This is a genomic window from Citrobacter sp. C1, from assembly GCF_014596895.2.
Taxonomy (GTDB): domain Bacteria; phylum Pseudomonadota; class Gammaproteobacteria; order Enterobacterales; family Enterobacteriaceae; genus Citrobacter; species Citrobacter gillenii.
Map to the genome: position 1 here is coordinate 1,839,181 of NZ_CP115035.1, position 115,343 is coordinate 1,954,523.

Annotated in this window: 101 protein-coding genes, 1 pseudogene and 2 riboswitches (2 of these 104 only partly in view); of the genes and pseudogenes, 60 read left to right on the forward strand and 42 right to left on the reverse strand. The window is 51.9% G+C overall.

Features of this window, described 5'->3' with window-relative positions; genetic code table 11:
• Positions 1-590 carry the 3' portion of a hypothetical protein gene (locus IB214_RS08830; protein ID WP_117343477.1) on the forward strand. The gene continues 400 nt to the left of window position 1, outside the view, so 590 of the gene's 990 nt are visible here — the last part of the coding sequence; its start codon lies beyond the left edge, outside the window; its stop codon occupies positions 588-590.
• A gap of 40 nt (positions 591-630) precedes the next feature.
• Here the strand turns inward: IB214_RS08830 and IB214_RS08835 are convergent, their stop codons facing one another.
• The 7 genes and pseudogenes from IB214_RS08835 to tssD all read right to left on the reverse strand — a co-directional run bounded on the left by IB214_RS08835 (position 631) and on the right by tssD (position 5,064).
• Positions 631-963 (reverse strand): RcnB family protein, encoded by a 333-nt coding sequence (locus IB214_RS08835; RefSeq protein ID WP_096756518.1) that lies wholly within the window; start codon positions 961-963, stop codon positions 631-633.
• Positions 964-1,239: 276 nt separating this feature from the next.
• Positions 1,240-1,599, reverse strand: coding sequence for a hypothetical protein (locus tag IB214_RS08840; RefSeq protein WP_117343478.1), 360 nt, complete (start codon positions 1,597-1,599; stop codon positions 1,240-1,242).
• Between the two features lie 8 nt (positions 1,600-1,607).
• A complete protein-coding gene (locus tag IB214_RS08845; protein ID WP_117343479.1) occupies positions 1,608-1,835 on the reverse strand; it encodes a hypothetical protein in 228 nt (75 codons plus the stop codon).
• Positions 1,836-3,001: 1,166 nt separating this feature from the next.
• Positions 3,002-3,553 (reverse strand): annotated as a pseudogene (locus IB214_RS08850) (LA2681 family HEPN domain-containing protein).
• A 199-nt stretch (positions 3,554-3,752) separates the two neighbouring features.
• Positions 3,753-4,199 (reverse strand): Shiga toxin A subunit, encoded by a 447-nt coding sequence (locus tag IB214_RS08855; protein ID WP_117343480.1) that lies wholly within the window; start codon positions 4,197-4,199, stop codon positions 3,753-3,755.
• A 2-nt stretch (positions 4,200-4,201) separates the two neighbouring features.
• Complete coding sequence (locus IB214_RS08860; protein WP_117343481.1) at positions 4,202-4,570, reverse strand: tlde1 domain-containing protein; 369 nt, start codon at positions 4,568-4,570, stop codon at positions 4,202-4,204.
• Complete coding sequence (gene tssD / locus IB214_RS08865) at positions 4,570-5,064, reverse strand: type VI secretion system tube protein TssD (RefSeq protein WP_117343482.1); 495 nt, start codon at positions 5,062-5,064, stop codon at positions 4,570-4,572. Before tssD ends, IB214_RS08860 begins: the two co-directional genes overlap by 1 nt.
• 267 nt (positions 5,065-5,331) lie before the next feature.
• Positions 5,332-5,428, forward strand: a riboswitch (TPP riboswitch).
• Between the two features lie 68 nt (positions 5,429-5,496).
• Between tssD and IB214_RS08870 the strand changes: the two genes are divergently transcribed.
• Positions 5,497-6,015 (forward strand): hypothetical protein, encoded by a 519-nt coding sequence (locus IB214_RS08870; protein WP_223240249.1) that lies wholly within the window; start codon positions 5,497-5,499, stop codon positions 6,013-6,015.
• A gap of 36 nt (positions 6,016-6,051) precedes the next feature.
• On the opposite strand, the gene IB214_RS08875 is transcribed toward IB214_RS08870, so the two are convergent.
• Both IB214_RS08875 and IB214_RS08880 read right to left on the reverse strand, forming a co-directional pair.
• Positions 6,052-7,187, reverse strand: a protein-coding gene (locus tag IB214_RS08875) for an IS3 family transposase (RefSeq protein ID WP_208642073.1) whose coding sequence is annotated in 2 segments (ribosomal slippage) — positions 6,052-6,941 and positions 6,941-7,187 — 1,137 coding nt in all. Because the reading frame shifts where the segments join, the coding sequence is not laid out codon by codon here.
• A gap of 130 nt (positions 7,188-7,317) precedes the next feature.
• A complete protein-coding gene (locus tag IB214_RS08880; RefSeq protein ID WP_117343236.1) occupies positions 7,318-8,238 on the reverse strand; it encodes an abortive phage resistance protein in 921 nt (306 codons plus the stop codon).
• Positions 8,239-8,433: 195 nt separating this feature from the next.
• Positions 8,434-8,530: riboswitch (TPP riboswitch) on the forward strand.
• Positions 8,531-8,562: 32 nt separating this feature from the next.
• Here IB214_RS08880 and thiM point away from each other — a divergent pair.
• Genes thiM through IB214_RS08895 form a run of 3 tightly spaced genes read left to right on the forward strand, consistent with a single transcriptional unit; the run spans position 8,563 to position 10,947 of the window.
• A complete protein-coding gene (thiM, locus tag IB214_RS08885) occupies positions 8,563-9,351 on the forward strand; it encodes a hydroxyethylthiazole kinase (protein WP_096756523.1) in 789 nt (262 codons plus the stop codon).
• Positions 9,348-10,148: a bifunctional hydroxymethylpyrimidine kinase/phosphomethylpyrimidine kinase gene (gene thiD / locus IB214_RS08890; protein ID WP_117343237.1), complete on the forward strand. Its 801-nt coding sequence runs from the start codon at positions 9,348-9,350 to the stop codon at positions 10,146-10,148. Before thiM ends, thiD begins: the two co-directional genes overlap by 4 nt.
• A 52-nt stretch (positions 10,149-10,200) precedes the next feature.
• Positions 10,201-10,947 carry a GntR family transcriptional regulator gene (locus IB214_RS08895; RefSeq protein WP_117343238.1) on the forward strand — a complete coding sequence of 249 codons (747 nt, stop codon included), beginning with the start codon at positions 10,201-10,203 and terminating at the stop codon, positions 10,945-10,947.
• Here IB214_RS08895 and IB214_RS08900 read toward each other — a convergent pair.
• Genes IB214_RS08900 through IB214_RS08910 form a run of 3 tightly spaced genes read right to left on the reverse strand, consistent with a single transcriptional unit; the run spans position 10,921 to position 14,161 of the window.
• Positions 10,921-11,886 carry a PfkB family carbohydrate kinase gene (locus tag IB214_RS08900; RefSeq protein ID WP_117343239.1) on the reverse strand — a complete coding sequence of 322 codons (966 nt, stop codon included), beginning with the start codon at positions 11,884-11,886 and terminating at the stop codon, positions 10,921-10,923. The genes IB214_RS08895 and IB214_RS08900 overlap by 27 nt on opposite strands.
• The gene (locus IB214_RS08905) at positions 11,883-12,887 is read right to left on the reverse strand and encodes an ADP-ribosylglycohydrolase family protein (protein WP_117343240.1); all 1,005 of its coding nucleotides are present in this window, start codon (positions 12,885-12,887) and stop codon (positions 11,883-11,885) included. Before IB214_RS08905 ends, IB214_RS08900 begins: the two co-directional genes overlap by 4 nt.
• Positions 12,884-14,161, reverse strand: coding sequence for a nucleoside permease (locus tag IB214_RS08910; protein WP_117343241.1), 1,278 nt, complete (start codon positions 14,159-14,161; stop codon positions 12,884-12,886). Before IB214_RS08910 ends, IB214_RS08905 begins: the two co-directional genes overlap by 4 nt.
• Before the next feature lie 253 nt (positions 14,162-14,414).
• Between IB214_RS08910 and fbaB the strand changes: the two genes are divergently transcribed.
• The 7 genes from fbaB (at position 14,415) to IB214_RS08945 (ending at position 22,121) form a co-directional block, all read left to right on the forward strand.
• Positions 14,415-15,467, forward strand: a complete 1,053-nt coding sequence (fbaB, locus tag IB214_RS08915) for a class I fructose-bisphosphate aldolase (protein ID WP_117343242.1) — start codon at positions 14,415-14,417, stop codon at positions 15,465-15,467.
• Between the two features lie 259 nt (positions 15,468-15,726).
• Positions 15,727-16,881: a mandelate racemase family protein gene (locus IB214_RS08920; RefSeq protein ID WP_115258060.1), complete on the forward strand. Its 1,155-nt coding sequence runs from the start codon at positions 15,727-15,729 to the stop codon at positions 16,879-16,881.
• A gap of 73 nt (positions 16,882-16,954) precedes the next feature.
• Positions 16,955-18,571 (forward strand): ABC transporter substrate-binding protein, encoded by a 1,617-nt coding sequence (locus IB214_RS08925; protein ID WP_117343243.1) that lies wholly within the window; start codon positions 16,955-16,957, stop codon positions 18,569-18,571.
• A complete protein-coding gene (locus IB214_RS08930) occupies positions 18,568-19,605 on the forward strand; it encodes an ABC transporter permease (protein ID WP_115258061.1) in 1,038 nt (345 codons plus the stop codon). Before IB214_RS08925 ends, IB214_RS08930 begins: the two co-directional genes overlap by 4 nt.
• A complete protein-coding gene (locus IB214_RS08935) occupies positions 19,602-20,507 on the forward strand; it encodes an ABC transporter permease (RefSeq protein ID WP_096756532.1) in 906 nt (301 codons plus the stop codon). The genes IB214_RS08930 and IB214_RS08935 overlap by 4 nt, the downstream gene beginning before the upstream one ends.
• The gene (locus IB214_RS08940) at positions 20,479-21,351 is read left to right on the forward strand and encodes an ABC transporter ATP-binding protein (protein WP_117343245.1); all 873 of its coding nucleotides are present in this window, start codon (positions 20,479-20,481) and stop codon (positions 21,349-21,351) included. Before IB214_RS08935 ends, IB214_RS08940 begins: the two co-directional genes overlap by 29 nt.
• Positions 21,348-22,121, forward strand: a complete 774-nt coding sequence (locus tag IB214_RS08945) for an ABC transporter ATP-binding protein (protein ID WP_115258063.1) — start codon at positions 21,348-21,350, stop codon at positions 22,119-22,121. The genes IB214_RS08940 and IB214_RS08945 overlap by 4 nt, the downstream gene beginning before the upstream one ends.
• On the opposite strand, the gene yegS is transcribed toward IB214_RS08945, so the two are convergent.
• From yegS to IB214_RS08980, 7 genes are all read right to left on the reverse strand, one after another.
• Positions 22,118-23,017 carry a lipid kinase YegS gene (gene yegS / locus IB214_RS08950; RefSeq protein WP_117343246.1) on the reverse strand — a complete coding sequence of 300 codons (900 nt, stop codon included), beginning with the start codon at positions 23,015-23,017 and terminating at the stop codon, positions 22,118-22,120. The genes IB214_RS08945 and yegS overlap by 4 nt on opposite strands.
• Before the next feature lie 130 nt (positions 23,018-23,147).
• Entirely contained in the window at positions 23,148-23,879 is a 732-nt protein-coding gene (artJ, locus tag IB214_RS08955) for an arginine ABC transporter substrate-binding protein ArtJ (protein WP_096756536.1), read from the reverse strand.
• A 179-nt stretch (positions 23,880-24,058) separates the two neighbouring features.
• The gene (gene artM / locus IB214_RS08960) at positions 24,059-24,727 is read right to left on the reverse strand and encodes an arginine ABC transporter permease ArtM (RefSeq protein ID WP_096756537.1); all 669 of its coding nucleotides are present in this window, start codon (positions 24,725-24,727) and stop codon (positions 24,059-24,061) included.
• Positions 24,727-25,443 carry an arginine ABC transporter permease ArtQ gene (gene artQ / locus IB214_RS08965; RefSeq protein ID WP_096756538.1) on the reverse strand — a complete coding sequence of 239 codons (717 nt, stop codon included), beginning with the start codon at positions 25,441-25,443 and terminating at the stop codon, positions 24,727-24,729. The genes artM and artQ overlap by 1 nt, the downstream gene beginning before the upstream one ends.
• A 6-nt stretch (positions 25,444-25,449) precedes the next feature.
• Positions 25,450-26,181: an arginine ABC transporter substrate-binding protein ArtI gene (gene artI / locus IB214_RS08970; RefSeq protein ID WP_096756539.1), complete on the reverse strand. Its 732-nt coding sequence runs from the start codon at positions 26,179-26,181 to the stop codon at positions 25,450-25,452.
• A 16-nt stretch (positions 26,182-26,197) separates the two neighbouring features.
• On the reverse strand, positions 26,198-26,926 hold the full coding sequence (artP, locus tag IB214_RS08975) for an arginine ABC transporter ATP-binding protein ArtP (RefSeq protein ID WP_096756540.1): 729 nt from the start codon (positions 26,924-26,926) through the stop codon (positions 26,198-26,200).
• 226 nt (positions 26,927-27,152) lie between these two features.
• Positions 27,153-27,668: a lipoprotein gene (locus tag IB214_RS08980; RefSeq protein ID WP_117343248.1), complete on the reverse strand. Its 516-nt coding sequence runs from the start codon at positions 27,666-27,668 to the stop codon at positions 27,153-27,155.
• 542 nt (positions 27,669-28,210) lie between these two features.
• Between IB214_RS08980 and cspG the strand changes: the two genes are divergently transcribed.
• The 6 genes from cspG to IB214_RS09010 all read left to right on the forward strand — a co-directional run bounded on the left by cspG (position 28,211) and on the right by IB214_RS09010 (position 31,944).
• A complete protein-coding gene (gene cspG, locus IB214_RS08985; protein ID WP_046479624.1) occupies positions 28,211-28,423 on the forward strand; it encodes a cold shock protein CspG in 213 nt (70 codons plus the stop codon).
• Positions 28,424-28,433: 10 nt separating this feature from the next.
• Positions 28,434-28,622 carry a cold-shock protein gene (locus IB214_RS08990; RefSeq protein ID WP_115259921.1) on the forward strand — a complete coding sequence of 63 codons (189 nt, stop codon included), beginning with the start codon at positions 28,434-28,436 and terminating at the stop codon, positions 28,620-28,622.
• Positions 28,623-28,916: 294 nt separating this feature from the next.
• A complete protein-coding gene (locus IB214_RS08995; RefSeq protein ID WP_096756542.1) occupies positions 28,917-29,090 on the forward strand; it encodes an addiction module toxin, GnsA/GnsB family in 174 nt (57 codons plus the stop codon).
• Positions 29,091-29,375: 285 nt separating this feature from the next.
• A complete protein-coding gene (locus IB214_RS09000; protein ID WP_117343249.1) occupies positions 29,376-30,674 on the forward strand; it encodes an AppA family phytase/histidine-type acid phosphatase in 1,299 nt (432 codons plus the stop codon).
• A gap of 119 nt (positions 30,675-30,793) precedes the next feature.
• On the forward strand, positions 30,794-31,117 hold the full coding sequence (locus IB214_RS09005) for a heavy metal-binding domain-containing protein (protein WP_096756544.1): 324 nt from the start codon (positions 30,794-30,796) through the stop codon (positions 31,115-31,117).
• The gene (locus IB214_RS09010; RefSeq protein ID WP_117343250.1) at positions 31,114-31,944 is read left to right on the forward strand and encodes an N-acetylmuramoyl-L-alanine amidase; all 831 of its coding nucleotides are present in this window, start codon (positions 31,114-31,116) and stop codon (positions 31,942-31,944) included. Before IB214_RS09005 ends, IB214_RS09010 begins: the two co-directional genes overlap by 4 nt.
• On the opposite strand, the gene IB214_RS09015 is transcribed toward IB214_RS09010, so the two are convergent.
• The 4 genes from IB214_RS09015 to poxB form a co-directional block, all read right to left on the reverse strand.
• Positions 31,941-32,954, reverse strand: coding sequence for an NAD(P)-dependent oxidoreductase (locus IB214_RS09015; protein ID WP_096756546.1), 1,014 nt, complete (start codon positions 32,952-32,954; stop codon positions 31,941-31,943). The two genes, IB214_RS09010 and IB214_RS09015, sit on opposite strands and share 4 nt — an antisense overlap.
• A 98-nt stretch (positions 32,955-33,052) precedes the next feature.
• Positions 33,053-34,483, reverse strand: a complete 1,431-nt coding sequence (locus IB214_RS09020) for an SDR family oxidoreductase (RefSeq protein WP_117343251.1) — start codon at positions 34,481-34,483, stop codon at positions 33,053-33,055.
• Positions 34,484-34,493: 10 nt separating this feature from the next.
• Positions 34,494-35,495, reverse strand: a complete 1,002-nt coding sequence (gene ltaE / locus IB214_RS09025; RefSeq protein WP_117343252.1) for a low-specificity L-threonine aldolase — start codon at positions 35,493-35,495, stop codon at positions 34,494-34,496.
• Positions 35,496-35,531: 36 nt separating this feature from the next.
• Positions 35,532-37,250 carry a ubiquinone-dependent pyruvate dehydrogenase gene (gene poxB / locus IB214_RS09030; RefSeq protein WP_117343253.1) on the reverse strand — a complete coding sequence of 573 codons (1,719 nt, stop codon included), beginning with the start codon at positions 37,248-37,250 and terminating at the stop codon, positions 35,532-35,534.
• A 151-nt stretch (positions 37,251-37,401) separates the two neighbouring features.
• Here poxB and IB214_RS09035 point away from each other — a divergent pair, with 151 nt between their 5' ends.
• A complete protein-coding gene (locus tag IB214_RS09035; RefSeq protein ID WP_115258070.1) occupies positions 37,402-37,836 on the forward strand; it encodes a DoxX family protein in 435 nt (144 codons plus the stop codon).
• 74 nt (positions 37,837-37,910) lie between these two features.
• On the opposite strand, the gene IB214_RS09040 is transcribed toward IB214_RS09035, so the two are convergent.
• Positions 37,911-39,527 (reverse strand): FAD-NAD(P)-binding protein, encoded by a 1,617-nt coding sequence (locus IB214_RS09040; RefSeq protein WP_117343254.1) that lies wholly within the window; start codon positions 39,525-39,527, stop codon positions 37,911-37,913.
• Positions 39,528-40,198: 671 nt separating this feature from the next.
• Here IB214_RS09040 and IB214_RS09045 point away from each other — a divergent pair.
• The 6 genes from IB214_RS09045 to IB214_RS09070 all read left to right on the forward strand — a co-directional run bounded on the left by IB214_RS09045 (position 40,199) and on the right by IB214_RS09070 (position 44,735).
• A complete protein-coding gene (locus tag IB214_RS09045; RefSeq protein ID WP_117343255.1) occupies positions 40,199-40,651 on the forward strand; it encodes an NUDIX domain-containing protein in 453 nt (150 codons plus the stop codon).
• 156 nt (positions 40,652-40,807) lie between these two features.
• Complete coding sequence (locus tag IB214_RS09050; RefSeq protein ID WP_117343256.1) at positions 40,808-41,512, forward strand: class I SAM-dependent methyltransferase; 705 nt, start codon at positions 40,808-40,810, stop codon at positions 41,510-41,512.
• Positions 41,513-41,642: 130 nt separating this feature from the next.
• Positions 41,643-42,083: a GNAT family N-acetyltransferase gene (locus IB214_RS09055; protein WP_117343257.1), complete on the forward strand. Its 441-nt coding sequence runs from the start codon at positions 41,643-41,645 to the stop codon at positions 42,081-42,083.
• 210 nt (positions 42,084-42,293) lie between these two features.
• Entirely contained in the window at positions 42,294-42,794 is a 501-nt protein-coding gene (locus tag IB214_RS09060) for an AAA family ATPase (RefSeq protein WP_117343258.1), read from the forward strand.
• 278 nt (positions 42,795-43,072) lie between these two features.
• On the forward strand, positions 43,073-44,221 hold the full coding sequence (locus IB214_RS09065) for an HNH endonuclease (protein WP_117343259.1): 1,149 nt from the start codon (positions 43,073-43,075) through the stop codon (positions 44,219-44,221).
• Between the two features lie 7 nt (positions 44,222-44,228).
• Positions 44,229-44,735 (forward strand): YrhA family protein, encoded by a 507-nt coding sequence (locus IB214_RS09070; RefSeq protein ID WP_117343260.1) that lies wholly within the window; start codon positions 44,229-44,231, stop codon positions 44,733-44,735.
• A gap of 240 nt (positions 44,736-44,975) precedes the next feature.
• On the opposite strand, the gene hcr is transcribed toward IB214_RS09070, so the two are convergent.
• The 4 genes from hcr to aqpZ all read right to left on the reverse strand — a co-directional run bounded on the left by hcr (position 44,976) and on the right by aqpZ (position 49,627).
• Positions 44,976-45,944 (reverse strand): NADH oxidoreductase, encoded by a 969-nt coding sequence (hcr, locus tag IB214_RS09075; protein WP_096756555.1) that lies wholly within the window; start codon positions 45,942-45,944, stop codon positions 44,976-44,978.
• Between the two features lie 11 nt (positions 45,945-45,955).
• Positions 45,956-47,608 (reverse strand): hydroxylamine reductase, encoded by a 1,653-nt coding sequence (gene hcp / locus IB214_RS09080; RefSeq protein WP_096756556.1) that lies wholly within the window; start codon positions 47,606-47,608, stop codon positions 45,956-45,958.
• Between the two features lie 154 nt (positions 47,609-47,762).
• Positions 47,763-48,662, reverse strand: coding sequence for a lysine exporter LysO family protein (locus tag IB214_RS09085; RefSeq protein WP_096756557.1), 900 nt, complete (start codon positions 48,660-48,662; stop codon positions 47,763-47,765).
• 269 nt (positions 48,663-48,931) lie between these two features.
• Positions 48,932-49,627, reverse strand: a complete 696-nt coding sequence (gene aqpZ, locus IB214_RS09090) for an aquaporin Z (RefSeq protein WP_167456053.1) — start codon at positions 49,625-49,627, stop codon at positions 48,932-48,934.
• Between the two features lie 370 nt (positions 49,628-49,997).
• Here aqpZ and IB214_RS09095 point away from each other — a divergent pair, with 370 nt between their 5' ends.
• Entirely contained in the window at positions 49,998-51,656 is a 1,659-nt protein-coding gene (locus IB214_RS09095; protein WP_096756559.1) for an ATP-dependent endonuclease, read from the forward strand.
• Here IB214_RS09095 and IB214_RS09100 read toward each other — a convergent pair.
• Positions 51,653-52,603, reverse strand: a complete 951-nt coding sequence (locus IB214_RS09100; RefSeq protein ID WP_117343261.1) for a VirK/YbjX family protein — start codon at positions 52,601-52,603, stop codon at positions 51,653-51,655. The two genes, IB214_RS09095 and IB214_RS09100, sit on opposite strands and share 4 nt — an antisense overlap.
• Positions 52,604-52,772: 169 nt before the next feature.
• On the opposite strand from IB214_RS09100, the gene macA reads away from it, so the two are divergent.
• A complete protein-coding gene (macA, locus tag IB214_RS09105) occupies positions 52,773-53,888 on the forward strand; it encodes a macrolide transporter subunit MacA (protein WP_115258079.1) in 1,116 nt (371 codons plus the stop codon).
• Positions 53,885-55,831 carry a macrolide ABC transporter ATP-binding protein/permease MacB gene (macB, locus tag IB214_RS09110; RefSeq protein WP_117343262.1) on the forward strand — a complete coding sequence of 649 codons (1,947 nt, stop codon included), beginning with the start codon at positions 53,885-53,887 and terminating at the stop codon, positions 55,829-55,831. The genes macA and macB overlap by 4 nt, the downstream gene beginning before the upstream one ends.
• Before the next feature lie 84 nt (positions 55,832-55,915).
• On the opposite strand, the gene cspD is transcribed toward macB, so the two are convergent.
• Complete coding sequence (gene cspD / locus IB214_RS09115) at positions 55,916-56,140, reverse strand: cold shock-like protein CspD (RefSeq protein WP_096756563.1); 225 nt, start codon at positions 56,138-56,140, stop codon at positions 55,916-55,918.
• Positions 56,141-56,462: 322 nt separating this feature from the next.
• Here cspD and clpS point away from each other — a divergent pair, with 322 nt between their 5' ends.
• Positions 56,463-56,783: an ATP-dependent Clp protease adapter ClpS gene (gene clpS / locus IB214_RS09120; RefSeq protein WP_003036810.1), complete on the forward strand. Its 321-nt coding sequence runs from the start codon at positions 56,463-56,465 to the stop codon at positions 56,781-56,783.
• A gap of 29 nt (positions 56,784-56,812) precedes the next feature.
• Entirely contained in the window at positions 56,813-59,089 is a 2,277-nt protein-coding gene (clpA, locus tag IB214_RS09125; protein WP_096756564.1) for an ATP-dependent Clp protease ATP-binding subunit ClpA, read from the forward strand.
• A 246-nt stretch (positions 59,090-59,335) separates the two neighbouring features.
• Here clpA and yegQ read toward each other — a convergent pair whose 3' ends face one another.
• The 9 genes from yegQ to IB214_RS09170 form a co-directional block, all read right to left on the reverse strand.
• Positions 59,336-60,697, reverse strand: coding sequence for a tRNA 5-hydroxyuridine modification protein YegQ (gene yegQ, locus IB214_RS09130; protein ID WP_115258081.1), 1,362 nt, complete (start codon positions 60,695-60,697; stop codon positions 59,336-59,338).
• A 120-nt stretch (positions 60,698-60,817) separates the two neighbouring features.
• A complete protein-coding gene (locus tag IB214_RS09135; RefSeq protein WP_161959040.1) occupies positions 60,818-61,531 on the reverse strand; it encodes a tetratricopeptide repeat protein in 714 nt (237 codons plus the stop codon).
• Positions 61,531-63,639, reverse strand: a complete 2,109-nt coding sequence (locus tag IB214_RS09140) for a DUF4034 domain-containing protein (protein ID WP_117343263.1) — start codon at positions 63,637-63,639, stop codon at positions 61,531-61,533. Before IB214_RS09140 ends, IB214_RS09135 begins: the two co-directional genes overlap by 1 nt.
• Before the next feature lie 79 nt (positions 63,640-63,718).
• Entirely contained in the window at positions 63,719-64,441 is a 723-nt protein-coding gene (baeR, locus tag IB214_RS09145; protein WP_115258084.1) for a two-component system response regulator BaeR, read from the reverse strand.
• On the reverse strand, positions 64,438-65,841 hold the full coding sequence (gene baeS / locus IB214_RS09150) for a two-component system sensor histidine kinase BaeS (RefSeq protein ID WP_096756568.1): 1,404 nt from the start codon (positions 65,839-65,841) through the stop codon (positions 64,438-64,440). The genes baeR and baeS overlap by 4 nt, the downstream gene beginning before the upstream one ends.
• The gene (locus IB214_RS09155) at positions 65,841-67,253 is read right to left on the reverse strand and encodes an MFS transporter (protein WP_117343264.1); all 1,413 of its coding nucleotides are present in this window, start codon (positions 67,251-67,253) and stop codon (positions 65,841-65,843) included. Before IB214_RS09155 ends, baeS begins: the two co-directional genes overlap by 1 nt.
• The gene (mdtC, locus tag IB214_RS09160) at positions 67,250-70,330 is read right to left on the reverse strand and encodes a multidrug efflux RND transporter permease subunit MdtC (protein WP_117343265.1); all 3,081 of its coding nucleotides are present in this window, start codon (positions 70,328-70,330) and stop codon (positions 67,250-67,252) included. The genes IB214_RS09155 and mdtC overlap by 4 nt, the downstream gene beginning before the upstream one ends.
• Positions 70,331-73,453, reverse strand: a complete 3,123-nt coding sequence (locus IB214_RS09165) for an MdtB/MuxB family multidrug efflux RND transporter permease subunit (RefSeq protein WP_117343266.1) — start codon at positions 73,451-73,453, stop codon at positions 70,331-70,333.
• Complete coding sequence (locus IB214_RS09170) at positions 73,453-74,700, reverse strand: MdtA/MuxA family multidrug efflux RND transporter periplasmic adaptor subunit (protein WP_117343267.1); 1,248 nt, start codon at positions 74,698-74,700, stop codon at positions 73,453-73,455. The genes IB214_RS09165 and IB214_RS09170 overlap by 1 nt, the downstream gene beginning before the upstream one ends.
• Positions 74,701-74,978: 278 nt before the next feature.
• On the opposite strand from IB214_RS09170, the gene IB214_RS09175 reads away from it, so the two are divergent.
• The gene (locus IB214_RS09175; RefSeq protein ID WP_101741518.1) at positions 74,979-75,038 is read left to right on the forward strand and encodes a type I toxin-antitoxin system Ibs family toxin; all 60 of its coding nucleotides are present in this window, start codon (positions 74,979-74,981) and stop codon (positions 75,036-75,038) included.
• Between the two features lie 98 nt (positions 75,039-75,136).
• Here the strand turns inward: IB214_RS09175 and yegD are convergent, their stop codons facing one another.
• Positions 75,137-76,489, reverse strand: coding sequence for a molecular chaperone (gene yegD / locus IB214_RS09180; RefSeq protein ID WP_117343268.1), 1,353 nt, complete (start codon positions 76,487-76,489; stop codon positions 75,137-75,139).
• A gap of 137 nt (positions 76,490-76,626) precedes the next feature.
• Here yegD and alkA point away from each other — a divergent pair, with 137 nt between their 5' ends.
• Entirely contained in the window at positions 76,627-77,496 is an 870-nt protein-coding gene (gene alkA, locus IB214_RS09185; RefSeq protein ID WP_117343269.1) for a DNA-3-methyladenine glycosylase 2, read from the forward strand.
• On the opposite strand, the gene IB214_RS09190 is transcribed toward alkA, so the two are convergent.
• Positions 77,464-80,793, reverse strand: a complete 3,330-nt coding sequence (locus IB214_RS09190; protein ID WP_117343270.1) for a diguanylate cyclase — start codon at positions 80,791-80,793, stop codon at positions 77,464-77,466. The genes alkA and IB214_RS09190 overlap by 33 nt on opposite strands.
• Before the next feature lie 315 nt (positions 80,794-81,108).
• On the opposite strand from IB214_RS09190, the gene udk reads away from it, so the two are divergent.
• The 3 genes from udk to asmA all read left to right on the forward strand — a co-directional run bounded on the left by udk (position 81,109) and on the right by asmA (position 84,303).
• Positions 81,109-81,750, forward strand: coding sequence for a uridine kinase (udk, locus tag IB214_RS09195; protein WP_005128328.1), 642 nt, complete (start codon positions 81,109-81,111; stop codon positions 81,748-81,750).
• Between the two features lie 91 nt (positions 81,751-81,841).
• Positions 81,842-82,423: a dCTP deaminase gene (dcd, locus tag IB214_RS09200; protein ID WP_096756576.1), complete on the forward strand. Its 582-nt coding sequence runs from the start codon at positions 81,842-81,844 to the stop codon at positions 82,421-82,423.
• Between the two features lie 26 nt (positions 82,424-82,449).
• Positions 82,450-84,303, forward strand: a complete 1,854-nt coding sequence (asmA, locus tag IB214_RS09205; protein WP_117343271.1) for an outer membrane assembly protein AsmA — start codon at positions 82,450-82,452, stop codon at positions 84,301-84,303.
• 54 nt (positions 84,304-84,357) lie between these two features.
• Here asmA and IB214_RS09210 read toward each other — a convergent pair whose 3' ends face one another.
• Positions 84,358-85,944: a TerC family protein gene (locus IB214_RS09210; RefSeq protein WP_115259923.1), complete on the reverse strand. Its 1,587-nt coding sequence runs from the start codon at positions 85,942-85,944 to the stop codon at positions 84,358-84,360.
• Positions 85,945-86,599: 655 nt separating this feature from the next.
• On the opposite strand from IB214_RS09210, the gene IB214_RS09215 reads away from it, so the two are divergent.
• The 25 genes from IB214_RS09215 to IB214_RS09335 all read left to right on the forward strand — a co-directional run.
• Complete coding sequence (locus tag IB214_RS09215) at positions 86,600-87,739, forward strand: polysaccharide export protein (RefSeq protein ID WP_117343272.1); 1,140 nt, start codon at positions 86,600-86,602, stop codon at positions 87,737-87,739.
• Positions 87,740-87,744: 5 nt separating this feature from the next.
• Positions 87,745-88,194, forward strand: a complete 450-nt coding sequence (gene wzb, locus IB214_RS09220) for a low molecular weight protein-tyrosine-phosphatase Wzb (protein WP_096756580.1) — start codon at positions 87,745-87,747, stop codon at positions 88,192-88,194.
• Entirely contained in the window at positions 88,191-90,353 is a 2,163-nt protein-coding gene (wzc, locus tag IB214_RS09225) for a tyrosine-protein kinase Wzc (RefSeq protein ID WP_117343273.1), read from the forward strand. The genes wzb and wzc overlap by 4 nt, the downstream gene beginning before the upstream one ends.
• 75 nt (positions 90,354-90,428) lie before the next feature.
• A complete protein-coding gene (gene wcaA, locus IB214_RS09230) occupies positions 90,429-91,271 on the forward strand; it encodes a colanic acid biosynthesis glycosyltransferase WcaA (protein WP_117343274.1) in 843 nt (280 codons plus the stop codon).
• A 2-nt stretch (positions 91,272-91,273) separates the two neighbouring features.
• Positions 91,274-91,762 carry a colanic acid biosynthesis acetyltransferase WcaB gene (gene wcaB / locus IB214_RS09235; RefSeq protein WP_117343275.1) on the forward strand — a complete coding sequence of 163 codons (489 nt, stop codon included), beginning with the start codon at positions 91,274-91,276 and terminating at the stop codon, positions 91,760-91,762.
• Positions 91,759-92,976, forward strand: a complete 1,218-nt coding sequence (gene wcaC / locus IB214_RS09240; RefSeq protein WP_117343276.1) for a colanic acid biosynthesis glycosyltransferase WcaC — start codon at positions 91,759-91,761, stop codon at positions 92,974-92,976. Before wcaB ends, wcaC begins: the two co-directional genes overlap by 4 nt.
• Positions 92,951-94,168: a colanic acid polymerase WcaD gene (gene wcaD, locus IB214_RS09245; RefSeq protein WP_117343277.1), complete on the forward strand. Its 1,218-nt coding sequence runs from the start codon at positions 92,951-92,953 to the stop codon at positions 94,166-94,168. Before wcaC ends, wcaD begins: the two co-directional genes overlap by 26 nt.
• A 5-nt stretch (positions 94,169-94,173) precedes the next feature.
• Positions 94,174-94,920: a colanic acid biosynthesis glycosyltransferase WcaE gene (wcaE, locus tag IB214_RS09250; protein ID WP_117343278.1), complete on the forward strand. Its 747-nt coding sequence runs from the start codon at positions 94,174-94,176 to the stop codon at positions 94,918-94,920.
• A 9-nt stretch (positions 94,921-94,929) separates the two neighbouring features.
• Complete coding sequence (gene wcaF, locus IB214_RS09255; RefSeq protein WP_096756587.1) at positions 94,930-95,484, forward strand: colanic acid biosynthesis acetyltransferase WcaF; 555 nt, start codon at positions 94,930-94,932, stop codon at positions 95,482-95,484.
• Between the two features lie 24 nt (positions 95,485-95,508).
• Entirely contained in the window at positions 95,509-96,630 is a 1,122-nt protein-coding gene (gmd, locus tag IB214_RS09260) for a GDP-mannose 4,6-dehydratase (protein WP_096756588.1), read from the forward strand.
• Between the two features lie 2 nt (positions 96,631-96,632).
• On the forward strand, positions 96,633-97,598 hold the full coding sequence (locus tag IB214_RS09265; protein ID WP_117343279.1) for a GDP-L-fucose synthase: 966 nt from the start codon (positions 96,633-96,635) through the stop codon (positions 97,596-97,598).
• A gap of 2 nt (positions 97,599-97,600) precedes the next feature.
• A complete protein-coding gene (locus tag IB214_RS09270) occupies positions 97,601-98,080 on the forward strand; it encodes a GDP-mannose mannosyl hydrolase (protein WP_117343280.1) in 480 nt (159 codons plus the stop codon).
• Positions 98,077-99,300 (forward strand): colanic acid biosynthesis fucosyltransferase WcaI, encoded by a 1,224-nt coding sequence (gene wcaI / locus IB214_RS09275; protein ID WP_117343281.1) that lies wholly within the window; start codon positions 98,077-98,079, stop codon positions 99,298-99,300. The genes IB214_RS09270 and wcaI overlap by 4 nt, the downstream gene beginning before the upstream one ends.
• Positions 99,301-99,303: 3 nt before the next feature.
• Positions 99,304-100,740 carry a mannose-1-phosphate guanyltransferase gene (cpsB, locus tag IB214_RS09280; protein ID WP_117343282.1) on the forward strand — a complete coding sequence of 479 codons (1,437 nt, stop codon included), beginning with the start codon at positions 99,304-99,306 and terminating at the stop codon, positions 100,738-100,740.
• Between the two features lie 149 nt (positions 100,741-100,889).
• Entirely contained in the window at positions 100,890-102,260 is a 1,371-nt protein-coding gene (gene cpsG / locus IB214_RS09285) for a colanic acid biosynthesis phosphomannomutase CpsG (protein ID WP_117343283.1), read from the forward strand.
• A 54-nt stretch (positions 102,261-102,314) separates the two neighbouring features.
• Positions 102,315-103,709 (forward strand): undecaprenyl-phosphate glucose phosphotransferase, encoded by a 1,395-nt coding sequence (gene wcaJ, locus IB214_RS09290; RefSeq protein ID WP_117343284.1) that lies wholly within the window; start codon positions 102,315-102,317, stop codon positions 103,707-103,709.
• Between the two features lie 2 nt (positions 103,710-103,711).
• Positions 103,712-105,190: an MOP flippase family protein gene (locus IB214_RS09295; RefSeq protein ID WP_117343285.1), complete on the forward strand. Its 1,479-nt coding sequence runs from the start codon at positions 103,712-103,714 to the stop codon at positions 105,188-105,190.
• 65 nt (positions 105,191-105,255) lie between these two features.
• Positions 105,256-106,536, forward strand: a complete 1,281-nt coding sequence (gene wcaK, locus IB214_RS09300; protein WP_117343286.1) for a colanic acid biosynthesis pyruvyl transferase WcaK — start codon at positions 105,256-105,258, stop codon at positions 106,534-106,536.
• Positions 106,533-107,753 carry a colanic acid biosynthesis glycosyltransferase WcaL gene (gene wcaL / locus IB214_RS09305; protein WP_117343287.1) on the forward strand — a complete coding sequence of 407 codons (1,221 nt, stop codon included), beginning with the start codon at positions 106,533-106,535 and terminating at the stop codon, positions 107,751-107,753. Before wcaK ends, wcaL begins: the two co-directional genes overlap by 4 nt.
• 11 nt (positions 107,754-107,764) lie before the next feature.
• Positions 107,765-109,159 (forward strand): colanic acid biosynthesis protein WcaM, encoded by a 1,395-nt coding sequence (wcaM, locus tag IB214_RS09310; RefSeq protein ID WP_117343288.1) that lies wholly within the window; start codon positions 107,765-107,767, stop codon positions 109,157-109,159.
• Between the two features lie 165 nt (positions 109,160-109,324).
• A complete protein-coding gene (gene galF / locus IB214_RS09315; RefSeq protein ID WP_115258110.1) occupies positions 109,325-110,218 on the forward strand; it encodes a GalU regulator GalF in 894 nt (297 codons plus the stop codon).
• A 478-nt stretch (positions 110,219-110,696) separates the two neighbouring features.
• Complete coding sequence (locus tag IB214_RS09320) at positions 110,697-111,932, forward strand: WzyE family oligosaccharide polymerase (protein ID WP_117343289.1); 1,236 nt, start codon at positions 110,697-110,699, stop codon at positions 111,930-111,932.
• A 23-nt stretch (positions 111,933-111,955) separates the two neighbouring features.
• A complete protein-coding gene (locus IB214_RS09325) occupies positions 111,956-113,101 on the forward strand; it encodes a hypothetical protein (RefSeq protein ID WP_117343290.1) in 1,146 nt (381 codons plus the stop codon).
• A gap of 2 nt (positions 113,102-113,103) precedes the next feature.
• On the forward strand, positions 113,104-114,600 hold the full coding sequence (locus tag IB214_RS09330) for a hypothetical protein (protein ID WP_117343291.1): 1,497 nt from the start codon (positions 113,104-113,106) through the stop codon (positions 114,598-114,600).
• Positions 114,597-115,343, forward strand: partial view of a glycosyltransferase family 4 protein gene (locus IB214_RS09335; RefSeq protein ID WP_117343292.1) — the 5' portion only. 309 nt of this gene lie beyond the right edge of the window; 747 of the gene's 1,056 nt are visible here — the first part of the coding sequence; the start codon lies at positions 114,597-114,599; its stop codon lies beyond the right edge, outside the window. Before IB214_RS09330 ends, IB214_RS09335 begins: the two co-directional genes overlap by 4 nt.

Sequence of the window (115,343 nt, forward strand, 5' to 3'; positions counted from 1 at the left end):
GGGTAAGTGGAAATGCAAAAAATATAAATGAGGGCATCCAGATAAATTTTATTCCTGAGAAGTGTATTTTCTCAGGATGTTGGAGTGGGCGTGATAATACGAATCATTATTATCGAGTGACTTATATCCCACAAATCAAGCAAATGACAAAAACTTGTAGATTTAATGATGGTGTACTTACCGCGCCGGCAATTACGATATCAGATTTAAATAATAATACGTCCAGGTATCTAAAACTTGAACCTACATCAGGTAACGTATCTTTTATTTGCAATAAAGGATTGTCCTCTTATTCTTTTAAGTATCATTTTGAGTCGGAGAATATTCAAGGTAACATCCTAAAAAATGAGCATGAAAATAAATATGGAGGTGCTGGAGATGTTGGGTTTGAAATCTCACTAAATGGAAGTCAAGCAATTAGTTTTAGTGCAGGGAATAGTTCCAGCTATGATCTTTTGAATTTTAAAGATATAACACCAGAAGAACAGCGTGTTGACTTAAATCTATATGGGAGATATGTTGCATATGGACAAAATATTCGACCAGGTAAAGTGCAAAGTAGGGTTAAGGTTGTTACGGAATACGAGTGATATTTAATTGACGCACCCTTTGTATAGGGTGCGTATTTTTTTACCGGTGATAAAAAATCTCGCCGTCGTAGGCTTTGATGATCTTGCCATCGGCATCATTGACCAGCACATACGCACCACCCATGTAGGTCCAGTGGGTGCCTGCCGTCGGTGCGGGCAGGTTGCGCAGGTTCCACTGCTTAATGGTGTATTCTTCGGTGAGGTACAGGGGCGGAACCTTGTCACCGGGTTTGAAATGGGTAAAGTCAGCAATAAAGCCGCTCAGCTCATATTTATCGATGCCTTTAGGGGCTGCGATGGCGGCAGGCGCTGCCCAGACGGTGCTGGTTACGAGCAGCAGTGCACCCAGCAACATTTTATTCTTCATACCCATCCTCTCTACTCATTCGGGTCGTCAACAACGGTCGTGTATCATTCCGGGCTTACAGGATATCTGACAAGCACTATTTTGTGAGAACTCCAGTTATTTCGTAAAAAGTGTAAATGAAGTACGAGCAGGCGGCAACGTTGAACCGCAATTTAGCAATACCGCTGCTGCTCTGCAATTTACATCAGTTTGTTGTGATGCAGTCACAGGACGACATCGCAAGATGTCAGCATCTTTACTATCTTCAATCAATAAAGGCGACCGAAGTCGCCTTATGATTGTTTACCCCTTGGAAAGTTGGGCTTTTACGACTGTATCGGCTTCAACTTTAAGAGAGAGTACATAACCTTGTTTCTTCCATAAACCGTTATTAGGTTTCCATCCTTTAGCAAGGAGATATTCAGCACTGGTAGAAATTGGTTGATTTAGTACGTGATCGGCATCAGCAGTAAATGCGTTAGAGCCTGATTTAGCCTTCGCATTTTGCGCTTTGGTTTTGTGAATATCACAAGTCCCATCACCATCACTAACTTGTGTGCAACCAGAACGCTCTAATTGAGCGCGATAGTGTGCATTAATTGCATGGGCAGGCATAATGGCGAAAGAGCATACAAGAGCAATCAGGGCTAATTTAGTTTTCATGATAAACCTTAGTTATGATGAGAATGTTTTTTCGCATCCAGTTTACGGCTATTTTCCGTGTAAGTCTGATAACGATCGGCGTTGGCGCGATTATCAGCATGATATTGCTCAAAGCACGCGGTACGATCAATGCCGTTAGCTTCACAATCATCAAGATATTGTTTTTCCAGATTACAACCGGAAAGTGAAAAAGCGCCTGCTACGATAGCTATCATCATTAATTTATTATACTTCATTTCCAAGCCTATAATTAATTATTATTACAATAACCCGCCATTTTTAAAATGGCGATGTTATACATCACCTGATAAATACACCTGGAACTACAAGGCATAAAGAGACGATTGCGGAAACAATCACTCCTTTTGTCATGTTATTGCTAACCTTAAGAGGTATAGACAAAAACCTTTTTATCCATATGAAACATCAATGTGTTTGATTGATATAAAGCCTAACCGCGGTTATCGGTATAAATCAATACAGATTAATCTTTAAATCATAATCTTTTTTAGTGAAGTGAAATAACTATCTGATAGGTCAAGGGTTTAGATGACAACAGAGATCACAAAAAAGCATCCGGGGCTATGGCTTTAGGGTGTGTATTTTTTTATTTAATGTTTACATGTAGATAAGTTACCTTTAAAAGAAGGCGCCTGCCTCATTAAATAGCAAAATAACGATTTAACTGTCCGATCAGAAGAATGAGTATCGTTATAAAAGGACGCTTCAAAATGAGCTAACAAATACTTTTTAACCCGTTCTTTAATTATTTGAAAAAACTTATTAGCTGAGTTATTTAAAACACAATCATAAAAAACGCGAATTAAATTTTTTATCCTTCATTTTATTAATAAATTACGTTATCGATTACAAATCTCAAAAGCCGATACAAAATAAAAAAGATCGTATGAGAGAATATCGATTTCCTCTATTGTCGCTTTATAACGTGTCTCTTATTCATCGGGAAAATTGAGCGCATGAATTGTGAAATTGATTGAAATTCCTTGCACCTGTTCTGGATAATGCCAGCGTAGGTCTGATTAATGATGTAAGAAACAATCATTTACATTTCCATGTGATAGGAAGCCTATTCAAACTTCTGCTTTAAAGGAACTTCTCTCGGCATATAGATACCGTCTTTTGGACGTTTGCGCTCTTCAAAGTGTATTGCAAGAGATAAATACATAATTGAATTTCGTGATAGGCCAATGAGTTGCATAAGCCTTAATTCAAATTGGCATATTGGAATTAAAAGAGAGTGAGACGATAGTTTTTCTTTTTCATGAATCTTTGATTTCACATTTTCAAACTGTGAGTTTAATTTATCGATTTTGTCTTGAAGTTGTGCTAATAATTCAGGATTGCATTCTTTTTTCGCTTGTTTAAGTTTTAGCCCAATCTCTCAAATTTCAATTGGCAGTGTGTTAATTTGTTCTTGTAGCTTCCTTAATTCTTCATCATGATAGCTATTGTGTGATGTAGCAAGCTCATCTCTGAAATCATCAACTATTTTTAAAGAACGATGCTCTATTGTATTTCTAATATCAGCAAATGCTACAGCATCGGGATCTAACCATTTCGAAACAGAGGTTGAATTTTGCACATCACGGATATCTTTCAAAATGTAGAATAGAGCGTGAATGAAATGATTGTTGTTGCCTTTCAGCTTCTTATGCGGTTTTCATTCATTTCTTGACCCTTATCATTCAAATCTCTAAATAGACTGTCTATACTGATTCGAGAGTCATCCTTTAATTCGTTAAGATTGAAAAAATCTACTAATCAAATAAGCGATTTTATCAAAGAGTGAATGCGCTATTTTTAAGGCTGATTTACATTGAGAAACTTTTAAGCTGTTGATGGCGTATGTCATGTCCTCAATATGCGGGTAAGTCGAATTGTAGATGTGATTTGTATCATCAGGCATTAACAAAATAGCTCCATAACTGCTCATGATGATCGAATGGAAAACTACCTTTTATCTCTTTATTCTATATTAAATACGTATTGGTGGATTTAATCAATTATTTATAGTTGATCAGGTTGCAGGTGTTTTATCTTGAAAATGCTTTTTGTATTAGGATAGGGGGTTAATGAGATGGTTGTACTTCCAAAGTACTCTTTTTAAGAGGGGCATTACTGCCCCATAAGTATCAAAACTCTCTTGATAACGTGATGTATCCATTAAATCTAATAGAGCATTCATCCTTGTTCATTAGGCTGGATGCAATAAATACATCTTTTTTTTTCGCCTTATTCATATAAGTGTATTTAGCTGTGATAGATTTTACACCATTATAATAATAGCTAGAGAAATAAATCTTATTATATGTATCTTCTGTTTTCTCCTTGTTAGGATCTTTATTGTAATCAATTCGTGCTAAAGATTCCGCATAGGTTTTAGAGATTGGAGAAATATCAATGATATCTACTTTGGCTTTAGTTTTATCAACAGTTGATGTATCAATTTTTAAATCTTTTGATAGCGCATCAAATAAAGATGATTCCATTGATAAGCCAACAGCGGCGCATCCATAATCTTTTGTATATGCAAATATTGGAATTAAAGCAAATGAACAGACTAACAGTTTTTTAAACATAATTAATCTTCCACTACTAAAACTTTATCGCTGCTAGCGTCAATGATTTTACGATATGGCAAGTTAAGGATAATGCAACCATCAGAAGCTTCTCCAGGATGGGCAGCACTATCACCATGAATCATAAAACCATCACGCCCACACATTTGATTTTCAATGTATGGCGTAAGTCTCATCGTCCATGCTCTAGTTCTACGATGGTAGAAAGCGGGGCCGATAGTGTAAGTGCCTCTAGGAAGTGGGCCGTTATCTTTTACACACTCATTAGCAGAATCATTTTTATATCCAGGTCTGCCAGAATATTTAGCATCAAATTGATAGGTTCCATTCATATAAAAGCTGTGAGCGCTTACTTTATAAACCCAAGTCATTACGCTGCCTCCTTATTTCCGTTCCATGAATCAGAATGAATTATATTTCCATCAAGATAATGCCAGGTGATTTTTTCATATGCCAAATAGAATGCTTCAAGATGCTTGTGTTTTTCAAATGTAGGGTTTTTTATGTCAAACATGAAAGGTTCAATTTCATTAATTCTGACATTATCCATTGTTACACGGAAATATTCTTCTTCTTGTCCGTTATAGTTTATGCGGTAGAACTTCAATACAGCTTGTTTAAATTTTCTGCCGGATGATACACCTTGATAGAGGTAAGGAGATGAACAATCGACTTCTTTGATTAGTGCGTAATCTCCATGCTGGCGCTTACTGGTGATCTTTCCGGTTTTGTCGTCAGTTGGTAACTCTACATTATGCATAAGCTCTAAAATCTCTATAGAATCTTCTCTACCCTGCACATCAACACTGCCTTTAACTTGATTTCCTGTATCATCGGTAAGCCATAGATACACAGGTATTGCCATATCAAAATCCCTCTTAATTATGCTGGTATTGAGCGTTAATTGTACTACTTATGGATGTATACGGAGAATATTTTTCCGAGAAACCTATTGAAATAAAAGTGATTTAAGTAAAACTACATTGGGTGTTAGGGTAATCCCCCCGAAAAACCGGTGAGATAAGCACTGTGATAAATGCTGTGTTAAATCGAAAATTCTTGCTCCTGGGGCTAAGCCCCGGTTACACTAAATATCTACACATTTTCAATGTGTAACTGATTGTTTTATAAATGAAATGACTCGGGGTGCCCTTCCTTGTGAAGGCTGAGAAATACCCGTACCACCTGATCTGGATAATGCCAGCGTAGTCCTGGCAATTATCTAAGATATAAATCAAAGACTTGCACGGTTTTTTCTCTTCATTTTGTTATGTTGTCAATCACAGAGACAAACAAAATGGCACACACATCTATCAATCACACCATCATCCGTAACGGGATCTACTACATCAGCTTTCGCCTGTCGGGTCATAAATATTTCCGTCGGTCGTTAGAGACAGATAGCCACAGCCACGCGCAACTCTTGATGTCATTTGCATCTCCAGCCATTCCATTAGTCAAACGTGGAACCATTCACCCGGATCAGTTTGGTCAACGTCTTTCTGATTTCAGCAACCGCTTAAAGCAACAGAATGAACACTGGCTGGTTCAACAATTTCTCAGTGATGAACGGCGCAATCTTCAGCCGATAGTTGTTCAGGAATACCGCGAGGTTGTTGCGCCTTCAGAAGATGAGGAAGAACAAACAGAAGTACAGTCAAAGGATGTGTTAACACTGGCTGGCGCTTGGAATATGTACAAAAAGGAAAAAGCCCAAAACTGGACGAAGGCTATCTCACAAGCCAATGAGCGCTTTATGGAAGTGCTGTTAATTGTCTGGACTGACCCCACCCCGGTAGACGATCCTGCCCTATAGTTGGACTGCCCCCACGACCGTAGACAAATTCTGTCCTCACGACGAGGCCTGTTCGAAGGCCTCCGGACTGACGCCGCCGAGGTGACTGTGGCGCCGGGCCCGGTTGTAGAACACTTCAATGTAATCGAAGATATCCGCCCGGGCTAGATCCCGGGTTTTGTATATTCTCTTCCTGATGCGCTCTTTTTTCAGTGAACTGAAGAACGATTCGGCCACCGCATTATCCCAGCAGTTGCCACGCCGGCTCATGCTCGGGACCAGGTTATTAGCCCGGCAGAAGCGCTGCCAGTCGTCACTGCCGTACTGGCTTCCCTGGTCTGAGTGCACAATGACCTCACCGTCGGGTTTACGTCGCCAGACCGCCATCATCAGTGCATCCAGCGCCAGTTCGCGTGAGAGAGTGGGCTTCATCGACCAGCCCACCACGTTACGGGCGAAGAGATCGATAACCACCGCCAGATACAGCCAGCCCTGCCAGGTACGGATATAAGTAATGTCGGTGACCCAGACCTGATTGGCCCGGACAACAGTAAACTGCCGCTGCACGCGATTAGGGGCAACCACTGAAGGTCTGCCAGCGATACGACGCGGCGCTTTATAGCCGCGCACGGCTTTAATCCGGTTCAGTTGCATAATACGGCCCACCCGGTTTTTACCGCAGGTTTCCCCGATTTCGTTCAGGTCGCTATGAACCCGCCGGTAACCGTATACGCCTCCGCTCAGTGAATAGGAGTCACGGATAAGCGTCAGCAGACGCTGATTATCTTTATCACGTGCCGAGACCGGGTTATGCAGCCACGCGTAGAACCCGGCCCGGGCGACATCCAGTACCCGACACATTGTCATCACACCCCATACAGTGCGGTGCTCATTGATAAAGCGGTACTTCAGTCGGGCTCCCTTGCAAAGTACCGCGCGGCCTTTTTCAGGATATCCCGTTCTTCTTCGGTACGTTTTAGCTGCGCCCGTAGTTTCAGGATCTCGCTTTTGGCTTCCAGTAAATCCCGGGCATGCTGCTCGCTGTTATCCGGTTTGATAGCCCGTAGCCACTTGTAGAGGCTGTGGGCAGAAACGCCCAGACGGTCAGATACTTCGGCAACGGAATAACCGCGTTCCGTTATCTGTCGGACGGCTTCTTCCTTAAATTCAGGTGTAAATCGTGGTGTGCCCATATGCTCCCCCTATGCTCAAACTATAGGGCAGGATCGTCTACCGGGGTGGGGTCAGTCCAACTATAGGGCAGGATCGTCTACCGGGGTGGGGTCAGTCCATACAGCCGGAGCCTCCCTGCGTTAATGTTTCTTAAACCGGTATGCCGAAGTAGTGACAAATGGCATTTGTCAGTAAAGCTGGTGCAGCACTTCCTGCGATCCTCAGCGTACCTGCATACGCTTTACCGATTGTATTGCCTAGCCATTCGCCGACCCTACCGCCGAAATTATCTGCGTTAGAGGGGACTGGTGATTCTTGAATCGCTTGATGTAGCGTTTTGATATCCTCTTCAGATACACCCCATTCTTTAAGCTGCTTTTCTAGTGATTTAAAATCGCCAGCGGTGATGCTGTTGTTCTGGGTAATATCGCCGTTACCAGAGCCAATAACACCAGCATTGTTAACGTTACCGTGGATGTTTGTGATGTTATGAACAGTCATTGGGGCAACCTCTATTTCTTTTGAGGAAAAAAATAGTCCTTCGCCTAAAACCCCTTGGGCTTCAAGTTCAAGCGTCCAATTCAGTATTCTAAATCGAACAGCTGTAAGAATGCTCACCATACAGCCATTGGAAACCATCCAAGCTAATTTCATCCTGGAATTGCTACTAGCATCGTAAAGAACCTCTGCCATCGCTGGTGGGACTGTTAAGTGAAGCGTCTCGGTTGATAAGGAATGTTTTTCTATACTGGAAACGGATTCAGTGAAACATGCCGTTCCAAAATGTTCCTGTAGTTCAGGATCATCTGTCCCAAGATCAACGTCTATCCACCCTCTGTATGGATTGTAAGCTCTGAGTGGTAAGAGAACCCTTCTGTAACTAGGAGTATCACCCTGGGTAGGGTAACCGTTGATCTCCATATCAACCCATGCTGTAACCTCTTCTAGATTCAATTTACTGGATATCACTTTTGCTTTTAGAAGCAATCTCAAAATATTACTTTGAGGATCTTCTGCGAGCGCTTGTAACTCACAATACAGGTGAGTTTGGCATACCTTTTCCCTTCTCATATTTATTCATATTCTATAGCGCATTCAAACTTGCGTCTAAGCAATGGATAGCTACTTGTGTCACACAAACTGTCACTCATCCTGTCACACATGGCCCAAAAGGGCCGCGTTCGTCGTTTACAAGACTTGCCGCTGGCATTAATATCCTGAACAGGGATTAATGAGGAGCATTAATCGCAATCTTTTGATTTTGATTTGAATGACTCGGGGTGCCCTTCCTTGCGAAGGCTGAGAAATACCCGTACCACCTGATCTGGATAATGCCAGCGTAGGGAAGTCTGACACTGCTCGTGTCCCTTCTTTCACGCGGGCAGGAGCTGAACCATGCAGCCTGACCTGCACAGCCGCGCACTCGCGGCCCACGCCTTACAGCAATTTAGAACCCTTTCTCCGCTCACGCATTGTATGACCAATGAGGTCGTGCAGAATTTTACCGCCAATACGCTTCTGGCATTGGGCGCGTCACCTGCGATGGTGATTGAACCCGAAGAAGCCAGCCAGTTTGCGGCTGTTGCCCATGCCGTGCTGATTAATGTCGGTACGCTGACCGAGAGCCGTGCCATTGCTATGCGTGCGGCGGTCGAGCAGGCGCAGCGGGCGAATACGCCCTGGACGCTCGATCCCGTTGCCGTTGGGGCACTGGAGTTTCGCCGTCGTTTTTGCCTGGATTTGCTCTCGCTCCAGCCTGCTGCCATTCGCGGTAACGCCTCTGAAATACTCGCGCTAGCGGGAATGCGCGGAGGTGGGCGCGGTGTAGATACCACCGACACAGCAGCCGCTGCGCTGCCGGCGGCACAGGCGCTGGCATGCAGGGTCGCCTCCATCGTCGTGGTAACCGGGGAGGTGGATTACGTTACCGATGGCCAGCGTACCGTGAGTATTCGCGGTGGCGATCCATTGATGACGCGTGTCGTTGGCACCGGATGTGCGCTGTCGGCGGTGGTGGCTGCCAGCTGTGCGCTGCAGGGGGATCGGCTGAGTAACGTCGCGTCTGCCTGTAGCTGGATGAAACAGGCCGGTGAATTCGCCACTGAACACTCGACAGGGCCAGGAAGCTTTATTCCTGCATTCCTTGATGCTTTATATAACCTGAACGCGCAGGAGCTGGCATGAAACGGATTAACGCATTAACAATTGCCGGAACCGATCCCAGCGGTGGTGCAGGTATCCAGGCGGATTTAAAAACATTCTCTGCGCTCGGGGCCTATGGCTGCTCGGTCATCACGGCTCTGGTGGCGCAAAATACGCGCGGTGTGCAGTCGGTTTATCGGATCGAACCTGATTTTGTTGCCGCGCAGCTGGACTCCGTGTTCAGCGATGTACGCATAGATACCACCAAAATCGGTATGCTGGCAGAAACGGATATTGTGGAAGCGGTCGCTGAGCGTTTACGCCGCTTTCAGGTACGAAATGTGGTGCTTGATACAGTGATGTTGGCGAAAAGCGGCGATCCGCTGCTGTCCTCCTCTGCGGTAGAAACGCTGCGTACTCGCCTGCTGCCGCAGGTGTCGATCATTACCCCGAATCTGCCGGAGGCCGCCGCATTGCTCGAAACAAACCATGCCCAAACGGAGCAGGAAATGCTGGCGCAGGGGCGTGCTCTGCGGGCATTGGGCTGCGAGGCGGTGCTGATGAAGGGCGGTCATCTGGATGACGCGCAAAGCCCTGACTGGCTGTTTACTCGCGAGGGCGAGCAGCGCTTTACCGCGCCAAGAGTGAAGACCAAAAACACCCATGGCACCGGTTGTACGCTGTCGGCAGCGCTGGCGGCGCTACGCCCGCGTCATGCAAACTGGGCCGATACGGTGCAGGAGGCCAAAATATGGCTCTCGGCGGCACTGGCCCAGGCAGATTCCCTGGAAGTGGGCGAGGGGATAGGTCCGGTACACCATTTCCATGCGTGGTGGTAACAGGGATAAATGCGTATACTGGCTGAAGATTCAGCGGTCAGGAAAAAGATAAATGGAACAAGCGCATACCCAGCTTATCGCGCAACTGAATGAACGCATTTCGGCGGCGGATAACACGCCGCTGTATCTTAAATTCGCCCAAACGGTGAAGAACGCTGTCCGCAGCGGCATCCTCGAGCATGGCAATATTCTGCCCGGTGAGCGCGATCTCAGCCAGCTGACCGGCGTTTCGCGCATTACGGTGCGTAAAGCGATGCAGGCGCTGGAGGAAGAAGGGGTAGTGACCCGCGCCCGTGGTTACGGAACGCAGATCAACAATATCTTTGAATATTCGCTAAAAGAAGCGCGCGGCTTTTCTCAGCAGGTGGTGTTACGCGGAAAAAAACCAGATACGCTGTGGGTCAATAAACGCGTGGTGCCGTGTCCGGAAGATGTGGCGCAGCAGCTGGCGATTACCGCCGGCAGTGACGTTTTTCTGCTTAAGCGTATTCGCTATGTGGATGAAGACGCCGTATCCATTGAAGAGTCTTGGGTCCCTGCGCATCTTATTCATGATGTGGATGCCATCGGCGTCTCGCTGTACGACTATTTTCGCAGCCAGCATATTTTCCCGCAGCGCACGCGATCCCGCGTCAGCGCCCGCATGCCGGATGCGGAGTTCCAGTCGCACATTCAGATGGACAGCAAAGTTCCGGTGTTGGTGATCAAGCAGGTCGCGCTTGACCAGCAGCACCGGCCCATTGAATACAGCATCAGTTACTGCCGCAGTGACCTATACGTCTTTGTGTGCGAGGAGTAACGCGTCGCGCGAGGGGGCGCAATCGCCGCCGCGATGCCCGACCACCCACGATCCCACCGCGTTGCCAAGCAACACGGCATCGGCCAGCGACCAGCCAGATGCCAGCCCGGCCAGCATGCCACCTGCGTGACTGTCGCCAGCGCCAATGGTGTCAACCACGGTCGTTGGAAATGCAGGCACGCAGCCGGATGTCGTTTCACTGAAATACCATGCGCCGTCTTTATCGTGGCGAACTACCACCGGCGTGGCAAAGCGCTTCACCCACTCAGCGCCAAAACCCTCGACATCCACGCTTAACCTGAACCGTTCTGCGGCAATGTCTGCTTCCTGCCGATTCAGTGACACCAGCGGGTGACAGGCCAGTATTCGCGCCATTAAGGTATCGGAGATGTCGCCGATGCGTGGCCCAAAATCGATAAATGGCGTCACCTCATCCAGACTCTCCAGCCACTGCACCAGCAGCTCGCCGCACGGCGAAGCCAGCTGATAGCCGGAAAGATACACCAGACTGTGGCGCGGGATCGTCAACTGCGCAAGCCAGTCGGCGTTCCACTGATTTTCGACGCCGCTGAAGGACATAAAGGTGCGTTCACCGTCCGGCTCAACTAGCGCCAGACACCAGCCATTATCACCTTCGGCATGATCAATCAGACTGTGTAAACCCTCTTTTGCCATCCGGTTGCGGATGATATCTGCCCACACGCCTTGACCTAGCGGCAAGGCATTGCTGGCGTCGATACCTAAACGCTTAAGCGCGACGGCGATGTTCAGCGCACAGCCGCCAACATTAACGCCTTGTTGTTTAAGCTCGATGTCACAACCGCGCCAGGGCAGGGCATACGCATCGGCAATTACATCGATCACCGCTGCACCGACTACCGTCACCGGGCGCTGGGTGTGCAACTGCGGGATAAGTGCCTGCAAACGCGTGGTGCTCATCGCGCCTCCCGTTGCTCACGCAGGCGCATTAATCCGCTGGCGTAGCGGGTAAAGTCCAACTGATTGACCGCATCCAGTTCCTGTTTCAACATAGGGTCAATCGCGCCGACGCCGTGCAGTGCGCCACAAATTGCCGTCGCCATGGCACCGATGGTGTCGGTGTCACCGCCAAGATTCGCACACAAAATAGCGCAGCGCTTAGGGTCGGTGTGTGCCAGTTCCACCATGGCGATAGCGCAGGGCACGGATTCAATGGTGCTGGTGCCAGCTCCCACCACCTGATACAGCTGCTCACTGGCAGACTCGATACCGTTAGCATCGCGGACGATTTTCAGTGCCAGTTCGAGGCGCGCCGCGAGCGATGCGCTAAAGGTGGTGATCCGTTTTTGCTGGGCGTGGTGGGCAATGGCGGGAAGCGCATCGACAATATCGCACCATTGTTCGCCGTCGATCGCGCGCGACACTGCCCACGCGATAACCACGGCCCCGGCCACCGCCAGATCCGATTTATGCGTCGGGCTGGACGCCAGCGCCACATCATCAATGAAGGCATCAAGATCGTGTGCGGGTAGCAGGCAGCCTAACGGTGAAACGCGCATGGCCGCACCGTTGGTGACACCGTTGTTTTCCAGCTCAGTAACGGGTTTTCCGTCGCGGATGGCCTTAAGGGCAATCTTCGAGGTGGGGCCCAGCACGTTTTTATTGAAGGCATCGAAATCTTCCGCCCAGGCCAGGATATTTCGGCCAATGACGTCGGGGACAATTTTCCCGTCGCATTCCAGCAGAGCATCTGCCAGGCACAGCGCCATGGCTGTGTCATCAGTGAACTCCGCTTGGTTAAAATAGCAGGCGGCGTTATTTTCCGCGGGGCCGGGCAAAAAGCGGTCGATCCAGCCAAAGTGTGCTTTCACGCGGGTTCTGGGCCATAGCTCTGACGGCATGCCCATCGCATCCCCTAACGCTTGCCCATAAAGAGCACCGAGAATACGCTCTGCTTTCATTTTACTTCCCCTTTTTTCAATGCCAGATCGCGGTCGTTCACGTTAATTGCGGTGATTTCTTTGTCAGACTCGCGAAAGAAAATCATAAACAGTACGGCAATGACGGCAATCATGACTGCGCCAAATCCCCACATGCCCGCCCAGTTAAAGGTGAGACCGTTAACCGGTTCTTTATACGCAAACATTTTTTCCATCATCACCCCGCCCAGGCGATAGCCCAGCAGACTACCGAATCCCTGACAGCAGAGGGTGATCAACCCCTGTGCGGCGGTACGCATATGCACAGGCGCTTTTTTATCCACGTAGATATAGGCCGTAACATAGTAGAAATCGTAACTGACGCCGTGCAGCAGAATGCCGAGAAACAGCAGTGCGTAGGTGAAATATTCTTCCGCGCCGCCGTAGACGAAAAAGCCATAGCGGATCGCTGCAGTAATAAGACCAAGCAATAATACCTTTTTAATGCCAAAGCGCTTAGTAAAGAACGGCAGCGCCAGCATAAAGAAGATTTCCGAGAACTGACCCAGCGTCATCCAGCCGGTGGCATTTTTCATTCCGACTTCGGTCAGGTAACCATTGGCGAAGATGTAGTAAAACGCCAGCGGCATCGCAAACAGGAACGAACAGAAGAAAAAGACAAGGAAGTTCTTATCACGCAGCAGGATCAGTGCATCCAGCCCCAGCATAACTTTGATATCCATCTTGCCGGTACTTTTTGGCGGCGTATCCGGCAAGAAGAAGGCGAAGACACCCAGCAGCGCGGAGCTCCCGGCGGTGATCAGCAACGGGATATTGGTGGGGGAGATATCGCTGTAGCCCAGCATTTGCGGTAAGAACCCGCAGGCTAAACCGGAGGCAATCCAGCCAATGGTGCCCATCACGCGGATGCGTGGGAAGTCACGCTCGACGTCCGGGACGTTGGCAAAGGCAATACTGTTGGTCAGCGCAATGGTGGGCATATAGGTCAGTGAATACGCCAACAATAGCGGGAAGAAGCCGCCGAAGGTGGTCTGCTGCGCGGCGAAGTACATCAGAATGGCGCCGACGAACATTAACACCGCCAGGACTTTTTGCGCGGAGAAAAAGCGGTCGGTGAGCGAACCGACAAAAATCGGTGACAGGATTGCGGCAATGGCGGTACAGGCGTAGGACCAGCCAATTTCTCCGGCGCTGAATCCGCTTTTACTCAGCCACAGCCAAAGCGGTACAAACCAGGCGCCCCAGATAAACCACTCCACGAACATCATGAACGACAGCTTTGCTGTAGTTTTCATCTTTACATCCTTCATGACAGGTAAGGTACGTTTTCATAGTACCAGTAGATAATACCTTTAAAATACCTTTGTGTTTTAATTTTGACCGCCTTAACGTTTTTTAATGCCTGAATCGAGCCAGCGGAAATGACTGAAAAGTGCGCTAAAGATGGAAAAAAAGCGCAGTCGGTACCAGGCTTATGGCTGCCCGCAACAAGGCGGGTCAGGACAATTCACATTCCGGTATCCAACCGGAACTTACGGGAGCATAGCTATGACTGATATTGCGCAGTTGCTTGGCAAAGATGCCGACAACCTTTTACAGCATCGTTGTATGACCATTCCTTCTGACCAACTTTACCTGCCAGGGCATGATTACGTCGACCGCGTGATGGTAGACAATAATCGTCCGCCTGCCGTGCTGCGTAATATGCAGACGCTGTACAACACGGGCCGACTCGCTGGCACGGGATACTTGTCGATTCTGCCGGTCGACCAGGGTGTGGAGCATTCCGCCGGAGCCTCGTTTGCCGCCAACCCGTTGTACTTTGATCCGAAGAATATTGTGGAGCTAGCTATCGAAGTGGGCTGTAACTGCGTGGCGTCGACCTACGGCGTGCTGGCTTCCGTATCTCGTCGCTATGCACACCGTATTCCGTTCCTCGTAAAAATTAACCACAACGAAACGCTCAGCTACCCGAATACCTTTGACCAGACGCTGTATGCCAGTGTGGAGCAGGCATTCAATATGGGCGCGGTGGCGGTCGGGGCTACGATCTATTTTGGCTCCGAGGAATCGCGTCGTCAGATTGAAGAGATTTCTGCAGCGTTTGAACGTGCGCATGAACTGGGGATGGTGACGGTGCTGTGGGCCTATCTGCGCAACTCCGCATTTAAGAAAGACGGGGTGGATTATCACGTTTCCGCCGACCTGACCGGGCAGGCAAACCACCTGGCGGCCACCATCGGGGCGGATATTGTTAAGCAGAAAATGGCGGAAAATAACGGCGGGTATAAGGCCGTTAACTTTGGCTATACCGACGATCGCGTTTACAGCAAGCTGACCAGCGACAACCCGATTGACCTGGTGCGTTATCAACTGGCGAACTGCTATATGGGCCGCGCCGGGCTGATTAACTCCGGCGGTGCGGCAGGGGGCGAAACCGATCTCAGCGATGCGGTGCGCACGGCGGTAATTAACAAGCGTGCCGGTGGTATGGGTCTGATCCTCGGACGTAAAGCGTTCAAGAAAACCATGGCAGATGGTGTTAAGTTGATTAACGCCGTGCAGGACGTTTATCTGGATAACAAAGTAACCATTGCGTAAATTATCGCGGGTTGTGGTCATGTCACGGCAACCCGCGTTTCTTGAAAAATTAAATTCAAAATATCATTTCAGTATAATCGCAATATTAGTCCGATCTACCTCACGTTTCTCCTGCCTTTTGTGAAAAGCATCACCTCTCCCTGTGCACTTGCACAGAAAATAGTCATGCCTTAGCGCGGAATGTCCGAGGCAAAGTTGCTTTTTTGCACATACATTTAGATGTGAAACAGCATTTCAAAGTTGCGCTAAGGACCCAATAATGAAAATTGAAGCTATCAATGTCTCCGTCTTCCAGTATCCCACCCGCCGGGTTTCTGATACCGCCGGACATTCCCATCCGGGGCCGGAAAGCCTCGCCAAAATGGCCATGCTGACCATTACCGCCGATGACGGCACCCAGGGGTATTCGTTTGCACCGCCGGAAGTGGTGCGCCCGTTTGTGGTGAATACCTTTTTTCGCAAAGTGATGGTCGGTCAGGACCCGTTTAATCGGGAGCGCATCTGGCAGGATCTGGTGCACTGGCAGCGGGGAAGCGCGCATCAACTGACCGAACGCGCGCTGTCTTTTGTTGAGCAGGCGCTGTGGGATTTGATAGGCCGCAAGCTCAACATGCCGGTCTACAAGCTGCTGGGTGGTTTTCGCGATAAGGTCCCGGCCTACGGCAGCACCATGTGTGGTGACGATCTGCCCGGCGGACTGTCGACGCCGGAAGAATATGCCTGCTTTGCCGAAAAACTGGTCGCTCGTGGATATAAGGCGATCAAACTGCATACCTGGATGCCGCCGGTCTCCTTCGCGCCAAATCCGAAGATGGATGTGAAAGCCTGTGCCGCCGTGCGCGAGGCGGTCGGGCCGGATATTGATCTGATGATCGACGGCTATCACTGGTACAGCCGTACAGAAGCGCTGTACATCGGCAAGGAACTGGAAAAACTCAACTTTGCCTGGTTTGAAGAGCCGATGGAAGAAGAGAGCATGGCGTCTTACGCCTGGCTTGCCGAAAATCTCTCCATTCCGATCATTGGTCCGGAAAGCCTCGGTGGAAAACACCACAGCCGCGCGGACTGGGTGAAGGCGGGCGCATGCGACATTTTACGTGCTGGTGCCAACGGTGTGGGGGGGATCTCGCCCACCCTGAAAGTGGCCAACCTGGCCGAGTCGTTTGGCATGGACTGCGAAGTACACGGCAACGGTGCGGCGAGCCTCGCGGTGATTGGCGCGATTCGAAACTGTCGCTGGTACGAGCGCGGCCTGCTGCATCCGTTCCTCGACTACGACGAACCGGCCGCCTACCTGAACAGCATTGTTGACCCGATGGACGCCGACGGTTTTGTGCATCTGCCACAGCGCCCCGGTCTGGGGGAAGACATCAATTTTGCCTATATCGAAGCCAACACCGTCAGCCACGACTGACTGAAAACAATAAATGCCGGATAAGCCAAGCGTCATCCGGCAACATGTACCCTACAGTACAGGCAAACAATAGATGAAAAAAACTTCCTTACTGGGCGCGTGTTTACTCGCACTCGCCGTGTCGATGGGGAGCAGTGCGGCGTACGCCAAAACGCCGCCCGATCAGCTCATCATTGGTATGAACATGAATAACCTGCTGACCCTCGATCCTGCCGCCATGACCGGCAACGAAGTGGTGGGCATTGTGGTGAATTTATATGACTCGCTGGTGGAGTTGGATCCTGCCCAGTTGACCCATGTGAAACCCGCGCTGGCGACATCCTGGGATGTCAGTCCGGATGGCACCACCCTGACTTTTCATCTGCGCGATGACGTGACCTTTCACTCCGGTAATCCGCTGACTGCTGACGATGTGGTGTGGTCGATGCGTCGGATCCTGCACCTGAATCTGGCGCAGTCGTCGGTGTGGAAATCCTACGGCTTTAGCAAAAAAAATATCGACCAACAGGTCAGCGCCCCGGACAGGTTTACAGTGAAAATCACGCTGCCCAAAGCCAACGATCCGCAGTTGATTATCTATTCACTGGGGGCGCTGGGGAATCTCGGCGTGCTGGACAGCAAAACCGTGCAGCAACATGTGCTGAATAACGACTGGGGCAACCACTGGCTGACCACCAATGAAGCCGGGTCTGGCCCGTTTACCCTTGATACCTGGCAGGCGAAAGATGTCCTGCGCATGACGCGTAACCCGAACTACTGGCGCGGCGAGGCGAAAATGAGCCGCGTGGTGTTGCGTCATTTTCAGGAATCCCAGACCCTGCGTCTGATGATTGCCAAGGGCGATCTGGATATTGCCAGTAATATGGCGGTTTCAGACATCAATGCCCTGCGTAGCGATCCTGACCTGAGCGTGGATGCCGTCCAGCGAGGCACGATGTATTACGTGGCAATGAGCATGAAGGAGGCGCACTTCGCCAATCCGAAAGTCCGTGAAGCCGTGCGTTACCTGATTGATTATCAGGGGATCAATAAAGCGCTGATGCCGGGATACGGCGTATTGCATCAGCGTCCTATCAAGGCAGGAATGCCCTCCACGCTGCCTGACCCTGGCTATCGCCTCGACATTCCGCGCGCTAAAAAGCTGCTGGCGGAGGCGGGATACCCGGACGGTTTCGACACCACGCTGCGGGTGCTGGCTGACCAGCCTTTCCAGAATATCGCGATTGCCGTGCAGTCCACGCTGATGCAGGCGGGTATTAACGCCAAAATTATCACCGGAACCGGTAATCAGATCTACGGCGCAATGCGCGAGCGTAAATTTGACATGCTGGTCGGGCGCGGCGGCAGCGGCATGGAACCGCATCCGCACTCCAGCCTGCGGGCGCTGGTCTATAACCCGGATAACAGCAATGAAGCCCGGCTTACCAACTTTCAGGGCTGGCGCACAGGTTTCTACGATAAACCGCTTAATGACATGATCGACAGCGCCCTGCTGGAGCGTGACCCGCAAACGCAGACTCGCGCGTATCAGGCGATCCAGACCCGCTACGACCAGCTCGTTCCTGCGCTAATTCCGCTGTCGCAAATGGTGGATTCGGTCGTTGTGCGCCGTGAGGTGCAGAATTATCAGCCGCATCCGTCGGCCACCACGTTTTTGCGTGATGTGTATAAAACCGGAGGTGAACAATGAGCGTTGCCATACTTGCACCTGGCTCACGCGCCCGGCGTGTCTCGACCCGTCTGATACAGGTGGCAATGACGTTGTTTGGATTGCTGCTGCTGACCTTTTTTATCGGTCGCGTCATGCCGATCGACCCGGTACTGGCGATCGTGGGACCTGATGCGGATCAGAGCACCTATCAGCAGGTGTATCACCAGTTAGGCTTTGATAAATCGCTGGCGGCGCAGTTTGGTATTTACTTCACCAATCTGCTGCACGGTGATCTGGGTAATGCGCTGCTGACCGGTAAGCCGGTGATGGATGACATTGTACGCGTTTTCCCGGCCACCATTGAGCTGGCGACGATGGCCATTGTGGTAGGGGCGGGTCTGGGGATCCCGCTGGGGGTGTTGGCGGCGGCACGACGCAATAGCCTGTCGGATTACGTGGTGCGCATCATTAGCCTGGCAGGTTATTCCACACCGATTTTCTGGGTGGGGATGATGGGGCTGCTGGTGTTCTACGCCTGGCTAAGCTGGGTGGGCGGCGCGGGGCGTCTGGATCTCGGATTGGACGGGCTGGTGCCGCGCCAGACCGGATTAATGACCGTCGATGCGCTGTTGGCCGGCAATGCCACCGTGTTCTGGAATGCCATTAATCATCTGGTTTTGCCTGCTGCGCTATTGGGTTTTCACTCGCTGGCTTACATCAGCCGTATGACCCGTAGCTTTATGCTGGCGCAGCTTTCACAGGAGTTCATTATCACCGCGCGCGTCAAAGGGCTGACCGAGCGTCAGGTCATCTGGAACCATGCGTTTCGCAATATTCTGGTGCAACTGCTCACGGTGGTCGCGCTGGCCTACGGTTCGCTATTGGAAGGCGCGGTGCTGATTGAAACCGTCTTTTCCTGGCCCGGTTTTGGCTCCTATTTAACCGGCAGCCTGCTGCTGGGTGACATGAATGCGGTGATGGGCTGCGTGCTGCTGGTTGGGGTGATTTTCGTCATGCTCAATCTGCTCTCCGACATGCTGTATCAATTCTTTGATCCGAGGACAAAATCATGACGGTTTCTCTGGATACGCCGCGGGATAGCGGCAATAGCGAACAACGTCTGCGGGCGAAGCAGGCGCTGCTGCGAGCGCGCGGGTTCATGGGCAAGATGGCGCGTAACCCGCTGACCGCCATTGGCGGCGGAATTATTGCGTTGTTACTGCTGGTGGCCATTTTTGCCCCGCTTATCGCACCGTACAACCCGTTGGTGCAGGATTTAAACAGTGCGCTGGTGGCGCCGAACGCGCAGCACTGGTTCGGGACCGATGAGTTTGGCCGCGATATCTTTAGCCGCCTGGTGTATGGCTCGCGCATCACGCTGTATATCGTGCTGCTGGTGTCGGTCACCGTAGGGCCGCTCGGTCTGCTGCTTGGCGTCACGGCGGGTTACTTCGGTGGCAAGGTCGACATGGTACTGATGCGCGTCACCGACATTTTCATTTCTTTTCCAAGCCTGGTACTGGCACTGGCCTTTGTCGCGGCACTCGGTCCGGGGCTGGAGCACGTAGTAATTGCCATTACGCTGACCGCCTGGCCGCCGATTGCGCGTCTGGCTCGTGCGGAAACGCTCTCGTTGCGTCAGGCCGATTTTATCTCTGCCGTTCGCCTGCAGGGGGCATCGGCAGGACGTGTGCTGTGGCGTCACATCGTACCGCTATGCCTGCCGTCGGTGATTATTCGTATCACCATGAATATGGCGGGGATCATTCTGACCGCTGCGGGCCTTGGGTTTCTGGGGTTAGGGGCTCAGCCACCGGATCCGGAATGGGGGGCGATGATCTCCAGCGGGCGCACCTACATGATGGAATGCTGGTGGGTAGTGACTATTCCGGGGCTGGCGATTTTGATCAACAGCCTGGCGTTCAACTTTTTAGGAGATGGCTTACGTGACATCCTCGATCCTCGCAGCGAATGATTCGCCTCTGCTTGATGTGCGTAACCTGCACGTCGATTTTATCAACGGCGGCGCGGTCACCCAGGCGGTACGCGGCGTCTCCTTTCAACTCGGACGTGAAAAACTGGCGATTGTGGGTGAGTCAGGCTCCGGTAAATCCACCGTCGGGCGAGCGCTGCTGCACCTGCATCCGAAAAAAGCACGGGTTACGGCAGACAAAATGCAGTTTAGCGATGTGGATTTAGCCCATGCCAGCGAGGCGCAGATGCGGCAAATTCGCGGCAAGCGTATCTCGATGATTATGCAGGACCCGAAATACTCCCTTAATCCGGTGGTGAGCGTTGGCGATCAGATTGCCGAAGCCTGGCTTACCCATCATCCGGGGCGCAAGGCTGAGGCCAAAGCCAGGGCGCTGGAAATGCTGGAGGTGGTGCGTATTCGTCAGCCGCAGCGGGTGTATCAGCTCTATCCGCACGAGATTTCTGGTGGCCAGGGGCAACGTGTCATGATCGCGATGATGTTAATCACCGATCCGGAACTGGTGATTGCCGACGAACCCACCTCGGCGCTGGACGTGTCGGTGCGTCTGCAGGTGTTGGGGCTGCTTGACTCGCTGGTGGAGTCGCGCGGGTTGGGGCTTATTTTTATCAGCCATGACATCAACCTGGTGCGCAGCTTCTGCGATCGCGTCCTGGTGATGTATGCCGGGCGGGTGGTGGAATCCATCGCCGCAGGCGATCTCCATCATGCGCAGCATCCCTATACTCAGGGGCTGATTAGCGCATTGCCAGAAATCCACAACCGCCGGGCGGTGCTGCCGGTGCTGCAACGTCAGCCCAGTTGGCTGAGTGAGGAGGGGATATGATCGACGTTAAAAATCTGAACCTGGCATTTGGTGAGGGAGAAAAACGCAATCAGGTGCTGTATGACGTGACGTTTGGGGTTCAGCCCGGAGAGGTCTACGGTCTGGTTGGGGAGTCCGGTTCGGGAAAGACAACCGTACTGAAGTGCCTGGCTGGATTGTTTACCCATTGGCAGGGTGAACTGGCGATCGACGGACAAGCCCTGGATCACCGTATTCGCCGCGAACGCTGCCGCCTGGTACAGATGGTATTCCAGGACCCATATGGTTCGCTGCATCCCCGGCATACCATCAGCGATATCCTCGAAGAGCCGCTGTTGATCCACGGCATTGCTGACCGGGATCGGCGGGTTAACGGGCTGCTGGATAAGGTCGGTCTGAACCGGGCATTTCGCGACCGGTATCCGCATCAGCTTTCTGGCGGGCAGCGCCAGCGTGTGGCGATTGCGCGGGCGCTAATCCTTGAACCGCAGGTACTGTTATTGGACGAGCCGACTTCTGCGCTGGACGTATCGGTACAGGCCGAAATTCTTAACCTGCTGGCTGAATTGCAAAAGGAGTCCAGCCTGACCTATCTGCTGGTCACCCACGATCTGGGGGTTATTGCGCATTTGTGTCAGAAAGTGGCGGTGATGCAATACGGAAAAATTCTTGAAACGCTTACCGTGGATGCGCTGGTCAACGGTGAGGCGCAAACCGAGTATACCCGGATGTTAATAAGCGGCAGCCAGCGCTATTCCCGCGATCTGGCGCGGGAAGTGGCGGCGTACTAGCGTAACAAGGGACAACCAGGCGGTAACCGGCAGCGCAGCGCGGCAGGGAGGATTTCGATGTGAAATTCCTGCCCGCTTAGCGGTTCGCCATCGAGATTAAACGTGATTTCATGCGGGGCACGGATATCAAACCAGGATGACGCGCCATCAATAATATTGGGGTTGTCGTCGGATTGGGTAAGTGCCGAAAGTAGCGCCGGAAGAAGCTCATCGCCGGTAAAAATGCGCAGTTGCAGCAGACCGTCGTTGATCAGTGCCGTGGGGCAAAGTTGCTGCCCGCCGCCAGCCTGACGACCATTGCCGATGCCGATCACCAGCGCGTCTCCCTGCCAGTGAAAGTTTTCCCCGCGAATTTCGCAGCTGTCGGGCTTCAGCGTGTCCATGCGCATGAGCCCATGAATAAAGTACGACACGCCGCCCAGCGCGGCTTTGAGTTTTTCTGGTGTTTCTGTCGTGACCCGCGTGCCGAATCCGCCCGTCGCCATATTGATAAAACAGGTTTTATCATTGACCTGCACCATATCTATTTCAACCGCATTGCCGGCGATGGCCAGCTTCAAGGCTTTATCCAGAACATCAGGAATACCCACGCTGGTGGCGAAGTCATTTGCGGTTCCCAGCGGCAAAATCCCCAGTGCGGGTATATCCTCCCCCTGGCAATGGATGAGCGCGGTGGAGACCTCGTTGATGGTGCCATCACCGCCGCCCGCAATGACGGTGGCAACGCCCAACTGGTGGGCCTCATCAACGTAACGCCGGGCGTCGCCTTTTTCCCAGGTGACGCGCACATGGATCTCAACGCCCTCATCGCGTAGCAGGGCAATCGCCTCGCGCAGCGGGGGATTATCAGCACTTTTTCCATTCAGGATCAGTAAGCTGGCTGGGAATGCTATCATCCTGTTGCCTCACTTTTATCGTTTTAACAAGTGTATGCCAGGAATGGGTTTATGGCGTAAGAACTGACCGAAAGCGCGGACGTTAAACGTAAAAAGCCGCGATTTGCGGCTTTTTCAGGTAAGGCAGGGATTACTGCGGGAACCACTGATCGCTGATTTTTTGATAGGTACCGTCAGCTTTAATGGCGGCCAGCGCGGTGTTCAGTTTTTCCAGCAGCGCGGTGTTATCCGGGCGAACGGCAATGCCAAGGCCGGTGCCGAAGTATTGCGGGTCAGTTACTTTGTCCGTTGCTACGCCTAACTGCGGATTGGTTTTCAGCCACTCGTTAACTACGGCAGTGTCGCCAAATACGCCATCAATACGCCCGTTTTTCAGGTCAATGATCGCATTCTGGTAGCTGTCGTACGCCACGGTTTTCACTTCAGGATGTTTATCCTGCAGGTATTTCTGGTGCGTGGTGCCGTTTTCCATGCCGATACGTTTGCCTTTCAAATCAGCAAAGGTTTTATAGGTGTCTTTTTTCGCAATGACCAGCGCTGAGTTGGCATAGTAGGGCTGAGTAAAGGAGACCTGCTTACTACGTTCTGGCGTGATGTCCATACCGGAAATCACCGCATCGTATTTTTTGAATTTCAGCGCGGGGATCAGGCTGTCGAACGCATGATTAGTAAAAGTACAGTCAGCCTGCATTTGTTTGCACAATGCTGAAGCCAGGTCGATGTCAAAACCAACAATTTTATTGCTGGCATCCAACGATTCGAATGGCGGGTAGGTTGCTGAGACACCGAAATTGATTTTATCAGCAGCAGAGGCGCCGGTGGCGAAGGTAGCAAGTAATGCGGCCAGGACTAACTTTTTCATGGTGGAACTCCCGTCTGTCAATCTTATGATGATTCACCGTGTCTGCGGCGTTGATTTACAATGCCATTTAATGAATTTGTATGCAATAAAAATGATTAAATATTTTATGTGGAATAAAAAAAAGCGGACAGTCCAGAGACATGCCCGCCTTTACTATTCAGCTTTATGCAGTTATTGACTTAATTGCGGTGTTCAAACGCCAGTGCTTTACGCTCGATTAAGCGCATCATCAACGTCAGCAGGCCGTTAACAATCAGATAAATCACGCCCGCCGCGCCGAAGACCATGACGTCATAGGTACGACCATACAACAGCTGGCTGTAACCCATGACTTCCATCAGCGTGATGGTGTAGGCCAGGGAGGTACTTTTGAACACCAGCACCACTTCGTTGGAGTACGAGGAGAGGGCGCGTTTAAAGGCGTACGGCAGCAAGATGGCCAGCGTATCTTTCTTGCTCATCCCCAATGCACCACAGGATTGCCACTGACCTTCCGGGATTGCGCGAATAGCGCCGTAGAACAGCTGCGTAGTATACGCGGCACTGTTTAACGACAGCGCAATCAAGGCGCACAGCCAGGGTTCTGACAGCAGATGCCAGAGGACCGGATACTCCTGCAGCGCGGGAAACTGCCCCGGACCGTAGTAGATCAGGAAGATTTGCACCAACAGCGGCGTACCGGTAAACAGCGTAATGTAGGCGCGTACCAGCCACACCAGCACCGGAGTTTTCAGCGTCAGGATGACGGTGAAAATCAGCGCCATGACCAGCGCAACCACGATGGAGGCAACCGTCAACGTCAGGCTGGTATGCAGCCCTTTCATCAGTTCTGGTAAATACTCAAGCATCAGCCCGGTCTCCGCTCAAAACGTGTCGCGCGCAGGTCAATGCGTTTGAGAATGTACTGACTCAACAGCGTTATCACCAGATAAATGGCCGCCGCCACGATGTACCAGGTAAACGGCTCCTGAGTACGCGTGGCAATGCTTTTGGTTTGCAGCATCAGATCGTTGACGCTGATCAGGCTTACCAGCGCGGTATCTTTCAGCAAAACCAGCCACTGGTTACCCAGTCCCGGCAGGGCATGACGCCACATTTGCGGCATCACCAGACGAAAGAAGATCGCGGTTTTGGACAGCCCTAGCGCCTGACCAGACTCCCATTGCCCGAGCGGGACGGCTTTCAGTGCGCCACGCAGCGTTTGCGACGCATAGGCCGCATACAGCAATGACAGCGCAATGACGCCGCACAGGAACGGACTGACGTCGAAGTTTTCGATCTCCATCTGCACCGGGATCTGCACGATGCCAAGATTTATCGTAAACCCATCGGCCAGCGTCAGCAGCAACTGGGAGGAACCGAAATAGATAAACAGAACCACCAGAATTTCCGGAAGTCCGCGCAGGAGCGTCACCAGGGCTGAACCCGTCCATGCCACTGGACGCCATTTAGCAGACTCCCAGACGGCAAACAACATTGCGAGAGCCAGGCCAATGATCAGCGCACAAACGGCAAGGCCGACGGTCATCCCGGCGGCGCTTGCTAAAGGAAAAAATTCATTCATCTAATATTACTTCTGGAACCATTTGTTATAGATGGTTTCGTACGTCCCATCTTTCTTCACTTTTTCCAGCGCAGCATTGAATTTCTGCTGCAGCTCGGTATTGCCCTGGCGCATTGCAATGCCCAGACCGGTACCGAAGTAATCTTTATCGGTGACTTTATCGCCAACGGCGGCCAGTTTCGGATTGTCCTTCAGCCATTCGGTCACGACAGCGGTATCACCAAAGACGCCATCAATACGCCCGTTCTGCAGGTCGAGTTTGGCATTCTGGTAGCTGTCATACGGAACGGTGGTGACTTCCGGATGTTTATCCATGATGAATTTCTGGTGCGTGGTGCCGTTTTGTACGCCCACTTTCTTGCCTTTCAGCTGGTCAATGCTGGTGTATTTACCCTGTTGACCAACAAACAACGCGGAGTTGTCATAGTAAGGCGTAGTGAACAACACCTGTTTTTCACGCTCCGGCGTGATGTCCATACCGGCCATTACCGCGTCAAAACGGCGGAATTTCAGGCTTGGGATCAGGCTGTCGAAAGCCTGGTTAGTGAACGTACAGGTGGCGTCGATCTCTTTACACAGCGCATTTGCCAGGTCAACGTCAAAACCCACGATGTTGTTATTAGCATCAATGGATTCAAACGGAGGATAAGACGCTTCGGTAGCGAAGCGAATGGTTTGGGCTGCGGTAGCGGAAAGGCTAAAACCTGCGATTAGCGCGGCAATCAGAACTTTTTTCATTGTATTGTCCCGAATCTTAGTGAGAGAGATAGTTTTTAAACGCTTCGGTTTGCGGGTTGGCAAAGCAGCTCGCATTCCCAAACTCGACGATATGACCGTTTTCCATATACACCACACGACTGGCCGTTTTACGGGCGACTTCCACTTCGTGGGTGACGATCACCTGAGTAATATTGGTTTCTGCCAGCTCACGAATGATGCTGACGATTTGTGCGGTAATTTCCGGGTCAAGCGCTGCGGTGGGTTCATCAAACAGCAGCACCTGTGGCTCCATCATTAACGCGCGGGCAATGGCCACACGCTGTTGCTGGCCGCCGGAAAGATGCAGTGGGTAACGATCGCTATAGGGCTTCAGTCGCAGACGTTCCAGCAGCTTCTCGGCACGCGCCAGCGCCTGGTCCTTGCTCAGACCCAGCACGCGGCAGGGCGCTTCGATCAGGTTCTGCTGCACCGTAAGATGCGGCCAAAGATTGTATTGCTGAAAGACCATGCCCACGTTCTGACGCAGTTCGCGAATGGCTTTATCAGAAGGTGTTTTCGTGAAGTCGAAACGGTTACCGGCAATAGAGAGCGTGCCCGAACGCGGCATCTCAAGCAGGTTGAGTACGCGCAGTAGCGAGCTTTTCCCGGCTCCACTTGGGCCAAGTAACACCAGTGTTTCGCCCTGAGGGCAATCCAGCGTGATATCGAACAGCGCCTGATGTGCGCCGTAGAAGCAGTTAATGCCGTTTAATTGAATACTCATTGACACTCGTATACTGGCAGTCTGATAGCTATTGAAGCCGCAGATACTACCTTTGACAGAATAGTTATGCAATATTTATGCGTTAAAAGTTAAATGCAAACCGCATTCTTCTCTAAACATAGCACAAAATAGCGGGGTCACCAGTGGGCAAGAATAATTGTCGGCATTCTATGCAGAATGCCAGACAATTTATGGGGTTTATGATTTGAACGAATGAATGGCGGGATTAACGGTTTTCGACAGACTGGCGCAGCGTCCCGGCTGGCGCATGTACACTACCGCCCAGATAGCGAACATCATCCACGACCCAGCACTGGCCTTCACGGATCATCAGTACTTCATCACGCCAGGTTTGATTACCCTGCTTAAGCTCTACGCGCAGCGGAATGTTACGTGCATCACTATTCGGAATGGTCGAGGCGCTGGCGACACTGGCGCTGTCCGGTAAGGTGGTGCGGCTGGAGAAGGGATCGCTGGTCAGCAGCTCGCGGTGCGAGTTATCGCGGCTGGCATCGGTCAGCAATTTCGCCAGGTTGTCACTTAAGTACGGACGCAGGGCGGTGATGTCGTTGCTACGATGCTGAATGTGGTAATCATAGAACTGTTGTGCCACGCTGTCTGGCCCACCTTCCACGCAAGCGCCGCTACGCGGGCCGTTGTCTTTATAAGCCGGAGTTACGGTGGTACAGGCGCTGAGAAGAAGTGCACAGGGGACCAACAGAGAGAGTTTCGAGTAGCGCATAATGATTTCCTTATTAGCTTTCTACTAATAGTATTCTACGATGAAAAATTCTATCCTTTCAATGACTGTGTAATCGATTAACACTTTGTTTTTACTTGCATAACTTCGCAAATTTCACCGACTGGTACATCTGTGGCTATTGACTGCTTACCTCGGTTCAGTATATCAAACTGCGGCATGATGTTGTCGCCAAGGATGCTCCCTATAGTGTATAGACCATCCACGTATCTGCATGCTTATTTACGAGGCAACAAAATGTGGAAACCGGACTGCGACGGTATGTATAAGTGCACAACGACGGAGCAGTCCTTAGGCTATCAGGGTATCCGGATGGCTAAAATAAGGGTTGATTAATTCCTGGGCTCATGCGTTAATAGTTGAGTCGGTTTGAATAACAGACGATTTACAAAGTAGTTTACTTCCGCAGTTCTCATTTTCAGGTTTATCCATTTATCCCTTCTTTGAGTCACTCCGCTAAGCACTAAGTCGATTCTGTAATAAAACCAAATATGCCGAAAGGCTCAAATTAAGGAATAAAATATATGTCTAATAAAATGACGGGTTTAGTTAAGTGGTTTAATCCTGAGAAAGGTTTTGGATTCATCACGCCCAAAGATGGTAGCAAAGATGTGTTTGTGCATTTTTCTGCTATCCAAAGTAACGACTTTAAAACGCTGAATGAAAATCAGGAAGTCGAGTTTAGCGTGGAGCAGGGACCTAAAGGCCCATCCGCTGTTAATGTTGTGGCGCTCTAAGGTAACTATTATTACTAATCATATTCACTTTCGCTGCCCATGTTGCCATGGTTCGCAGTACAGAACATCGAGCTTCGATGTGACTGAGGGAAATCCGTTTGGCGCGAAATGTATTTTTTGCAAATCTAAAATGATTACATTTGATAATGTTGCAATGTACATTCAGTCCGGCCAGACTCCGCTGGATTTCAGAAAATAATTTTTTAGGCCCCTTCAAGGGGCCTTTTTTAATGACTTAACAGATGACCCTACCTGTTTATCGTGAGATCGTCATCTTGACGTTTTTGTCGTGATGCCAGAACATCGTTTACTGCGAACCTGCCTTCAGCCCCTCTCTTATCGTTTAATATGCAAACAATTTCTGGGTGTGTAATGACCAGTTGCGCCTGGGTTATTGAATCTTTTTATCGTATAGTTTATAGATATCCATGGTTATACAGATAATACTATCTACTGGCGCGTTGATGCCGTTACAGACCAGAAGAGGTGCATAATGGACGTCGAGAAATTAAAAAATAAAACTGAAGCGGATATATCTGAGTTCATCACAAAGAAAATTGTTGAGCTGAAGAAAAAGACCGGGAAAGAAGTTTCCGATATTCAGTTTATCGCTCGTGAGAAAATGACCGGACTTGAAAGTTATGACATTAAAATTAAGTTGATCTAATTTTCAAATACCATCCAGTATGCGTTAAAGCATCGCCGTCCAGCTGAGGCGGTGCTTTTTATTTTTATAATTTCAAAATGAAATTATAAGTGTGATCTCTTCCGTGTGTGAACGAGGCGGTGGCAAAAGTGTGTGAATTTCAGCCGTACGCGATAACCCAGTATTTCATCCTGGTGGATATTTATTATCACAGGCGTAGGATGATTTGGCTGTCGACAAGATAAGACGTTCGTCCTGTCGTGTGCGGGCTTCTGATTATTCATTAACGACGAGGTGGTGCTGGTAATGAGTACACTGATCATTCGTTTATTGTTCTTAACGATTATATTGGCCCCTGTTTCATTACGCGCCGATGAACAGAGCGGAATGCAGCTTGAGCGTGTTGTCATCGTCAGTCGTCATGGCGTCAGGGCACCGACAAAGTTCACGCCGCTTATGCAGCAAGTCACTCCCGACCGCTGGCCGCAATGGGACGTTCCTCTGGGGTGGTTGACTCCTCGCGGCGGGGCACTCATTACTGAATTAGGACGGTATCAACGTTTACGCCTGGCGGACAAAGGTCTGCTGGATAATAAAACGTGTCCAACGGCAGGGCAGGTCGCGGTCATTGCCGATAGCGATCAACGTACCCGTAAAACGGGTGAAGCATTCCTGGCAGGACTGGCCCCGAAATGTAAAGTACAGGTTCATTATCAACAAGATAAGTCAAAATCTGATCCCCTTTTTAATCCCATCAAGGCGGGGCAGTGTTCGCTGAACACATCGCAGGTGAAAGAGGCCATCCTGACCCGGGCTGGCGGAAGTCTTGATGAGTACACGCGCCACTACCAACCCGCATTTCAAGCCCTGGAACGGGTGTTAAATTTCTCCCAGTCAGAAAAGTGTCAAGCAGCTGGGCAGTCTGCACAGTGTACGCTAACCGACGTCTTACCTGCTGAACTCAAGGTCTCTCCAGAAAATATATCGTTGTCAGGCTCATGGGGACTGGCTTCAACCCTGACGGAAATCTTCCTGCTGCAACAAGCACAAGGGATGTCGCAGGTGGCCTGGGGGCGTATTCATGGCGATAAAGAATGGCGTACATTATTAAGTCTGCACAATGCGCAGTTTGACCTTCTGCAGAAAACCCCGGAGGTTGCCCGTAGCAGGGCCACACCGTTACTTGATTTGATACGTACAGCGCTCGTAACACAGGGGGCAACAGAAAATAAATACGCAATTCAGTTGCCCGTCTCTTTGTTGTTTATTGCGGGGCATGACACCAATCTTGCCAATATCAGCGGGGCATTAGGCCTTAACGTGTCTCTGCCCGGTCAGCCAGATAATACGCCGCCGGGTGGAGAGTTTGTTTTCGAAAGGTGGAAACGGGTTAGCGATCATTCTGATTGGGTGCAGGTTTCTTTTATGTATCAGACATTGCAGGAAATGCGTGATATGCAACCTTTGTCGTTGCAATCGCCTCCCGGAAAAATTGTGCTGCCCTTAGCGGCCTGCGATGAGAAAAATACGCAGGGAATGTGCTCATTAAAAAGTTTTTCTACACTCATTGATTCCGTTCGCGTGTCCGAATGTGCTGAGAAATAATATTTTTATTGCATCATTTCGATCATGTTGAAAATTAAACAATCGGAACCTTTCAATGATAGGGTATCGGTTCGATAATGCCTTAAGGCAGCGTTGTTAGCGTAATAAGGAGATATACCATGCAGTTTTCGACCACCCCTACGCTGGAAGGGCAAAGCATCGTGGAATACTGCGGTGTGGTAACCGGTGAAGCGATTTTAGGCGCGAATATCTTCCGCGATTTTTTTGCCGGGATCCGGGACATTGTCGGCGGTCGCTCTGGCTCATACGAAAAAGAGCTGCGCAAAGCGCGTGAAATTGCCTTTCAGGAACTCGGCGAACAGGCGAAAGCGTTGGGAGCAGATGCGGTCGTTGGTATTGATATTGATTACGAAACCGTGGGTAAAGATGGCAGCATGCTGATGGTGAGCGTCAGCGGGACTGCGGTGAAAACTCGCCGATGAAGCGTCTGTTATGGCTGCTGGCATTTGCTGTGTTGCTGACGGGCTGTGCCCGCGAGCCAGGGATTGTCGACAAAAACGGGTATCAACTGGATACCCGACGCCAGGCGCAGGCGGCATATCCACGCATTAAAGTGCTGGTAATTCACTACACGGCTGATGATTTTGACTCATCGCTGGCCACGCTGACGGATAAAAACGTCAGCTCGCACTATCTGATCCCGGCAGTACCACCGCTGCACGGCGGCAAGCCGCGGATCTGGCAGCTGGTCCCGGAAAAGGATCTGGCCTGGCATGCAGGGATCAGCTTCTGGCGAGGCGCTACGCGGATTAACGACACGTCGATTGGGATTGAACTGGAAAACCGTGGCTGGCGAAAATCAGCGGGCGTGAAATATTTTGCGCCATTTGAAGCGACGCAGATCCAGGCGTTGATCCCGCTGGCAAAGGACATTATTGCCCGCTACGACATCAAGGCGCAGAACGTGGTGGCGCATGCGGATATCGCTCCGCAGCGTAAAGACGATCCCGGCCCGCTGTTTCCGTGGCGTGAACTGGCCGCGCAGGGTATTGGCGCCTGGCCGGATGCTCAGCGCGTCGCGTTTTATCTTGGCGGACGCGCACCCCATACGCCGGTGGACACCGCATCGTTACTTGATTTGCTGTCGCGCTACGGCTACGAGGTGAAACCGGACTTGACGCCGCGTGAACAGCAGCGGGTGATTATGGCGTTCCAGATGCACTTCCGCCCGGCGTTGTGGAACGGCGTGGCGGATGCCGAAACGCAGGCCATTGCCGAAGCGCTACTGGAGAAATACGGGCAAGGTTAACGCGGCAGCTTACCGTGGTCGCGCAGCCAGGCCGCGGTACGCTCAATCCCTTCATCCAGCGTCACGACAGGCTGATAACCCAGCTCTTCCTGGGCGCGGGTGGTGTCCAGCGTAAAGTCAAAATTGAGCTTTGAGACACCGTAGTGTGTGAGCTTGGGTTCTTTTGCCGATTTATTCCCCAGACGCTCCATGCTGCGGGCAATCATGTCCAGCATTGGATAAGGCACGGAGCGGATGCGGCAATCAATATTCAGTTCGTCAATCAGCTTCTGCACGATGCTGCGCAGCGTGCGATGCTCACCGTTGGTAATGTTATACACACGACCTGATGGCAGATTGTCACAGGCTTCCTGACTTGCCAGCCACATCGCGTGAATCGCATTTTCATAGTAGGTCATATCCACCAGTGCGCTGCCGCCGTGTGGGAGCAGGACGCTGCCATAGTGATGCATCATGTGCGCCAGGCGGGGGATAAAAACTTTATCATGCGGGCCAAACAGGCTCTGCGGACGTAGTACCGTAAAGCGAGTTTGCGGATTGGCCTGGGCTAACAGCGCAATCACGTCTTCGCCGGCTGCTTTACTGCGGGCGAATTCGTTGGCGAAGCGGTGTGGGCGAAAGTCCTCTTTGATATCGCGATGGTGGTGATAATCAAAATAGAGCGACGGGGAGGAGATATGAATAAAGTTACGCACGCCCCAGGCAACCGACCACTCGCCCAGACGGCGGGTGGCGCGGACGTTAGCCAGGTCAAAGGCTTCCTGTGTTCCCCACGGCGAGGTAAAACTGGAACAGTGCCACAGCGTGTCGATGCCTGCGAGCATCACTTTTGCTTGCGAAGAGACCAGCTCGGTCAAATCCGCATGCACAAATTCTGCGCCCATTTTCTCCAGCAACTTACCCATCGCTTCGTTGCGACCGGTAGCTCTGACGCTGATGCCTTTCTTGCGTAAAAACTCAACCGCGTTTCGGCCTAAGCCGCTGGTGGCTCCGGTAACCAGTACCTTCATATCAATCCGCTGTGTTTAATAGAACTTCGTGCGCATTCTTCCGTGAATTACGCCTGTATGCAATGGGAAACATGAAAGAATACAGCCTCTTTTTGTCTTTAGTCTGTGATTTGTTCTGCAAGTTTGGCGATACGCTTTGCCATCCCCCTGAAAATAAACAGGTGAGCCGGGATCATCAGCAGCCAGTAGAACAGACCGGGCATACCGTGCGGGTGCCACCAGGCGCGGACGTCAATGCGACGGCGATCGCCTTTATCTTCCAGGGTAAAACTCAGACGACCGAGTCCTGGCGCCTTCATACCAAATAACAGTGTTAGCTGCTTCTCCGGTTCGACGATAATAACCTTCCAGCTATCCACGGTATCGCCGACCTGTAAAAGCGGACGCTCCGGCCGACCTTTTGCCAGTTTATGCCCCACCAGCAGATCCATGGCTGCGCGCGTCTTCCACAGAATATTGCCAAAGAAATAACCCTCTTTGCCGCCGAGGCGATTCACCACTTGCCACAGCGCCTTCAGGCTGGCGGATGTCTCGACGCTAAACCCGGCCTGTTTGGCGAAATAGCCGTATTCCGGTCGCCAGCGGGCAAAGGCCTGCGCGTCGTATCCCCACTCGCTGGAGTCGACCAGTTTCTCTTCTTCCTTCAGCGTGCTGCGTACCGCATCGTCAAAGGCGATGAGCTTTTGGGGGATCAATGCCCTCAGTTCGGTGTCATCGGCCAGCAGATCGTGTTTCAGGCCCTGTATCAGCGCCTGGGCGGTCGTCGGTGGAACCGAGGTGATCACATTTAAAAACCACACTGAAATCCAGCGGGTCGGGAAAGGGATGGGGATAAGCAGGCGATGCTTGCCGCTGACCGCCATAAAATGTTCGAACTGCTCTTGATAGCTTAATACCTGCGGCCCCGCCGCTTCGAGTACGCGGTGGCCGTTTGCCGGGTGCGCCAGCAGCGCAACTAAATAGTACAGCAAGTTCTCCAGCGCAATCGGTGTGGTACGCGATCGTACCCAGCGCGGTGGGGTGAGTACCGGCAGGTTGTAGACCATATCACGCATCACCTCAAAGGCCGCAGAGCCCGCGCCGACGATAATACCCGCCCGTAACTCCGTAACCGGGACGCCAGATTCGCGCAACGTGTCAGCCGTTATCTGCCGTGCGCGCAGGTGATCGGACTGTTCATGCTTGGGGGCCTGTAAGGAACTCAGGAAAATCAGCTGGTTGACGGGCGTATGGCGCAGGGCGTCGCGGACATTCTGCGCCACTTGACGCTCGTGGGCGATAAAATCACCGCCTTCACCCATCCCGTGCACCAGGTAATAGACCGTATCAACGTCGGCCAGCAGCGGCGTCAGGGTATCTGGTTCGTTTAAATCAACCTTATGACAACTGACGCCGGGCAGTTGCTGTTTGTCCAGTCGCTCGATGCGACGTGCCGCCGCCAGTACCTGATGCCCTTGCTGGCTGAGCGCTTTTACCAGATGTTGACCAATGTAACCACTGGCGCCAAGTACCAAAATCCGTTGCGGCACGCCGGTCTCCTTAGCGGTTTAAAAAAGCACGCCAGTGAGCGGCGACTTCAGCAAGTTGTTCACGTGAAACGTCCAGATGCATCACCAGACGCACAATCGGCGAGGCGTTAATCAGCACGTCTTTAGATTTCATGTACTCGCCCAGCGCAGCAGCGTGTTCTTCACCCACGCGGACAAACAGCATATTGGTGTCGTGACGCATAACGTCGGCACCCGCTTCACGCAATTGTTCTGCCATCCAGGCAGCGTTGTCGTGATCAATTTGCAAACGCGCCACGTTATTTTTGAGCGCATACAGCCCGGCAGCCGCCAGAATACCGGCCTGGCGCATACCGCCGCCGGTCATCTTGCGCCAGCGAATCGCACGTTTGATGTAATCATGGCTGCCGACCAGCAGTGACCCGACCGGCGTCCCCAGCCCTTTGGAGAGGCAAATGGTGAACGAGTCACAATATTGGGTGACGTCCTTAAGCTCACAACCGTAGGCGACGATGGCGTTAAAAATACGCGCGCCGTCAACGTGCAGCGCCAGATTTCGTTCGCGGGTGAATTCCCAGGCCTCCTTCAAATACTCACGCGGCAGCACTTTGCCGTTATGGGTGTTTTCCAGACTGAGTAGGCGGGTACGGGCAAAATGAATATCATCGGCTTTGATTTTAGCGGCGACTTTGTCCAGCGGCAGCGTGCCATCCGGCGCGGCGTCGATAGGCTGCGGCTGAATGCTGCCGAGCACCGCGGCACCACCGGCTTCGTATAAATAGTTATGCGCGCCCTGGCCTGCGATGTACTCCTCGCCGCGCTGACAGTGGCTGAGCAGCGCCACCAGATTTGCCTGGGTGCCGGTCGGTAAGAAAATAGCCGCTTCTTTACCAGAAAGTTCAGCGGCATACTGCTGAAGGGCATTGACGGTAGGGTCGTCGCCGTAGACGTCGTCCCCGACCGGGGCCGCCATCATCTCTTCCAGCATGGCGCGACTCGGGCGGGTGACAGTATCACTACGTAGGTCGATCACGGGCATTCCTTTTTAAGTGAGGTAATGCCCACTGTTTTACCTTAGCCAGTTGGTTTTCGCCAGTTCGATCACTTCATCACCGCGTCCGCTGATGATAGCGCGCAGCATATACAGGCTGAAACCCTTCGCTTGTTCGAGTTTGATTTGCGGCGGTATGGCGAGCTCTTCTTTCGCGACCACCACGTCGACCAGCACCGGGCCATCAATCGACAGCGCTCTTTGCAGCGCCTCATCGACGTCCGACGATTTTTCCACGCGGATACCGGTGATCCCGCAGGCTTCGGCAATGCGGGCAAAGTTGGTGTCGTGCAGTTCCGTTCCGTCGGTCAGATACCCACCGGCCTTCATCTCCATTGCGACAAAGCCCAGCACGCTGTTATTGAACACGATGATTTTCACCGGCAGCTTCATCTGCACCACCGAAAGAAAATCGCCCATCAGCATGCTGAAGCCGCCGTCGCCGCACATGGCGACCACCTGGCGTCCGGGTTCCGTTGCCTGTGCACCCAGCGCCTGCGGCATGGCGTTCGCCATCGACCCGTGATTAAACGACCCGAGCAGGCGGCGCTTGCCGTTCATTTTCAGATAGCGCGCGGCCCACACCGTGGGGGTGCCGACATCGCAGGTAAAGATGGCGTCATCAGCGGCGAAGTGGCTGATTTGCTGCGCCAGATACTGCGGGTGAATGGCTTTTTCGCTGGGTTTGGCTAAATCATCCAGTCCTTTGCGCGCATCGCGATAATCACTCAGGGCTTTATCGAGGAATTTGCGGTCGGTTTTTTCTTCTACGAGCGGCAGCAGGGCACGCAGCGTGGCTTTGATATCTCCAACGAGCGCCATATCCACCTTGCTGTGCGCACCAATGCTTGCCGGATTGATATCAATCTGAATAATTTTGGCGTCGGTGGGGTAGAAGGGGCGGTAGGGGAACTGGGTGCCCAGTAAAAGCAGCGTGTCGGCATTCATCATGGTATGAAAACCGGATGAAAAACCGATCAGTCCGGTCATACCCACATCGTAGGGGTTGTCATATTCGACGTGCTCTTTGCCGCGCAGGGCGTGGACAATCGGCGCTTTGATTTTTGCGGCAAACTCCACCAGCTCTTTGTGCGCACCCGCGCAACCACTGCCGCACATCAGCGCAATGTTGCTGGAATAGCGCAGCAGCTGCGCCAGTTTTCTCATCTCTTCTTCCGCCGGGGTGACCACCGGTAACGGCGCATGATACCAGTGCGTGCTGGCACTTTCCGGCGCGGCTTTCAGTGCAACATCGCCCGGGAGCACGACGACTGACACACCGCGGTTTAACACTGCTTTGCGCATGGCAATCGCCAGCACCTGTGGGATCTGTTCAGGGCTGGAAACCAGCTCGCAATAGTGGCTACATTCGCGGAACAACTCTTGCGGGTGGGTCTCCTGAAAATAGCCGCTGCCAATTTCACTGGAGGGGATATGTGCGGCAATCGCCAGCACTGGGACATGGTTGCGGTGGCAATCAAACAGGCCGTTAATCAGGTGCAAGTTTCCCGGTCCACATGAACCGGCACACACCGCCAGTTCACCGGTCAGTTGCGCTTCCGCGCCTGCGGCGAAGGCGGCAACTTCTTCATGCCGGGTTGGCATCCAGTCGATCGTTCCCATGCGATTGAGACTGTCACTAAGACCATTCAGTGAATCACCCGTTACGCCCCAAATACGTTTCACACCAGCCTGTTCAAGCGTTTTAGCAATAAAAGCGGCAACCGTTTGTTTCATGGTTTTCCATCTCCTTTAATGTGATACCGGTTACAAGTTTAGATGAAGATAATAGTTATGCTTCTCATTACCCCTTATTTTCGGCAGCTTACATTTGACGAAGATAACGCGTAGCTTGACTGTGGACATGGCAAACAAGGAATGAATTCAAATGGTTAGGAACTTATTAAATGCAGTAAATCGCATGCTGACGCATGAGGACTTTGGCAAGTTTTTGTTACGCCTGGCGGTGGGGGGACTGATGCTGTTTCACGGTCTGCATAAACTGTTTGCCGGAATTGATGGCATTAGCGGCATGCTAATAGCGAAAGGTTTTCCGGGTTTCATTGCCTACGGCGTTTTGCTTGGCGAGGTGCTGGCACCGTGCCTGATTATTCTCGGCATTCTGACGCGTCCGGCTGCGTTAGGGTTGGCATTCACTATGGTTGTCGCGTGGCTGATGGTCGGAATGGGCGAAACCTGGTCGCTGGATAAAACCGGCGCATGGGCTATTGAAAGTCTGGTGTATTTCTTTATTGGCGCACTGGCGGTGGCATTTTTGGGTGCCGGAAAATACGCATTGGGCGGTCAGTCGGCCTGGCGCTAGTTTGCCATCGGACGACAAATGCGGAGGCGACAACGTAGTTACATTGCTGCTCGCCTCCTGATTCTATCAGGTCGTTAGTCTTCCTCGTTACGGTCCCAGCGTTTTCGCCGACGTCCCACCGTGCCTTGTGTCAGGGCGTTTGCCATCGCTGCGCCGATTTCAGCGCTGACGACCAGACCCTGAATAAAAGGGCGGTCGTGCATTAGCCATGGCAGCCCGCCAAAGGCGATGCGACCACAGGCATCCTTTGGCGCACGTAGCGTATAATTTTCGCTGATATCCGGGATCTCATCACCACAGTCGAGGAGTTGATGGCGCAACGTGGGGAACGGGATATCTTTGCTCCTCAACGCTTTTTGCCCTCGGGCATCAATAAACACATCAAATTCGCTACGCTGATTGTTGTGGTAAATAACCGTCATACCTTGCTCATTTTGGCGTTGATAATCCGAGCCCAGCGCGAGGATTTCAATTAACCCGGCCTCATGCAGCGCCAGCAGGCGGCGAATGGATTCCGAAGGGATCGCCGCATAGTTATCGATAAACACGCGTGCCAGACCGTGCTTGAAGCGTTCTCTGTCGCCATCGTCAAGATGAGGCACGACCTGTTCGATGACCTCATGCAGCCGCAGCAGGGTATAGCGCCACGTGACGGTGCGTTGCTCCCGCTTGTTGCGTTCGACTTCCTGCAGGTTGCGTTTCGCCCAGTCAAAAGCATTGTGCTGAATTCGGTCAGCAAAATAGATGTCAGAAAACGTATCTGCCGTCAGCGTCTCAAGCGCTATCTGCTGGCTCCACTGCGGTGCCGCGTCTTGCAGCTGTTTGACGATAAGCGAGAAGAGGCGATCCAGTAATCCGCGTTGGCCCTGTTCAATGACGTGTTCAATCGCCTGACCGGTGGCGATGTTCAGCGGTTCATAAGGGAGAGGGCAGTAAAAATCGGCCTCCGGCAGCACACCGCTGCGTGACATCAGAGTCAACTTCAGGCTTTGACTACCGGGTTTGCGCGTAAAATGGAGGGTGTTATCAGCATCGGTGGTGAAGGCGCCATGTTGACTGACCACGGCGACTGCCGCATCGATAGCGCTTAACGACGTACCCAGAATGCCCACTCTGCAGGCGTTAATTTGTGCGTCCATCAGGCCGGTCCACGGGCTGGGGAAAAACTCACGTGGTGTGTCGTCTCCCTCAGGCCACAGATGGCCGGTGGCGATAACTGCAAAATCCACCTCGACAGGTTGTGGTGCGTGGTTTACCCACAACGTAACACCCTGCGGGTTTGCGCGCAGATCGGTGACTTCGCTGGACTCATGAACACAAACCTCAAAACCGGACTCACGGGCTTTATCGACAATGGCTAAAAAGCGATCGCGAAAATAGTCGCCAAGGATCACGCGGGGTAAAAATTGCCGTTCATGCAAAGACGTGCGTTCAATACCAAATTGTGTCAGGTAGTCATCGCTTTGGTTTTGTAGCCACGTCAGATAGGTGATGTAAATCGGCGGGATTTCAATACTGGCAATATTCGCCAGCATATGGTCCGCGTTATTGTCGTTGTTGTAAGGCATGCCCACACCCGCTTCTTCCGCTTGCTCGTAGAGTTGCACGGTCATCGGTTCACCGCGTTCAACCAGGGCATGGAAGGTATAGATTCCAGTGGGGCCGACGCCGACGATGGCCACTTTTTTCATGGGGATCCTTTTTTGAAAAGCTCGACGATGGTCGGGGATATTGATTAGTTTGTGAATGTTAATTGTGGTTGAAAAATTGAGGGGTGAAATGTTTATGCTCACCTTTTTGCGACTACGATCCCCACACAGATTCACCAATTTCTCAGTAACCTGTTAAAAATAAAAGTCTTTACGCCATAGGTTATGTACCTAACCGCGTACCAGCACGCCTGCGCTGAATTTGAGCGGCAAGGGGGGGCCGGAGCCCGGGTTTGATACCGAAGTTGGCGGTGAAAGCAGTGGAATAAAGGAAGGGGCGGTATCAGGGGGCATCCCCGAGTAGCCCGGACGAGGTGCATCAGTACCGACTCCTGGGACGTTCCCGGCGTCACTTTGTTCGGCCGGGCTACCCGAAGATACTTTTGTCAGCAATCTGAACCCAGCGATAGGCTGGATTTTTTAGGCGGCGGTGTTGATGCTGGAAAATGTCGAACTCAAGAAGACCTTTACGAAGAGTACCAATTTTTTCAAAAAATTGAGTGATTGATGGCAGTCTGCGTTGAGCAAAGAGAAGACGATAAACGCAGTTGACGTGGCAAGAAAAAGTATTCTCAATGTGTACTTGCAGACTGCAATTTATGTTTAGATGAACATCCGAAATAAGAGTTTAAATTTTATTTAAGAGGGAAGATATGCGTACTCGCCCTGCCTCTCGATTGATAGTCCTTTCACCTGAAAATCATGTTCTGCTCTTCAGGTTCTGCCATAAAGATGATGCTCTGGAAGGGAAAACATACTGGGCAACGCCAGGGGGAGGACTTGAGCACAACGAGTCTTTTGAGCAGGCGGCGTTACGTGAATTATTTGAAGAAACGGGCCTGAAAAGAAGAACTACAGGACCACAAATAGCCTCCAGAACCTTCCCTATGATGCTGCCAAGTGGTGAAAACGTTCTTGCTGAAGAACGTTTCTTTATTATTAGTGCAGATAAATCAGATATTGACCGATCAGGTTGGAGTAACAACGAAAAAGAAGTCATTCGCGATCACTACTGGTGGAACTTAGAAGAGCTCAGACAGACCAATGAAATCATCTTCCCACTCGATTTGATAATTAACATACTTGAAGTCTTTCCCAGCACTTAACCCTCTGAACGGCTTGGATTTCGCTTCTGGAATGAAGCGGCCCTTGAAGAGTCGTGAAGTCTACTGATATTACTGGCACCCAGGCCCATAAACTTCACTTCATCGACAAATGGCGTAAAACGTGAAGCGGATTGTTGCAAAAAAGGCGTCTTCAATATGAATCCCTATGAAAATCAATACAGGCAACTGATAGCAAACGGAGCTGTCGCTTGGGCTGGCGAAGGTTATATTAGGGCAAAAAAACAGCAGGAAAAAATCTTTCATTGGCTCAATTTACATCACTATTTACCCCGGTCAGGTGCGTCGGTACTTGAAATGGGGTGTGGTAACGGAGCTATGGCATCACAGTCCCTTGCTGAACGAGGGTATTCTGTGTGGGGTGTGGATTTTTCTGAGACTGCTATCAGATGGGCAGAAAAGCGTTTTCAGCAAGCTGGTATCTCCGCACAATTTTTTGTCGGAAATGTTTGCTGTATACATCAATGTAAGGACTCAACGTTTGAGTTGATTATTGACGGCAGTTGTTTGCATTGCCTGATAGATAATGACCGGGTTCTCTTTTTCGCAGAGGTGAAGAGATTGCTCAAACCCGGAGGTCGTTTTGTGATCAGTTCCATGTGCGGAACCCCCGGTTATTCGGCCGACATTAGTTCTTATGATCCGGTCAGGCACCATTTAGTGAAAGATGGTCAACCCTGGCGTACTCTGAAACCACTGCCGGCTTTAATTGATGAGATACAGAAAGCACAATTTAACGTGCTTGCAATAAGAGTGGATAACAATGCGTGGTGGGATCATGCCACACTGGTATGTTCGGTGGACTCATCACTCGGTGATTTGCAACAAGTATCGAGTGGTTAAAAGCTGACTTTGGATCCGCTTTGAGCAAGAAGCGGACATCAGCGGCAATTTTACTCAGGATTCTATATCCTCAGAGAATATCACTGCCTGATCATCAAAACTAAACTGTCTCAAGCATGGAATAAGACAAATGAATATAAGGACAAGATTAGCTCTATCCACTGATATAGAGGGTATTTTTGAAGTCAGGACTTCGGTTAAAGAAAATCATCTCAGTCGAGAAGAAATGGAGCAGATGGGAATTACCGAGAGCGTTGTCACCGATATGATTGAGAAAAGTCATTGCGCATGGGTTGCCGTAGATGACGGAAAAGTGATTGGTTTCTCGATGATTTTGCCAGATGAAGGATGTCTTTTTGCGGTCTTTGTTCTCCCTGAATATGAAGGCAGAGGTGTAGGTCGCAGCCTTGTTGACCTCGCAGAGCAGGAATTATTCAAATACCATAAGGCAGTCTGGCTTGAAACCGACAAAAACAGTCGTGCGGCGAAATTTTACATGCGACTGGGCTGGGTTAAAAAAGAAAATATTAGTGAATCTGATATTAGATTGGAGAAACCCCGCTGCGTTTAAGCAAAGATCCTCTTCTTTAATATCCGCTCCTGGCACGCAGCGGACATTGCTGACTGAGCTGAAGGTCCGCTGTGAGCGAAGAGCGGACACGCTAGGTATTAACTCGAGCAGTAATACCCTTACTTGTCATATCGCTGCGATGCGAAACCCCACAATCTAGGGCCTGCTGTGTTTTAATACTGCTGCGGTTCATCATTTAAAGGACAAATTATGCTATTTATCTTCAGTGGATTGCCTGGTAGCGGGAAGAGCACGATCGCTCAGGCTTTGGCAAAGCAGTTAAGCGCATTTTACTTGCGAATCGACACGATTGAGCAAGCCATACTCAAAGCCGAAGAAGATGACCATGAAATGGGTCCTGCTGGTTATTTTGTCGCTTACTCACTCGCCAGAGAGAATCTGCTATTAGGAGCAACAGTAATCACTGACTCAGTGAACCCACTGGCGTTAACCCGTGATGCCTATCGAGAAATCGCTTTATCCGCAAGCACCGGCTTTTTAGAAATTGAGATTGTATGCTCCGATGAGATAGAACATCGTAAACGAGTAGAAACCAGAGTATCTGAAGTAGAGGGGTTAACCCTGCCTGACTGGAAAGATGTCACAGATTTGACTTATGAACCATGGAACAGAGAGCACCTCATTTTAGACTCATGCAGTTTATCCAGTGATGAATGTGTCTCGCGGATCATCGACGTTCTTTCCCAATGACTCAGTCTTGAGAAACACTCCAGCGAGGATTTAGCAATGTCCGTTGTTGGCACGGAGCGGACCGCCTGCGTTGCCGCGAGGTCTGCTTTGAGCTGCGGATGTTGGCAAGGTCTTACTTACATCGTGGAGGTTTGAGCAGCAATAGTGCGCTCGAGAGGCGGTGACAGTTCCTTCCAGCAACCCCAAAATAGCTCAACCACAAAAAAACAACCCGTTTAATTTCTCGCCGCTTTAACGAGAGAGTCCTCATCAAATACATGGGATAAGGAAGAAACGGAATGTTCACGCTTTACAAGAGGTGGGATGCCGAGCGCGAGCTGGCTCCCAGTGATATTCAGTTCATTCTGTCGCCACGAGATGCGCTGAATATGGCGAGCATTTTTTACGAACTGGATTACCTGAAATACGACCAGCGCAACCGCATTCTGCCTCACAGCGTCCCGAAGCGGCTGAGAGGGGTATACCACCGATTTGCGACACAACCCTACAAACGCAAGCGTCTTAGCGAATACGACGGACTCTATGATGAGGTGAAATGGGATCTGGAGCACGGCTGGATGGTTGGCGTTAACACCAAAGAAAAATGGGACCACTTCCGCAATCCGTTCTATTTCGATGATGACAGTAATCTGATTTACGACTGCTTCATGGATACCTACAGCGAGTGTTTTCAGCAGGAAGTGCGTCAGCTCTACGAATATACCCTCAACGAGCATCAGGGAAGAAAGTCACTTCCAACCATTAAACATCACTATTCCGATGCCCCAATACAGTACGTCCCAGCGGGTAAAACTATTAACAGTAAAGCAGTCGGGAGGCTTTTGGCGGCTGGCGGTATCTATAATGGCAACATTGAGGGATTCCGGCAGACAGCCGAACAGTTGGGTGGCGATGCTGTGAAGGGGTACGACGGCGTTCTTGACGAAACCACATCTGGGATGATGATAGCTGCGGCGTCACTGCTGGTTATTCGTAATCCGATGGCGGCAAAGGAATTGACAAGCTATCTGGGCAAATACAAAAAGGCCCACGTTCTGCTTGACGATATAAATGTGTCGGAGCTGAACTATGTTCGTCGTGACCGCGCTGAATATACCGTGCTCCGTGGTGAATTTAACAGCTCCGTACGTTCAAGTTTCCTCAGATCGCTTTCCGATCACCCAGACGCAGTCTCAACGTTTGATTCCAACAATCTGCTGCGTCTCGCTGATGGTAAAGTACCGTCCGGGTGGCAAGTTCACCACAAGATCCCCCTGGATGACAGCGGTACAAATGCCTGGGATAATCTGATACTGATCCAAAACTCGCCATATCACTCCGCGCTATCAAAGACGCAGGCGATAATCACCAAGGACCTCCCATACAACGCTAGCACTAACGTTTTATGGCCCTCGCCGAATGGCGTAATTTACCCGGTAGGAAAGTGAGAACACGATGAACGATACAAATAAGATGATTGGCACCTTCAATACGTTGATGGTTTCCAATAACTACCCGGTATCCTGCCCCGTCGCGCCTGACACCATGATGGACTTAATACGCAATTCTGCGCCAGCGGAGTGGGATGAAGTGAAACGTGGTGTTTACGCAGATGTTCAGCGCTTAGTGATAAATCGCCCGGATTACGCTGATATGTTCAACATCATGGATGGGTTGGAGTACAACGGGCTCACTCTGTACAGCATGACACAGACGGAGAATGGCGAGCCGGTATGGTCAAATATCTACATCCAAAACATTGAGGTGCGCGACAATGAAATCTATGTTGATCCGAACCTCGCTGACAAAGTGGTGATAGGTGAGGATGGCATGTCCGTATTCGTGTACGCCCTCAAAGATAACCATTTCCAAATTAGGGATAAAGCCTCAACAGATTACGTTATTGAGGAGCACGGAACCTTTGGTGATCTACTGTCAGCACTTATCGTTACCGTAAAATAATATTTGCAGTGGCATACCTATTTCGCTTTCTGCTCTGGCGTGTAGTAAATACGCGTTCTTCGTTTCATGGCAACGTCCCCCTCGATTAAGGATAGCGTTGCATCGACCCGTTGAACTCACAGCACATAGCAGACAATCACCTCAACATACACAACCTGCAAATCACCATACGTGCCTCACAAGCAAAAAAAAGGCCGCCCAGCATAACCAGGCAGCCTTTTAATCTCAGATGCTCAGCAACTACGCCAGCACTAAATCACCCTGCGGGTGGCAGGAGCAGGCCAGTACGTAGCCTTCGGCGATTTCCGCATCGGTTAGCGTCATGGTGCTGGAAACCGTGTAGTTACCATCAACCACTTTGGTTTTGCAGCAGCCGCACACGCCTGCACGGCATGCGGCGACAACCGGCACTTTATTGCTTTCCAGTGCTTCCAGTAGCGTGCTGCCTACCGGCGCATAAAATTCTTTTGCCGGTTGTAGCTTGGTGAACTTCAGACCACTGGTGGCGGCTTCCGCTACCGGCGTGAAGAACTGTTCTTTAAAGAAGCGCGTTACGCCGAGCGCTTTCACTTCTTTTTCGACCAGATCCATGTACGGAGCAGGGCCGCAAGTCATCACGGTACGTGAAGTTAAGTCCGGTACGCTTTTCAGCAGGTCGGTGGTCAGTCGGCCAGAAACAAAGCCATGGGTGGCATTGTTTTCAGCGACCAGCGTCACCGGATACTCGCGCCATTCGTCGGCAAAAATGACATCTTCCGGCGAACGAACGTTAAAGATTACCTGCACATCGGCCTGCGGACGGTACTTCGCCAACCAGCGACGCATCGACATGATAGGCGTCACGCCACAGCCGGCCGCCAGCATCAGGAACTTGTCTTCTGCTTTATCTTCACAGGTAAACTCACCCATGGCATCAGACAGCCAGATATAGTCGCCGCGCTTCACGTCACGGGTTAGCCACTGTGAACCCGCACCGTCGTCAATGCGGCGGACGGTCAGCGTGATGTACTCGCTAACGCCTGGCGTTGAAGAGATGGTGTAGGCACGTAGCGTCTCCGCTGAGTTACGTACGCTGACCAGTGCATACTGCCCGGCACGATAAGGATAATAATCGTGGCACAGCAACGAAATCGTCCATACATCCGGCGTTTCCTGATGGATGTGATGAACCTGCATCCGCCACGGGCACTGATGGGTTGGCATTGTCATGACTTAACTCCTTACGCGCTCAGCAGCTGCTTCATGTCTTCTTCAACGGTGGTCACGGAACGCAGACCGAATTTCTCGTTGAGCACAGCCAGCAGGTCCGGCGTGAAGAAGCCTGGTGCAGTCGGGCCAGTGACGATATTTTTCACGCCCAGAGACAGCAGGGTCAGCAGAATAACAATCGCTTTCTGTTCGAACCAGGAGAGCACCAGAGACAGCGGCAGGTCGTTCACGCCACAGCCCAGTTTCTCAGCCAGGGTCACCGCCAGGATGATGGCAGAGTATGCATCGTTACACTGACCGGCATCAACCAGACGCGGCAGACCTTCGATATCACCGAAATCCAGTTTGTTGAAACGGTATTTACCACAGGCCAGGGTCAGGATCAGGCAGTCGTCCGGTACGCTGGTGGCGAAATCGGTGAAGTAGTTACGTTCGCCGCGTGCGCCATCGCAACCGCCGACCAGGAAGATGTGACGCAGTTTTTCGCGGCTCACCAGGTCGATCAGCGTATCAGCAGCACCCAGCAGCGTCTGACGACCGAAACCTACGGTGATCAGGTGTGGGATTTCGCTGTACGGGAAGCCTGCCATTTGTTGTGCCTGCGCGATAACCGGACCAAAGTTGTCGCCTTCGAGGTGGCTTACACCCGGCCAACCGACGATGCTACGGGTCCAGATGCGGTCGTCGTATGCACCAACGGTTGGATCGATGATGCAGTTAGAGGTCATCACGATTGGGCCAGGGAAGCGTGCGAACTCAACCTGCTGATTCTGCCAGCCGCTGCCGTAGTTACCAATCAGGTGTTTGAATTTACGCAGTTCCGGATAGCCGTGTGCTGGCAGCATTTCACCGTGGGTGTAGACGTTAACGCCGGTGCCTTCGGTCTGCTCCAGCAGATTGTATAAATCTTTCAGGTCGTGACCTGAAATCAGGATGCATTTACCTTCGGTCGCTTTAACGTTGACCTGAGTTGGGGTTGGGTGACCGTATTTGGTGGTTTCACCGGCATCCAGAATGCTCATCACTTTGAAGTTCATCTGGCCGATTTCCATAGAGCACTCCAGCAGAGCGTTCATATCGGAAGGCCAGGTACCCAGCCACGCCATGATTTTGTGGTACTGCGCGTAGATATCGTTGTCGTACTGACCCAGAACGTGCGCGTGCTCCATGTAAGCTGCCGCACCTTTCAGACCGTACAGGCACAGCAGACGCAGGCCGAGAATGTTCTCGCCGATAGTCGCTTTGTCTTTGTTCGGGGTAAATTCAGCCGCCTGGCGCTGCAGGTCGCCCAAATCGTCGCTCACCAGCTGCAGGTCAGCCATTGGGTTTTCAACCGTTGCGTTGGCATCAATGTTCAGACACTGTGCTTTCAGGGCGTCACGCATGGCAATGGCTTCACGGGCATAGCCGACGATACGTGGAGAGTCGAAGTTAACGTTGGTCAGGGTAGAGAAGAATGCGCGCGGGGCAAAGTTATCCACTTCATGATCGATGATACCGTATTCACGCGCTTTAACAGCCCATGCAGACAGACCTTGTAGGGAAGCAATCAGCAGATCCTGCAGATCCGAGGTTTCTGCTGTTTTACCGCACATACCTTGCGCGTAAGAGCAGCCGTTCCCTGCCGGAGTACGGATGGTTTGTTCACATTGCACACAAAACATGGTCACACCTTTTAAAGTTATATTTAATATACATGTTTAAGATTATGCCTGCGCGCGAAGGGATTAAAGGGATTTCTGCTACAACTTGCAGGGAGATTGATTTAGCGCAATTTTGGCGGTAGGTGACTACCGCCAGAGGGGTATTTGTGCTGTATCAGGCGGAGAAAAAGGCCATCAACAAAGGCACTAGCAAACTAAGAATAAAGCCGTGAACGATGGCCGCAGGTACCATTTCCAGCCCGCCGCTGCGTTGTAAAACGGGTAGGGTGAAATCCATTGAGGTGGCGCCACACAGTCCTAATGCGGTGGAACGACTGCGGCCGACTAAGCCCGGAATCAGCATAATGGCGATCAGCTCACGAGCCAGATCGTTGAAGAAGGCGGCGCTGCCAATGACGGGACCGAATGACTCGGTCAACAGAATGCCGGACAGGGAATACCAGCCAAAACCCGAGGCCATCGCCAGCGCGGTTTTCAGCGGCAGTCCGAGGATCAACGCATTAATCACGCCAGCCAGCATTGAACTTGCCACCACGACGACGGCCACAATCATCCCCCTACGATTCAGCACAATCTGTTTTAAGGTCATGCCGCTGTTACGCAGTTGGATACCGACCAGGAACAATAAAAAGATCAGCGTATATTCGCTGGCTTCGGTGGCGTGCTGTAAGAATGAGAACCCGGTGAGTCCCAGCAGAAACCCCAGCACAACAACGCCACAAAGTTGTAGCGACTCCAGCGCCATGGCAATGCGTGATGGCAGCTTTTCCTGCCGATGGTTGTGCCGCCAGGGAAGTGAACGCTCGAGCCACAACAGCGCGGCGATATTACATAGCAGAATGACCGTCACGCTGACCGCAGAATAATGCAATATCGATAGCAGATTGCTGGCGAGATTATCCAGAAACGCCAGACTGATACCCATAAAGAAGAGAATAAGGTAAACGATCCAACTCAACAGGCGATTGATGAGTTTTAATGCCGCTCTGTGCCTAAGCGGAATAAGATAGCCCACAATAAGTGGAATCAGAATGATTAACAGCCCTGAAAACATGAAAACCCGGTCCTTGCTGAGAAGTAAGACGAAATGCGCCACTATAACCTAAATAATTCAAGTTGCAGGAAGGCGGCAAGGGAGTGAATCCCCGGGAGCGTACATAAGTACGTGACTGGGGGGAAAGAGCGCAGCCAACACATCTGCAACTTGAAGTATGACGGGTATACACACTACTGAAAGCAAAGAGGGGAGTAAAGTTGCAAATAAAAGGAAATAAAGCGGGGAGGAAAAGACCTGACGTAATGCCAGGTCTTTTTCGTTATCGATTAATCACGTTTTTCCAGCAGCGTGCGATAAATAAGGCCACCGAGGATCCCGCCGATAATCGGCATAACCCAGAACAGCCACAGCTGTTGTAACGCCCAACCGCCCTGGAAGAGGGCTACCGCGGTGCTACGCGCCGGGTTTACAGAGGTGTTAGTCACCGGAATACTGATCAGGTGAATCAGGGTCAGTGCCAGACCAATAGCAATCGGCGCAAAACCTGCCGGAGCATGTTTATCCGTGGCGCCATGGATCACTAACAAGAAACCTGCGGTCAGCACAATTTCAATAACAATGGCAGAAAGCATGGAATAACCGCCTGGCGAATGTTCGCCATAGCCGTTTGATGCAAAACCGCTGGCCGTGGCGTCAAAGCCTGCTTTACCGCTGGCGATCAGATACAGCACCGCTGCCGCAACAATCCCGCCGATAACTTGCGCAACAACATAACCAATCACGTCTTTTGCCGGGAAGCGACCGCCCGCCCACAGGCCTAATGTCACGGCCGGGTTAAAATGGCCGCCTGAAATATGTCCCACGGCGTATGCCATGGTTAATACTGTCAGACCGAATGCCAGTGCGACACCGGCAAAACCAATTCCTAACTCCGGGAATGCTGCGGCCAGCACGGCGCTTCCGCACCCACCAAACACAAGCCAAAACGTACCGAAGAATTCAGCTGCTAATTTCCTGAACATAACCACCTCAATTAAAAGTTCCGGGTTCGTTTTCCTGGCCCGGTATTTCATCGCTAAAAGGGACGATGATTAAAGAGCGTGTATTCTAGAAAAAAATATCATCCCTTTGCCACTTAAATTAATGAAAAAATTTGATTTAAGGCAATATGATGTGAATCCTTTTTGGTGTTGAGGTGAATACAGCATAGTTCAATTAGCGAAAAGCAAATGGTTGTCTGCTGTAATAATATCTGGCGTGAATTTAAAGAAGAATATTCTTATTTTTTTATTGTTCTGATTTCTGTCTGTGAGATCTCAGGTGTTCTGCACGCCAGCTTGACGCTATACTCCTGATAACTTGAAGGAAAAAGTTAGCATTTCCGGAGGCTATATGATTCTCGAACGCGTTGAGATTGTTGGGTTTCGTGGTATTAATCGGCTGTCGTTGATGCTGGAGCAGAACAACGTGCTGATTGGGGAGAACGCGTGGGGTAAGTCCAGCCTGCTGGATGCACTGACCTTGCTGCTGTCACCGGAATCGGATTTGTATCATTTTGACCGTGAAGACTTCTGGTTTCCGCCGGGCGATATTCAGGGCCGGGAACATCATCTACATATTATTCTTACTTTTCGTGAATCGCAGCCGGGGCGTCATCGGGTGCGCCGCTATCGTCCGCTGGAAGCCTGCTGGTCTCCCTGTCACGATGACTATCACCGTATTTTCTATCGTCTGGAGGGCGAGTGTGCGGATGACGGTAGCGTCCTGACGCTGCGCAGTTTCCTTGATGGCGAAGGGCGTCCGCTCGCGCTCGACAATATTAACGACCTGGCTTGCCACCTCGTGCGTCTGATGCCGGTGTTGCGACTGCGCGATGCGCGCTTTATGCGGCGTATCCGCAACGGCACGGTGCCGAATATTGCGGAAGTCGAAGTGACCGCCCGCCAGCTGGATTTCCTGGCGCGTGAACTGGCAACCCGGCCACAAAATCTGACGGACGGCCAGATCCGCCAGGGGCTATCGGCGATGGTACAACTGCTGGAACACTACTTTTCTGAGCAAGGCGCGGGCCAGTCTCGCTATCGTCTGATGCGTCGGCGTTCCAATAATGAGCAGCGTAGCTGGCGTTATCTGGATATTATCAACCGGATGATTGACAAGCCTGGCGGACGTACGCATCGCGTGATCCTGCTGGGGCTGTTTTCAACGTTGCTCCAGGCCAAAGGTACGCTCAGGCTGGACAAAGACGCCCGTCCTTTGCTGTTGGTCGAAGATCCGGAAACGCGTTTGCACCCCATCATGTTGTCAGTGGCCTGGCAGTTGCTGAATCTGTTACCTCTGCAGCGTGTGGCGACCACCAACTCCGGTGAATTGCTGTCGCTTACCCCCGTTGAACATGTGGTGCGCCTGGTGCGTGAATCTTCCCGTGTCGCCGCCTGGCGTCTGGGGCCTGGTGGGCTGAGCGCCGAAGACGGGCGGCGGATTGCCTTTCATATTCGCTTTAATCGCGCATCGTCATTATTTGCCCGCTGCTGGCTGCTGGTGGAAGGCGAAACGGAAACTTGGGTGATCAACGAACTGGCCCGTCAGTGCGGTCATCACTTTGATGCCGAAGGGATTAAAGTGATTGAATTTGCCCAGTCCGGGCTTAAGCCGCTGGTGAAATTTGCCCGGCGGATGGGAATAGAGTGGCACGTGTTGGTTGATGGCGATGAAGCCGGGAAAAAATATGCCGCCACCGTACGCAGTCTGTTGAGTAACGACCGTGAAGAAGAACGCGATCACCTGACAATGCTGCCCGCGCTGGATATGGAGCACTTTATGTATCGCCAGGGCTTCTCAGATGTCTTTCACCGGGTGGCACAAATCCCGGAGAATGTGCCGATGAATATGCGTAAAATTATCTCCAAGGCGATTCATCGTTCGTCAAAACCGGATCTGGCGATTGAAGTGGCGATGGAAGCAGGGCGGCGCGGTGTTGATGCCGTTCCCACCCTGCTGCGAAAAATGTTTTCGCGCGTGCTGTGGCTGGCACGCGGACGTGCTGATTAGTGGCGGAACATCAGCGACAGCTGTTCGTGGATAGAGTCCAGTAATTGATAGCGGCGGCGATATTCAGCCCGCTTCTTACTGGCAATCTCCGCCTCGCTTTTTCGTGCCAGCGTGCGCGGAATATGGTAATACCCGCGGCTGTCGCATTTACCGCCAACCGACGCCCAAAACGCATTATAGTCGGAGAGAATAACCTTATTTTTATCATGGTAACGTGGGCTGCGAAAGATATGCTGTTCATTGCTGACAGCCATCACGTTTTCTATATTCAACCGTTCGGCTAAACGACAAATCGCTTCCATCACAATCCGTTTTGGGAAAATTCCGTGACAGGACTTCGTTGCTTTTTGTATCGCTTCGTGAGGCAACAGGCGGCTTCCTCCTTGCAATCCACCAATAAAAATATTGGTTTTCCCTTCATACTCACAAATCGTAAAGGTTATTTCCGCCAACGTCTCACCGACACTGTTACGCAACAGTACTGTGCTTTCACCTTCTTTATCCAGGGCAATGAATGTCGTTAATACAAGGGTGAATAATTCACCCTCTTTGCCCTCAAATTGTGCAAGTTGTAACCCTTCAGGGTTTAAATAACTGTTTAATTCTACAGATGAAAATGAATGGCGGATAAAGTTGTAGTGAAATCGCACAGCATTCAGCTTCATTTTTCGATCGAGGTTTAATGCAAGATACGGACGATGAAGACGGACCGGTAGCCGGGGCTGACGGGTGAGCAGGTTATCTAGCTCCGGCCATTGTGTAAGTTCAGCCATCCATTCGTGAGTTAACCGCGGGATGAGTAATGAGCGCAACATAAACTTACGGCGAAAGCTTCGCTTATGCCAAAATTTTCCGGGACGCCATTGACCGGTAGTTAATCTGAAAAAAAGACCAAAACTTGTTGCTGGTTTGGAAGAATGAAAAGTGCTTTCAGTTAGCTGACTCATAATATAAATCCGATGGAAGCCTGAGACGTATTTGTAGTAATTTCAGCACAGCGGATCTTAACCATTCATCAATAACTCTGTTATTCTTGGCGCTTTTCAACGGTTATTTATTTATCGTTGACGTTTAACACTCCACTCTGGTGGACGTTTTGGGGGAATTGGGACATTTATGAAGCTCAAGGGAAAAATCAAAAAACGCTATTTTATCTTCGCCGTCATCATTATTGTGGCGGTAATTGCACTTTGGCGAACGCTTAATGCGCCATTGCCGCAATATCAAACATTAATTGTGCGACCCGGCGATCTTCAGCAAAGTGTATTGGCAACCGGGAAGCTGGATGCGCTGCGTAAAGTTGACGTCGGGGCGCAGGTGAGCGGGCAGTTAAAAACGCTGTCCGTGGCGATTGGCGATAAAGTTAAAAAAGATCAGCTACTTGGCGTTATTGATCCTGAGCAGGCGCAAAACCAGATCAAAGAAGTCGAAGCCACGCTGATGGAATTACGAGCCCAACGTATGCAGGCCGAGGCCGAGTGGAAACTGGCGCGGGTGACGCTTTCTCGCCAGCAACAGCTTGCGAAAACGCAGGCGGTTTCGCAGCAGGATCTCGATACAGCAGCCACGCAGATGGCGGTCAAACAGGCGCAAATTGGCACCATTGATGCACAAATTAAGCGTAATCAGGCTTCTCTTGATACGGCAAAAACGAACCTCGACTACACCCGTATTGTGGCGCCAATGGCTGGCGAAGTGACGCAAATTACCACCCTGCAGGGGCAAACCGTGATCGCCGCCCAGCAGGCACCTAACATTCTTACGCTGGCTGACATGAGCACCATGCTGGTTAAAGCCCAGGTTTCCGAGGCAGATGTCATTCACCTGCATCCGGGGCAAAAAGCCTGGTTTACCGTGCTGGGCGATCCGCAGACGCGCTACGAAGGTACGCTCAAAGATGTGCTGCCGACGCCCGAGAAAGTGAACGATGCGATTTTCTACTATGCCCGCTTCGAAGTACCCAACCCGAAAGGGATCCTGCGCCTGGATATGACCGCGCAGGTACATATCCAACTGACGGACGTCAAAAACGTCCTGACCATCCCGCTGGCGGCGCTGGGCGAGCCTGTTGGCGACAACCGTTATAACGTCAGGCTGCTGCGCAACGGCGAAACCCGCGAGCGCGAAGTTTCTATCGGTGCCCGTAACGATACCGATGTGGAAATCGTCAAAGGGCTGGAAGAGGGTGATGAAGTTATCATCAGCGAGGCGAAACCCGGAGCGGCACAATGACGGCGTTGCTTGAGCTGAGCCATATCCGCCGCAGCTACCCGTCAGGCGAAGGACAGGTAGAGGTGCTAAAGGACGTCTCTTTGAGCATCCAGGCTGGTGAAATGGTGGCGATTGTCGGGGCGTCTGGTTCGGGGAAATCGACGCTGATGAATATCCTCGGCTGTCTGGATAAGCCTTCCAGCGGCACGTATCGGGTAGCGGGGCGTGACGTCTCCACGCTCGATAGTGATGCGTTAGCGCAACTGCGGCGCGAGCATTTCGGTTTTATTTTTCAGCGCTATCATTTGCTCTCGCATTTAACGGCGGCGCAAAACGTGGAGGTGCCAGCGGTCTACGCCGGAACCGAACGCAAGCAGCGTCTGGCGCGGGCACACGCGTTACTGCAGCGCCTGGGGTTGGGCGATCGTGTGGATTATCAACCTTCCCAGCTTTCCGGTGGCCAGCAGCAGCGCGTCAGTATTGCGCGTGCGCTGATGAACGGCGGACAGGTCATTCTCGCAGACGAACCTACCGGTGCGCTGGACAGTCATTCTGGCGAAGAGGTGATGGCCATTCTGCATCAGCTGCGCGATCGCGGGCATACGGTGATTATTGTCACCCACGACCCGCAGGTTGCGGCGCAAGCTGAACGGGTGATTGAAATTCGTGACGGTGAAATTGTGCGCAATCCACCGTCGCACAAAACAGCCAGCGGACACGGCATAACCGAACCTACGGTAACGACGGCATCCGGCTGGAGTCAGTTTGTCAGTGGTTTTCGCGAGGCGCTGACCATGGCCTGGCTGGCCATGGCTGCCAACAAGATGCGTACGTTGCTCACTATGCTGGGCATCATTATTGGTATCGCGTCGGTCGTGTCGATTGTGGTGGTCGGCGATGCAGCAAAACAGCTGGTACTGGCCGATATTCGCGCTATCGGCACAAATACCATTGATATCTATCCCGGCAAAGATTTTGGTGACGATGACCCGCAATATCAGCAAGCGCTGAAGTATGACGATCTGACGGCGATTCAGAAGCAACCGTGGGTCAGTTCCGTGACGCCTGCCGTGTCGAAGAACCTACGGCTGCGTTATGGCAACATCGACGTGGCAGCCAGCGCTAATGGCGTGAGCGGCGATTACTTCAATGTCTATGGTATGACGTTCAGCGAGGGAAACACCTTTAACACCGAGCAGTTAAATGGTCGGGCGCAGGTGGTGGTGCTGGACAGTAACACCCGACGCCAGTTGTTCCCGAATAAAGCGAAGGTGGTGGGTGAGGTCGTGCTGGTCGGCAATATGCCGGCCACCGTGATTGGTGTGGCGGAAGAGAAGCAGTCGATGTTTGGCAGCAGCAAAATTCTGCGGGTCTGGCTGCCTTACAGCACCATGTCCGGGCGCATTATGGGGCAATCGTGGCTAAACTCTATTACCGTTCGCGTGAAGGAAGGTTTTGACAGCACTCAGGCGGAGCAACAGCTTACCCGACTGCTGTCGTTGCGGCATGGTAAAAAAGATTTCTTCACCTGGAATATGGATGGCGTTCTGAAAACCGCTGAAAAAACCACGCGCACCTTACAGTTGTTCCTGACGCTGGTGGCGGTCATTTCGCTGGTGGTGGGCGGGATCGGTGTGATGAATATTATGCTGGTTTCCGTCACCGAACGAACGCGTGAGATTGGCATTCGTATGGCGGTTGGCGCGCGCGCCAGTGATGTACTGCAGCAGTTTTTGATTGAAGCGGTGCTGGTGTGTCTCGTTGGTGGGGCGCTCGGTATCAGTTTATCGATGCTGATTGCTTTCACGCTACAGCTTTTCCTGCCCGGTTGGGAAATCGGATTCTCACCTTTCGCCCTGTTGACGGCTTTCCTGTGTTCAACGGCGACCGGGATTTTGTTCGGCTGGCTCCCGGCGCGCAACGCGGCAAGGCTGGACCCGGTGGATGCCCTGGCGCGGGAATAACGTGTTGTATTGAAAAAGAAATAAAAATGCCAGCTCTGGGGGCTGGCATTTTGTCTGCAGGATGTACACAATGAGACAGAAGAGCTATGCGACAGCTTCTGCTTCAAGCACGGGCACAATAAGACTGGCGTGATTGCCTTTTGGACCCTGGTGGACATCAAACTGGACAGATTGTCCGGCTTTTAGCGTTCTGTAACCATCCATCTGAATGGTGGAGTAATGAGCGAAGATATCTTCGCCGCCGCCTTCAGGGCAGATGAAACCGAACCCTTTGGCATTGTTGAACCACTTAACAGTACCCGTTTCCATACTTCGACATCCTTCGTAAATCTTATATAAGTAAGATGGAATGAACCGGTGGCGGAGTGGGGGCTGTTCAAAACCTCGCCAACTCTCGAGACTACAATTTAGAGAAATCAGGCGGGGCGTCAAGCGCCAGACGGGCGGAATCGGGTAAAAATGCATCAAAATTTGAAGCAGTTAACGCTATTGTCGGATATGTGACAGATGTCGCGGATGACACTGATAGATGATAGTTATCTAATAATTGAGGTAGATTGATTGTGCGCATAGGCTCTTGTCAGCGGCAAGTTATTCTGCCGGTAACCGTAACTGAAGATGACGACTGACAATGGGTAAGACGAACGACTGGCTGGATTTCGATCTGCTGGCGGAAGATAAATTGCGCGACGCGCTAAAACCGCCATCTATGTATAAAGTGATATTAGTCAATGATGATTACACTCCGATGGAGTTTGTTATTGACGTGTTACAAAAATTCTTTTCTTATGATGTAGAACGTGCAACGCAACTGATGCTTGCTGTTCACTATCAAGGTAAGGCTATTTGCGGCGTATTTACCGCCGAAGTGGCTGAGACCAAAGTGGCGATGGTGAACAAATATGCGAGGGAGAACGAGCATCCGTTGCTATGTACGCTGGAAAAAGCCTGAATCAGGCATAAACATTGGGGGAGGTGCCTATGCTCAATCAAGAACTGGAACTCAGTTTAAACATGGCTTTCGCCAGAGCGCGCGAGCACCGACATGAGTTTATGACCGTCGAGCACTTGTTACTGGCGTTGCTCAGTAACCCATCGGCCCGCGAAGCGCTGGAAGCGTGTTCTGTGGACCTGGTGGCGCTCCGTCAGGAACTCGAAGCCTTCATTGAACAAACCACTCCCGTATTGCCTGAGAGCGAAGAAGAGCGCGACACGCAGCCGACGTTGAGTTTTCAGCGTGTGCTGCAACGCGCGGTCTTCCATGTTCAGTCCTCGGGGCGTAATGAAGTGACGGGCGCCAATGTACTGGTTGCCATCTTCAGCGAGCAGGAATCCCAGGCGGCCTATCTGCTGCGCAAGCATGAAGTTAGCCGACTGGACGTGGTGAATTTTATTTCTCATGGCACGCGCAAAGACGAACCGAGTCAGTCTGCTGACTCCGGTAATCAGCCAAATAACGAAGAGCAAGCTGGCGGGGAGGATCGTATGGAGAACTTCACCACTAACCTTAACCAGCTCGCTCGCGTGGGTGGGATTGACCCGCTCATTGGCCGCGAAAAAGAGCTGGAGCGGGCTATTCAGGTACTGTGCCGTCGTCGTAAAAACAACCCGCTGCTGGTCGGTGAGTCTGGCGTCGGTAAAACCGCGATTGCCGAAGGTCTGGCCTGGCGTATTGTCCAGGGCGATGTGCCGGAAGTGATGGCCGACTGCACGCTTTACTCCTTGGATATTGGTTCGCTGCTGGCGGGCACCAAATACCGCGGGGATTTCGAAAAACGCTTTAAAGCGCTGCTGAAACAGCTGGAACAGGATACCAACAGCATTCTGTTTATCGATGAGATCCACACCATTATCGGTGCGGGTGCGGCATCGGGCGGCCAGGTGGATGCGGCAAACCTGATCAAACCGCTGCTCTCAAGCGGTAAGATCCGCGTGATTGGCTCAACCACTTACCAGGAGTTCAGTAACATTTTCGAGAAAGACCGTGCGTTAGCGCGTCGCTTCCAGAAAATTGATATTACGGAACCGTCGGTGGAAGAGACCGTGCAGATCATCAACGGGCTGAAACCGAAATACGAAGCGCACCATGACGTTCGCTACACCGCCAAAGCGGTACGTGCGGCGGTGGAACTGGCGGTGAAATACATCAACGATCGTCACCTGCCGGATAAAGCGATTGACGTGATCGATGAAGCGGGCGCGCGTGCGCGTCTGATGCCGATCAGTAAGCGTAAGAAAACCGTCAACGTGGCGGATATCGAGTCCGTGGTAGCCCGCATAGCGCGGATCCCGGAGAAGAGCGTGTCGCAAAGCGATCGCGATACGCTGAAGAATCTGGGTAACCGTCTGAAAATGCTGGTATTCGGACAGGATAAAGCCATTGAGGCGCTGACCGAAGCCATCAAGATGAGCCGTGCTGGCCTGGGCCACGAGCACAAACCTGTGGGATCGTTCCTGTTTGCCGGTCCGACTGGTGTCGGGAAAACCGAAGTGACGGTGCAGTTGTCCAAAGCGCTGGGCATTGAACTGCTGCGTTTTGATATGTCTGAGTATATGGAACGCCACACCGTCAGCCGTCTGATTGGTGCGCCTCCAGGGTATGTCGGTTATGACCAGGGCGGTTTGCTGACCGATGCGGTCATTAAGCATCCGCACGCGGTGCTGCTGCTGGATGAAATTGAGAAAGCGCACCCGGATGTCTTCAACCTACTGCTGCAGGTGATGGACAACGGTACGCTGACCGACAATAACGGGCGCAAAGCGGATTTCCGCAACGTGGTGCTGGTGATGACCACCAACGCCGGGGTGCGTGAAACCGAACGTAAATCGATTGGCCTTATTCATCAGGACAACAGCACTGATGCGATGGGGGAAATCAAAAAAGTATTTACGCCGGAATTCCGTAACCGTCTCGACAACATTATCTGGTTCGATCACCTCTCTACCGAGGTAATCCATCAGGTGGTCGATAAATTTATTGTTGAGCTTCAGGTGCAGTTGGATCAGAAAGGTGTCTCTCTGGAAGTGAGTCAGGAAGCGCGTGACTGGCTGGCAGAGAAAGGCTATGACCGTGCAATGGGCGCACGTCCGATGACGCGTGTAGTCCAGGATAACCTGAAGAAACCACTGGCCAACGAACTGTTGTTCGGTTCGCTTGTCGATGGCGGTCAGGTGACCGTAGCGCTGGATAAAGAGAAAAATGAGCTGACCTATGGCTTCCAGAGTGCACAAAAGCACAAGCCAGAAGCCGCACATTAATCTTCTATCGCATCACAGACCGGGCGTAATGCCCGGTTTTTTTTCGCCTGGTTTTCGGAAAGGTAGATTACAGGCAAAAAATAAGCCTGCGTAAGGGAGATTACGCAGGCTAAGGAGGTGGTTCCTGGTACAGCTAGCATTTATGGGTTATGTTTTTCAGCGAAACGGATAATACCCTTATTGAACGAAGCGGTATGTGATCGATTTCTAAGAATCTTCCGAACGCTGAAAAATAACCGTAACTAACTACTTATCATGCGGGTTGCGCGTGGACTCACCGGCAAAATTACGCATTAACAATGCATAATTCAGATCGATATCTTCCGGGACCGGCATCCAGACGGTGTAACCGTCGCCCGGCGCCACAGGCATCGCTTCGCCTTTGGCATTTTCCATCTGCTCGAGCGTGAAATTGACGTTGCCCTGCGGGGTCATCAACTCCAGGCTGTCACCGACGGTGAATTTATTTTTCACGATAACCGCAGCCAGTTCGCCTTTACGCTCACCGGTGAATTCACCGACAAACTGCTGGCGTTCGGAAACGGAGAAACCGTACTCGTAGTTCTGATAGTCGTCATGCGTATGGCGACGCAGGAAACCTTCTGTATAACCGCGATGCGCCAGGCCTTCCAGCGTTTCCAGCAGCTGCGGATCGAACGGTTTCCCGGCTGCGGCATCGTCAATTGCTTTACGATACACCTGCGCGGTACGTGCGCAGTAGTAATAAGACTTGGTGCGACCTTCGATTTTCAGCGAGTGCACACCCATTTGGGTCAGACGCTCAACGTGGGCAATGGCGCGTAAATCTTTGGAGTTCATGATGTAGGTGCCGTGTTCGTCTTCGAACGCGGTCATGTACTCGCCCGGACGCTGGGCTTCTTCGAGCATAAACACTTTATCCGTTGGCGCGCCAATACCCAGCGTCGGCTCAACGTTTTGTACCGGGATAGGCTCGTACTTGTGCACGATGTTACCCACCACATCTTCTTTGCCTTCCTGCACGTTGTATTCCCAGCGGCAGGCATTGGTGCAGGTTCCCTGGTTTGGGTCACGCTTGTTGATGTAACCGGAGAGCAGGCAGCGGCCGGAGTAGGCCATGCACAGTGCGCCGTGAACGAAGATTTCAAGCTCCATATCCGGCACCTGGGTGCGGATCTCTTCAATTTCTTCCAGTGACAGTTCACGGGACAGGATCACGCGGGTCAGCCCCATCTGTTTCCAGAATTTTACCGTCGCCCAGTTTACGGCGTTCGCCTGTACTGACAGGTGAATATCCATGTCCGGGAAGTTTTCGCGCACCAACATAATCAGACCTGGATCGGACATGATTAATGCATCCGGCCCCATTTCCACCACCGGCTTCAGGTCACGAATGAAGGTTTTCAACTTGGCGTTGTGTGGTGCAATGTTGACCACTACATAGAATTTTTTACCCAGTTCATGGGCTTCATTGATGCCGAGCTGTAAGTTTTCGTGGTTGAATTCGTTGTTGCGTACGCGCAGGGAGTAACGTGGTTGGCCCGCGTAGACGGCATCTGCGCCATAGGCAAAAGCGTAACGCATGTTCTTCAGCGTTCCCGCCGGGGAAAGGAGTTCCGGTTTAAACATAATTTTCTCGTTCTGATGACAGGTCAGACTCGCCTCACTCGGTGAGGCGGTTAGGGGAGTGCCCCCATATTAAGGGCGGGCATTGTAGCGCTGCGCGAGGAGACAGTAAACCTTGCGGGTTCAATCAACCCGCAGATAGTGCCCGTCGGCGCGCACGTACATACCGAAGCCGCAGTTTTGCGGATCGTCGGTACTGGCGTCGATGCCTTCAGGTGTGACCGTCAGCGAGATATCGCAGTGGATGTAGTCACTCTCTCTGAGTGCAATCACGCCTTTATTGTTATTCAGCGTGATCAGTTCTGAGAATTCGCCGATGTTTGGTCCGTAATAGAGGGCCATCATGCCGAAATAATACCCTTGGAAATCAACCTGAAAGTCTGATTTTTTCTCTGTAGGTTTAACAATCAGCGTTTCCCAGGTTGCCAGACCGGCATAGTTCCAGTATTCCCCGGCAGGGGAGTCGCTTTTTGGCAATGCGGCTAACTTTTCTTTGATAAGCCCCAGATTGTAGATTGATTTGGCATCGTTGGGATTAATGGTCAGCCAGGCTTGCGCTTTGCGCCATTCACCCTGACGCATCCAGGTTAGCGCCACGTTGTTATAGGCCGTCGCCACGGTTTTATGATCGAGCTGACAACCTTCGCTCCAGGTCACCTGTTTTTCAAAGGCTTCACGCGCTTTGGCATAGTTCCTGGCTTTATAGAACTGCTCACCTTGGCTGGCGTAGGTAGGGACTTTCGCGCAGTCAGCTTGCAACTGCTGCTCGGTGATTTCTGCTCTGGCAGGCGTGCAAAGCAGCAACAGAGGGCAGAAGGAGAGTAATATTAAGCGCATTATCTGTTCCATATATCTTTATTCGGCAGTTCTGAATCAGCAATTTTCGAGGTATGCCAGGCAAAGCGACAGCGTTTCGCGAGGGTATCGAAATGTAGCGGAGATAATTCAGTAAATAACGCGTGATCCGGGAAAAGCGTAATAAAGAAATAGGCCCAGCGCGCACTGGCTTTCATGTTGAACAGTTTCTTGTCGTGTTTATTACCATACAGCCACGACAGCGTCACCATGGCTTCCGCCGTACCGTTGTAGCCTTCTTCCTCCAGGATGTTCAGATAGGAATGCGCCAGGGTAAAATCGTTTACCTCGCGAAGTTTCAGCAGGAAGACGCTCCAGGCTTGTTTCGAACCGAACCGATCGGCCTGATGTAAATTATCAAGCAGGTTTTTTTCGTAAACGGAACGCATGCCAGCATGGGTTTCTTGCCGGGCTAAACGTTCGTAGCAATCGGCGATTTTGCTGTGAATATCCTGCAGGTCATGTTGATACGCGTGGTATCCGGCGTTAACGACCAGTCGATAGGGGGTCTTCTCTTGCAGCGCGACCTGTTGGTGCAAAATCTCCGCTGCACGCTGAAAATAATTTAGCGCGGTAACGGGATCATAAGGAAGAAGGCTATTGTTGTCTGGGTTATTGTATTCGAGGGCCTGCAAGTAGTAGGCGCAGGGCAGGTTTCTCTGAGCACCCAGCTCTGCCAGTAAGGCAAAATGCTGCGGGAGATCGAGCCAGTCAATATCTTTGATGGCTGACTGCCAGTTATTGTTATATTCCAGTGCAGCTACGCTATCGAGTACGGCAATGCCCTGTGCTTCATCTTTTTCAAACCCGAATAATCCTGCGTACTGGAAATAGCCGCTGTAGATTCTGGCGGCGTAAAACTCGGTTTGCCTGGCGTTCTGGTGCAAGAAATTATAAATCCACCAGGTGTCCGGGAAGTCGCGTAGCGCAAATTTTAGCGCGTACACGGTGTAGTAATGACTCAGCTTGAGGTTTTCCGCGACCGCACGTTGAATGGTATACCACAGGGCGTCGAGATCGCTCAGATCGTTATAGCAGGTTAACAGCCACTCCAGCGCATGATGACGAGAACTTTGGCTATGCGCCCGCTGGGCAATATCTTCGGCTTTGGCGATAAACGTTTCCCGTTCCGGTGGGTACTCGAGTTCCTTAATACGCAAATCGCGACAGGTGTCCCACCAGATTAATAATTCCAGATGCTCGCGCTCGGCGGCACAAAGATGGCCGCAGGTTGGTGAGGCCAGAAATTCACGAATGCCCTCGTGTGAACCACCCCAGCGTGGCATCTGAAATGGAATGTATTCATCCAGCGCGTAAAATGCGCGCGGAAAAATAGCCAGACACACAGAGAGCCAGTATTCAGCCTCGGCATCGCCCTTGCAATCCGGCAGTACCGCTGGACGCGGTAGATTTGGGCACGCTGCATCTTCCAGAGAAAGCCCGGAAAAGGCCATCAGCGTTTCCATTTCCTGCTGCGAATCCTGATGATATTTGGCTAACACCTGCATCCGCGGTTGCCCGGTGAAATCGGTACCCTGAAGAAATTCAATTAACCAGTCGGGTTGACCGAAGACTTTTGTGTTGGTGCTGGTTAATAAGGCAACCATCCACTGGCGTGGCTCGCAATCGATAGCATTCAATGCGGCAATGACCATTCGCTCGTTGCAGGCCCCGGCGCAAACCCACATTGCGGCAGACGTCTCCTCTGCCCAACCATAGCTACGGTAAAGCCACGCGCGGTGGTTCCAGTACTGGGCTTCGGCAAGCCAGGCATGAGTCGAGCGCGGGCGGGCGTGCTGCCAGGCTTTGATGAGAGCTAATCCTTGCGGACCTGCATCGACGAGAGCATCCATATCATAAAAACGGTTGCACATTTGGGTCCAGGCGAGGAAGTAGCGCTTTTCAGCTTCACGGCTGGTGAAGCTGTCCGTCAGCGCCTGGTTGAAGCGGGCGTCGAGCTCATCGTAGCGCGCTTCGCGCAGCAGTGCGGGAATATTGGCGATATGCCAGATGCGTTGCTCGTCAGTATGCGGCAGTTTGCTATTGCACATCTCACGCATTGCGTTGAGTATGCGTTCATCCTGAACCATGGACAGTCCTTTTGGCTACGATGTAGGTGTAAATTTCCTACACTGTAGCCTATAACTGCGAAGCGTGAGATTTTTTTAATTACGCTATCCGACAGGCATCCGCTTCCCAACGATACCCGACGCCGTACACTGCGCGGATAAACGACTGTTCGGCGTCCAGCGACTCCAGCTTGCGCCGCAGGTTCTTGATATGGCTGTCGATGGTGCGATCGGTCACGACCCGGTAGTCATCATAGAGATGGTTAAGCAATTGCTCGCGGGAGAAGACTTTTCCCGGCTCATGCGACAACGTTTTCAGTAGGCGGAACTCCGCCGGGGTTAAGTCGAGCATCTTCCCGCGCCATGACGCCTGAAAACGGCCTTCATCAACGATCAGCGGGCTGGCAGCATCCAGTTGCTGCAGTTCGCGCTGGGGTTTACAGCGGCGCAGTATTGTCTTCACGCGGGCGACAACTTCACGCGGGCTGTAGGGCTTACAGATGTAGTCATCGGCACCGATCTCCAGTCCCAACAGACGGTCAATTTCTTCGATTTTGGCGGTGACCATCATGATCGGCACTTCAGAGAAACGTCGAATTTCCCGACACAGGGTGAGGCCGTCAGTGCCTGGCAGCATCAGATCCAGCAAAATCAGATCGGGTGGCGTCTGGCGCACGTACGGTAAAACCTGGTCACCGTGGTTGATGAGCGTCGGGGCATAGCTCGCGGCACGCAGGTAGTCGATAAGCAATTGTCCCAGCTTGGGTTCATCTTCCACGATCAGAATACGCGGCGTGTTTTCATCAATGGGTAACTCTGTCATACATCTCTCTGTAAATCGCGTTCCAGCGGTAACTCTACTGTAATGCTTACCCCGCCAAAAGGCGAATGGGCGGCGCGGATATGCCCATTGTGCGCCTCAACAATATTGACGCAAATCGCCAGACCCAGACCGGAGCCTCCGCTGGCGCGGTTACGCGAACCTTCGGTGCGATAAAATCGCTCAAACAGTTTTTGCAGCTGTGCATCGTTTACGCCCGGGGCTGAATCGGCGAAGGTCAGTAAGACCTGGCGCTCGCGCTGTTCGGCGGAAATACGCAGCCCGCCGCCGCTGTCGGTATAACGTAGGCTGTTTTCCAGCAGGTTATTGAACAGTTGCATCAGACGATCCCGGTCGCCAAACACCGTCATGCTGTCCGGCAGCGAGAGTTGTATTGTCAGTCCGCGGCTGGCAAAACGCTCGCGAAACGCGCCGCTTGCGACTTCCAGTAACGGGATCAGATCCAGGGAGGTTTTTTGGTAGGCCAGGGCGCCTTCATCTGACATTGAGAGCTGATGGAGATCGTCCACCAGTTTGGTCAGCGTGCCCACTTCGGCCTGTAAAGAGGCCACCGAATCTGGAGTGAACTGGCGAACGCCATCCTGAATCGCTTCCAGCTCGCCGCGCAACACCGCCAGCGGCGTGCGCAGTTCGTGAGAAATATCGGCCATAAAATCACGGCGCATTTGCTGGTTCTTTTCCAGCGTACTGGCCAACTGGTTGAAATCCTGCGCCAGTTTGCCCAGTTCATCGGTGCTGGTGGGGGCAACGCGGGTGGTGAAATCCCCCGCGGCCAGCTTGTGCGTGCCGTCCACCAGACGTTTGACGGGGGCCAGCAGACTACGCGCCAGTGTAAACGTAGCCAGCGCCGCCAGGATAGTGGAGAGCGCGACGATCAGCCAACTGGTACGGCGCTGCTGTTTATCGAAATTAATATCTGTATTACGCGTTAAGCGTTCTACGGGCGACGCGATGACGGCACCCACTTCGATCCCGTTAACTGTGATTGGGCGGCGCGTGCCGTCGCCGGGAACCGGACCACGTGGGCCGACCAGCACGCGGGCGTTTTGGTCGATGACCCAAAACTGGGTACGCCAGCCGTGCGGCGGCATACCGGGGCCTGGCTTGTCATCGTTGTTGTCGTGTTCAAAAGAACGCAGGATCTGAAAAACAAAACGGTCGTTATTGCGCAGAAACCGCCAGTTGCCATGTTGCTGATATTGTTCGCCCAGCGCGTCGCTCAGCATTTGTAGCCGCTGTTCATTGCCGTGTTTGATGTAGTCAATAAATCCGCGTTCGAAGCTTACCCGTACGGCCCAGTGCATGCTAATGAGTAGCACAATGCAGGTGGCAAAAATCGCCAGAAACAGTTTGCCGGTTATTCCGGGTCGCCATAACTTCATCAGTTGCTCCTTTTACGCCGTGAAATCACCGCGTTGGTTTGCGTATCGTTTGGCACGCGGGCAAAAATCATCGCTGGCAGCGCGATAATCAGGGCAATGCACAGCCAGGTATACATAAAGACGGTATGGGTGCTGCCGCTGTCGAGAGCGATATGCTGTTGACCAAACATGCCCAACAGCAGGCCAGCGATGGTTACCCCGATACTCATCGACAGCTGCATGATCATCGAAAGCAGGCTGTTGCCGCTGCTGGCGAGATCGTCAGGTAAGTCTTTTAAGGTCAGGGTGTTCATCGATGAAAAACGGGTGGAGTTGACCATGCCTTGTAAAAACAGCACGAAGGGCAGCACGTAATACCAGCCGAGCAGGGCGGTGGTCATCAGCAACAGGCAGACCAGCGACAGGCCCAGCGTGGTGGCAACCAGCACCCGACGATAACCAAACCGGTTGACGACCTGAACCACAATACGCTTCATGCCCATGCTGCCCAGTACCATCGGGATCATCATCAGCCCGGCATGAAACGGAGAAAAGCCCAGCCCAATCTGCAAAAACACCGGCGTCATAAACGGTAACATTCCGCTACCAATGCGCCCGACAAAACTGCCAAGCAGGCCTAATGAGAAGGTGGGGGTGCGAAACAGATGCAGACTGAACAGTGCACGCGGGTTGTTGCTGGCGTGTCTGATATACAGAAGGATTGCCAGCACGCCGCAGATAACCAGCGCCGCCAGCGTAATGTCTGAGATCCCGCTGCCTTTGCTGCCATCCAGCGCCAGCGTCAGTGCCGCCATACCAACGGCCAACAGCATAAATCCCGAAAGATCGAAGCGCCGGGTTTGCAACGTGTAGTTAGGCATCAGCATTAAGGTGGCTATTGCCCCAATAATGCCGACGGGAATGTTAATCAGGAAAATCCAGTGCCAGGACGCATACTCCACCAGAATGCCGCCTAATGCCGGGCCGAGCAACGGGCCAATTTGCCCCGGTAAGGTGACGAAGGTCATTGCCGCCATATACTGCGTGCGCGGGACAATCTTCATCACCGTCAGCCTGCCGACTGGCACCATCATCGCACCGCCGACGCCTTGTAACACGCGGGCCATTACCAGCTCATTGAGCGTGCTGGACCCGGCGCAAAACAGCGATCCCAGCGTGAACAGGATGATGGCGGTGAAGAAAATATTACGTACGCCGATCTTGTCTGCCAGCCAGCCGCTGGCGGGCAGCATCACCGCCACAGTTAAGACATACGACACAATGACCATATGCATATGCAACGGGCTTTCGCCGAGGCTTTTGGCCATTGCAGGCAGCGCGGTATTGACGATGGTGGTATCCAGCGATTGCATAAAAAAGCCGAACGCCACAATCCAAAGCTGCCAGCGGGTGCTGTCGGGAAGTTCTGTCATAAGTCTGCTACCGGGTTGCTGTTTTTACGCGAAAAACGCATCCGCAGACGGTCGAAAAAGAGATACACCACCGGGGTGGTGTACAGCGTCAGCAGTTGGCTCACTACCAGCCCGCCGACGATAGTTATCCCCAACGGTTGGCGCAGTTCCGAACCGTCGCCAGCCGATAGCACCAGCGGCAGCGCGCCAAAGAGAGCAGCCAGCGTGGTCATCATGATGGGACGAAAACGCAGCAGGCAGGCCTGGAAAATGGCTTCTTCCGGCGTCAGTTTGCCGTTTCTCTGCGCCTCAAGCGCAAAGTCGACCATCATGATGGCGTTTTTCTTCACAATGCCAATTAATAGCATGATCCCTATCAGGGCGATTAGGCTGAACGGGGCATTGAACAGTTCCAGTGCCAGTAGCGCACCCACCCCGGCAGAAGGCAGCGTTGAGAGGATAGTTAGCGGATGAACGTAGCTTTCATACAGCATACCCAGCACGATGTAGACCGTGGCGATGGCGGCGATAATCAGGATCACCTGCGAGTTCATCGTATCCTGAAAAACCTGCGCCGTACCGGCAAAACTGCCGCGCACCGTTGACGGGACGCCAAGCTGGGTCATGGTCCGGTTAATGGCTTCTGTGGCCTCAGAAAGTGATGCGCCGGTCGGCAGGTTAAACGACACGGTTGAGGCGGCAGACAGCCCCTGATGGTTCACCGACAGCGGGGCGTTCGCCGGTTGCCATTTAGCAAAGTACGACAACGGAATGGCTTTGCCATCGCTATTAATGACAAACATTTTATCCAGCGCGCTGATGTCCTGGGTGTAGCGCGGGTCGACCTCCATCACCACTTTGTACTGGTTCATCGGCTGGTAGATGGTCGATATTTGCCGCTGACCAAAGGCGTTATTCAGCAGGCTGTTGGCGGCTTCGACGTCGATCCCCAGACGTGACATGGTGTCACGATCGTAGGTCAGACTCATCTCTGCACCGTTGTCCTGCTGATCGGAGTTGACGTCAGCCAGTTGGGGCAGGGTGGCTAACGCTTTACGGATTTTCGGTTCCCATTCCCGTAATGCGGCAAGATCGTCCGACAGCAGCGTGTACTGGTAGCTGGCGTTGGCTTGCCGTCCCCCGACGCGAATATCCTGTACCGCCATCAGAAACAGGTTCGCCCCCGGCTCTTTGGCCAACTTCACGCGCAGCCTGTCGATCACCTGCTGAGCGGTTTGCTGGCGCTCTGCGCGCGGCTTCAGGGTAATAAACATCATGCCGCTGTTAACACGGGAGCCGCCGGTAAAACCGGTGACGTTGTCCACAGCTGGATCGTCACGGATGATCTTCATAAAATCCTGCAACTTTCCGCGCATGGCCTGAAACGAAATGCTTTGGTCGGCCTGGATCCCCCCCATCAGGACGCCGGTGTCCTGCTCCGGGAAAAAGGTTTTGGGGATGGAAATATACAGCCAGACGTTGAGCGCAATGGTTGCCAGTAATACCACGCCCACCATTCGGGTATGGCGTAACACCCACTGCAGCGAGGTGGCGTAACTTTGTTGCAAGGCAACCAGCACCCGGCCAAATCCTCGCTTACGAGACTGTTCTCGTGGGGCGCTTGATTTGAGCATCCATCCGCACATCATTGGTGTGAGCGTCAGCGAGACCAGCAGTGAAATCCCGATGGCAACCGACAGGGTCACGGCAAATTCCCGCAGTAATCGTCCCGGCAGACCGCCCATTAACAGCAGCGGCAGGAACACCGCCACCAGCGACAGGCTCATGGAAAGTACCGTAAATCCGACTTCGCGCGTGCCTTGTAATGCCGCCTGGAGCGGCTTCATTCCCGCTTCCAGGTGCCGGGATATATTTTCCAGCACCACGATGGCGTCATCGACCACAAACCCGGTGGCAATGGTCAGCGCCATTAGCGACAGGTTGTTCAGACTGAATCCACACAGATACATGGCGGCAAACGTGCCAATCAGCGAGACGGGCACTGCTACGGCGGGGATCAGCGTCGCGCGCCCGGAGCGCAGGAAAACAAACACCACCAGGATAACCAGCGCCACGGAGATAATCAGCGTCTGTTCCACTTCTTCCAGCGACGCACGAATGGTCGGCGAACGATCCTGGGCAATTTGCAAATCAATGGCGGCCGGGATCAGCGTTTGTAACTCTGGCAATTTGGCCCGGATGCTGTCCACCGTCTGGATGATGTTGGCTTCCGGGAGTTTGCGGATCATCAACAGAATGGCCGGTTTGGCATTGGTCATCCCGGCGTTACGCACATCCTGCACCGAGTCAGTGATAGAGGCGACGTCACCCAGACGTACGGCCGCACCGTTGTTGTAGTGAATAATCAGCGGTTGATACTCAGCCGCGGTTTTGAGCTCATCGTTGGTTTGCACCTGCCAGCGGCGGGTTTCATCTTCCAGCGCGCCCTGTGGTTGACGCACGTTGGCGCTATTGATCGCACTACGCACGTCATCCAGTGAGACACCCTGGTTAAACAGCGCCTGCGGGTTCAGGCCAACGCGCACGGCGGGCAGGGAGCTGCCGCCGACGTCGACGTCGCCAACGCCGTCAATTTGCGCGATGGTTTGCGCCAGCTGTGTCGAGGCGAAATCATACAATTCGCCCTGAGAATAAGTATCCGAGGTTAGCGTCAGGATCATGACAGGCGCATCGGATGGATTCGCCTTTCGGTACGTTGGCCGACTGGGCATTCCGCTGGGCAGCAGGCTTTGGGCGGCGTTAATGGCCGCCTGAACGTCCCGCGCCGCGCCGTTGATGTCGCGATCAAACGTAAACTCAAGAATAATGCGCGTGCTGCCAAGCGAACTGCTTGACGTCATTTCATTCACGCCCGCGATACGCCCAAGCGAGCGTTCCAGCGGCGTTGCGACGGACGACGCCATGGTTTCGGGTGATGCTCCCGGCAGCGAGGCGCTGACCATGATCACCGGGAAATCTACCTGCGGCAGCGGCGCGACCGGTAACAGGCGAAAGCCCAGAATGCCGCACAGGGTAATGGCGACGGAAAGGAGAATGGTCGCTACCGGACGATGGATGAAGAGAGCAAAAAATTTCATTTACGCGTCCTCTTCCTGACGCGGGAAGCGGTTTTTCACGTACAGCGACAGTCGGTCAAACAGCAGGTAAATCACCGGGGTGGTAAACAGGGTTAATACCTGACTGACCAGCAGTCCACCGACCATACCAATACCTAATGGGCGGCGTAACTCAGCGCCCACGCCGGTACTTAACATCAGCGGCAATGCTCCCAGCAAAGCCGCCAGCGTGGTCATCAGGATCGGGCGAAAACGCAGCAGGCACGCCTGGAATATGGCGTCGCGCGGTGCCATCCCCTGTTCGCGTTCAGCGGCAAGGGCAAAGTCAATCATCATGATGGCGTTTTTCTTGACGATACCGATCAGCAAAATAATACCGATGATCGCAATAACGTCCAGTTCACTACCGGCAATCATCAATGCCAGCAGTGCCCCGACGCCCGCCGTCGGCAGCGTGGAGAGAATGGTGATTGGGTGAATAAAGCTCTCATACAGCACGCCGAGCACGATATACATTGCGACGACCGCCGCCACAATCAGCCAGATTGTGTTGCCGAGCGCGGCCTGGAAGGCCAGCGTACTGCCCTGGAACTGGGTGGTAATACTTGACGGCAGGTCCAGCGTTTTTTCCGCCTGCAGTATTGCCTCTACCGCATCGCCCAGCGAGTGGTCATCCGGCACGTTGAACGAGATGGTGGTGACCGGGAACTGATCGAGATGGTTTATCGACAGCGGGGCAAAACGCTGCTCAATGCTGGCGATGGTGCTAAGCGGGACGATCCCGCCGTCGCTGCTGGTCAGGCGAAGGGAGTCCAACGCGGAAAGCCCCGGCGTACTGGCGGTATCATGTTCCAACACCACCCGATATTGGTTTGCCTGGGTGTAGATGGTTGAAATCAGCCGCTGTCCGAAAGCGTTATACAGCGCGTTATCGACATCTGCCATGCTGATGCCTAAACGGCTGGCGCTGTCGCGATTAACATTTACATACGCCACCAGTCCCTGGTCCTGCCAGTCACTGCTGACGTCAGACAGTTGTGGCAACTGCTGCAGTTTTTCCAGTAGCTGCGGCACCCAGGTGCTGAGAGCGTCCAGCGAGGTGGCCTGCAGCGTAAACTGATACTGGGTGCGGCTCACCTGCGTATCAATGGTCAGATCCTGGGTAGGCTGAAGATAGAGATCGACGCCGGGCACGTTATCCACTGCATCCTGCAGGCGAGCGATGACTTTTTGCACGCGGTCATCGCGTTCATTCAGCGGCTTAAGGTTAATTTGCAGGCGCGCGCTGTTCAGCGCCGGATTGGTGCCATCAACGCCGACAAACGCGGTCAGGCTTTCTACTGCCGGGTCTTTAAGGATCACATCAGAGACCTGACTCTGGCGTTGAGCCATGCTGGCAAATGAGCTGGACTGCGGTGCCTGCAACGTGCCCTGAATAATGCCGTTATCCTGGATCGGGAAGAAGCCCTTCGGGATAAAGATCCACAGCATCACGCTTAATGCCAGCGTGCCGAGCGCGACGCCAAGCGTCAGCCATGGGTGGTTAAGCACTTTTGCCAGCCAGTGACCGTACCCGGCAATGACGCGCTCGAACATTCTTTCCGAGGCACGGGAGAAGCGGTTTTGCTTGCGCAATGACGCCTGGCTGAGCATGCGGGCGCACATCATTGGCGTGAGCGTCAGTGATACGACGGCGGAAATCAAAATCGCCACCGCCAGCGTGACGGCGAACTCGCGGAATAATCGCCCGACGATATCGCCCATAAACAGCAGTGGGATCAGCACTGCGATCAGGGAAAACGTCAATGAGATGATAGTAAAACCAATCTCGCCTGCGCCTTTAAGGGCGGCGGTCAGCGGTTTTTCCCCTTTTTCGATATAGCGCGAAATATTCTCGATAACCACAATCGCGTCATCGACCACAAACCCCGTGGCGATGGTCAGCGCCATCAGCGTCAGGTTATTGATCGAGAAATCGAGGAATACCATTACCGCAAAGGTACCTATCAGCGATAGCGGTACGGCGACCGCGGGAATAATCGTGGCCGGTATATTGCGCAGGAACAGGTAAATGATCATCACCACCAGCGCAATCGCCAGCATCAGTTCAAACTGGGTGTCGGAAACGGAAGCACGAATGTTGGTTGTACGATCCGAAAGCACCGTGACATTGACCGATTTTGGCAGGCTTTCTGTTAGCGCAGGCAGCATCTGGCGAATGCTGTCCGCGGTGGAGATAATGTTCGCACCAGGCTGGCGCTGAACGTTCATCACGATAGCTTGTTGCTTATTGGCCCACGCGCCCAGCCAGCTGTTTTCCGCACCTTGCTCGACGGTTGCGACATCCCCGAGGCGCACTGGCGCACCGTTTTTATAGGCAATGATTAACTGACGATACTCATCGGCAGACTGCATCTGGTCGTTGGCTGACAGGGTGACGGCGCGCGTCGGGCCATCCAGGCTACCTTTGGCTGAATTGACGTTGGCGCCGGTGATGGCGGTGCGGACGGTTTCGCTGGTCAGCCCTAACGCGGCAATGGCCTGTGCGTTAAGTTTTACGCGCACGGCGGGACGTTGTCCGCCAGACAGTGTAACCAGGCCCACGCCGGAGACTTGAGAGATTTTCTGCGCCACGCGGGTTTCGACCATATCTTCCACCTGCGTCATGGGCATGGCGGTAGAGGTCACCGCCAGCGTCATGATCGGCGGATCCGCCGGGTTCACTTTGCTGTACACCGGTGGGTTGGGCAGATCGCTCGGTAATAAATTGGTGGCGGCGTTAATCGCGGCCTGGACTTCCTGTTCGGCGACGTCCAGTGGTAACGTGAGCTGAAACTGCAATGTCACCACGGATGCACCGCCGGAGCTTTGTGAGGACATCTGTTTTAGACCCGACATCTGCCCAAACTGGCGCTCAAGCGGAGCAGTCACGGCGGAGGTCATCACATCCGGGCTGGCGCCAGGGTAGAGTGTCACCACCTGAATGGTCGGGTAATCCACTTCCGGCAACGCTGCGATGGGCAGGAAGCGATAGCCTATAATCCCGGCGAGTAAAATCGCCACCATCAGCAGCGTGGTGGCAACAGGGCGCAGAATAAACAGGCGGGATGGGCCGCCGGTGTTGTCCGGAGGTAACGCCTGCATCAGGAGCGTGCTCCTTTTTTGCCGTACTCGCGTGCGGTGGCTTTATCGTTTGTGGCCGTGGCGCTATGCGCCTCCACAACGTCAACTTTCGCCCCTTCCGTCAGGCGGTCAATACCGTCGGTGACGACGCGATCGCCTGCCGACAGCCCGGCGGTAATCACCACTTTTTGACTGTCCTGAATGCCCGGTTTGACCAGATGTTTACTGACTTTATTCTCTGTATTCAGCACCCAGACAAAGTGACCTTCATTGCCCATTTGTAAGGCGGCAGTGGGGATTACGATGGCGTTTTGCTCGGTGGCGACCAGCATACGGGCGTTAACGAACTGATTCGGAAACAGCGTGTCATCCTGATTGTTGAAGCGAGCCTTCGCTTTGATGGTGCCGGTGGTGGTATCAATCTGGTTGTCGAGGCTCAGCAGTATGCCTTCACTGAGTTTCTGCGAATTGGTGCGATCCCAGGCTTCGACCTTCAGCGGGTTGCCCGTTTTTTGCGCCCGTAGCACGGTCGCAATATCGTTTTCTGGCAAGGTGAAGATCAGGTCGATGGGATGGGTTTGCGTAATGACGACAATCCCGGTGGTATCACCGCTGGAGATTTGGTTACCCACGTCGACCAGTTTCAGGCCGACACGGCCATCGACAGGGGCGGTGATGCGACTCCAGTCGAGCTGCAACTGGGCGCTGGCGACGCTGGCTTCATCGGCTTTGATCGTCCCTTGCGTTTCGTTCACCAATGCCTGCTGAGCATCCAGTTCCTGACGGGAGACCAGATTGGTTTTCACCAGTTGCTGATAGCGGGCCAGGTCGCGACGGGCATTTGCCAGCGTCGCGGTATCTTTGGCTAACTGTCCCTGCGCCTGGGCAAGGGCGACTTTGAACTGGCTGGGGTCTATTTCAGCCAGCAGGTCGCCGGCTTTGACCTGCTGTCCTTCCTGAAAGTGTAACGCGATGAGCTGACCGTCTACCCGACTGCGAACCGTTGCGGTATTCGCGGCCGTCACGGTGCCCAGTCCCGTCAGGTAACGTGGAACGGCTTGTTCATTGGCGGTGGCAACCTGCACGGGGGCTAGCGGACCAGAACGCATTCCGCGACGCCCTGAGCCTGCGGCGTGCTGTGCTTGCCCGGTTGCACCGGGGGCATTCCCCTGAGATTCACTGCGACTGTGCCAGAACCAAAATGCGGCGATGGCCGCCACGACGGTCACGATTGCTATCACCCAGCGGGATTTGTTACTGCCTTTCATTGTTATAAGTTTCTCATCCTGAAACGTTTCGCGTAATGATACTAGTTTAGCCAGCGATCAAGGGCGAAAGATGGAGGAATTATGAAACACTGTCGGGATTCGTCTGAATGGCGGTGCGGCTTTGCGAGGCGTTACGCAACAATGGGCGGTGAAAATCGCCAATGCGGAAGAGTGCGCTAGAGTGCGGACAAGGCAAAAGGAGGAAAGCCAGAGATTTCAGCCGGACGCTGGAACGGGAAAGCCCCTCCCGAGGAAGGGGCCAAAATAAGGAAAGGGTTATGATGAAGTACGTCATCATACTGGTGATACTCTTAGTGATTAGCTTCGCGGCTTACTAAGACACCAGGGGAGGGGAAACCCTCCCTAACCCTCACTCCTGACCATAAGCCACAGTCACGATGATGTCAATACGCACACTTTTCAGCCTGCGAGCCGCTTAGCGGAAAACCACGTCTGCCCAGCGTGCCAGACCGGCAGTCACCGAGCCGAAATCATCGCCACCGGCGATAGGGATCCCCGGCAGCTGTTCGGAGAGGGCTTTTTTGATAAGCGGTGAGCGTGCACTGCCACCGGTCAAATAAATAACATCCGGTTTTTCCTGGGCATTATCCAGCGCCAGCTGCACCTGCTCCAGAATGCGCGCCAGTGGCTGATTGAGCGCCGTCTCCAGCCCCTGTTGGCTGATTGCCGTTGCCAGTTCATCACTGATAAACGGCAGAGCCGCGTTGACGTTTGCCTGTGTGGAAAGCGTAATTTTGCTTTCTTCAGCGCTGCGTACCAGCCGGTAGCTCAGACGCTCGCGCCAGACTTTGAGCAGCAGAGCGACTTTATCGGCTTCTTTCGCGTCGCGGATCAGATCGTTTAACAAGCGTCCGTTGGCGGTACTGTAAAAATCACTTTGGGCCGGAACGTCGTTAATGGCGACGGCGTTCCACCACGGCAGAATAGGTAAGGCGATGCCTTTTTCGGTTTCGCCTCCCATGCCGAGCAATGGCATCAGGTGTTTAAAGGCCAGCGCGATGTCCAGATCGTTACCGCCTACGCGACAGCCACTGTGGCCTAACAGGCTGGTTTCGCGATCGGCGCGCTGATGCCACTGCGGACCCATCAGCAGCAACGAGCAGTCGGTGGTACCACCGCCGATGTCCACCACCAGCACGCGTTTTTCGTCTTGCAGTGTGGCTTCATAATCCAGTCCCGCCGCGACCGGCTCGTACTGAAACACCACATCCTGGAAACCGGCGCGTTTGGCCGCGCGCTCAAGAATACCTTGTGCCTGGGCGTTGGCGTCGTCGCCGCCTAACCCCTGGAAGTTGATCGGACGACCGATAACAGCCTGGGTGATCGCTTCGGGTAGCTGGTTTTGTGCCTGGTTGCGGATGTGCAGCATCATCGCACAGACTAAATCTTCAAATAGCGCAACCTGCTGCGGTTTCAGGCCGCTGGCACCTAAAAACGATTTTGGTGATTTAACGAAGTAGACTTCTTCCGGGTCATCAATATATTGGCCCAGTGATGCCAGACCAAACTGCACGCTATTGGCGTTCACATCGATGTCTTCTTCGCGATTAAAGCGCACCGCACGACGCAGTAATGCCTGCGTTTCGTCATCCGTTGCCGGGACATCATGATGGCGATACAGCCACTCGCTGACCGCTTCACGCGTCGGGGCGCACAGCATGGAGGGCAGTAGCGTGCTGTCATTTTCCATTTTGAGCAATTGCGGCTGCCCGTCACGCATGACGGCCACTGAACAGTTCGCCGTACCATAGTCAAAACCAATAAACACCGTAAAGCTCCCCAGGGCAGTCAAGAAGGGGCGAGACTTTAGCGAAATGTTGTCGTCCCGACAACTGGAATATGAAAGCAAGGCGCATCGGCGGAATAGCATTTATGCTGTAGGCTGGTAAAAAAAAGGACGCGGACATGTATACACTGAACTGGCAATCGCCCTATGACTGGCCCTGGATGCTGGGGTTTCTCGCTGACCGTGCCGTGGATGGCGTAGAAACTGTAGGCACATTGACGTATGCAAGAAGCCTGGCGATTGGCCAGCATCGTGGGGTGGTGAGTGTTGTCCCGGATCTGGAGGCCAACGTGCTGCAGGTAACGTTAAGCCCGGGACTTCAGCCCGTTGCCCGCGAGTGTCTGGCCAAAATGGCGCAGTTGTTCGATCTGAACTGCTGTCCGCAGCACGTTGTCAGCGCGTTGGGGCGTCTGGGAGCCGCACGCCCTGGATTGCGTCTACCGGGATCGGTTGATGCGTTCGAACAGGGCGTTCGCGCGATTTTAGGTCAGTTGGTCAGCGTGGCGATGGCGGCAAAACTGACGGCGAAGGTGGTACATCTGTATGGCGATAGGCTTGCCGACGCACCAGAGTACGTGTGCTTTCCTACTCCTGAGGCACTGGCCGCCGCACAACCGCTGGAGCTGAAAGCGCTGGGCATGCCGCTTAAACGTGCGGAAGCGCTGATTCACCTTGCCCGGGCGGCGCTGGATGGCACGCTTAAGCCTGTTGCCCCGCCTGATATCGAGCAGGGGGTGAAGCAGTTACAAACGTTTCCAGGCATTGGACGCTGGACGGCCAATTACTTCGCGCTGCGCGGGTGGCAGGCGAAGGACATTTTTCTTCCCGATGATTACTTGATTAAACAGCGTTTTCCAGGCATGACGCCGGCGCAAATCCGGCGCTACGCAGAGCGCTGGAAGCCCTGGCGTTCCTACGCGCTACTGCATATCTGGTATACGGAAGGCTGGCAACCATCAGTTGATGGCGAAATTGCTGGTGTTGAGTAGCAACTCCAGCGGTTGGGCGTCGGCAATAATATCGCCAAAAATCATATCAATACCGATGCCAGACAGGGCATCCATAATCAGCGGCATGTTTACCGGTCCAGCGATAGTTTTGATATCCAGACGTTGTGCGTGGCTCTGAATAATGGAAACCCACATTTCGTCCGTCAGATTGCCGTGCGCGCTGGCGCTCAGTTCGCTGTCAAGTAACAGGTAATCAGCGACGTGATACTTGAGATTGTCAAAAACCTCTAAATCGCGACCGACCTGGCTTAAAATAATGCGACAACCCGCCTGGCGTAATCGTTGCATGGCGGGCATGGCCTGCGCTGGATGCGTTTTCATCACGTCTACCGGTATGCTCAGATGCAATAAACGAGGCGGAAGCGGACTGTTTTCCATCAATGCCAGCAGTTCATCAACCAGCACGGGATTGAGCAACCCGGCGGCGGAAAGGGGCAGGGCAACGCTAAGCCCTTTACCGGCAACAGCGGAGGCAGAATGCTGGAAAAATTCAGTAAAGACCCGACGGTCGAGGGCATGATTGAGTGCAGGATCGACCAGACCGGCGCGGAAAGCCTGCTCCTCAATGACGTCGCCTTCGCTGTTCCATAAGCGCAGCGACAACAGCCAGAAGCTAAAGGTCTCAGGAACCCGTGGAGACGCGACGCCGTGGGTGATCATCAATATTGGGTTATGGGTAATGATGTTGCGTTGTTCATCGGGTGACAGTATCCCTCGCGTCGCATGCATCTGGCTCTGCTGGGGTTCATAGACGCATACCCGCCCACGTCCGCTATTTTTGGCCGCGTAGCAGGCAATATCTGCCTGCGACATCACCTCGGTGGCGATACGATTTTTGTCATCAATTAGCGTGATCCCGGCACTGGCGCCAATACGGTGTAAGCGGCCTTCCCATGTAAAGTGGTAATCATTGATGGCGCTAATGACGCGACCCGCGATAAACCGGGCACTTTCGATATTACAATCTGGCAGCAGCAAGCCGAACTCATCGCCGCCAAGACGCGCCAGCACATCGCTGGTGCGCAGCATGCTCAGCATCAGAGAAGACAGCTCGCGCAGCAAGGCATCTCCCGCCGCATGACCGGCGCTATCGTTGACGGCTTTAAAACGATCCAGATCGATGAAGACCAGCGCGTGACGCTGATGGGAGTTGTGTACCGTATGCAGCAATTGTTTCAGATGGTTTTCGAAGCTGACCCGGTTGGCCAGATGCGTGAGGTCATCATGCGATGCGCTGTAACTGAGTTGACGCAACATCTTACGTGATTCGGTGACATCCTGAATCACCAACACGGAGCCAATGCTACCGCCGTCGAGGGTGCTGAGCGGCGTGATACTGTACTGAATATCGTAGCTGGTGCCGTTACGACAATGCAGGACCACTTCTTGCTCAATAGCCGTGCGCGACATGTCGGCGCTGTAGATATTTTCCATTAGCGGGCCGTTATCACCGAAAGTAATACGCAGCACCGTGAGCAACGGGATCCCTAATGCGCTCTCTTGCGACCAGCCGCTCATTTTCTCGGCCACCGGATTCATAAAGGTGATTTTCAGGTCGACGTCGATACAAATCACCGCTTCACCGATGGAATCCAGCGTAATATGCAAACGCTCTTTTTCCTGATACAGCGCCTCGTGGAGTTGCTTCACTTCGGTCATGTCGAGATTGATACCGAGCAAACGTTCCACTTCGCCGTCTTTATTCAGCACCCGGTTAGCCAACGAGCGGATATGCCGAATGCCGTCTTTGACCGCAATGCGGAATTCAAGTTTGAAAGGAACACGTGCCGCCAGCGAATCGCGAATCACGCTTTCGGCATGTTCGCGATCTTCAGGAACCACGCAGTCATACCAGACTTGCCAACTGGGTTTGATGTGCGCAGGGACCTCATAAAGATCGAACATGCGCTTATCCCAGCTGATTACGTCAGGCTGCAATTCCCATTCCCAGATGCCAATGCCGCCTGCTTCATTCGCCAGCGTAATACGTTCCATTAACCGCTTATTGATCCACTCCGTGTGTTTCAGGTCGTTAATGTCCTCAACTTGGGCAATAAAGTAGAGCGGGGTGTTATCGCTATGACGTACCAGTGAAACGGCCAGCAGTGCCCAGACCACCTCGCCTGCACGGGTGTAATAGCGTTTTTCCATTGAATAACTATTGATTTCACCGCGCGACAGCATTTGCAGCTGCTCAAGGTCGTTATTCAGATCTTCCGGCCAGGTTAACTGCTGGAAGGTCAGCGAGCGCAGCTCTTCCTGGCTGTAACCCAGAAAATGACACAAGGCTTTATTGGCCTGTAGCCATTGCCCCTCGGTGCCCACCAGCGCCATGCCGATAGCGGAGTATTCCATGGCGTTGCGAAAACGCGTTTCGCTCTCTGAAATGTGTTTACGTTCGGCACGAAACGCGTACATGACCATGGTCATCATGTTTGCCGGTAACAGAATCATCAAAAACGGCAGCCAAGGCATGCTGGACATGACAAACGTTTTCGAGGTGGAGAGCAGTGAAGGATCGGCGGCCAGCATTAGCGAGACCATCATTACGGTGCTGAGGAAAATCAGAAACGCTTCCATGCGCGGCAGACGCACGGCACTCCACATCAGCAAAACGATCACGCAGGTAAACGGCCATGGAAGATACATCATCGACAGCCAGCTGAACGCTAAAGTTACCAGTAGGGTGATGAGCGTTTCCAGCAATAAACGGGGATCGCGGTGACGCAGCAGATAGTGCGGCTTAAACAGCAAACCTAACGGTACCAGCGCGAGCGCGCCGATGGATTCTGAAAGCACCCAAATTAGAAACGTATTTAACGACGTTTCACCTGGAAGCAGCAGCCACATCAAAAAACCGCCCAGCAGCGGCGGGACCACGGCACTACCGAATGCCAGACGCGCCCAGTCGTTAAGATTTTGTAAGGGATTGTACCAGGGCAACAGCCTGCGCAATAACATGGCGCCCGCAACGGCCTCAATAATATTGATGGCAGTGTAGGTGAAATTCAGCGTGTCGGTCGGGAAGAACAACAAAGAGGCACCGATGCTGCCCAGGGAGCATGCCAGCGCGATCCCCGGCCACATCTTTCCTGCATGACGGTAAAAAGCCACCATCATAATTGAGGTCGGGAACCACAGCGGCGCCAGCTGCGTGCCGTAACGGGACAGCTCCAGCGAGAACAACGTAAAGATGAACGCCACCAGACCTAAACTGGCCAGGCGCAGTAGAGGATGCGGTAAGGTAACTAAAACATGTTGGGATGGTTTACTCATTACCGCTTTACCCGAATAGCCGATGTCGCCGTGGCGAAGATGCCGGAAGCATCATGTTTAATCTGTGATTATGCTAGTACAAACATTTTACAATTTATACGCCAGCTGCTCATAAAATAACACTCTCAAGCTATTAATTCCTAAGGTGGGTGAATAAATTTTGTGCCTGCTTTAAAACTGACCATTTTAATTTGCGACAGGGACTGCATTGGTGCAGCCTGGGCTGGCGTCGCGCCGCTGAAATCCCTATAATTGCCGCGTTTGGCGTTTCGACGCCCCCTTCCTAACATCCAGGTTAATCAGGTCGCTAAATTTATGACTGATCAGTCTCATCAGTGCGTCATTATCGGCATTGCCGGCGCATCGGCTTCCGGCAAGAGTCTTATTGCCAGTACTCTCTATCGCGAATTGCGTGAACAAGTGGGTGACGAACATATTGGCGTTATTCCCGAAGACAGTTATTACAAAGATCAAAGCCATCTGTCGATGGAAGAACGTGTAAAAACCAACTACGACCATCCGAACGCGATGGATCACAGCCTGCTGTTCCAGCATCTGCAAACGCTGAAACGCGGCTCGGCGATTGAATTACCCGTCTACAGCTATGTTGAACACACGCGTACGCAAGAGACTATTCATATTGAACCCAAAAAAGTGATTATCCTCGAAGGCATTTTGCTACTGACGGATGCACGTTTGCGTGACGAGATGAATTTTTCTATTTTTGTAGATACCCCGCTCGACATTTGTCTGATGCGCCGTATCAAGCGGGACGTCAACGAGCGCGGCCGCTCGATGGATTCGGTGATGGCGCAATACCAGAAAACTGTGCGTCCAATGTTCCTGCAATTTATTGAACCCTCAAAACAATACGCCGATATCATCGTGCCGCGCGGGGGTAAAAACCGCATTGCCATCGATATTCTGAAGGCGAAAATCAGTCAGTTCTTTGAATAAGTTCAGCGAATTGTGTACCGTTCAGTAATAACCTGGTTCACCCTTAACGCACCTGGCGTTAAGGGGTTGAAGCACGAAAGGAGAAAGTGCCATGCGTTTATGTGACCGAGATATTGAAGCCTGGTTGGATGCAGGTCGTCTGTCGATCAATCCACGTCCTCCTGTCGAGCGTATTAATGGCGCAACAGTAGATGTGCGTCTTGGCAATAAATTTCGTACGTTCCGCGGTCATACGGCAGCGTATATCGATTTGAGCGGGCCGAAGGATGAAGTTAGCGCCGCGCTGGATCGCGTGATGAGTGATGAAATTGTCCTTGCCGAAGGCGAAGCATTTTTCCTGCATCCCGGTGAGTTAGCGTTGGCCGTAACCTTTGAATCCGTGACGCTTCCGGCAGATTTGGTTGGCTGGTTAGACGGCCGTTCGTCGCTGGCGCGTCTGGGCCTGATGGTTCACGTGACCGCGCACCGTATCGATCCGGGCTGGTCAGGGTGCATTGTGCTGGAATTTTATAACTCCGGGAAATTACCGCTGGCCTTGCGTCCGGGCATGCCGATTGGTGCGCTGAGTTTTGAACCGCTCTCCGGTCCGGCTGCGCGTCCCTACAATCGCCGCCAGGATGCGAAGTATCGCGACCAGCAGGGTGCAGTAGCCAGCCGGATTGATAAAGACTGATTTATTTTCAGTCCTTTGGGGATAGCATGAGACGATTTCTGACGACGCTGATGATTCTCCTGGTCGTGCTGGTGGCCGGTTTTTCTGCGTTAGTAATGTTGGTGAATCCCAATGATTTTCGCGCGTATATGGTGAAGCAGGTTGCTGCACGTAGCGGATATCAATTGCAACTGGACGGCCCACTGCGTTGGCACGTTTGGCCCCAGCTTAGCATCCTCTCTGGACGCATGGTGTTAACGGCTGAAGGGGCCAGCGAACCGCTGGTTCGTGCCGACAATATGCGTCTGGACGTCGCGTTATGGCCGCTGTTGAGCCACCAGCTCAGTGTGAAGCAGGTGATGCTCAAAGGTGCTGTTATTCAGCTGACGCCGCAGACCGAAGCGGTGCGTGGCGAAGATGCGCCCATTGCCCCGAAAGACAATACGTTGCCCGATGTCGCCGAAGACCGTGGATGGTCGTTTGACATCGCGCGTCTGCGCGTTGCCGACAGCGTGCTGGTATTCCAGCATGAAGATGATGAACAGATTACGGTTCGCGACATTCACCTGGAAATGGAACAGGACACCCAGCATCGCGGTACCTTTGACTTCTCTGGTCGCGTAAACCGCGATCAGCGCGATCTGGCCTTAGCCTTTAACGGTAGCGTTGATGCGTCTGACTACCCGCATAACCTGGCGGCCAATATCGAGAAGCTCAGTTGGCAGTTACAGGGCGCCGATCTGCCGCAGCAGGGGATTCAGGGGCAGGGTAAGCTGCAGGTTCAGTGGCAGGAAGAGAATAAACAGCTCGCGTTTAACCAGATTGCGTTGACGGCCAACGACAGCACACTGTCCGGGCAAGCCCGTGTGTCGCTGTCTGATAAACCGGACTGGGGCGTCGATCTGCGCTTTGGTCTGCTCAATCTGGATAACTTGCTGGTGCAACGTGACGCCGCGGCGGCAACGAGCGGCGAGGTGCAACAGGGGCAAAGCCAGTCAACGCTCGCTCGACCGGTGATTGCGTCCCAGGTCGATGCCGTGTCGTATCAGGGGCTCAGGGGTTTTTCCGCAGATATTGCGCTACAGGCAGACAAAGTCCTGTGGCGTAAAATGGCCTTTGATAACGTTTCAGCCAAAATGGCGAATCAGTCAGGCTTGCTGAGTATCACTGAATTGCAGGGGACGAGTGAGGGTGGGTTGATTTCGCTGCCCGGCAAGCTGGATGCCAGAAAGGCGCAGCCGCACGCAGTCTTTCATCCGCGTCTGGAAAACGTCGAAATCGGTACCATCCTGAAAGCCTTTAACTATCCGATTGCGCTTACCGGCAAGCTGTCGCTGGCGGGCGATTTTTCCGGTTCTGATATTGACGCGCAGGCGTTCCGTCACAGCTGGCAAGGGCAGGCCCATGTTGATATGAGCGACACACGCATGGAAGGGATGAACTTCCAGCAGCTGGTACAGCAGGCCGTTGAGCGCAGCGGCGGCGACGTGAAGTCTCAGCAGAGTCTGGACAACGTGACCCGACTGGATCGTTTTGTCACCGAGCTGTCGCTGGATAACGGCAAGGTGTCGTTGGATGAGATGGAAGGGCTGTCTTCCATGTTAGCGCTTTCCGGTAAAGGGACGCTGGATCTGGTTGAGCAGACGTGTGACACGCAGTTTAACGTGCGTGTGTTGGGCGGCTGGGATGGGGAAAGCAAACTGATTGACTTCCTGAAAGCCACGCCGGTTCCGCTGCGTATTTATGGGCCATGGCAGGCGTTGAACTATAACCTGCAGGTGGACCAGCTGCTGCGTAAGCATGTACAGGATGAAGCGAAACGTCGGCTGAACGACTGGGCCGATCGCAACAAAGAGTCCCGTAGCGGCAAAGATGTGAAAAAACTGCTGGATAAACTCTGACGGATAATGCCGGATGACGGCGCGAGAGCGTCTCATCCGGCACGTCACCGTCACCTACACTTCGTAATCCATCTCTTCGTCATTAGTGTGCAGCGGTATTAACTGGACCTTTTGCACCCGGTGGTTTTCCACCTGCAACGTTTTCAGTCGATAGTCGCCCACCTGCACTTCTTCCCCGGTTTTCGGTATACGCTGCAAATATTCCATCAACAGCCCGGCAATGGTGTGATATTCCCGTTTCTCATCAAGGGGAATCGGGACGTATTGCACCAGATCTTCCAGCGGCATATGCCCGTTAGCCGTCCATGAACCGTCAGCATTTTTCTGAATGTCGTGGCGGGCGTCGATCTCTTCCACTTCATTCGGCAGGTTTCCGGCGATGGTTTCCATCACGTCGCTCAGCGTCACAAGTCCCTCTACGGAACCAAATTCATCCGCCACAAACGCAAAGTGGGTACGGGCATTACGGAACTGCTCCAGCGCCGGCAGTAGCGGCAGGGTCTCCGGGAATACCAGCGGCTGGCGGATCAAGGCGCGTAGATCGAGCGGCTCGCCGCGCAGCGACTGTTGCAGCAGGTCGATGACGTGTACCACTCCGAGCAGTTCTTCCTGCTCATCTTCTCCGGTGACCACCAGACGCGTGTGCTGGTTTTTCTCCAGCAGGGCGCGGATCTCCGCTTCGGGTGCGTTCAGGTCGATGTGCTCAATATCATGGCGCGAGGTCATAATGCTGCTGACGGTGCGCTGATTCAGATTCAGCACACGTTCAATCATCCGGCGCTCCTGCGGAGCAAAAATCTGACCTTCATGATGATCGGCCAGCATGGCTGCTGTTTCAGCATCCAGTTCGGCATCTTCTTTTTGTCCACTCAGCAGACGCATCACCGCCTCAGCGGTACGCTGGCGCAGGGTATGATTGGCTGACAGAAAACGGCGGCGGTTGAAGATGGCCAGCTGATTTAATGCCTCAATCATGACCGAGAAGCCGATAGCCGCGTACAGGTAGCCTTTTGGAATGCGGAAACCAAACCCTTCGGCGACCAGGCTGAAGCCGATCATCAGCAGGAAGCTAAGACACAGAATAACGATGGTAGGGTGGCTGTTGACAAAGCGGGTCAACGACTTGCTGGCCAGCACCATCAGGCTAATGGCAATAATGACGGCGGCCATCATCACGGCCAGATGATCGACCATCCCGACGGCGGTGATCACCGAGTCGAGCGAGAAGATGGCATCCAGCACCACGATTTGTGCGACCACGCCCCAAAACTTCGCGCCTTTACGCTGGGTGGGGTTATCGCTGTCTTTCCCCTCCAGCCGTTCATTGAGCTCCATTGTGGCTTTGAACAGCAGGAAGAAGCCCCCGAAGAGCATGATCAGGTCCCGTGCGCTAAAGCTCAGATCCCGAATGCTAAACAGCGGGGTGGTCAGCGTGACCAGCCAGGAGATTGAGGCCAGCAGCAGCAGACGCATCACCATCGCCAGCAGGAGCCCGGTAATACGCGCCTTGTCCCGCTGGGCTGGAGGTAATTTCTCCGCGAGGATGGCAATAAAAACAAGATTATCAATGCCAAGAACAAGTTCTATCACGATTAGTGTGACGAGTCCGGCCCAGATTGACGGATCGGCAATCCATTCCATAGTAAAAATGATACCCATAGTTGTATGACAATTGTCACAATTCGATCATGGATAAAGCCAGCGAAAAATGCAATGCCGGGAGCGGATTTCTCTGTTATTGATATCCGACAGTCAGTCGAGAAATAGCCTTAATGTTGCTGCAGGAAATAATTTTTTAACGCGGCATATATTTAGGAAATATCGCAGGTGGTTTGTTTTTTATATTGGCACTGTCAATATCAATAAAATCCTAAAAATATTCAAATTTCATTCTTAATATTAATCTTAAAAGCAAGCGGTAGCGGCGTTGTTATCTTGCCTGCTATTCCTTTAGCTGCAACAATTCTTTCCGTATATAACAAGATGCCTATTTCTTCTTTGCTCCGTGCTGCATTTCCTGATGTGACGCGGAGAAGGGTATGGCGAAAATAAAGAGGAAGGTAAAAATTTAAATTAATCAGTGCATTGGTAGCTAACTAAGCCAGGGGCGGTAGCGTGCCTGGCCGCCTGATGAACAGCCTGATTTATTCAGTCAACAGACCGAAGATGAATTCAATATTTTTAGGATTGATGCCAGTTAAATTTCGTTTCAATTAACGGCAAGGTAAATGTGAACAGGTGAAACTGCCATTTAGAAAGCACGTGATAATGACTCTGCCAAAGTGATAAATAATCAATGATGAAATCCAAAATTAAATTGATACCCGTCCTGGTGTCGGTGATCTTGATAAACGGTTGTACCGTACTACCGGGCAGCAATATGTCGACGATGGGTAAAGACGTGATTAAGCAGCAGGACGCTGATTTCGATCTCGACCGTATGGTGAATGTTTATCCACTGACGCCCCGACTGGTAGAACAATTACGCCCACGTCCAAACGTCGCCCAACCCAATACTTCGCTGGACCAGGAGATTTCCGGGTACCAGTATCGCGTTGGCCCGGGCGACGTCCTGAATGTGACCGTCTGGGACCATCCGGAACTGACCACGCCAGCGGGGCAATACCGCAGCTCCAGCGATGCCGGCAACTGGGTTCAGCCCGATGGCACCATGTTTTATCCCTACATTGGCAAAGTCAACGTGTCCGGGAAAACGTTGGCAGAAATCCGCAGTGATATTACCGGGCGCTTAGCGAAGTACATTGCTGACCCGCAGGTGGACGTTAATATCGCCGCTTTCCGCTCGCAGAAGGCTTATGTCTCCGGGCAGGTGAACAAATCCGGCCAGCAGGCCATTACCAACGTACCGTTAACCATTCTCGACGCCATTAATGCCGCTGGCGGCCTGACCGAGGCGGCGGACTGGCGTAACGTCGTGCTGACCCATAACGGTCAGGAGCAGCGAATTTCCCTGCAGGCACTGATGCAAAATGGCGATCTCAGCCAGAACCGACTGCTTTACCCAGGCGACATCCTGTTTGTTCCACGCAACGACGATCTGAAAGTCTTCGTAATGGGGGAAGTGAAGAAACAGAGCACCCTCAAAATGGACTTCAGCGGTATGACGCTAACCGAAGCGTTGGGCAATGCGGAAGGGATCGACCTGACCACCTCCAATGCCAGCGGCATCTTCGTCATTCGACCATTGAAAGGCGAGGGCGCACGCAACAGCAAGATTGCCAATATTTATCAGCTCGATATGTCCGATGCCACCTCTCTGGTGATGGCGACGGAATTCCGCCTTCAGCCTTACGACGTGGTGTATGTCACTACCGCACCGGTCGCCCGCTGGAACCGTTTGATCAATCAGTTGCTGCCGACCATTAGCGGTGTTCGTTATATGACGGATACGGCCAGCGACCTTCACAACTGGTAATCGACATGTTTAACAAAATCTTAGTTGTCTGCGTGGGGAACATTTGCCGTTCCCCAACGGCAGAGCGCCTGTTAAGGCAGTTTCATCCGGCGTTGACGGTCGCCTCTGCAGGTCTCGGGGCGCTGGTGGGCAAGGGAGCCGACCCGTGTGCGGTGAGCGTGGCGCAGGCACATAACCTGTCGCTGGAGAATCATTGTGCGCGGCAAATCTCAGGAAAAATGTGCCGGGATTACGACCTGATCCTCACCATGGAGAAGCGCCACATTACCGCGCTGTGTGATATGGCACCGGAGATGCGCGGCAAGGTGATGCTATTTGGTCACTGGGACAGTGAGCGCGAAATACCTGACCCTTACCGTAAAAGCCAGGATGCGTTTGACGCAGTGTACGCCTTACTTGAACAGTCTGCCCGCCAATGGGCTCAGGCACTGAACGCGGAGCAGGGAAAACAATGACAGAGAACGTAAAACAGTCTGCTGCGTCAGCAACCGGCAATGATGAAATTGATATCGGTCGCCTGGTCGGGACGGTGCTGGAAGCGCGCTGGTGGGTGCTGGGTATTACCGCGGCCTTTACGCTGTGCGCGGCCATTTACACGCTGTTTGCCACGCCTATCTACAGTGCCGATGCGCTGGTGCAGATTGAGCAAAACACCGGCAATTCACTGGTGCAGGATATCGGCTCGGCGTTATCGAATAAACCACCCGCCTCGGAAGCCGAAATTCAGCTGATTAAGTCGCGGCTGGTGTTGGGGAAAACGGTGGACGATCTGGATCTGGATATCGCCGTCACCAAGGAGACGTTCCCGCTGTTTGGGGCGGGTTGGGACCGTCTGATGGGCCGCCAGAACGAAACGGTTAACGTGACGACGTTCACCTTACCAAAGGCAATGAATGAGCAAGCGTTCACCATTAAGGTGCTGAATAATAAAAGTTATCAGCTGATCAGTGACGGCGGTTTTAGCGCCCAGGGTCAGGTTGGACAGCCGTTAAACCACGGCGGCGTCACGATGCAGGTTAACGCTATTCATGCTGCTGCTGGCAGCGCCTTTACTGTCAGCAAATATTCCACGCTGGGCATGATAAACGCCCTGCAAAATAACCTCAGCGTGACGGAAACCGGCAAAGACACCGGCGTTTTGAGCCTGACATTCACCGGCGAGGACCGCGAGCAGATCCGCCAAATTCTCGACAGCATCACCCGTAACTACCTTGAACAAAACATCGTACGCAAATCCGAAGAGGCCGCCAAAAGCCTGGCATTTTTGGCCAGGCAGTTGCCGGAGGTGCGTAACCGTCTGGACGTTGCCGAAAACAAACTGAACGCCTTTCGTCAGGATAAAGATTCAGTCGATTTACCGCTGGAAGCCAAAGCGGTGCTGGATTCGATGGTTAACATTGACGCCCAGTTGAATGAACTGACGTTCAAGGAGGCGGAAATCTCCAAGCTGTTCACCAAAGCGCATCCGGCTTACCGCACGCTGCTGGAAAAACGTCAGGCGCTGGAAGATGAGAAAGGCAAACTGAACGGCCGGGTGACGGCGATGCCAAAAACGCAGCAGGAAATTGTCCGTTTGACCCGCGATGTGGAGTCCGGTCAGCAGGTCTATATGCAGTTGCTGAACAAGCAGCAGGAGCTGAAGATAACCGAAGCCAGCACGGTAGGGGATGTGCGTATTGTCGACCCGGCCATTGCTCAGCCCGGCGTGCTGAAGCCGAAAACTGCGCTGATTATTCTCGGCAGTATTCTGCTAGGCCTGATGCTGTCGGTGGTCGGCGTGCTGCTGCGTTCGCTGTTCAACCGCGGAATCGAAAGCCCGCAGGCGCTGGAAGAACAGGGAATCAACGTATATGCCAGTATTCCGCTGTCGGAATGGCAAAAAGCGCGTGATAACGTGCAGACCATTAAAGGCATCAAACGTTACAAGCAAAGCCAACTGCTCGCGGTGGGTAACCCCACGGACCTGGCGATAGAAGCGGTGCGCAGCCTGCGCACCAGCCTGCACTTCGCCATGATGCAGGCGCGCAATAATGTGCTGATGCTCACTGGCGTCAGCCCATCAATTGGCAAAACCTTTGTCTGTGCCAACCTGGCGGCGGTGATCAGCCAGACCAATAAACGCGTGCTGCTGATCGACTGCGATATGCGCAAAGGGTACACGCATGAGTTGCTGGGCACCAATAACGTCAACGGTCTGTCCGACATCCTTGTGGGTAAGGGAGATATGGCCACTTGCGCCAAACCGACGTCTATTCCTCATTTCGATCTGGTCCCGCGCGGTCAGGTGCCACCCAACCCTTCTGAACTGCTGATGAGCGAGCGTTTTGGCGAGCTGATTGCCTGGGCCAGTGCGCGCTATGACCTGGTACTGATTGATACCCCGCCCATTCTGGCGGTGACCGACGCGGCCATTGTTGGCCGTCATGTTGGCACCACGCTGATGGTCGCTCGTTATGCCGTCAACACCCTGAAAGAGGTGGAAACCAGCCTGAGCCGCTTTGAGCAAAACGGGATTCAGGTTAAGGGCGTGATCCTCAACTCCATCTTCCGACGCGCAAGCGGGTATCAGGATTACGGCTACTACGAATATGCATACACGTCGGATTCGAAATAAATAACCAACCCTGCCGGATGCGGCGTAAACGCCTTATCCGGCCTACAGAAACATATTTATACCCTGGGAATGAAAATGACCACAGACAACCCGCTCATTTCAATTTATATGCCGACCTGGAATCGTCAGCAACTGGCGATCCGGGCGATTAAATCGGTCCTGCGTCAGGATTATCCGCACTGGGAGATGATCATCGTGGATGACTGCTCCTCTGCGTATGAACAATTAAAGCAGTATGTAGAAGAGCTGAACGATCCGCGCGTCACCTATACCCATAATGCCTTTAATTCCGGGGCGTGCGCGGTGCGCAATCAGGCCATCATGCAGGCCTGCGGGCAGTACATTACCGGTATTGATGACGACGATGAGTGGACGCCGAATCGCCTGAGCGTGTTTCTTAAAGATCGCCATCAGCTGGTCACTCGGGCGTTTCTGTATGCCAATGATTATATCTGCGAAGGCGAAGTCTATTCCCAGCCCGCCAGCCTGCCGCTGTATCCCAAGTCGGTGTACTCACGGCGCAGGTTCTATAAACGCAACATTATTGGCAATCAGGTCTTTACCTGGGCGTGGCGGTTCAAAGCCTGCCTGTTCGATACCTCGCTGAAAGCGGCACAGGATTACGACATTTTTCTGCGCATGGTGGTGGCCTATGGCGAGCCATGGAAGGTCAATGAAGCCACGCAGATCCTGCATGTGAATCACGGCGAGATGCGCATTACCTCATCGCCGAAAAAATTCTCCGGTTACTTCCAGTTTTACCGTAAGCACAAAGGCAAATTTGACCGCGCCAGCAAAAAATATCAGCTGTTTACGCTGTATCAGATCCGCAACAAACGCATGAACTGGCGCACGTTACTGACCCTGTTGTCGCTGCGTAACGGTAAACGCCTGGCCGACGGTCTGCGGGGGCGCTAAGTATGCTGGAAGATATCCGCGCCAATAGCTGGAGTCTGCGTCCGTGCTGCATGGTGATGGCCTATCGGGCCGCCCATTTTTGCTCTGTCTGGCGCAAAAAAAACGTGCTGAATAACCTGTGGGCCGCACCGGTGCTGGTGATGTATCGCCTGATTACCGAATGTATTTTCGGCTATGAAATCCAGGCGGCTGCGACTATCGGCCGTCGTTTTACTATTCATCATGGCTATGGCGTAGTCATCAACAAACGCGTGGTGGCCGGGGACGATTTTACCCTGCGTCATGGCGTGACCATCGGCAATCTCGGCAGAAGCGATCTGACCTGTCCGACGATCGGCAACGGCGTTGAGCTGGGTGCCAATGTCACCTTGCTGGGCGATGTCATCATTGGTCATAACGTGACGATTGGCGCTGGCAGCGTTGTCGTGGACAGCGTGCCGGACAATACGCTGGTGGTGGGTGAGAAAGCGCGAGTAAAGGACGTAAAATGAATATCCTGCAATTTAATGTCCGACTGGCAGAAGGCGGCGCGGCAGGGGTGGCGATGGATTTACACCTGCGGGCGCTGGAGCATGGGCTGTCGTCGCGCTTCATTTATGGCTACGGCAAAAGCGGTAAGAAAAGCCTCAGCCACCATCACTATCCGCAGGTGTTCAAGCATACGCCGCGCCTGACGTCGGCGCTGAATATTGCGCTGTTTCGCTTCGCTAACCGCGACCTGTTTGGCAATCTCGACAATCTGTATCGTACAGTCACCCGCACCGCAGGCCCGCTGGTGCTGCATTTTCACGTGCTGCACAGCTACTGGCTGAATCTGGAAGAGGTGGTGACGTTTTGTCAAAAGGTGCAGGCGCATAAACCGGCTGTCACCTTTGTCTGGACGCTGCACGATCACTGGAGCGTGACCGGGCGCTGCGCGTTTACTGACGGCTGCGAAGGCTGGAAAACCGGCTGCCGGAAATGCCCGACGCTGAGTAATTATCCGCCGGTTAAGGTTGATAAAGCGCATCAACAACTGCCCGGCAAACGCCAGATGTTTCGCGCCATGCTGGCGCTGGGTTGTCAGTTTATCTCCCCCAGTCAGCATGTGGCTGACGCGTTTAACAGCCTGTACGGCGCGGGGAGCTGCGCCATTATCAACAACGGGATCGATGTCGCGACCGAAGCCATTCTCAGTGATTTGCCGCTAAACGATGAGCCTCGCAGCCGGCCGAAAATCGCCATCGTGGCTCACGACCTGCGCTATGACGGCAAAACCAACCAACAGTTGGTGCGACAGATGATGGCGCTGGGCGACAAAATAGAGCTGCATACCTTCGGCAAATTCTCGCCGTTTAGCGGCGCGAACGTGGTCAATCATGGATTTGAAACCGACAAGCGCATACTGATGAGTGCGCTTAACCTGATGGATGGACTGGTGTTCAGCTCGCGAGTGGATAACTACCCGCTGATTTTATGCGAAGCGCTTTCTATCGGCATACCGGTGATTGCCACGCACAGTGAGGCCGCACAGGAAGTGCTGGCGAAATCGGGGGGCAGAACCTTCAGTGAAGAGGATGTCCTGCAGCTGGTGCAGTGCAATAAAACGGCGATCGCGCAGGCGGTATTCGGTACGTCGCTGGCGGCCTTTCGCCAGCGCAGCCGCAGCGCTTACAGCGGCCAACAGATGCTGGAGGACTATGTCTCGTTCTATCAGAATCTGTAGCTATTTGATGCTGCCGCTGCTGTATCTGCTGGTCAACGTCAAGCTTGTGCAGTTGGGGGAAAGTTTTCCGGTCACCGTGGTCACGTTTTTGCCGCTGCTGTTGTTGCTGTTTGTTGAGCGTATCAATATCAAAAAACTGCTGATTGCGCTGGGGATTGGCGGTGGGCTGACGGCCTTTAATTACCTGTTTGGTCAGTCGCTGGATGCCAGCAAATATGTGACCTCCACCATGCTGTTTGTCTATACGGTGATCATTATTGGCATGGTCTGGAGTATTCGCTTTAAAACCGTCTCACCGCATAACCACCGTAAGATTTTACGTTTTTTCTGGCTGGTGGTGGGGCTGGTGGTGGCGCTGGCTGCGGTTGAGATGGCGCAGATTATTCTCACCGGTGGCAGCAGTTTAATGGAAGCAATTTCGAAATATCTTATTTACAGCAACAGTTATGTTCTGAACTTTATTAAGTTTGGTGGTAAACGAACTACCGCGCTTTATTTCGAACCGGCATTCTTTGCTCTGGCATTAATCTCAATTTGGCTCAGCATCAAACAGTTTGGTATCAAAACGCCTAAGACCGATGCTATGATTCTGGCAGGGGTGATATTATCAGGATCGTTTTCAGGGGTAATGACTTTTATTTTATTTTACCTGTTAGAGTGGGCGTTTCAGTATCTGAACAAAGAAGCGATAAAAAAGAAGTTACCGCTGGCGATAATCTCACTTAGCGTGTTTATGGTTGGCGTAATATTTGCTTTTCCCTACATTGCCACACGACTTGGTGATTTAGGCACGGAAGGGTCGTCATCGTATTACCGTATTGTGGGGCCGCTGGTGATGGTCGGTTATTCATTGTTCAATATCGATGGCGTAGTCAGATTTGGCTCACTTTATGAATATGTAGCGTCATTCGGAATCTTTAACGGTGCAGATGTCGGAAAAACAATAGACAATGGTTTGTATCTGCTGGTTATTTATTTCTCATGGTTCGCTGTGATATTAGCGGTGTGGTACATGGGAATGGTTCTGAAAATGATGTTAAATGCGTTTGGCGATAATCCGAATTATCAGGTGCAGCTTTATCTTTTTACGCCGCTGTCGCTGTTTTTTACCGGTTCAGTATTTAGCCCGGAATATGCGTTTTTAATTGTTTGTCCGTTTATTTTGCGCAAGGCGCTAAATATCGCGAGGTAATTCCTATGCTGCTCACTATTATCACCGTCGCCTTTCGTAATCTGCAGGGGATCGTCAAAACCCACGCATCGCTAGCCCATCTGGCGCAGGCGGGCGACATCAGCTTTGAATGGATTGTGATCGATGGCGGTTCTGCGGACGGTACGCAGGCGTTTCTGGAAAATCTCAACGGTGAGCACCGGTTACGGTTTGTCAGCGAACCGGACAACGGTATTTATGATGCGATGAACAAAGGCATTGCCCTGGCGCGAGGGCGGTTCGCACTGTTTCTGAACTCCGGTGATATTCTGCATGCGGATGCTGCGTCATTTATCCGCCAGCTCAAAACGCAAAGCGACAAGGCGATGGTGATCGGCGATGCGCTGCTGGATTTTGGTGATGGAAACAAAATTAAGCGTCGTGCCAAGCCCGGTTGGTATATTTACCACAGCCTGCCGGCCAGTCATCAGGCGATATTTTTTCCGGTTAGTGGATTGCATACCTGGCGCTACGATCTGCAATTTAACGTGTCGTCTGATTATGCGTTGGCCGCAAAATTATATAAATCTGGTTATGCCTTTAAAAAATTAAGCGGACTGGTCTCTGAGTTTTCTATGGGCGGCGTATCGACGACAAATAATCTTGAGTTATGCCGGGATGCAAAAAAGGTCCAGCGTCAGATATTACATATGCCGGGTTTTTGGGCCGAACTGTCCTGGCATTTGCGCTTACGCACCACCGGTAAGGCCAAAACCTTATATGGCAAAATGTAAGGGGTAAATATGCAGGATTTAAAAGGCTTCACGATGCCGAAAGGCTTTCGCGGAGGCGGTGCAATTAAAGTGCAATTATGGTGGGCGGTACAGTCCACATTATTTCGACTATCACCGCAGGTGATGTACCGCTGGCGCGCATTTTTATTACGTTTATTCGGCGCGAAGATAGGAAAAAACGTCGTTATTCGACCTTCAGTAAAAATAACCTATCCATGGAAACTAACCCTGGGTGATTACGCATGGGTGGGTGATGACGCGGTGTTATATACGCTGGGCACGATTACGATTGGTGCCAATGCTGTTATCTCGCAAAAAAGTTATTTATGTACCGGTAGCCATGATTATGCCAGCCCGCACTTTGATATTAACGCCACGCCGATTGTGATTGGCGAGAAATGCTGGCTGGCGACAGATGTATTTGTCGCACCCGGCGTGACGATTGGGGCGGGCACTGTCGTTGGGGCGCGAAGCAGCGTTTTTAAATCGCTGCCCGCCAATGCCGTTTGTCGGGGAAATCCTGCGGTCGTAACGCGCGAACGCGTTGAGAAAGTTACTCCCTGAGGGGATCATTTAAGAGGTGTAAACATGTCAAAAGTCGCTCTCATTACTGGCGTAACCGGGCAGGATGGTTCTTACCTGGCAGAACTTCTGTTGGAAAAAGGGTATGAAGTTCATGGGATTAAACGTCGTGCGTCGTCGTTTAATACCGAACGAGTGGATCATATTTATCAGGATCCGCACTCGGGTAATCCAAAATTTCATCTGCATTACGGCGATCTGACGGATACCTCCAACCTGACCCGTATTTTACAGGAAGTTCAGCCGGATGAAGTCTATAACCTCGGGGCGATGAGCCACGTGGCAGTATCGTTTGAATCCCCGGAATACACCGCGGACGTCGATGCGATTGGTACGCTGCGCCTGCTGGAGGCGATCCGCTTCCTCGGCCTCGAAAAGAAAACCCGCTTCTATCAGGCCTCCACGTCTGAACTGTATGGCCTGGTACAGGAAACGCCGCAGAAAGAGACCACGCCGTTCTACCCGCGTTCTCCGTATGCGGTCGCCAAACTGTACGCCTACTGGATAACCGTCAATTACCGTGAATCCTACGGCATGTTCGCCTGCAACGGCATTCTGTTTAACCATGAGTCTCCGCGCCGGGGCGAAACATTCGTTACCCGCAAAATTACCCGGGCGATTGCCAACATTGCGCAGGGGCTGGAGTCGTGTCTGTATCTCGGCAACATGGATTCCCTGCGTGACTGGGGCCACGCCAAAGATTATGTGCGCATGCAGTGGATGATGCTGCAACAGGATCAGCCGGAAGATTTTGTTATTGCCACCGGCGTGCAGTACTCCGTGCGCCAGTTTGTCGAAATGGCGGCCGCGCAGCTGGGCATTAAATTGCGTTTTGAAGGGCAGGGCGTTGAGGAGAAAGGCATTGTCGTGTCGGTGACCGGACACGATGCGCCGGGCGTGAAGCCGGGTGACGTGATGATTGCGGTCGATCCGCGTTATTTCCGTCCGGCAGAAGTCGAAACGTTGCTCGGTGATCCGGCAAAAGCGCACGACAAGCTAGGCTGGAAGCCGGAAATCACCCTGAGCCAGATGGTCAGTGAAATGGTTGCCAACGATCTGGAAGCGGCGAAGAAACACTCTCTGCTGAAATCTCACGGCTATGAGGTCGCCATCGCGCTGGAGTACTGAGGATGATGAAACAACGTATTTTTGTGGCGGGCCATCGCGGGATGGTGGGGTCCGCCATCGTCAGGCTGCTGGCCACGCGCGACAACGTGGAGCTGGTGCTGCGTACCCGTGATGAACTGAATCTGCTGGATGCCCGTGCGGTGCAGCAGTTTTTTGCCACCGAACGTATCGACCAGGTGTACCTGGCGGCGGCGAAGGTGGGTGGAATCGTGGCGAACAATACTTACCCCGCTGATTTTATTTACGAAAATATGATGATTGAGAGCAACATCATTCACGCGGCGCACTGCCATAACGTGAATAAGCTGTTGTTCCTCGGCTCATCCTGCATTTACCCGAAGCTGGCCAACCAGCCGATGGGTGAAAGCGAACTGTTGCAGGGAACGCTCGAGGCCACTAATGAGCCCTACGCGATTGCCAAAATCGCCGGGATCAAACTGTGCGAGTCGTATAACCGTCAGTACGGCCGCGATTACCGCTCGGTGATGCCCACCAATCTGTACGGGCCGCAGGATAACTTTCATCCGAGTAACTCGCACGTGATCCCGGCACTGCTGCGCCGCTTTCATGAAGCCTGCGCACAAAATGCGCCGGATGTAGTGGTGTGGGGGAGCGGCACGCCAATGCGCGAGTTCCTGCACGTGGATGACATGGCTGCCGCCAGCATTCATGTGATGGAACTGGACCGCGAGGTCTGGCAGGAGCACACCCAGCCGATGTTGTCGCACATCAACGTGGGAACCGGCGTCGACTGCACCATTCGCGAACTGGCGCAGACGGTCGCGAAGGTCGTGGGCTACAAAGGTCGCGTGGTGTTTGACGCCAGCAAACCCGACGGTACGCCACGCAAATTGCTGGATGTTACCCGTTTACACCAGTTGGGCTGGTACCACGAGGTGTCGCTGGAGGACGGGCTTGCCAGCACGTATCAGTGGTTCCTTGAAAATCAGCAGCGGTACCGGGGGTAAATATGTTTTTACGTCAGGAAGAATTTGCCACGGTAGTGCGCTGTGCGCCGCTGATTTCCATTGATTTGCTGGTGGAAAATGCGCGCGGTGAGTACCTGCTGGGCCAACGCCTCAACCGTCCCGCCCAGGGATTTTGGTTTGTGCCAGGTGGACGGGTGCAGAAGGATGAACGGCTCGAAGACGCGTTTGAGCGCCTGACGTTGGCGGAACTGGGGTTACGTTTGCCGCTGTCTTCCGCAGAGTTTTACGGCGTCTGGCAGCACTTCTATGACGATAACTTTTCGGGCACCGATTTCACCACCCATTATGTGGTGCTCGGTTTTCGCCTGAAGGTGAGCGAGGCAGACCTGCGTCTGCCCGATTCCCAGCATGACGACTACTGCTGGCTGACGCCGCAGGCGTTGCTGGCCAGCGATAACGTTCATGATAACAGCCGGGCGTACTTTATGCCGCAACGTCAGGCCGGAGTGCCGGGCTTATGAAAATTCTGGTGTACGGCATTAATTATTCGCCGGAACTGACCGGGATCGGCAAATACACCGGCGAAATGGTGGAGTGGATGGCGCAAGCCGGGCATGACGTTCGGGTGATCACCGCGCCGCCTTACTACCCGCAGTGGAAAGTGAACGGCCGTTATTCCGCCTGGCGTTATCGTCGGGAAGAAGGCGATGCCACCGTCTGGCGCTGTCCGTTGTATGTGCCAAAGCAGCCCTCAACGCTGAAACGTCTGCTGCATTTGGGCAGTTTTGCCGTGAGCAGTTTTTTCCCGCTGATGGCGCAGCGACGCTGGAAGCCCGATCGCATTATTGGCGTGGTGCCGACGCTGTTTTGCACACCGGGGATGCGCCTGCTGGCGAAACTCTCCGGGGCACGCACGCTGCTGCACATTCAGGATTATGAAGTTGACGCCATGCTTGGCCTCGGAATGGCCGGGAACAGCAGGGGCGGCAAAGTGGCCACATTGGCCAGCGCGTTTGAACGCAGCGGCCTGCATAACGTCGACTATGTCTCAACCATCTCGCGTTCGATGATGAATAAAGCGCAGGAAAAAGGGGTCGCTGAAGAAAAGGTCATCTTCTTTCCTAACTGGTCGGAAGTGGCGCGATTTCGCGACGTGACCGCGGATGATGCCCGGGCGTTGCGGCAAAAACTCGGTGTGCCTGAAGGAAAAAAAATCATTCTTTACTCGGGCAACATCGGTGAAAAGCAGGGACTGGAGAGCGTGATTGATGCCGCCGACGAGCTGAGTGCTCAGCCCTGGCTGTTTGTGATTGTCGGGCAGGGTGGCGGCAAGGCGCGGCTGGAAAACAGGGTCCGCGAGCGCGGCCTGGAAAACGTAATATTTTTCCCCCTGCAATCTTATGACGCACTGCCTGCGCTGCTGAAGATGGCCGACTGTCATTTAGTGGTGCAAAAGCGCGGTGCGGCGGATGCGGTATTGCCCTCCAAGCTGACCAATATTCTTGCCGTGGGTGGCAATGCGGTGATCACCGCGGAGCCTGATACCGAACTGGGCCAGCTCTGCGAGGACCATCCGGGGATTGCGGTATGCGTGGAGCCGGAGTTGGTGAGTGCGCTGGTGGCCGGAATTACCCAGGCGCTAATCATGCCTGACATCAACACGGTGGCACGTGACTATGCCGAACGCACGCTGGAAAAAGACCGCGTGCTTAGCCAATTTATTGCAGATATACGGGGATAAATCATGCGTCAACGCACACTCTTTCCAGTGGTGATGGCCGGTGGCTCCGGTAGCCGGTTGTGGCCGCTGTCCCGCGTCCTGTATCCCAAGCAGTTCCTGTGCCTGAAGGGCGAACTCACCATGCTGCAAACCACGATATGCCGTCTGAACGGCGTGGAGTGCGAAAGCCCGGTGGTTATCTGCAACGAGCAGCATCGCTTTATCGTTGCCGAACAACTTAGACAGCTCAACAAGTTGACCGAAAATATCATTCTGGAACCCGCCGGGCGTAATACCGCCCCGGCGATTGCGCTGGCCGCGCTGGCGGCAAAACGTCACAGTCCGGACGCTGACCCGCTGATACTGGTGCTGGCGGCAGATCACGTGATTACCGACGAAGAGGCGTTTCGCGAGGCGGTTCGCAATGCGATGCCGCATGCCGAGGCGGGCAAGCTGGTGACATTTGGTATCGTGCCGGACTCGGCACAGACCGGTTACGGCTATATTCGTCGCGGTGACGTTTGCCCCGCAACTACCGATACGGTTGCCTTTACGGTGGCGCAGTTTGTGGAAAAACCGGATCAGGACACCGCACAAGCCTACGTGGCAAGCGGCGATTATTACTGGAACAGCGGCATGTTTCTGTTTCGTGCCGGGCGTTATCTGGAAGAGCTGAAAAAGTACCGCCCCGATATTCTGAGCGCCTGCGAAAAGGCGATGAGCACGGTCGATCCCGATCTCGATTTTATCCGCGTCGATGAAGAGGCGTTTCTCGCCTGCCCGGAAGAGTCGGTGGACTATGCGGTGATGGAACATACCGCGGACGCGGTGGTGATGCCAATGAGCGCGGGCTGGAGTGACGTGGGATCGTGGTCTTCGCTGTGGGAGATCAGCGCTCATACCGCCGAAGGCAACGTGCATCACGGCGACGTGATCAGCCACAAAACCGAAAACAGCTACGTGTACGCGGAGTCCGGACTGGTGACCACCGTCGGAGTGAAAGACCTGGTGGTGGTGCAGACCAAAGACGCGGTGCTGATAGCCGATCGCAACGCGGTCCAGGATGTGAAAAAAGTGGTGGAGCAGATTAAAGCTGACGGCCGCCATGAGCATCATATTCACCGCGAAGTGTACCGTCCGTGGGGTAAGTATGACTCCATCGACGCCGGAGAACGTTACCAGGTTAAACGCATTACCGTAAAACCTGGCGAGGGATTGTCGGTGCAGATGCACCATCACCGCGCAGAGCATTGGGTGGTGGTGGCTGGGACGGCGAAGGTGACGATCGATGATGACATCAAACTGCTCGGTGAAAACGAGTCTGTCTATATCCCTCTGGGAGCGACACACTGTCTGGAGAACCCCGGAAAAATCCCGCTCGATCTGATTGAAGTGCGATCGGGATCCTACCTCGAAGAGGACGACGTAGTGCGCTTTGCCGATCGCTACGGTCGGGTGTAGGCACTGAATATCTTGCCGGATGGCGCTGCGCTTATCCGGCCTACAACACCGTAGGCCCGGTAAGTGAAGCGCACCGGGCAATGCATTTAACACTCATTAAAAGGCTCATTAAGAGTCAGGGCCAACTGTTGCCTGAAGAAGGGTAAAACATGACGACATTAACCTGTTTCAAAGCCTACGACATACGCGGCAGGCTGGGCGAAGAGCTCAATGAAGACATCGCTTGGCGCATTGGCCGCGCCTGCGGTGAGTTTCTGCAACCGAAAACCATGGTGCTGGGCGGTGATGTCCGCCTGACCAGCAACGCATTGAAGATGGCGCTGGCAAAAGGGCTGCAGGATGCGGGCGTGGATGTGCTGGATATCGGCATGTCGGGCACCGAAGAGATTTATTTCGCCACCTTCCACCTCGGCGTGGACGGTGGTATTGAAGTGACCGCCAGCCATAATCCGCTGGATTACAACGGCATGAAGCTGGTACGTGAGGGCGCACGACCTATCAGCGGCGATAGCGGTCTGCGTGAGATCCAACGGCTGGCGGAAGCCAACGACTTCCCGCCTGTGGATGCGTCCCGACGTGGCCGTTACACCGCCATCAATCCGCGCGCGGCTTACATTGATCATCTGCTTGGTTACATCGACGTCAAAAACCTTAAACCAATGAAGCTGGTGCTTAACGCCGGTAACGGCGCGGCAGGCCCGGTGCTGGACGCCATTGAAGCCCGTTTTCAGTCTCTCGGTGTCCCGGTTGAATTGATCAAGATCCACAACACGCCTGACGGCACCTTCCCGAACGGTATTCCCAACCCGCTGCTGCCGGAATGCCGGGCGGATACCCGTAATGCGGTGATTGAATACGGCGCGGATATGGGGATTGCCTTTGACGGCGATTTTGACCGTTGCTTCCTGTTTGATGAGAACGGCCAGTTTATTGAGGGTTACTACATTGTCGGTCTGCTGGCGGAGGCGTTTCTGGAGAAAAATCCGGGCTCGAAGATCATTCATGACCCGCGTCTGTCGTGGAACACGGTCGATGTGGTGACGGCGGCGGGCGGTAAGCCGGTGATGTCGAAAACCGGTCATGCCTTCATTAAAGAGCGAATGCGCCATGAAGATGCCATTTACGGTGGTGAAATGAGCGCCCATCACTATTTTCGTGATTTTGCCTACTGCGACAGCGGAATGATCCCGTGGCTGCTGGTAGCGGAACTGGTGTGCCTGAAAGGACAGCGGCTTGGCGAACTTGTTCGCGACCGCATGGCGGCGTATCCGGCGAGCGGGGAAATCAATAGCACCCTGGCAGAACCGAAGGTGGCGATTGACCGGGTAGAGCGGCATTTCTCCGGCGAGGCGCTGGCGGTGGACAGAACCGATGGCATCAGCATGTCGTTTGTCGACTGGCGCTTCAATTTACGTTCCTCCAATACCGAACCGGTGGTGCGCCTGAACGTGGAATCGCGCGGAGACATTCCGTTGATGGAAGCGCGAACGCGCACTCTTCTGGCGTTGCTGAATCAGTAATGCCGGTGCTTCCCTTGCCCGACAGTGGGCAAGGGGTGACTAACAGGAACCACGATGACACATCTAAAAAAGCGCCAACGCGCGAAAACCAATGCGTCGTTAATCTCAATGGTGCAACGCTTTTCAGATATCACCATCATGTTTGGCGGACTGTGGCTGGTCTGTGAACTGAGCGGTTTGCCCTTCCTGTACATGCACCTGCTGGTGGCGTTGATCACGCTGGTTGTTTTTCAGATGCTGGGGGGGATCACCGATTTTTACCGTTCCTGGCGCGGGGTCAAAATTTCCACCGAGCTGGTGCTGCTGCTGCAAAACTGGACGCTGAGCCTGGTCTTCAGCGCGGGGTTAATTGCCTTTAACAACGATTTTGATAACCGACTCGCCGTCTGGCTGGCGTGGTATCTGCTGTCCAGCGTCGGTCTGCTGCTGTGCCGCGCGTTTATTCGCTACATTGCAGGGTGGCTGCGCAATCGTGGATATAACACCCGTCGGGTGGCGGTAGCGGGCGATCTCCCTGCCGGACAGCTGCTGCTGGACAGCTTTCGCCATGAACCGTGGCTGGGCTTTGAAGTGGCGGGCGTCTATCACGATCCCGTCCCAGGAAAAAACTCCCGCGACTGGGCCGGAAATCTGCAACAGCTGGTGGATGACGCTAAAGCTGCCCGCATTCACAACGTCTATATTGCCATGTCGATCAATGACGGCACCCGCGTAAAAAAACTGGTGCGCGACCTGGCCGACACCACCTGTTCGGTGATCCTGATCCCCGACGTCTTTACCTTCAACATCCTGCATTCACGCATTGAAGAGATGAACGGTGTGCCGGTGGTGCCGCTGTACGACACGCCGCTGTCGGGCATTAATCGCTTGCTGAAACGCGCGGAAGATATCGTGCTGGCTTCGCTGATCCTGCTGCTGATTTCCCCGGTGCTGTGCGGCATTGCGCTGACGGTGAAGCTCACCTCAAAGGGGCCGGTGATTTTCCGCCAGACCCGCTACGGCATGGACGGCAAGCCGATCAAGGTGTGGAAGTTTCGCTCGATGAAGGTGATGGAAAACGACGCGGTCGTCACCCAGGCGACGCAAAACGATCCGCGTGTCACCCGCGTGGGTAATTTCCTGCGCCGCACCTCGCTCGATGAGCTGCCGCAGTTTATTAACGTGCTGACCGGTGGCATGTCGATCGTCGGGCCGCGCCCGCACGCGGTGGCACACAACGAGCAATACCGCACGCTTATCGAAGGCTACATGCTGCGCCATAAGGTGAAACCCGGCATTACCGGCTGGGCGCAAATCAACGGCTGGCGCGGGGAAACCGACACGCTGGAAAAAATGGAAAAACGGGTGGAGTTTGACCTCGAGTACATTCGCGAATGGAGCGTGTGGTTCGATATCAAGATTGTTTTTCTGACGGTATTTAAGGGTTTTGTTAACAAAGCGGCGTATTAAACATGAGCTTACGAGAAAAAACCCTTAACGGTGCCAAGTGGTCGGCGATTGCCACGGTTTTCATCATTGGCCTTGGGCTGATTCAGATGACCGTGCTGGCGCGCATCATTGACGCCCATCAGTTCGGTCTGCTGACCGTGTCGCTGGTGATTATCGCACTGGCCGATACGCTCTCCGACTTCGGCATTGCCAACTCGATTATCCAGCGCAAAGCGATTGGCTATCTTGAACTTACCACCCTGTATTGGCTGAACGTCGGGCTGGGGATGCTGGTGTGCCTGGCGATGTTCCTGCTCAGTGAGGTGATTGCTGATGTCCTGAATAACCCCGACCTGGCACCGCTGATTAAAACGCTGTCGCTGGCGTTTGTGCTGATCCCGCACGGGCAGCAGTTCCGTGCGCTGATGCAAAAGGACATGGCGTTCAACAAAATTGGCATGATTGAAACCAGCGCGGTACTGGCCGGGTTTACCGTGACCGTGATCGGCGCCCATTTCTGGCCGCTGGCGATGACTGCCATTCTGGGGTATCTGGTGAACTGCGCGTTGCGTACGCTGCTGTTTGGTTATTTTGGCCGCCAGATTTACCGCCCCGGGCTGCATTTTTCACTCGCATCGGTGACGTCGAACCTGCGCTTTGGCGCCTGGCTGACGGCGGACAGCATTATCAATTATATCAACACCAATCTTTCCACGCTGGTGCTGGCCCGAACGCTGGGCGCAGGCGTGGCAGGCGGATTTAATCTGGCCTGGAACGTGGCGGTGGTCCCGCCCATCAAGCTGAACCCGATTATCACCCGCGTGCTGTTTCCGGCGTTTGCCAAAATACAGGACGACAGCGAAAAACTGCGGGTGAATTTTTACAAGCTCCTGTCGGTGGTCGGCATTATCAACTTCCCTGCGCTGCTGGGCCTGATGGTAGTGGCGAACAATCTGGTACCGCTGGTGTTCGGTGAGAAATGGCGCGCCATCGTCCCAATCCTGCAACTGCTGTGTGTTGTTGGGCTGCTGCGCTCTGTCGGTAATCCGATAGGTTCGTTACTGATGGCAAAAGCCCGCGTTGATATCAGCTTCAAATTCAATGTCTTCAAAACCTGTCTGTTTATTCCGGCCATTCTCGTTGGCGGACATCTGGCAGGCGCGATGGGCGTGACGCTGGGCTTTTTGCTGGTGCAGGTAGTCAACACCATTCTCAGCTACTTCGTGATGATTAAACCGGTGCTGGGGCCGAGCTACAGGCAGTACATGCTCAGCCTGTGGCTGCCGTTTTATCTCTCCATACCGACGCTGGTGATTAGCTATGGGCTGGGCATTGTGCTGCAGGGCCAACTGGCGTTAAGCCTGCTGCTGGGTCTGCAGGTAGCGGCGGGCGCGCTGGCATTTGCGGTGACGATTGTGCTGTCGCGCCACCCGCTGGTGGCGGAACTCAAACGCCCGTTTTGCCGCAGTGAAAAAATGAAAACCTTGCTCCGCGCAGGCTGAATTGGGTTTGTTGTAGGTCGGATAAGGCGACAGCCTCCATCCGGCAATGATTGAAAGAGGTCATGATGAAAGTATTAATTCTCGGCAACCATACCTGCGGCAACCGTGGCGACAGCGCCATTTTGCGCGGTTTGCTGGATGCTATTAACACGCTGCAACCGCAGACGGAAGTGGATGTGATGAGCCGTTATCCGGTGAGCTCTTCCTGGCTGCTCAATCGCCCGGTGATGGGCGATCCGCTGTATTCACAGATGAAGCAGCACAATAACGCCGCCGGCGTAGTGGGGCGGGTGAAGAAAGTCCTGCGTCGGCGCTATCAGCATCAGGTTTTGCTCTCGCGCGTGACCGATTCCGGTAACCTGCGCAATATCGCCATCGCCCAAGGGTTTACTGATTTTGTCCGTCTACTGTCGCGCTATGACGCCATCATCCAGGTGGGGGGATCGTTTTTTGTCGATCTGTACGGCGTGCCGCAGTTTGAACATGCTCTGTGCACATTTATGGCGAAAAAGCCGCTGTACATGATTGGTCACAGCGTTGGGCCGTTCCAGGATGCACAATTTAACCAACTGGCGAATTACGTCTTCGGCCACTGTAATGCCCTGATTTTGCGTGAGTCCGTCAGTCTGGACTTGATGAAACGCAGCGAAATCACGACCGAGAAAGTGGAGCACGGCGTCGATACCGCCTGGCTGGTTGATAATCATCAGGACGATTTTGAACCCAGCTATGCCGTCCGGCACTGGCTACACACAGTGGCACAGCAAAAAACCGTCGCCATCACCCTGCGGGAGCTGGCGCCGTTTGATAAACGTCTGGGCACCACGCAGCAGGCCTATGAGCAGGCGTTTGCCGGGATGGTGAACCGTATCCTCGACGAGGGTTACCAGGTGATGGCGCTATCAACCTGTACCGGCATCGACAGTTACAACAAAGATGACCGCATGGTAGCGCTGAACCTGCGCCAGTACGTTAACGATCCGGCCCGGTATCACGTGGTGATGGACGAACTGAATGACCTCGAAATGGGGAAAATTCTCGGGGCGTGCGAGTTAACCGTGGGCACCCGTCTGCACTCTGCCATTATTTCCATGAACTTTGACACCCCGGCGATTGCCATCAACTACGAGCATAAATCAGCGGGGATTATGCAGCAGCTGGGGCTGCCGGAGATGGCGATTGACATCAGCCATCTGCTGGACGGCAGTCTGCAAACGCAGGTGGCCGACGTGCTCGGGCAGTTGCCAGCCCTCAGTATACGGCTGAATGAGGCCGTGCAGCGTGAGCGTGAACACGGCATGCGCATGGTGCAATCGGTACTGACGCGCATTGAGGAGCAAAAATGAAGGTTGGCTTTTTCCTGCTTAAATTTCCGCTCTCATCTGAGACCTTTGTGCTGAATCAGATAACCGCGTTTATCGATATGGGTTACGACGTCGAAATTGTCGCGTTGCACAAGGGCGATCTCGAGAACACACATGCCGCCTACGAGGCGTACCGATTGGCCGACAAAACGCACTGGCTGCTCGACGAGCCGCAAGGCAAGCGAGCCAAGCTGCAATACCGAGGCGCGGCGGCGTGGCTGGGCATTACCCGGGCGGCGACCTGGAAAGCGCTGAATATCTCTCGCTATGGCGAAGAAGCGCGCAACCTGATTCTGGCAGCGATATGTGGGTTAACCCGTAAAACGTTTCATGCCGACGTGTTTATTGCCCACTTTGGACCGGCGGGCGTGACGGCGGCGAAGCTGCGTGAACTGGGCGTGATAAGCGGCAAAATCGCCACGGTGTTTCATGGCATCGATATTTCGCACCGGGAGGTGCTCGCCCGCTATACCCCGGAGTATCAAACGCTGTTTCAGCGCGGCGATCTGATGCTGCCCATCAGCCATCTGTGGGCCGGACGGTTAAAAAATATGGGCTGCCCGCCACAGAAGATTGCCGTATCGCGCATGGGCATTGATATGACGCGCTTTACCCCTCGTGAGGTGAAAGCGCCGGGAGAAAAGCTGGAAATTCTTTCGGTTGCGCGACTCACCGAGAAAAAAGGGCTGCATGTGGCTATCGAAGCCTGTCGTCAGCTAAAAGCGCAGGGTGTGGCGTTTCGGTATCGCATTCTGGGAATTGGCCCGTGGGAGCGGCGCCTGCGCACGCTGATTGAGCAGTATCAACTCGATGATGTGATTGAGATGCCCGGCTTTATGCCCAGTCATCAGGTCAAAGCGATGTTAGAACAGGCGGATGTATTTCTGCTGCCCTCCATCACGGGAGCGGATGGCGACATGGAGGGGATCCCGGTGGCGCTGATGGAGGCGATGGCGGTGGGGATCCCGGTAGTGTCTACTGTGCACAGCGGTATTCCTGAGCTGGTGGAGTCCGGTAAATCCGGCTGGCTGGCGCCTGAAAACGATGCGCAGTCGCTGGCTGAACGGCTGGCGGCGTTCAGTCAGCTTGATAGTCAGGAGGTGACACCGATTGTGCTGCGCGCGCGTGAAAAAATCGCCACGGAATTCAATCAATCCGTTATCAATAAACAGTTAGCCAGCCTGCTGCACGCGCTGTAAACCGAGGTTGTATGCCAGAGAAAAAGCTCTCACGCCGTACCTTTATTACGGCAGGCTCTGCGCTTGTCGTACTCCATTCTCCCGCTGTAAGGGCGCTGGAAGCCGCGCGCAGCGTCAATATTCAGGATTATAACCCGAATGACTGGGTCGCTTCTTTCCGCCAGGCTTTCGCTGAAGGGCAAACCGTCGTGGTCCCTGCGGGTGTGGTCTGTGAAAACATGAATACCGGCGTATTTATCCCACCGGGCAAAACGTTACGCGTACTCGGGCGCGTGAGCGGCAACGGGCGCGGGCGGTTTGTTCTGCAGGAGGGAAGCCAGGTAACCGGGGAGGGCAGTGGGAGCCTGCACAATGTCACCCTCGATGTGCGGGGTTCAGATTGTGTTATCAAAGGACTTGCGATGAGCGGTTTCGGCCCGGTGACACAAATTTATATCGGCGGCAAGACCCCGCGGCAGATGCGCAATCTCATCATTGACGATATCACCGTCAGCCACGCGAACTATGGCATCCTGCGCCAGGGATTTCACAACCAGATGGACGGTGTGCAGATCACCAACGGTCATTTTAGTGATCTGCAGGGCGATGCCATCGAGTGGAATGTGGCGATTAACGACCGCGACATTCTCATCTCGGATCATGTTATTGAGCGCATTAACTGCACTAATGGCAACGTGAACTGGGGTATTGGTATCGGATTGGCGGGCAGCACGTATGACAATAGCTACCCGGACGCGCAGGCGGTGAAAAACTTTGTGGTGGCGAATATCACCGGCTCTGATTGTCGCCAACTGGTCCATGTTGAGAACGGCAAACACTTTATCATTCGTAATGTTAAGGCTCGCAATATCACCCCGGATTTCAGTAAGAAAGCGGGCATTGATAATGCCACGATAGCTATTTATGGTTGTGACAATTTCGTGATTGATAATATCAATATGAAACAGAGCGCAGGCATGTTAATTGGTTACGGCGTAATCAAAGGGCGTTATTTATCTATTCCGCAAAACTTTAAGCTGAATAATATTCATCTGGATAATAGTCAGCTCGAGTCTACTTTACGCGGCATTCAAATTTCATCAGGTAATGCAACGTCGTTTGTCGCCATCACCAACGTGGAGATGAGGCGGGCGACGCTGGAACTGCACAATCAACCGCAGCATCTTTTTTTACGCAATATCAAGGTGATGCAAAAATCCGCCGTGGGGCCTGCGCTGAAGATGCACTTCGACCTCCGTAAGGATGTGCGCGGCAAGTTTATGGCTAAACAGGACACACTGCTGTCGCTGGCCAACGTCCATGCGGTGAACGAAGCCGGGCAAAGTTCGGTTGATATCGACAGGGTGAATCATAAAGTGGTGAACGTCGAGGCGGTGAATTTTCGCCTGCCGGAGCGGGGGCGGTAATTTTACGACCATTCCTGGCTAAAGTTACGCACGCTTGGGATTAAGATTACTGCATTCCGTAGATAAGCGGCGTAACATACCCGCCAACTGAACGATGTAATTCATACTGGCTAAAACACGCTAAAAAGCTATAATTCAGCAACTAAAGAATAGGTGAATGACGTAATGGTTAATTTGAAAGCAGTTATTCCGGTAGCGGGTCTGGGGATGCATATGCTGCCTGCCACGAAGGCAATCCCTAAAGAGATGCTGCCGATTGTCGACAAGCCGATGATTCAGTACATTATCGACGAAGTTGTGGCTGCTGGGATCAAAGAAATCGTTCTGGTGACGCATGCATCCAAGAATGCCGTTGAGAACCATTTCGACACCTCTTATGAATTAGAATCGCTCCTTGAGCAGCGCGTGAAGCGTCAGCTACTGGCCGAAGTGCAGTCCATCTGTCCTCCGGGCGTGACCATTATGAACGTGCGTCAGGCGCAATTGCTGGGCCTGGGCCATTCGATTCTGTGCGCGCGGCCCATCGTTGGCGACAACCCTTTTGTGGTGGTGCTGCCCGACGTTGTGCTTGATACGGCAAGTGCCGATCCGTTACGTTATAACCTGGCCGCAATGGTGGCTCGTTTTAATGAAACCGGGCGCAGCCAGGTACTGGCTAAACGTATGCAAGGCGATCTTTCTGAATATTCGGTCATTCAGACGAAGGAGCCTTTAAACAACGAAGGTAACATTAGCCGCATCGTCGAGTTCATTGAAAAACCCGATCAGCCACAAACGCTGGATTCCGATCTGATGGCAGTAGGGCGCTATGTGCTGTCAGCGGATATTTGGGCTGAACTGGAAAAAACTGAACCTGGTGCCTGGGGACGTATCCAGTTAACGGATGCCATTGCTGAACTGGCGAAAAAACAGTCTGTCGATGCGATGCTGATGACCGGCGATAGCTACGACTGCGGTAAAAAAATGGGTTACATGCAGGCATTTGTGAAGTATGGGCTGCGCAACCTGAAGGAAGGGGCTAAGTTCCGCAAGGGCATTGAGAAGCTACTTAGCGAATAGATTTTAGATGTTTGTGACGGCAACCAGAAAAATAGCGGCAGCTAACATCCCAGCGTTTATACTTGATGCAAGGGAATGTTACTGTCGTTTTTTTATGAAAAACAATCAATAACAACGAGTTAACCTACCAAGTTTAATCTTGGTTTTGTCAGATTTTTCCTTGTTTCTGGCTGCATTTGGTAAGACAATTAGCGTTTAGGTTTAACTGTGCTTTCGATAACTTGTGGAGCAGGTACATCTTAGGAATTTAGCTAGTGCACTGGTAGCTGTTAAGCCAGGGGCGGTAGCTATTTTACAGGCTAGCAATCATACTGTCGTATGAGTATTTAAGTTAGTATAGTTATACTTGGTTATGAATAATTTCCCTCGCTTATCTAAGTGGTTTAATAACGAATGTATTAACAGTTTACCAATAAAATATTTACCGTTAAATTCTTATTAATATAAATATCAAAATAACGTCAGAGAATAACTAATAATGCTCACACTGATTTTTTGTTTTTTATTAATCATGGCTTTTATTAATGGAGATAAAATACGTTATGGAATATATTACGTATTTTTTATAGCCTTTTATACTGTTTGTCATTTTTTTTATTTTCTGAACAAAGATGGCATTTTTGAAATAAATTTAAATAATGATGAGTGGTTGGCTTATGCGCAATCTTGCTTGTTGCTTCTTTCAACAATATATACATATAGAGTATTATCGTTAACGAATAAAATAAAAAAAGCTGATTTAAGTAATCTGAAAGAAGGAAAAGGCTACTTAACTTTGCTGTTTCTATATTTTTGTGGCGTAATTATGTATATATATAGTAATGGGATTGCCTTTGGGCTTTCATATAATGATAGATTAGAAGCTAATACTGGAGGCGGCCTTTCAATTATATTAATGTATGCATATATCCCGGCGTTAATACTATATTATATATCCAAACCTACTAGAACTACTTTTATCACTAGCGTTATTTTAGGGGGGTGCTTCGGAACCATATATTATATAGTTATTGGCGGTTCAAGGAATGTGCTTGCCGCTGGGGTATTTTCGCTTGTATTTTTAGCGATATATTATAAACACATTAGTAAAAAACAACTACTGGTAATATCAGTCACGGGTGTTCTTGCATTAATATTATTAGAATTGTATAGATACGCGAATAGTATAACCGACGCAATAAGTTTCTTGATGAATGGAGGTGGGCAGGTACTTCTTTTTACCTTTGAGTCTTTTTCCCCAATACATGCTGTTATTAATATAAATACTGCATTGGTACGACAGCAATTTGAAATACAATATTTTGCGACATTTTTTAATGAGTTTTCAATTGTAATTCCTCGTTTTTTATGGGAACACAAGCCGATCAATGTATTTAATAATGGATATTTTTATACGGCAGAAATTCTTGGATTAGAAACAAATTTAACTATGTCTCCTACTTTTTTGGGCAGTTGCTTAATAATGTTTGGCTCATGGTTCTATTGGTTAGGAGGGGTATTCAGTGGTTTGGTTTTATTCTTCTTTGATAGGTGTCTATTCTCTGTTAAAAGTCAATATGGAAAATTGATATTGCTAAGCAGCATTGGATATTTATTTTTTTGGGTCCGCGATGGGTTCGAAGTATATTGCTATATACTTATTAAATTCGGTATTTTGATGGTGATATATTTTATTTTGCGTAAAGTTTTAAATTTATTGGCAATTAAGAAATGATTTTTTTTAATAAAAATAGAGTTATGGCTATCATAACTAAATTATCTGCTTTAGCATTTACTACGTTGCCTGGTGCTAACCGAGTTGTTTTATTTTATATAATAGCACATGTCACTACCACACATTATTTTGGTCTGTTTTCTTCGGCTTATTCGTATGCCATAATTTTATCTATGGTCGGTGGAGTAGGCGTTGGAACGGAAATGTTAAAATATGGTGCCGAATTAGGGATTGTTGGTTTTATAAAAGCAAGTTTATGGGCCGTAGTAATTAGTTTGTTTTCGGGTGTTATCATTCTTCTTAGTTTTGGTAATGTAATTCAACTGAGTTTCTTAGGTGTGGCTTTACTATCTATCGGTCTAACAATGAATCAAATTTTAAGATATATGATCATTGTTAAAAAGAATTTTCTTGTCGGTGCTATTAATGAACTAATTTTTATTTTGCCACCACTTATATTCATTTTTTATAGAAAGTTAGATATTCTGACTGTGTTAGGTTCCCTGTATATAATACAAAGTTTATTGGTCGTATTACTATTCTTCAAAGATAAAAAACATAATATTAACGCTAAGGAAGCATTTTTAATAGGTCATTCTAATCTTATATCATCAGGAATATTATACTTCCTTCCCATTATTAGTTTAATTTTAGCTGGTTCCGACATTACGAAAGTAATTACACTAATGGTAACAACTGCTGGGATTATAACAGTATTTCCTCGGGCTATACTTAATATGAGTATAAGGGATTTTCAGACATATATTCAGCATGATAAAGTTAAATACGCTGCAAAGTCTAATGAATTTAAAAGGCAAGTGTCAGCGATTATGTTGTTTGGTATCATCATTATGATTGCTTATGGGGCCTTTGCTGCAAAAGACGTATCATTATTGTCTGTAATTTTCATCGGTTTCAGTATAGCACTATTTATATTCCTGGGGCAGTATTCAATTTTGGAAACCACTATGATTAATTTAGTTGGCAAGGAAAAATTATCTTTGATGCTTAATCTTGTTTCTTTTTTAATATTTTTGGCTACGTTTTTTATATTGCAGTACATAAATATAAATAGTGCTGTAATACCAATGTTCTTATTATGCTTGATGGTTTCTGTGTCATATTTATCAAGATATCTAATTATGAAAAAAGTACTAAACGAGGTTTAATTATGTCATTTCTTGCTATGAATGTTGATTTAGCCGAAGAATTGGAAAGCTTGTTAAGTGAAAATAAGCAGAAATTGTTCTTTGATATAATCGGAAATAGAGTTGGTATTTATTATGATTGTATAGACTGGTATTCTGAACCTGTAATAGAAACGGACGACAGTAAGATCTATTTGGCAGGTTGGTTTATAAATGAAAAATATGAACGTAATAATTTGCATTGGCTTAAGAGTGAACTTGATGTTCATGGTTGTATTGAAAAAGTTAGCAATAAGCTTCTATCCGGTGTTTTTGTATGTATTTATTTAAAAAATAATGAAGTGACTATTTTTTCGGATCCTTTTTCACTGTCGCCACATTACTATTCTTTTCAAGGTGGAGAATTAAAAATTTCACCATCTCTTCATTCTTTTCATCAAGATATCGATGAAAATCTCAGAAATATTCTTAATAGCCAAGGGCATTTATTTGGGAAGTATACAATGTTTCGAGGTGTTTACCGGTTCAATCCTGGTGATATAATAAAATATAAGAATGGAGTAAGTAATCTTATAAATAATGGTTATCAAATTTCGTCGTGTTCAGCGGAAATCGATGTAACTACTGAAGCGCTCAAATTATTATCCACGACGCCAAGCAATCTACAATCTATTGCTTTATCTGCAGGATTTGATTCCAGATTTATCCTTAGTGTTTCAAAACCTCAATTTGGTTATACATGGGGGCCTGAAACTTCAGCTGATGTTATTAATGGCAATAAACTTGCAAATTATTCAGGAATCGAATATAAATCTTTTTCATTCGTAATGAACAAAGTAAGTGAATTTGATAACAAAATATGTCACATACTTTTTGATGGTAGTGTTAAAGCTTATAATCCTCAGTTTTTTAGCAATTATAGATATGTTAAAAATATATCACGCCCATATCCCATAGCTCTCGATGGATATTTGGGGGATGTCTTGCAAAGAGGTGTTTATATGACATTTGGAGGTAGATTAGGGGAGTTTTTTAAATTTTTCCCATCGTTAACTCCATTGTTAATGACTCCCGAAAAATTATTGCGTAAAAGGTATAGAAAACTTAATGATGAGCAGTTCGCTTTCGTTTACAAGGATTTTTGTGACAAGTCGAAAGAGTATTCAAGCCTTGATGACTTACAAAAAGTTACTTATTATGAATTCCTTTATGGAAGAGGGTTAAGGTATATTACAACTGGTGCGGTAGTGATGAATTCATGTTTCAAAAGTGTATTCCCTGTCTTTGCATCAAGAAATATATTTAATTATTTTATCAGCAAAAAAGCCAAGGAAATATTGAATTATAGTGTTTTTTATAAGACATGGACGAATCATGACCCATTCTACAGAGAATTAAAATCTGAAGGGGCTTATAGTCCTAAAACAAAACCAATTTTAATTCCTTTAAAAAATTTTTGGGGGAGAGTAGTGACAAATTACCACCCTAAACATAAAAATTATACTAAGGAAGGAATGTGAAAATTTTATTGATTAGTAATATGTACCCATCGCCAGATAATCCTGAATTTGGTATATTTGTTGCCAATATAGTAAACGATTTAGAATCCAATGGTTATCGGATCGAAAAATGCGTAAGAACCCGTAAAGGCAATAATAAAACTGAAAAGATATTAAGTTATTTCTTTTTTTATATAAACGTACTTTATCATTTGATTTTTCATAGGTATGATTATGCCTATTGTCATTATGTATCACATACGTCTTTACCTCTTTTATTTGCAAAAGCACTATGTCGAAAAATTAGAGTTGTCAGTCATGTTCATGGCGGCGATGTTAAGTTATTAACAGGTAGAAATGCCTATTTTCACAAAATAAAAGAGTTTCTAACAAAAAGGATATTAGCTATAAGCGTTACCATCGTTTGTCCGTCAGAACATTATGCGGGATTTTTAAGAGAAAAATATAATTTATCATCTTCTGATGTAGTCATATATCCTTCAGGAGGGGTTAAACAATGTTTTTCTTATTCAGAAAAGGAAGTTCCCCGAACAAGTAACTTACGTATTGGCTATGCGGGCAGGTTAGTAAAATCAAAAAATGTCGATCTCATTATCTCTGCTGTAGCAATTTTTAATAATATTCATTTGTCAATTGTTGGGGATGGTGAAGAAGAACAATATCTTTATGCCTTGGCTAAGAATTCTAAAGCAAAAATAGAATTTAATGGACCGTTATCCCATAATCAGTTAGCCCATTGGTTT

Excerpts from the sequence above, each read along its gene's own strand:
- IB214_RS08835 (WP_096756518.1), bottom strand. The coding sequence starts at position 963 with ATGGGTATGAAGAATAAAATGTTGCTGGGTGCACTGCTGCTCGTAACC.
- IB214_RS08840 (WP_117343478.1), bottom strand. The coding sequence starts at position 1,599 with ATGAAAACTAAATTAGCCCTGATTGCTCTTGTATGCTCTTTCGCCATT.
- IB214_RS08845 (WP_117343479.1), bottom strand. The coding sequence starts at position 1,835 with ATGAAGTATAATAAATTAATGATGATAGCTATCGTAGCAGGCGCTTTT.
- IB214_RS08855 (WP_117343480.1), bottom strand. The coding sequence starts at position 4,199 with ATGTTTAAAAAACTGTTAGTCTGTTCATTTGCTTTAATTCCAATATTT.
- IB214_RS08860 (WP_117343481.1), bottom strand. The coding sequence starts at position 4,570 with ATGACTTGGGTTTATAAAGTAAGCGCTCACAGCTTTTATATGAATGGA.
- tssD (WP_117343482.1), bottom strand. The coding sequence starts at position 5,064 with ATGGCAATACCTGTGTATCTATGGCTTACCGATGATACAGGAAATCAA.
- IB214_RS08870 (WP_223240249.1), top strand. The coding sequence starts at position 5,497 with ATGGCACACACATCTATCAATCACACCATCATCCGTAACGGGATCTAC.
- IB214_RS08880 (WP_117343236.1), bottom strand. The coding sequence starts at position 8,238 with ATGAGAAGGGAAAAGGTATGCCAAACTCACCTGTATTGTGAGTTACAA.
- thiM (WP_096756523.1), top strand. The coding sequence starts at position 8,563 with ATGCAGCCTGACCTGCACAGCCGCGCACTCGCGGCCCACGCCTTACAG.
- thiD (WP_117343237.1), top strand. The coding sequence starts at position 9,348 with ATGAAACGGATTAACGCATTAACAATTGCCGGAACCGATCCCAGCGGT.
- IB214_RS08895 (WP_117343238.1), top strand. The coding sequence starts at position 10,201 with ATGGAACAAGCGCATACCCAGCTTATCGCGCAACTGAATGAACGCATT.
- IB214_RS08900 (WP_117343239.1), bottom strand. The coding sequence starts at position 11,886 with ATGAGCACCACGCGTTTGCAGGCACTTATCCCGCAGTTGCACACCCAG.
- IB214_RS08905 (WP_117343240.1), bottom strand. The coding sequence starts at position 12,887 with ATGAAAGCAGAGCGTATTCTCGGTGCTCTTTATGGGCAAGCGTTAGGG.
- IB214_RS08910 (WP_117343241.1), bottom strand. The coding sequence starts at position 14,161 with ATGAAAACTACAGCAAAGCTGTCGTTCATGATGTTCGTGGAGTGGTTT.
- fbaB (WP_117343242.1), top strand. The coding sequence starts at position 14,415 with ATGACTGATATTGCGCAGTTGCTTGGCAAAGATGCCGACAACCTTTTA.
- IB214_RS08920 (WP_115258060.1), top strand. The coding sequence starts at position 15,727 with ATGAAAATTGAAGCTATCAATGTCTCCGTCTTCCAGTATCCCACCCGC.
- IB214_RS08925 (WP_117343243.1), top strand. The coding sequence starts at position 16,955 with ATGAAAAAAACTTCCTTACTGGGCGCGTGTTTACTCGCACTCGCCGTG.
- IB214_RS08930 (WP_115258061.1), top strand. The coding sequence starts at position 18,568 with ATGAGCGTTGCCATACTTGCACCTGGCTCACGCGCCCGGCGTGTCTCG.
- IB214_RS08935 (WP_096756532.1), top strand. The coding sequence starts at position 19,602 with ATGACGGTTTCTCTGGATACGCCGCGGGATAGCGGCAATAGCGAACAA.
- IB214_RS08945 (WP_115258063.1), top strand. The coding sequence starts at position 21,348 with ATGATCGACGTTAAAAATCTGAACCTGGCATTTGGTGAGGGAGAAAAA.
- yegS (WP_117343246.1), bottom strand. The coding sequence starts at position 23,017 with ATGATAGCATTCCCAGCCAGCTTACTGATCCTGAATGGAAAAAGTGCT.
- artJ (WP_096756536.1), bottom strand. The coding sequence starts at position 23,879 with ATGAAAAAGTTAGTCCTGGCCGCATTACTTGCTACCTTCGCCACCGGC.
- artM (WP_096756537.1), bottom strand. The coding sequence starts at position 24,727 with ATGCTTGAGTATTTACCAGAACTGATGAAAGGGCTGCATACCAGCCTG.
- artQ (WP_096756538.1), bottom strand. The coding sequence starts at position 25,443 with ATGAATGAATTTTTTCCTTTAGCAAGCGCCGCCGGGATGACCGTCGGC.
- artI (WP_096756539.1), bottom strand. The coding sequence starts at position 26,181 with ATGAAAAAAGTTCTGATTGCCGCGCTAATCGCAGGTTTTAGCCTTTCC.
- artP (WP_096756540.1), bottom strand. The coding sequence starts at position 26,926 with ATGAGTATTCAATTAAACGGCATTAACTGCTTCTACGGCGCACATCAG.
- IB214_RS08980 (WP_117343248.1), bottom strand. The coding sequence starts at position 27,668 with ATGCGCTACTCGAAACTCTCTCTGTTGGTCCCCTGTGCACTTCTTCTC.
- cspG (WP_046479624.1), top strand. The coding sequence starts at position 28,211 with ATGTCTAATAAAATGACGGGTTTAGTTAAGTGGTTTAATCCTGAGAAA.
- IB214_RS08995 (WP_096756542.1), top strand. The coding sequence starts at position 28,917 with ATGGACGTCGAGAAATTAAAAAATAAAACTGAAGCGGATATATCTGAG.
- IB214_RS09000 (WP_117343249.1), top strand. The coding sequence starts at position 29,376 with ATGAGTACACTGATCATTCGTTTATTGTTCTTAACGATTATATTGGCC.
- IB214_RS09005 (WP_096756544.1), top strand. The coding sequence starts at position 30,794 with ATGCAGTTTTCGACCACCCCTACGCTGGAAGGGCAAAGCATCGTGGAA.
- IB214_RS09010 (WP_117343250.1), top strand. The coding sequence starts at position 31,114 with ATGAAGCGTCTGTTATGGCTGCTGGCATTTGCTGTGTTGCTGACGGGC.
- IB214_RS09015 (WP_096756546.1), bottom strand. The coding sequence starts at position 32,954 with ATGAAGGTACTGGTTACCGGAGCCACCAGCGGCTTAGGCCGAAACGCG.
- poxB (WP_117343253.1), bottom strand. The coding sequence starts at position 37,250 with ATGAAACAAACGGTTGCCGCTTTTATTGCTAAAACGCTTGAACAGGCT.
- IB214_RS09035 (WP_115258070.1), top strand. The coding sequence starts at position 37,402 with ATGGTTAGGAACTTATTAAATGCAGTAAATCGCATGCTGACGCATGAG.
- IB214_RS09040 (WP_117343254.1), bottom strand. The coding sequence starts at position 39,527 with ATGAAAAAAGTGGCCATCGTCGGCGTCGGCCCCACTGGAATCTATACC.
- IB214_RS09045 (WP_117343255.1), top strand. The coding sequence starts at position 40,199 with ATGCGTACTCGCCCTGCCTCTCGATTGATAGTCCTTTCACCTGAAAAT.
- IB214_RS09050 (WP_117343256.1), top strand. The coding sequence starts at position 40,808 with ATGAATCCCTATGAAAATCAATACAGGCAACTGATAGCAAACGGAGCT.
- IB214_RS09055 (WP_117343257.1), top strand. The coding sequence starts at position 41,643 with ATGAATATAAGGACAAGATTAGCTCTATCCACTGATATAGAGGGTATT.
- IB214_RS09060 (WP_117343258.1), top strand. The coding sequence starts at position 42,294 with ATGCTATTTATCTTCAGTGGATTGCCTGGTAGCGGGAAGAGCACGATC.
- IB214_RS09065 (WP_117343259.1), top strand. The coding sequence starts at position 43,073 with ATGTTCACGCTTTACAAGAGGTGGGATGCCGAGCGCGAGCTGGCTCCC.
- IB214_RS09070 (WP_117343260.1), top strand. The coding sequence starts at position 44,229 with ATGAACGATACAAATAAGATGATTGGCACCTTCAATACGTTGATGGTT.
- hcr (WP_096756555.1), bottom strand. The coding sequence starts at position 45,944 with ATGACAATGCCAACCCATCAGTGCCCGTGGCGGATGCAGGTTCATCAC.
- hcp (WP_096756556.1), bottom strand. The coding sequence starts at position 47,608 with ATGTTTTGTGTGCAATGTGAACAAACCATCCGTACTCCGGCAGGGAAC.
- IB214_RS09085 (WP_096756557.1), bottom strand. The coding sequence starts at position 48,662 with ATGTTTTCAGGGCTGTTAATCATTCTGATTCCACTTATTGTGGGCTAT.
- aqpZ (WP_167456053.1), bottom strand. The coding sequence starts at position 49,627 with ATGTTCAGGAAATTAGCAGCTGAATTCTTCGGTACGTTTTGGCTTGTG.
- IB214_RS09095 (WP_096756559.1), top strand. The coding sequence starts at position 49,998 with ATGATTCTCGAACGCGTTGAGATTGTTGGGTTTCGTGGTATTAATCGG.
- IB214_RS09100 (WP_117343261.1), bottom strand. The coding sequence starts at position 52,603 with ATGAGTCAGCTAACTGAAAGCACTTTTCATTCTTCCAAACCAGCAACA.
- macA (WP_115258079.1), top strand. The coding sequence starts at position 52,773 with ATGAAGCTCAAGGGAAAAATCAAAAAACGCTATTTTATCTTCGCCGTC.
- macB (WP_117343262.1), top strand. The coding sequence starts at position 53,885 with ATGACGGCGTTGCTTGAGCTGAGCCATATCCGCCGCAGCTACCCGTCA.
- cspD (WP_096756563.1), bottom strand. The coding sequence starts at position 56,140 with ATGGAAACGGGTACTGTTAAGTGGTTCAACAATGCCAAAGGGTTCGGT.
- clpS (WP_003036810.1), top strand. The coding sequence starts at position 56,463 with ATGGGTAAGACGAACGACTGGCTGGATTTCGATCTGCTGGCGGAAGAT.
- clpA (WP_096756564.1), top strand. The coding sequence starts at position 56,813 with ATGCTCAATCAAGAACTGGAACTCAGTTTAAACATGGCTTTCGCCAGA.
- yegQ (WP_115258081.1), bottom strand. The coding sequence starts at position 60,697 with ATGTTTAAACCGGAACTCCTTTCCCCGGCGGGAACGCTGAAGAACATG.
- IB214_RS09135 (WP_161959040.1), bottom strand. The coding sequence starts at position 61,531 with ATGCGCTTAATATTACTCTCCTTCTGCCCTCTGTTGCTGCTTTGCACG.
- IB214_RS09140 (WP_117343263.1), bottom strand. The coding sequence starts at position 63,639 with ATGGTTCAGGATGAACGCATACTCAACGCAATGCGTGAGATGTGCAAT.
- baeR (WP_115258084.1), bottom strand. The coding sequence starts at position 64,441 with ATGACAGAGTTACCCATTGATGAAAACACGCCGCGTATTCTGATCGTG.
- baeS (WP_096756568.1), bottom strand. The coding sequence starts at position 65,841 with ATGAAGTTATGGCGACCCGGAATAACCGGCAAACTGTTTCTGGCGATT.
- IB214_RS09155 (WP_117343264.1), bottom strand. The coding sequence starts at position 67,253 with ATGACAGAACTTCCCGACAGCACCCGCTGGCAGCTTTGGATTGTGGCG.
- mdtC (WP_117343265.1), bottom strand. The coding sequence starts at position 70,330 with ATGAAATTTTTTGCTCTCTTCATCCATCGTCCGGTAGCGACCATTCTC.
- IB214_RS09165 (WP_117343266.1), bottom strand. The coding sequence starts at position 73,453 with ATGCAGGCGTTACCTCCGGACAACACCGGCGGCCCATCCCGCCTGTTT.
- IB214_RS09170 (WP_117343267.1), bottom strand. The coding sequence starts at position 74,700 with ATGAAAGGCAGTAACAAATCCCGCTGGGTGATAGCAATCGTGACCGTC.
- alkA (WP_117343269.1), top strand. The coding sequence starts at position 76,627 with ATGTATACACTGAACTGGCAATCGCCCTATGACTGGCCCTGGATGCTG.
- IB214_RS09190 (WP_117343270.1), bottom strand. The coding sequence starts at position 80,793 with ATGAGTAAACCATCCCAACATGTTTTAGTTACCTTACCGCATCCTCTA.
- udk (WP_005128328.1), top strand. The coding sequence starts at position 81,109 with ATGACTGATCAGTCTCATCAGTGCGTCATTATCGGCATTGCCGGCGCA.
- dcd (WP_096756576.1), top strand. The coding sequence starts at position 81,842 with ATGCGTTTATGTGACCGAGATATTGAAGCCTGGTTGGATGCAGGTCGT.
- asmA (WP_117343271.1), top strand. The coding sequence starts at position 82,450 with ATGAGACGATTTCTGACGACGCTGATGATTCTCCTGGTCGTGCTGGTG.
- IB214_RS09210 (WP_115259923.1), bottom strand. The coding sequence starts at position 85,944 with ATGGAATGGATTGCCGATCCGTCAATCTGGGCCGGACTCGTCACACTA.
- IB214_RS09215 (WP_117343272.1), top strand. The coding sequence starts at position 86,600 with ATGATGAAATCCAAAATTAAATTGATACCCGTCCTGGTGTCGGTGATC.
- wzb (WP_096756580.1), top strand. The coding sequence starts at position 87,745 with ATGTTTAACAAAATCTTAGTTGTCTGCGTGGGGAACATTTGCCGTTCC.
- wzc (WP_117343273.1), top strand. The coding sequence starts at position 88,191 with ATGACAGAGAACGTAAAACAGTCTGCTGCGTCAGCAACCGGCAATGAT.
- wcaA (WP_117343274.1), top strand. The coding sequence starts at position 90,429 with ATGACCACAGACAACCCGCTCATTTCAATTTATATGCCGACCTGGAAT.
- wcaB (WP_117343275.1), top strand. The coding sequence starts at position 91,274 with ATGCTGGAAGATATCCGCGCCAATAGCTGGAGTCTGCGTCCGTGCTGC.
- wcaC (WP_117343276.1), top strand. The coding sequence starts at position 91,759 with ATGAATATCCTGCAATTTAATGTCCGACTGGCAGAAGGCGGCGCGGCA.
- wcaD (WP_117343277.1), top strand. The coding sequence starts at position 92,951 with ATGTCTCGTTCTATCAGAATCTGTAGCTATTTGATGCTGCCGCTGCTG.
- wcaE (WP_117343278.1), top strand. The coding sequence starts at position 94,174 with ATGCTGCTCACTATTATCACCGTCGCCTTTCGTAATCTGCAGGGGATC.
- wcaF (WP_096756587.1), top strand. The coding sequence starts at position 94,930 with ATGCAGGATTTAAAAGGCTTCACGATGCCGAAAGGCTTTCGCGGAGGC.
- gmd (WP_096756588.1), top strand. The coding sequence starts at position 95,509 with ATGTCAAAAGTCGCTCTCATTACTGGCGTAACCGGGCAGGATGGTTCT.
- IB214_RS09265 (WP_117343279.1), top strand. The coding sequence starts at position 96,633 with ATGATGAAACAACGTATTTTTGTGGCGGGCCATCGCGGGATGGTGGGG.
- IB214_RS09270 (WP_117343280.1), top strand. The coding sequence starts at position 97,601 with ATGTTTTTACGTCAGGAAGAATTTGCCACGGTAGTGCGCTGTGCGCCG.
- wcaI (WP_117343281.1), top strand. The coding sequence starts at position 98,077 with ATGAAAATTCTGGTGTACGGCATTAATTATTCGCCGGAACTGACCGGG.
- cpsB (WP_117343282.1), top strand. The coding sequence starts at position 99,304 with ATGCGTCAACGCACACTCTTTCCAGTGGTGATGGCCGGTGGCTCCGGT.
- cpsG (WP_117343283.1), top strand. The coding sequence starts at position 100,890 with ATGACGACATTAACCTGTTTCAAAGCCTACGACATACGCGGCAGGCTG.
- wcaJ (WP_117343284.1), top strand. The coding sequence starts at position 102,315 with ATGACACATCTAAAAAAGCGCCAACGCGCGAAAACCAATGCGTCGTTA.
- IB214_RS09295 (WP_117343285.1), top strand. The coding sequence starts at position 103,712 with ATGAGCTTACGAGAAAAAACCCTTAACGGTGCCAAGTGGTCGGCGATT.
- wcaK (WP_117343286.1), top strand. The coding sequence starts at position 105,256 with ATGAAAGTATTAATTCTCGGCAACCATACCTGCGGCAACCGTGGCGAC.
- wcaL (WP_117343287.1), top strand. The coding sequence starts at position 106,533 with ATGAAGGTTGGCTTTTTCCTGCTTAAATTTCCGCTCTCATCTGAGACC.
- wcaM (WP_117343288.1), top strand. The coding sequence starts at position 107,765 with ATGCCAGAGAAAAAGCTCTCACGCCGTACCTTTATTACGGCAGGCTCT.
- galF (WP_115258110.1), top strand. The coding sequence starts at position 109,325 with ATGGTTAATTTGAAAGCAGTTATTCCGGTAGCGGGTCTGGGGATGCAT.
- IB214_RS09320 (WP_117343289.1), top strand. The coding sequence starts at position 110,697 with ATGCTCACACTGATTTTTTGTTTTTTATTAATCATGGCTTTTATTAAT.
- IB214_RS09325 (WP_117343290.1), top strand. The coding sequence starts at position 111,956 with ATGGCTATCATAACTAAATTATCTGCTTTAGCATTTACTACGTTGCCT.
- IB214_RS09330 (WP_117343291.1), top strand. The coding sequence starts at position 113,104 with ATGTCATTTCTTGCTATGAATGTTGATTTAGCCGAAGAATTGGAAAGC.